At 61.0% G+C, this 115343-nt stretch carries 105 protein-coding genes and 2 pseudogenes (2 of these 107 cut by a window edge); 52 read left to right on the top strand and 55 right to left on the bottom strand.

The genetic code is table 11. From position 1 onward, the window contains the following. Positions 1-209 carry the 5' portion of a hypothetical protein gene (locus AC1DF8_RS21075; protein ID WP_112543977.1) on the bottom strand. The gene continues 184 nt to the left of window position 1, outside the view, so the window shows 209 of its 393 coding nt (coding positions 1-209); it begins with the start codon at positions 207-209; its stop codon lies off the left edge, out of view. A gap of 42 nt (positions 210-251) precedes the next feature. Here AC1DF8_RS21075 and AC1DF8_RS21070 point away from each other — a divergent pair, with 42 nt between their 5' ends. Beyond that, entirely contained in the window at positions 252-1277 is a 1026-nt protein-coding gene (locus tag AC1DF8_RS21070; protein ID WP_112971188.1) for an RluA family pseudouridine synthase, read from the top strand. 13 nt (positions 1278-1290) lie between these two features. Here the strand turns inward: AC1DF8_RS21070 and AC1DF8_RS21065 are convergent, their stop codons facing one another. Beyond that, complete coding sequence (locus tag AC1DF8_RS21065; protein WP_478154804.1) at positions 1291-1452, bottom strand: entericidin; 162 nt, start codon at positions 1450-1452, stop codon at positions 1291-1293. Positions 1453-1722: 270 nt separating this feature from the next. Between AC1DF8_RS21065 and rpoH the strand changes: the two genes are divergently transcribed. Next, positions 1723-2631: an RNA polymerase sigma factor RpoH gene (gene rpoH, locus AC1DF8_RS21060; protein ID WP_478154802.1), complete on the top strand. Its 909-nt coding sequence runs from the start codon at positions 1723-1725 to the stop codon at positions 2629-2631. Between the two features lie 86 nt (positions 2632-2717). Here rpoH and AC1DF8_RS21055 read toward each other — a convergent pair whose 3' ends face one another. Beyond that, entirely contained in the window at positions 2718-5099 is a 2382-nt protein-coding gene (locus AC1DF8_RS21055) for a ribonuclease E domain-containing protein (RefSeq protein ID WP_113209885.1), read from the bottom strand. 60 nt (positions 5100-5159) lie between these two features. Continuing rightward, the gene (locus tag AC1DF8_RS21050) at positions 5160-6458 is read right to left on the bottom strand and encodes an adenylosuccinate synthase (protein WP_112543974.1); all 1299 of its coding nucleotides are present in this window, start codon (positions 6456-6458) and stop codon (positions 5160-5162) included. 188 nt (positions 6459-6646) lie between these two features. Between AC1DF8_RS21050 and AC1DF8_RS21045 the strand changes: the two genes are divergently transcribed. Then, positions 6647-7564: a DMT family transporter gene (locus AC1DF8_RS21045; RefSeq protein ID WP_183847335.1), complete on the top strand. Its 918-nt coding sequence runs from the start codon at positions 6647-6649 to the stop codon at positions 7562-7564. Here AC1DF8_RS21045 and AC1DF8_RS21040 read toward each other — a convergent pair. Both AC1DF8_RS21040 and AC1DF8_RS21035 read right to left on the bottom strand, forming a co-directional pair. Further along, positions 7561-8409 carry a GNAT family N-acetyltransferase gene (locus AC1DF8_RS21040; RefSeq protein WP_112971191.1) on the bottom strand — a complete coding sequence of 283 codons (849 nt, stop codon included), beginning with the start codon at positions 8407-8409 and terminating at the stop codon, positions 7561-7563. The two genes, AC1DF8_RS21045 and AC1DF8_RS21040, sit on opposite strands and share 4 nt — an antisense overlap. Before the next feature lie 268 nt (positions 8410-8677). Next, entirely contained in the window at positions 8678-9016 is a 339-nt protein-coding gene (locus AC1DF8_RS21035) for a hypothetical protein (RefSeq protein WP_112543971.1), read from the bottom strand. Between the two features lie 262 nt (positions 9017-9278). On the opposite strand from AC1DF8_RS21035, the gene AC1DF8_RS21030 reads away from it, so the two are divergent. Further along, entirely contained in the window at positions 9279-9488 is a 210-nt protein-coding gene (locus AC1DF8_RS21030) for a KTSC domain-containing protein (RefSeq protein WP_007815154.1), read from the top strand. Between the two features lie 128 nt (positions 9489-9616). Beyond that, positions 9617-10456, top strand: a complete 840-nt coding sequence (locus AC1DF8_RS21025; protein WP_183847340.1) for a DUF6030 family protein — start codon at positions 9617-9619, stop codon at positions 10454-10456. Here the strand turns inward: AC1DF8_RS21025 and AC1DF8_RS21020 are convergent, their stop codons facing one another. Continuing rightward, on the bottom strand, positions 10457-10990 hold the full coding sequence (locus tag AC1DF8_RS21020; protein ID WP_478154798.1) for a hypothetical protein: 534 nt from the start codon (positions 10988-10990) through the stop codon (positions 10457-10459). Between the two features lie 268 nt (positions 10991-11258). Between AC1DF8_RS21020 and AC1DF8_RS21015 the strand changes: the two genes are divergently transcribed. Beyond that, entirely contained in the window at positions 11259-11459 is a 201-nt protein-coding gene (locus AC1DF8_RS21015; protein ID WP_051942244.1) for a KTSC domain-containing protein, read from the top strand. Positions 11460-11589: 130 nt separating this feature from the next. On the opposite strand, the pseudogene AC1DF8_RS21010 reads toward AC1DF8_RS21015, so the two are convergent. From AC1DF8_RS21010 to AC1DF8_RS20985, 6 genes and pseudogenes are all read right to left on the bottom strand, one after another. Then, positions 11590-13400, bottom strand: a pseudogene (locus AC1DF8_RS21010) (putative bifunctional diguanylate cyclase/phosphodiesterase). A gap of 132 nt (positions 13401-13532) precedes the next feature. Then, positions 13533-15317, bottom strand: a complete 1785-nt coding sequence (locus AC1DF8_RS21005; RefSeq protein ID WP_478154796.1) for an IlvD/Edd family dehydratase — start codon at positions 15315-15317, stop codon at positions 13533-13535. Continuing rightward, a pseudogene (locus tag AC1DF8_RS21000) lies at positions 15314-16237 on the bottom strand (NAD(P)-dependent oxidoreductase); the annotation flags it as partial. The gene AC1DF8_RS21005 and the pseudogene AC1DF8_RS21000, both read right to left, overlap by 4 nt. Positions 16238-16375: 138 nt before the next feature. After that, a complete protein-coding gene (locus AC1DF8_RS20995) occupies positions 16376-19573 on the bottom strand; it encodes an efflux RND transporter permease subunit (RefSeq protein ID WP_478154794.1) in 3198 nt (1065 codons plus the stop codon). A gap of 121 nt (positions 19574-19694) precedes the next feature. Next, positions 19695-20885, bottom strand: coding sequence for an efflux RND transporter periplasmic adaptor subunit (locus AC1DF8_RS20990; RefSeq protein ID WP_112543964.1), 1191 nt, complete (start codon positions 20883-20885; stop codon positions 19695-19697). A 45-nt stretch (positions 20886-20930) separates the two neighbouring features. Next, positions 20931-21743 carry an alpha/beta hydrolase gene (locus AC1DF8_RS20985; protein ID WP_478154792.1) on the bottom strand — a complete coding sequence of 271 codons (813 nt, stop codon included), beginning with the start codon at positions 21741-21743 and terminating at the stop codon, positions 20931-20933. A 166-nt stretch (positions 21744-21909) separates the two neighbouring features. On the opposite strand from AC1DF8_RS20985, the gene AC1DF8_RS20980 reads away from it, so the two are divergent. Then, positions 21910-22821 carry a LysR family transcriptional regulator gene (locus tag AC1DF8_RS20980; RefSeq protein WP_112543962.1) on the top strand — a complete coding sequence of 304 codons (912 nt, stop codon included), beginning with the start codon at positions 21910-21912 and terminating at the stop codon, positions 22819-22821. A 238-nt stretch (positions 22822-23059) separates the two neighbouring features. On the opposite strand, the gene AC1DF8_RS20975 is transcribed toward AC1DF8_RS20980, so the two are convergent. Both AC1DF8_RS20975 and AC1DF8_RS20970 read right to left on the bottom strand, forming a co-directional pair. Then, the gene (locus AC1DF8_RS20975; RefSeq protein WP_112543961.1) at positions 23060-23962 is read right to left on the bottom strand and encodes an SDR family oxidoreductase; all 903 of its coding nucleotides are present in this window, start codon (positions 23960-23962) and stop codon (positions 23060-23062) included. Positions 23963-24065: 103 nt separating this feature from the next. Continuing rightward, the gene (locus AC1DF8_RS20970; protein ID WP_478154789.1) at positions 24066-24806 is read right to left on the bottom strand and encodes an SDR family oxidoreductase; all 741 of its coding nucleotides are present in this window, start codon (positions 24804-24806) and stop codon (positions 24066-24068) included. 120 nt (positions 24807-24926) lie between these two features. Here AC1DF8_RS20970 and AC1DF8_RS20965 point away from each other — a divergent pair, with 120 nt between their 5' ends. From AC1DF8_RS20965 to AC1DF8_RS20955, 3 genes are all read left to right on the top strand, one after another. Further along, positions 24927-25841, top strand: coding sequence for a LysR family transcriptional regulator (locus AC1DF8_RS20965; protein ID WP_478154787.1), 915 nt, complete (start codon positions 24927-24929; stop codon positions 25839-25841). A gap of 19 nt (positions 25842-25860) precedes the next feature. Beyond that, positions 25861-26175 (top strand): hypothetical protein, encoded by a 315-nt coding sequence (locus tag AC1DF8_RS20960; RefSeq protein ID WP_113116728.1) that lies wholly within the window; start codon positions 25861-25863, stop codon positions 26173-26175. Between the two features lie 69 nt (positions 26176-26244). After that, a complete protein-coding gene (locus AC1DF8_RS20955; RefSeq protein ID WP_478154785.1) occupies positions 26245-26859 on the top strand; it encodes a DNA-3-methyladenine glycosylase in 615 nt (204 codons plus the stop codon). 16 nt (positions 26860-26875) lie between these two features. Here the strand turns inward: AC1DF8_RS20955 and AC1DF8_RS20950 are convergent, their stop codons facing one another. The 3 genes from AC1DF8_RS20950 to AC1DF8_RS20940 are packed head-to-tail and all read right to left on the bottom strand — an operon-like array spanning position 26876 to position 30097. Then, the gene (locus tag AC1DF8_RS20950) at positions 26876-28417 is read right to left on the bottom strand and encodes a DHA2 family efflux MFS transporter permease subunit (protein WP_478154783.1); all 1542 of its coding nucleotides are present in this window, start codon (positions 28415-28417) and stop codon (positions 26876-26878) included. Positions 28418-28422: 5 nt separating this feature from the next. Then, on the bottom strand, positions 28423-29640 hold the full coding sequence (locus AC1DF8_RS20945; RefSeq protein ID WP_478154781.1) for an HlyD family secretion protein: 1218 nt from the start codon (positions 29638-29640) through the stop codon (positions 28423-28425). Then, positions 29633-30097, bottom strand: coding sequence for a MarR family winged helix-turn-helix transcriptional regulator (locus tag AC1DF8_RS20940; protein WP_112543954.1), 465 nt, complete (start codon positions 30095-30097; stop codon positions 29633-29635). Before AC1DF8_RS20940 ends, AC1DF8_RS20945 begins: the two co-directional genes overlap by 8 nt. A 494-nt stretch (positions 30098-30591) precedes the next feature. On the opposite strand from AC1DF8_RS20940, the gene AC1DF8_RS20935 reads away from it, so the two are divergent. Together AC1DF8_RS20935 and AC1DF8_RS20930 are read left to right on the top strand one after the other, a co-directional pair. Further along, complete coding sequence (locus AC1DF8_RS20935; protein ID WP_112543953.1) at positions 30592-31767, top strand: efflux RND transporter periplasmic adaptor subunit; 1176 nt, start codon at positions 30592-30594, stop codon at positions 31765-31767. Further along, the gene (locus AC1DF8_RS20930) at positions 31764-34943 is read left to right on the top strand and encodes an efflux RND transporter permease subunit (RefSeq protein WP_478154780.1); all 3180 of its coding nucleotides are present in this window, start codon (positions 31764-31766) and stop codon (positions 34941-34943) included. Before AC1DF8_RS20935 ends, AC1DF8_RS20930 begins: the two co-directional genes overlap by 4 nt. Before the next feature lie 7 nt (positions 34944-34950). Here the strand turns inward: AC1DF8_RS20930 and AC1DF8_RS20925 are convergent, their stop codons facing one another. Then, complete coding sequence (locus AC1DF8_RS20925; protein ID WP_112544054.1) at positions 34951-35727, bottom strand: metallophosphoesterase; 777 nt, start codon at positions 35725-35727, stop codon at positions 34951-34953. A 162-nt stretch (positions 35728-35889) separates the two neighbouring features. On the opposite strand from AC1DF8_RS20925, the gene AC1DF8_RS20920 reads away from it, so the two are divergent. Beyond that, positions 35890-37014 carry an acyl-CoA dehydrogenase family protein gene (locus AC1DF8_RS20920; protein ID WP_478154779.1) on the top strand — a complete coding sequence of 375 codons (1125 nt, stop codon included), beginning with the start codon at positions 35890-35892 and terminating at the stop codon, positions 37012-37014. 66 nt (positions 37015-37080) lie between these two features. Here the strand turns inward: AC1DF8_RS20920 and AC1DF8_RS20915 are convergent, their stop codons facing one another. Both AC1DF8_RS20915 and AC1DF8_RS20910 read right to left on the bottom strand, forming a co-directional pair. Beyond that, complete coding sequence (locus AC1DF8_RS20915; protein ID WP_112543950.1) at positions 37081-37542, bottom strand: RrF2 family transcriptional regulator; 462 nt, start codon at positions 37540-37542, stop codon at positions 37081-37083. A gap of 211 nt (positions 37543-37753) precedes the next feature. After that, positions 37754-38542 carry an SDR family NAD(P)-dependent oxidoreductase gene (locus AC1DF8_RS20910; RefSeq protein WP_478154777.1) on the bottom strand — a complete coding sequence of 263 codons (789 nt, stop codon included), beginning with the start codon at positions 38540-38542 and terminating at the stop codon, positions 37754-37756. A 163-nt stretch (positions 38543-38705) separates the two neighbouring features. Between AC1DF8_RS20910 and AC1DF8_RS20905 the strand changes: the two genes are divergently transcribed. Then, a complete protein-coding gene (locus AC1DF8_RS20905) occupies positions 38706-39473 on the top strand; it encodes a TIM barrel protein (protein WP_478154775.1) in 768 nt (255 codons plus the stop codon). 34 nt (positions 39474-39507) lie between these two features. On the opposite strand, the gene AC1DF8_RS20900 is transcribed toward AC1DF8_RS20905, so the two are convergent. Continuing rightward, entirely contained in the window at positions 39508-40563 is a 1056-nt protein-coding gene (locus AC1DF8_RS20900) for a LacI family DNA-binding transcriptional regulator (RefSeq protein ID WP_478154773.1), read from the bottom strand. Between the two features lie 184 nt (positions 40564-40747). On the opposite strand from AC1DF8_RS20900, the gene AC1DF8_RS20895 reads away from it, so the two are divergent. The 8 genes from AC1DF8_RS20895 to AC1DF8_RS20860 all read left to right on the top strand — a co-directional run bounded on the left by AC1DF8_RS20895 (position 40748) and on the right by AC1DF8_RS20860 (position 52766). After that, positions 40748-42673, top strand: a complete 1926-nt coding sequence (locus AC1DF8_RS20895) for an ABC transporter substrate-binding protein (protein WP_478154771.1) — start codon at positions 40748-40750, stop codon at positions 42671-42673. A gap of 88 nt (positions 42674-42761) precedes the next feature. Beyond that, positions 42762-44870: a family 10 glycosylhydrolase gene (locus AC1DF8_RS20890; RefSeq protein ID WP_478154770.1), complete on the top strand. Its 2109-nt coding sequence runs from the start codon at positions 42762-42764 to the stop codon at positions 44868-44870. A gap of 107 nt (positions 44871-44977) precedes the next feature. Then, positions 44978-45964, top strand: coding sequence for an ABC transporter permease (locus AC1DF8_RS20885; RefSeq protein ID WP_112543945.1), 987 nt, complete (start codon positions 44978-44980; stop codon positions 45962-45964). A 10-nt stretch (positions 45965-45974) separates the two neighbouring features. Beyond that, positions 45975-47162, top strand: a complete 1188-nt coding sequence (locus AC1DF8_RS20880; RefSeq protein ID WP_478154769.1) for an ABC transporter permease — start codon at positions 45975-45977, stop codon at positions 47160-47162. Between the two features lie 10 nt (positions 47163-47172). Further along, a complete protein-coding gene (locus AC1DF8_RS20875) occupies positions 47173-48882 on the top strand; it encodes an ABC transporter ATP-binding protein (protein ID WP_478154768.1) in 1710 nt (569 codons plus the stop codon). A gap of 10 nt (positions 48883-48892) precedes the next feature. Further along, positions 48893-49672 (top strand): 2-oxo-tetronate isomerase, encoded by a 780-nt coding sequence (gene otnI / locus AC1DF8_RS20870; protein WP_478154767.1) that lies wholly within the window; start codon positions 48893-48895, stop codon positions 49670-49672. 7 nt (positions 49673-49679) lie between these two features. Then, complete coding sequence (locus tag AC1DF8_RS20865; protein WP_478154765.1) at positions 49680-50555, top strand: 2-hydroxy-3-oxopropionate reductase; 876 nt, start codon at positions 49680-49682, stop codon at positions 50553-50555. A 108-nt stretch (positions 50556-50663) separates the two neighbouring features. Next, a complete protein-coding gene (locus AC1DF8_RS20860) occupies positions 50664-52766 on the top strand; it encodes a beta-galactosidase (protein ID WP_478154763.1) in 2103 nt (700 codons plus the stop codon). Positions 52767-52863: 97 nt separating this feature from the next. On the opposite strand, the gene AC1DF8_RS20855 is transcribed toward AC1DF8_RS20860, so the two are convergent. Genes AC1DF8_RS20855 through AC1DF8_RS20830 form a run of 6 tightly spaced genes read right to left on the bottom strand, consistent with a single transcriptional unit; the run spans position 52864 to position 58488 of the window. Next, positions 52864-53592: an ABC transporter ATP-binding protein gene (locus AC1DF8_RS20855; RefSeq protein WP_478154761.1), complete on the bottom strand. Its 729-nt coding sequence runs from the start codon at positions 53590-53592 to the stop codon at positions 52864-52866. Continuing rightward, on the bottom strand, positions 53589-54413 hold the full coding sequence (locus AC1DF8_RS20850) for an ATP-binding cassette domain-containing protein (protein ID WP_478154759.1): 825 nt from the start codon (positions 54411-54413) through the stop codon (positions 53589-53591). Before AC1DF8_RS20850 ends, AC1DF8_RS20855 begins: the two co-directional genes overlap by 4 nt. Next, positions 54406-55263: an ABC transporter permease gene (locus AC1DF8_RS20845; RefSeq protein ID WP_113208969.1), complete on the bottom strand. Its 858-nt coding sequence runs from the start codon at positions 55261-55263 to the stop codon at positions 54406-54408. Before AC1DF8_RS20845 ends, AC1DF8_RS20850 begins: the two co-directional genes overlap by 8 nt. Then, a complete protein-coding gene (locus AC1DF8_RS20840) occupies positions 55260-56342 on the bottom strand; it encodes an ABC transporter permease (protein WP_478154757.1) in 1083 nt (360 codons plus the stop codon). Before AC1DF8_RS20840 ends, AC1DF8_RS20845 begins: the two co-directional genes overlap by 4 nt. Further along, a complete protein-coding gene (locus tag AC1DF8_RS20835) occupies positions 56343-57929 on the bottom strand; it encodes an ABC transporter substrate-binding protein (protein ID WP_113204112.1) in 1587 nt (528 codons plus the stop codon). A gap of 28 nt (positions 57930-57957) precedes the next feature. After that, positions 57958-58488, bottom strand: coding sequence for a carboxymuconolactone decarboxylase family protein (locus tag AC1DF8_RS20830; RefSeq protein WP_478154755.1), 531 nt, complete (start codon positions 58486-58488; stop codon positions 57958-57960). A 230-nt stretch (positions 58489-58718) separates the two neighbouring features. Here AC1DF8_RS20830 and AC1DF8_RS20825 point away from each other — a divergent pair, with 230 nt between their 5' ends. Genes AC1DF8_RS20825 through AC1DF8_RS20805 form a run of 5 tightly spaced genes read left to right on the top strand, consistent with a single transcriptional unit; the run spans position 58719 to position 62537 of the window. Beyond that, positions 58719-59390: an amino acid ABC transporter permease gene (locus AC1DF8_RS20825; protein WP_112971313.1), complete on the top strand. Its 672-nt coding sequence runs from the start codon at positions 58719-58721 to the stop codon at positions 59388-59390. Beyond that, a complete protein-coding gene (locus tag AC1DF8_RS20820; RefSeq protein ID WP_183847384.1) occupies positions 59390-60061 on the top strand; it encodes an amino acid ABC transporter permease in 672 nt (223 codons plus the stop codon). The genes AC1DF8_RS20825 and AC1DF8_RS20820 overlap by 1 nt, the downstream gene beginning before the upstream one ends. Before the next feature lies 1 nt (position 60062). Further along, a complete protein-coding gene (locus AC1DF8_RS20815) occupies positions 60063-60797 on the top strand; it encodes an amino acid ABC transporter ATP-binding protein (RefSeq protein WP_018114488.1) in 735 nt (244 codons plus the stop codon). A gap of 8 nt (positions 60798-60805) precedes the next feature. Next, positions 60806-61723, top strand: coding sequence for an isoaspartyl peptidase/L-asparaginase (locus tag AC1DF8_RS20810; RefSeq protein WP_113204116.1), 918 nt, complete (start codon positions 60806-60808; stop codon positions 61721-61723). Between the two features lie 22 nt (positions 61724-61745). Next, the gene (locus AC1DF8_RS20805) at positions 61746-62537 is read left to right on the top strand and encodes a transporter substrate-binding domain-containing protein (RefSeq protein WP_113116746.1); all 792 of its coding nucleotides are present in this window, start codon (positions 61746-61748) and stop codon (positions 62535-62537) included. A gap of 57 nt (positions 62538-62594) precedes the next feature. On the opposite strand, the gene AC1DF8_RS20800 is transcribed toward AC1DF8_RS20805, so the two are convergent. After that, on the bottom strand, positions 62595-63596 hold the full coding sequence (locus AC1DF8_RS20800) for a LacI family DNA-binding transcriptional regulator (protein ID WP_183847386.1): 1002 nt from the start codon (positions 63594-63596) through the stop codon (positions 62595-62597). A 146-nt stretch (positions 63597-63742) separates the two neighbouring features. Between AC1DF8_RS20800 and AC1DF8_RS20795 the strand changes: the two genes are divergently transcribed. Together AC1DF8_RS20795 and AC1DF8_RS20790 are read left to right on the top strand one after the other, a co-directional pair. Next, positions 63743-65101, top strand: coding sequence for a M24 family metallopeptidase (locus AC1DF8_RS20795; RefSeq protein WP_478154751.1), 1359 nt, complete (start codon positions 63743-63745; stop codon positions 65099-65101). 73 nt (positions 65102-65174) lie between these two features. Next, positions 65175-65651 (top strand): cupin domain-containing protein, encoded by a 477-nt coding sequence (locus AC1DF8_RS20790; RefSeq protein WP_112971247.1) that lies wholly within the window; start codon positions 65175-65177, stop codon positions 65649-65651. Between the two features lie 9 nt (positions 65652-65660). On the opposite strand, the gene AC1DF8_RS20785 is transcribed toward AC1DF8_RS20790, so the two are convergent. The 14 genes from AC1DF8_RS20785 to AC1DF8_RS20720 form a co-directional block, all read right to left on the bottom strand. Beyond that, positions 65661-67274 carry a GMC family oxidoreductase gene (locus tag AC1DF8_RS20785; RefSeq protein WP_478154749.1) on the bottom strand — a complete coding sequence of 538 codons (1614 nt, stop codon included), beginning with the start codon at positions 67272-67274 and terminating at the stop codon, positions 65661-65663. 8 nt (positions 67275-67282) lie between these two features. Continuing rightward, the gene (locus AC1DF8_RS20780; protein WP_478154747.1) at positions 67283-68500 is read right to left on the bottom strand and encodes a mandelate racemase/muconate lactonizing enzyme family protein; all 1218 of its coding nucleotides are present in this window, start codon (positions 68498-68500) and stop codon (positions 67283-67285) included. A gap of 11 nt (positions 68501-68511) precedes the next feature. Then, positions 68512-69930 carry an aldehyde dehydrogenase gene (gene aldA / locus AC1DF8_RS20775; RefSeq protein ID WP_478154745.1) on the bottom strand — a complete coding sequence of 473 codons (1419 nt, stop codon included), beginning with the start codon at positions 69928-69930 and terminating at the stop codon, positions 68512-68514. Between the two features lie 96 nt (positions 69931-70026). Further along, a complete protein-coding gene (locus AC1DF8_RS20770) occupies positions 70027-71616 on the bottom strand; it encodes a dipeptide ABC transporter ATP-binding protein (RefSeq protein ID WP_478154743.1) in 1590 nt (529 codons plus the stop codon). Further along, positions 71613-72458 (bottom strand): ABC transporter permease, encoded by an 846-nt coding sequence (locus AC1DF8_RS20765; protein ID WP_113014891.1) that lies wholly within the window; start codon positions 72456-72458, stop codon positions 71613-71615. Before AC1DF8_RS20765 ends, AC1DF8_RS20770 begins: the two co-directional genes overlap by 4 nt. A 7-nt stretch (positions 72459-72465) precedes the next feature. Further along, positions 72466-73425, bottom strand: a complete 960-nt coding sequence (locus tag AC1DF8_RS20760) for an ABC transporter permease (protein WP_348649764.1) — start codon at positions 73423-73425, stop codon at positions 72466-72468. A gap of 52 nt (positions 73426-73477) precedes the next feature. Beyond that, positions 73478-75103, bottom strand: a complete 1626-nt coding sequence (locus AC1DF8_RS20755; RefSeq protein WP_018114701.1) for an ABC transporter substrate-binding protein — start codon at positions 75101-75103, stop codon at positions 73478-73480. A 36-nt stretch (positions 75104-75139) separates the two neighbouring features. Further along, the gene (locus AC1DF8_RS20750; RefSeq protein ID WP_246715475.1) at positions 75140-76111 is read right to left on the bottom strand and encodes a LysR family transcriptional regulator; all 972 of its coding nucleotides are present in this window, start codon (positions 76109-76111) and stop codon (positions 75140-75142) included. Between the two features lie 23 nt (positions 76112-76134). Beyond that, positions 76135-77580: an NAD-dependent succinate-semialdehyde dehydrogenase gene (locus AC1DF8_RS20745; protein WP_478154740.1), complete on the bottom strand. Its 1446-nt coding sequence runs from the start codon at positions 77578-77580 to the stop codon at positions 76135-76137. A gap of 1 nt (position 77581) precedes the next feature. After that, positions 77582-78091 carry a formaldehyde-activating enzyme gene (gene fae, locus AC1DF8_RS20740; RefSeq protein WP_018114704.1) on the bottom strand — a complete coding sequence of 170 codons (510 nt, stop codon included), beginning with the start codon at positions 78089-78091 and terminating at the stop codon, positions 77582-77584. 48 nt (positions 78092-78139) lie between these two features. Then, entirely contained in the window at positions 78140-79135 is a 996-nt protein-coding gene (locus tag AC1DF8_RS20735) for an aldo/keto reductase (RefSeq protein ID WP_113208980.1), read from the bottom strand. Positions 79136-79242: 107 nt separating this feature from the next. After that, positions 79243-80415, bottom strand: coding sequence for an ABC transporter permease (locus AC1DF8_RS20730; protein ID WP_478154738.1), 1173 nt, complete (start codon positions 80413-80415; stop codon positions 79243-79245). Next, positions 80412-81623 carry an ABC transporter permease gene (locus AC1DF8_RS20725; RefSeq protein WP_478154736.1) on the bottom strand — a complete coding sequence of 404 codons (1212 nt, stop codon included), beginning with the start codon at positions 81621-81623 and terminating at the stop codon, positions 80412-80414. The genes AC1DF8_RS20730 and AC1DF8_RS20725 overlap by 4 nt, the downstream gene beginning before the upstream one ends. Position 81624: 1 nt before the next feature. After that, positions 81625-82611, bottom strand: a complete 987-nt coding sequence (locus AC1DF8_RS20720) for an HlyD family secretion protein (protein ID WP_113014886.1) — start codon at positions 82609-82611, stop codon at positions 81625-81627. 559 nt (positions 82612-83170) lie between these two features. Between AC1DF8_RS20720 and AC1DF8_RS20715 the strand changes: the two genes are divergently transcribed. From AC1DF8_RS20715 to AC1DF8_RS20685, 7 genes are all read left to right on the top strand, one after another. Next, complete coding sequence (locus AC1DF8_RS20715; RefSeq protein ID WP_113204125.1) at positions 83171-84760, top strand: ATP-binding protein; 1590 nt, start codon at positions 83171-83173, stop codon at positions 84758-84760. Further along, entirely contained in the window at positions 84747-85394 is a 648-nt protein-coding gene (locus tag AC1DF8_RS20710; protein ID WP_018114708.1) for a response regulator transcription factor, read from the top strand. Before AC1DF8_RS20715 ends, AC1DF8_RS20710 begins: the two co-directional genes overlap by 14 nt. A 92-nt stretch (positions 85395-85486) precedes the next feature. Next, positions 85487-85855 (top strand): response regulator transcription factor, encoded by a 369-nt coding sequence (locus AC1DF8_RS20705; RefSeq protein WP_018114709.1) that lies wholly within the window; start codon positions 85487-85489, stop codon positions 85853-85855. A gap of 140 nt (positions 85856-85995) precedes the next feature. Then, positions 85996-86202, top strand: a complete 207-nt coding sequence (locus AC1DF8_RS20700; RefSeq protein ID WP_112543918.1) for a hypothetical protein — start codon at positions 85996-85998, stop codon at positions 86200-86202. A gap of 66 nt (positions 86203-86268) precedes the next feature. Continuing rightward, on the top strand, positions 86269-87003 hold the full coding sequence (locus AC1DF8_RS20695) for a helix-turn-helix transcriptional regulator (protein ID WP_029616400.1): 735 nt from the start codon (positions 86269-86271) through the stop codon (positions 87001-87003). Positions 87004-87248: 245 nt separating this feature from the next. Then, entirely contained in the window at positions 87249-88001 is a 753-nt protein-coding gene (locus tag AC1DF8_RS20690) for a GntR family transcriptional regulator (protein ID WP_478154732.1), read from the top strand. Positions 88002-88021: 20 nt separating this feature from the next. Further along, positions 88022-88432, top strand: a complete 411-nt coding sequence (locus AC1DF8_RS20685) for an ACT domain-containing protein (RefSeq protein WP_018114713.1) — start codon at positions 88022-88024, stop codon at positions 88430-88432. Positions 88433-88480: 48 nt separating this feature from the next. Here the strand turns inward: AC1DF8_RS20685 and uxuA are convergent, their stop codons facing one another. Continuing rightward, positions 88481-89668 (bottom strand): mannonate dehydratase, encoded by a 1188-nt coding sequence (gene uxuA, locus AC1DF8_RS20680; RefSeq protein WP_018114714.1) that lies wholly within the window; start codon positions 89666-89668, stop codon positions 88481-88483. A 44-nt stretch (positions 89669-89712) separates the two neighbouring features. After that, the gene (locus AC1DF8_RS20675; RefSeq protein WP_478154729.1) at positions 89713-90435 is read right to left on the bottom strand and encodes a GntR family transcriptional regulator; all 723 of its coding nucleotides are present in this window, start codon (positions 90433-90435) and stop codon (positions 89713-89715) included. A gap of 236 nt (positions 90436-90671) precedes the next feature. On the opposite strand from AC1DF8_RS20675, the gene AC1DF8_RS20670 reads away from it, so the two are divergent. The 4 genes from AC1DF8_RS20670 to AC1DF8_RS20655 all read left to right on the top strand — a co-directional run bounded on the left by AC1DF8_RS20670 (position 90672) and on the right by AC1DF8_RS20655 (position 94756). Further along, positions 90672-91847: an extracellular solute-binding protein gene (locus AC1DF8_RS20670; RefSeq protein ID WP_029616401.1), complete on the top strand. Its 1176-nt coding sequence runs from the start codon at positions 90672-90674 to the stop codon at positions 91845-91847. Positions 91848-91919: 72 nt separating this feature from the next. Beyond that, on the top strand, positions 91920-93029 hold the full coding sequence (locus AC1DF8_RS20665) for an ABC transporter ATP-binding protein (RefSeq protein ID WP_478154727.1): 1110 nt from the start codon (positions 91920-91922) through the stop codon (positions 93027-93029). Next, positions 93026-93910: an ABC transporter permease gene (locus AC1DF8_RS20660; protein ID WP_018114718.1), complete on the top strand. Its 885-nt coding sequence runs from the start codon at positions 93026-93028 to the stop codon at positions 93908-93910. Before AC1DF8_RS20665 ends, AC1DF8_RS20660 begins: the two co-directional genes overlap by 4 nt. Before the next feature lie 3 nt (positions 93911-93913). Then, on the top strand, positions 93914-94756 hold the full coding sequence (locus AC1DF8_RS20655) for an ABC transporter permease (RefSeq protein ID WP_018114719.1): 843 nt from the start codon (positions 93914-93916) through the stop codon (positions 94754-94756). An 83-nt stretch (positions 94757-94839) separates the two neighbouring features. On the opposite strand, the gene ppk2 is transcribed toward AC1DF8_RS20655, so the two are convergent. Next, positions 94840-95748: a polyphosphate kinase 2 gene (ppk2, locus tag AC1DF8_RS20650; protein WP_478154724.1), complete on the bottom strand. Its 909-nt coding sequence runs from the start codon at positions 95746-95748 to the stop codon at positions 94840-94842. A 333-nt stretch (positions 95749-96081) separates the two neighbouring features. On the opposite strand from ppk2, the gene AC1DF8_RS20645 reads away from it, so the two are divergent. From AC1DF8_RS20645 to AC1DF8_RS20625, 5 genes are read left to right on the top strand one after another with little or no spacing between them, the layout of a single operon-like run. Beyond that, positions 96082-97257 carry an ABC transporter substrate-binding protein gene (locus tag AC1DF8_RS20645; protein ID WP_478154722.1) on the top strand — a complete coding sequence of 392 codons (1176 nt, stop codon included), beginning with the start codon at positions 96082-96084 and terminating at the stop codon, positions 97255-97257. A gap of 54 nt (positions 97258-97311) precedes the next feature. After that, positions 97312-98172: a branched-chain amino acid ABC transporter permease gene (locus AC1DF8_RS20640; RefSeq protein WP_478154720.1), complete on the top strand. Its 861-nt coding sequence runs from the start codon at positions 97312-97314 to the stop codon at positions 98170-98172. After that, positions 98169-99206, top strand: coding sequence for a branched-chain amino acid ABC transporter permease (locus AC1DF8_RS20635; RefSeq protein WP_478154718.1), 1038 nt, complete (start codon positions 98169-98171; stop codon positions 99204-99206). Before AC1DF8_RS20640 ends, AC1DF8_RS20635 begins: the two co-directional genes overlap by 4 nt. Beyond that, positions 99203-99949 (top strand): ABC transporter ATP-binding protein, encoded by a 747-nt coding sequence (locus AC1DF8_RS20630; RefSeq protein WP_478154716.1) that lies wholly within the window; start codon positions 99203-99205, stop codon positions 99947-99949. The genes AC1DF8_RS20635 and AC1DF8_RS20630 overlap by 4 nt, the downstream gene beginning before the upstream one ends. Continuing rightward, positions 99949-100647 carry an ABC transporter ATP-binding protein gene (locus tag AC1DF8_RS20625; protein WP_478154715.1) on the top strand — a complete coding sequence of 233 codons (699 nt, stop codon included), beginning with the start codon at positions 99949-99951 and terminating at the stop codon, positions 100645-100647. Before AC1DF8_RS20630 ends, AC1DF8_RS20625 begins: the two co-directional genes overlap by 1 nt. Positions 100648-100649: 2 nt before the next feature. Here the strand turns inward: AC1DF8_RS20625 and murA are convergent, their stop codons facing one another. The 3 genes from murA to AC1DF8_RS20610 form a co-directional block, all read right to left on the bottom strand. Beyond that, complete coding sequence (gene murA / locus AC1DF8_RS20620) at positions 100650-101972, bottom strand: UDP-N-acetylglucosamine 1-carboxyvinyltransferase (RefSeq protein WP_049800896.1); 1323 nt, start codon at positions 101970-101972, stop codon at positions 100650-100652. A gap of 194 nt (positions 101973-102166) precedes the next feature. Further along, positions 102167-103579: a vanillate/3-O-methylgallate O-demethylase gene (ligM, locus tag AC1DF8_RS20615; protein WP_113116768.1), complete on the bottom strand. Its 1413-nt coding sequence runs from the start codon at positions 103577-103579 to the stop codon at positions 102167-102169. 156 nt (positions 103580-103735) lie between these two features. After that, a complete protein-coding gene (locus tag AC1DF8_RS20610; protein WP_112543907.1) occupies positions 103736-104470 on the bottom strand; it encodes a GntR family transcriptional regulator in 735 nt (244 codons plus the stop codon). 199 nt (positions 104471-104669) lie between these two features. On the opposite strand from AC1DF8_RS20610, the gene AC1DF8_RS20605 reads away from it, so the two are divergent. The 4 genes from AC1DF8_RS20605 to AC1DF8_RS20590 are packed head-to-tail and all read left to right on the top strand — an operon-like array spanning position 104670 to position 106887. Beyond that, positions 104670-105380, top strand: a complete 711-nt coding sequence (locus AC1DF8_RS20605; protein ID WP_478154714.1) for an alpha/beta fold hydrolase — start codon at positions 104670-104672, stop codon at positions 105378-105380. After that, on the top strand, positions 105373-105726 hold the full coding sequence (locus AC1DF8_RS20600; protein WP_478154712.1) for an extradiol ring-cleavage dioxygenase: 354 nt from the start codon (positions 105373-105375) through the stop codon (positions 105724-105726). Before AC1DF8_RS20605 ends, AC1DF8_RS20600 begins: the two co-directional genes overlap by 8 nt. After that, positions 105719-106561, top strand: coding sequence for a class III extradiol dioxygenase family protein (locus AC1DF8_RS20595; RefSeq protein WP_112971269.1), 843 nt, complete (start codon positions 105719-105721; stop codon positions 106559-106561). Before AC1DF8_RS20600 ends, AC1DF8_RS20595 begins: the two co-directional genes overlap by 8 nt. After that, positions 106561-106887: a YciI family protein gene (locus AC1DF8_RS20590; RefSeq protein ID WP_478154710.1), complete on the top strand. Its 327-nt coding sequence runs from the start codon at positions 106561-106563 to the stop codon at positions 106885-106887. The genes AC1DF8_RS20595 and AC1DF8_RS20590 overlap by 1 nt, the downstream gene beginning before the upstream one ends. A gap of 152 nt (positions 106888-107039) precedes the next feature. On the opposite strand, the gene AC1DF8_RS20585 is transcribed toward AC1DF8_RS20590, so the two are convergent. The 5 genes from AC1DF8_RS20585 to AC1DF8_RS20565 are packed head-to-tail and all read right to left on the bottom strand — an operon-like array spanning position 107040 to position 111371. Continuing rightward, the gene (locus tag AC1DF8_RS20585; RefSeq protein WP_478154708.1) at positions 107040-107906 is read right to left on the bottom strand and encodes an NAD(P)-dependent oxidoreductase; all 867 of its coding nucleotides are present in this window, start codon (positions 107904-107906) and stop codon (positions 107040-107042) included. A 51-nt stretch (positions 107907-107957) separates the two neighbouring features. Further along, on the bottom strand, positions 107958-109016 hold the full coding sequence (locus AC1DF8_RS20580) for a 4-oxalomesaconate tautomerase (RefSeq protein ID WP_478154706.1): 1059 nt from the start codon (positions 109014-109016) through the stop codon (positions 107958-107960). Beyond that, complete coding sequence (locus AC1DF8_RS20575) at positions 109009-109680, bottom strand: 4-carboxy-4-hydroxy-2-oxoadipate aldolase/oxaloacetate decarboxylase (RefSeq protein WP_478154704.1); 672 nt, start codon at positions 109678-109680, stop codon at positions 109009-109011. Before AC1DF8_RS20575 ends, AC1DF8_RS20580 begins: the two co-directional genes overlap by 8 nt. Continuing rightward, on the bottom strand, positions 109680-110408 hold the full coding sequence (locus tag AC1DF8_RS20570; RefSeq protein WP_112543901.1) for a PIG-L deacetylase family protein: 729 nt from the start codon (positions 110406-110408) through the stop codon (positions 109680-109682). The genes AC1DF8_RS20575 and AC1DF8_RS20570 overlap by 1 nt, the downstream gene beginning before the upstream one ends. A 3-nt stretch (positions 110409-110411) precedes the next feature. Further along, positions 110412-111371 (bottom strand): VOC family protein, encoded by a 960-nt coding sequence (locus AC1DF8_RS20565; RefSeq protein ID WP_478154702.1) that lies wholly within the window; start codon positions 111369-111371, stop codon positions 110412-110414. A 338-nt stretch (positions 111372-111709) separates the two neighbouring features. On the opposite strand from AC1DF8_RS20565, the gene AC1DF8_RS20560 reads away from it, so the two are divergent. The 3 genes from AC1DF8_RS20560 (at position 111710) to AC1DF8_RS20550 (ending at position 114939) form a co-directional block, all read left to right on the top strand. Beyond that, positions 111710-112630, top strand: coding sequence for a methylenetetrahydrofolate reductase (locus AC1DF8_RS20560; RefSeq protein ID WP_478154700.1), 921 nt, complete (start codon positions 111710-111712; stop codon positions 112628-112630). Between the two features lie 33 nt (positions 112631-112663). Continuing rightward, the gene (locus AC1DF8_RS20555) at positions 112664-113860 is read left to right on the top strand and encodes a LysR family transcriptional regulator (RefSeq protein ID WP_478154698.1); all 1197 of its coding nucleotides are present in this window, start codon (positions 112664-112666) and stop codon (positions 113858-113860) included. 107 nt (positions 113861-113967) lie between these two features. Then, the gene (locus AC1DF8_RS20550; RefSeq protein WP_478154696.1) at positions 113968-114939 is read left to right on the top strand and encodes a D-2-hydroxyacid dehydrogenase family protein; all 972 of its coding nucleotides are present in this window, start codon (positions 113968-113970) and stop codon (positions 114937-114939) included. Between the two features lie 33 nt (positions 114940-114972). On the opposite strand, the gene AC1DF8_RS20545 is transcribed toward AC1DF8_RS20550, so the two are convergent. Then, positions 114973-115343, bottom strand: partial view of a dihydrodipicolinate synthase family protein gene (locus tag AC1DF8_RS20545; RefSeq protein ID WP_478154694.1) — the final stretch only. 556 nt of this gene lie beyond the right edge of the window; 371 of the gene's 927 nt are visible here — the last part of the coding sequence; the start codon falls outside the window, past its right edge; the stop codon is at positions 114973-114975.

Genomic DNA, 115343 nt, shown 5'->3' with positions numbered 1-115343 from the left:
ACGCCCGAAGAGTTGGTCGATGCTGTGGCCTGGGATGGCTCCGTGCGCGTCACCTTGTAGACAACGGCACCGAAGACCGCCATAAGGCTCACGAACATGATGGCGCCCGAGACGATCTGCAGGCGAACCATCTTGCGCCGGACATTTTCCATAGCCGGGTCAAGGGGCTTTTCTTCCTGCTCATCGTCAGCTGGCTCGAATTTCGTCATCTATGGCGTCCCGTTCTAAAAATACGTCGGAGAAGAAGCGTCTTGAGCGACCCCTTTAAACAAGCAGATGACAATAGAAAAGTCCTGACCGCTGACGAGACCGCCGAAGGCCGCCTGGACGCCTGGCTGACAGCACAGGTCGGCGAGGAGTTTTCCCGCAGCCGCATCAAGGCGCTGATCAAGGATGGCCAGGTTCTTTTGAAGGGCGCACCGGTTACCGATCCGCAACGAAAGGTGCGGGCCGGCGACAGCTACGAGATCACCTTGCCGGAGCCCGAAGATCCGGCGCCAAAGGGCGAGAATATCCCGCTCGATATCCTCTATGAGGATGAAGACGTGATCGTCATTTCCAAGCCGGCCGGCCTCGTCGTCCATCCTGGCCCCGGCAACTGGACAGGCACGCTCGTCAACGCGCTGATCCACCATTGCGGCGACACCCTCTCAGGCATCGGCGGCGTGCGGCGCCCCGGCATCGTTCACCGCCTCGACAAGGATACGACCGGCGTCATGGTCGTCGCCAAGAACGATATGGCACATCGCCATCTTTCGCTGCAGTTTGCCGATCACGGCCGCACCATGCCGCTGGAACGCGCCTATCAGGCGATCGTCTGGGGGCGTCCGCGCTCGCTCTCGGGAACGATCGACGCGCCGCTCGGCCGTGCCACCGGCGATCGCACCCGCCGCGCCGTCAAGCGCCCCGAAAACGAAAGCGCCGACGAAGCGATCACCCATTACGAAGTGCTCGAGCGCTTCCATGAAAGCCCGGATGCGAGCGCGCTTGCCTCCCTCGTCGAATGCCACCTGGAAACCGGCCGCACGCACCAGATCCGCGTCCACATGGCACACATCGGCCATCCGTTGCTGGGCGATGCCGTCTACGGCGCCGGCTTCAGGACCAAGGCCAATCTTCTGCCCGACGAGGCCCGCAAGATCGTCAAAGCGTTCGACCGCCAGGCGCTGCATGCCTACATGCTGCAATTCGAGCATCCGCGCACAGGCAAGGTGATGCATTTCGAAGTAGCGCTGCCGGATGACATGGTGGAGCTCGCTGACGCCTTGCGCGGATGAGCGATAGTCGCTGTTACTTCTTGGAGCCGGCGCCCAGAACCCGATGCGTGGCGTTATCGAGGGCGTGGCTGGTGTCGCGCCCGTCCTGTGCAAGTCCCCTTGCAGTGTTGCCGCAGGATGTAAGAGTAGTGGAAAGCGAAAGCAGCAGTATGGCGGCAAAGGCTGATCTGATCATCTGGTTCCCCTCATGAAAGCGCCTGGGGCAAGAGTGCCGACGCCACCGGAAAAATGCGGCAGCAGCCAATAAAATCAATGCCTCCGGCTCACTCTGGCCGAGCCCGGATAACGCCCTCGTGAACGCCGGGGCGACCTTGAATCCCTGTTTCGCCATACTTATCTGTACATAGACTTATTGCGGGCTTGGAGAGAGCCGCATGTCCCGGTTTGCCTTTAGCGCGAGGGCGCGTTCCATCGGGAACCGGAATCCATATAAGGAGGGTGCATCATGGCCCGAAATAACTTGCCGTCCATTACCGCCGGCGAAGCCGGTCTCAATCGTTACCTCGACGAAATCCGTAAATTTCCGATGCTGGAGCCGCAGGAAGAGTACATGCTCGCCAAGCGTTACTCAGAACACGGCGATCGCGATGCAGCACACAGGCTCGTCACCAGCCACCTTCGCCTTGTTGCGAAGATCGCCATGGGCTATCGCGGCTACGGCCTGCCGATCGGTGAAGTCGTGTCCGAAGGTAACGTCGGCCTCATGCAGGCCGTCAAGAAGTTCGATCCGGAACGTGGTTTCCGTCTTGCCACCTATGCAATGTGGTGGATCAAGGCCTCGATCCAGGAATATATCCTGCGCTCATGGTCTCTGGTGAAGATGGGTACGACTGCGAACCAGAAGCGCCTGTTCTTCAACCTGCGCCGCCTGAAGGGCCGTATCCAGGCCATCGATGACGGCGACCTGAAGCCGGAGCATGTGACCGAGATCGCGACAAAGCTGAACGTCTCCGAGGAAGAGGTCGTTTCGATGAACCGCCGCCTTTCCGGCGACGCATCGCTGAACGCTCCCATCAAGGCCTCCGAAGGTGATAGCGGCCAGTGGCAGGATTGGCTCGTGGACGACCATGACAGCCAGGAAGACGTGCTGATCGAGCAGGATGAGCTCGATACCCGTCGCCGCATGCTGTCGAAGGCCATGAGCGTGCTGAACGACCGCGAACGCCGTATCTTCGAGGCCCGCCGCCTCGCCGAAGATCCGGTGACGCTGGAAGACCTTTCGGCCGAGTTCGACATCAGCCGCGAGCGCGTCCGCCAGATCGAAGTCCGTGCCTTTGAAAAGGTGCAGGATGCGGTCCGCAAGGACGCGCTGGAGCGTGCCAAGGCAGTGCGTGTGGTCGAAGCCACCGCATAAGCTGGTTCGGCATTCGAAATCAGAAAGGCGGGTCCTTGCGGCCCGCCTTTTATTTTGCGTGATTTCCGAGGTTCGGGCGACTGGCCTTACTGGCTTGTCGAGAGGTCTCCGAGCGCCGTCCATTCCTTGATTGCCGTGTTGAAGGCATCTCCACCTGTGGCGCCCTTCTGCATGGTCAAAAGCGCACGGCGGCCGTTGCGATAGGTGATCGGAATGTCGATCCAGTCACGTGTGGCAAGCAGGTCCAGGTTGGCCTTGCGCGCATCCGGATAGTCATTCAGCGCGATCATGTGGAAATCGTCGGTGATCTTGGCCGGCACTGCGATCAACGGATCGCCGCGATCCTGCTCCGTGCGCTTCATCGAGATGCGCTGAACGCTGTCGATGCTGCCGCCTTCGAAATTCGGCGGAACGGAGAAGACGATTTCAACGAGATGGCTTGCGGGCAGCGACGGGTCAGAATTGCGCTTGAAGGTCACCAGCGCCGAAAGATTGCGCTCCGGCACGGTGACGTTGCCCTGCACGGTCGCTTCCTGGCGGCCATCCTGTCCTGCTTCATGCTGCACGGTCCAGACGACCGAACCCTGGATCGCCGTCGGCGAGCTTTCACCGATCCGCTCTTCATAGAGGAACATCTTTTCCGTAGCGCCGATCGGCGTGTTCTGCGCAGCAGGTGCGGCTGCAGGGCCATTCGGCGTCAAGTTTTCCGCAGGCGCAGCATCGGACTGGACGCTCGGCGAGCTGGTATCGGCTGCGGCGACGTTCTGCTCGGCAACCGACTTGCCTTCCGCCGTCGGCGTTCCCGGTACGGCTGCCGGACCGTTGTCGACTTCGGTACCATCGGCGAGCAGCCGCTGTGTGAACTTGCTATTGGCAGCCGAACCGTCCAGCGAGGCAACCTCCTGGTTGGGTCGCGCCGGCGGTGTTGTAGCACTGTGATCTGGCGACTGGGTCGTGGCCGGCGCGCTGTTTTGCTGCGCCGGAGGTGTCGTCGCCGGCGTTGCCGTATCATCACGCGCCGCCTGTGACGGTGCGGAGCTGACGAGACCATCGACCATTTCCATCACCGCCTGGCGGTTCATCCAGCCGGCATAGGCGCCGCCGCCAAGGATGCCCAGCGTCACAAGGACGGCCAGGATCGTGCCGATGCCGAAGCGGCGGCGCTTGGGCTCCATGCGGAAGCTCTTGCCCTGCAGCTTGGAAGCGACGATCTGGTCCAGATCCATCGGCGGATTGCTGTCATCGTCATCGGCGGCAGCATTGCGGCGGTCGTAGCCACGCAGCGCACGCGCCTCGCGCCAGTCTTCGCTCGGCGTCGCGGCCGGTGCGGGAGCTGCAGAAGCGGAACCATTGCCGGCATGCACTTCCGCAAAGATATCGACGTCGTCGAAATGCGCGGAAGCTGGTGTCTTCTTGTCCGTGCCTGCCTCGATCGGCGGCAGATCGTCGAAAGCGGCAGCTTCCCAGGAGAAGTTTTCCTTGGCTGCCGGCATGACGGCCGGCGAACCACCATTTCCGAGCGTCGAGATTTCATCGAAAGCGCGTGCCGAAGCATCGGCGGGAACGGCAGGCGCGGTCTCGGCATAGGAATGGAGCTCTTCGCGCGCCCATTCGGTCTCGGCCTCCTGCGGCAAAGGTGCGGGCGTGTCGGCAGCCGGCTCGGACCACATGCGATCGAAATGCGCTGCTGCATCCACTGCAACCGGTTCTTCGCGCGCGTGCTCGATGAAGTCGCTGGTTTGCGCCTGCGATTGCGGCTCGAAATCGGCCATCGGCTCAACGAGCCGATTGGACGCACGGTCTAGGCCACGCGAAGCCGGCTGATGATCGTCCTCGCGCTGAAGCTCCTCTTCAACCTCATGGGTGGTTTCGGCCACCGGCTCGGCAGCGACCTCTTCAGGCCGGCCTTCCGCTGGATAATATTCTTCCGCCGGCTCATGACGGCTCTCGGGCTCGGCATGAATCTCTGCCTGCTCCGGGGCACGCCATTCTTCTGCAGGCGCTTCTTCCTCATGAGGCGGATGCCATTCAGCATGCTCGGGCACCACCTCCTCGGCGGGAGCGGCCGCCTGAACGACCTCTTCCGGCTCGGCAGGCTGCTCGCTGGCGGTATCTTCTACGCCCTGCCGCTCATCGCTCTCGTAGACAGGTGCCTCGGCAACGGGAGCCGCCTCTGCGACAGGCTCATGCTCTGCCGCAGGCTCTTCGTGGATTTCGGGTTCCAGAGCGGCTGCAATCGGTTCGTCGATCGGCCCCGCTTCTGAATGTTCACCCTCGACTTCGCGGATTGCGGCCTCGAGCTTTTCAAGCTGGCGCTGCAGCATGGCTTCCGGCGGACGCGGCTTCATGTTCTCGAGCTGCCGCTGCACCGCGCCGCGCGCACGCTCGTAGACCTTCACCCGCATCTCGGGGGTATTTTCAGACAGGCCGTCGACCGCCCGCCGAATAACTGCAATAAAATCCGCCATCAGTACTTTCTCAAGAAGTCCGGCATACTCCCGAACGGTCGCCTTAAGTGACCCGCGACATTAATCCTCAAACGGATCGGTCACAAGTATCGTGTCGTCACGCTCGGGGCTGGTGGAAAGGAGTGCGACCGGCGCTCCGATCAGCTCTTCGACCTGGCGAACATACTTGATCGCCTGCGCCGGCAGATCCGCCCAGCTGCGAGCGCCGACCGTCGATTCCTTCCAGCCTTCCAGCGTGACGTAGATTGGCTCGACACGAGCCTGAGCCGCCTGGCTTGCCGGAAGATGGTCGATCTGTTCGCCGTCGAGCATGTAGCCGACGCAAATCTTCAGTTCATCAAGGCCATCGAGCACGTCGAGCTTGGTGAGTGCGATGCCGCTGATGCCGTTGGTGGCGACCGACTGGCGCACGAGTGCAGCGTCGAACCAGCCGCAACGGCGCTTGCGGCCCGTCACCGTGCCGAATTCATGGCCCTTCTCGCCGAGGAACTGACCGATCTCGTCCGTCAGTTCGGTCGGGAACGGACCTTCGCCGACGCGCGTCGTATAGGCCTTGGTGATGCCGAGGATGTAGCCGAGCGAACCCGGACCCATGCCCGAACCGGCAGCGGCCTGACCGGCCACCGTGTTGGACGATGTCACGAAGGGATAGGTGCCGTGATCGATATCGAGCAGGCTGCCCTGCGCCCCTTCGAAGAGGATACGAGCGCCCTTGCGGCGCTCTCTGTCGAGAAACAGCCAGACCGTATCCCGGAAAGGCAGCACGCGGTCGGCGATCGAGGTCAGTTCGTCCATGATCGTCTGATGGCTGACCTCGGCAACGCCGAGACCGCGGCGAAGTGCGTTGTGGTGCGTCAGGATGCGGTCGACCTTGCCAGGCAGGGCTTCGAGGTCCGCAAGATCCATGACGCGGATGGCGCGGCGCCCGACCTTGTCTTCATAGGCCGGGCCGATGCCGCGGCGGGTCGTGCCGATCTTGGTGCCGCTGTTGGAGGCGGCATCTTCGCGATAGGCATCAAGCTCGCGGTGCAGGGAAAGGATGAGGGTGGCATTGTCGGCGATGCGCAGGTTCTCGGGCGTAACCTTTACCCCCTGCGCTTCCAGCCGGCCGATCTCGGCGATCAGGGCATGCGGATCGACGACGACACCATTGCCGATGACGGCCATCTTGCCGGGGCGCACGACGCCGGAGGGCAGCAGCGAGAGCTTGTAGCTCGTGCCGTCGATCACGAGCGTATGTCCGGCATTATGTCCGCCCTGATAGCGCACAACGATGTCAGCACGTTCCGAAAGCCAATCGACAATCTTGCCCTTGCCTTCGTCACCCCACTGCGAACCGACCACGACCACGTTCGTCATCAAACTCTTCCTGTTACCGGCGGAGAACCGCACACCTGCTCAAACCCGCGCATCTATAAAGCTTTGTTTTTGGGAAAGCGACCCTGTTATCACCGCAGATTCGGCTTTTTACGTGACAAATCAGCCGCCGGCAGGCTAAGCCCGCTCACAAAGGCCCGCCAGCGACGACAAAGACGGAAAGAGCACCCTTGCAAGCAACAGCCTATATCTGCCTCGTCATTGCAACTCTCTGCTGGGGCGGCAATGCGGTCGCGGGCAAGCTGGCGCTCGGCCACGTCAGCCCGATGATGCTGACCTTCCTGCGCTGGTTCCTGGCCGTCGTGCTGATCGGCGCCATTTCGCTGCCGCAGTTGCGGAAGGACTGGCCGGTGGTGCGCAAGAACCTGCCTCTCCTCTTCTTCTACGGCGTGATCGGCTACACGACCTTCAATGCCATGCTCTATTCGGCCGTGCAGTACACGACGGCAATCAACGTTGCGATCGAGCAGGCCGGCATTCCCATGCTGATCTTCCTGTTGAATTTCGTCTTTTTCCGCACCGGCGTTTCGCTGGCCCAGGTCGTCGGCTTCGGCATGACGCTTATCGGCGTGGCGCTGACGGCAGCGCATGGCGATCTCGAAACTCTGCTGCAGCTTAGTCTGAACCGCGGCGATGGCTTGATGCTGATCGCCGTCGCCGCCTATGCCGTCTATACGATTTTCCTGAGATGGAAGCCTGTCGTTGACTGGCGCACACTGATGGCGGTCCCGGCTCTCGGCGCAGCGCTGACCGCATTGCCTCTCCTTTTGTGGGAGACTTCGCGCGGCACCGTCCAGTGGCCAGATGGTGAGGGCTGGGCGATCGCCGTCTACACCGCAATCTTCGCCTCGCTGCTCGCGCAGATACTTTATATCAGGGGTGTCGAGGAAATAGGCGCCAATCGCGCCGGCCTGTTCATCAATCTGGTCCCGGTTTTCGGCACACTGCTCTCCGTCGCCCTGCTCGGCGAAACGCTGCAGCTTTTCCACATGATTGCGCTGGTACTGACACTCGGCGGCATCGCCATCGCCGAAAAGGGCCGCCCGAAAACGGCCGCGCCCACCGTACCGGCTTCGCCGGTCGACTAACCGAGCTCCAGCGTCGTCACACCATAGACATTCTTCAGCTGGATTCCCGGCGCCGGGCCGCGATACATGCGCGCGGTTTCCATGACGGGTTCGAGCCCTACGCTTTCGGCAAGCGCAATCGCCTCGGAATTGACGGCGGGTATATCGATATAGATCGACGCACCATGTGCCTGGGGAATGAGGCCTGCCAGAAGGGCGGCGGCGCTATCCGTATCATTGGCAAAAAGCGGACCGATCTTGTAGCCCTCGTAACAGCGGCGGATCGTGCCGTAACCGCGGATCTTGCCGCTCTTGCGCACGACGACCGAGCCGCGTCCCTTTCGCGCCGTGCACCAGGCGGCAAGGAAAGCCGCACGGGGCTGCGGGAAAATGCCGCTGTCGTAGCGTAGCAGGCCTTCGAGCCGTGCATCCGGTACCGGCTGCGCGACGAGTGACGAATCCGGCACCGATGTAGGGACGCCGCCATAACGAATCGTGTTGTAGGCGACCTCGAAACCGGCCTTGCGATAGGCTGCCTGCTGGGCCGCAACGCCATCGAGGCCAATCGTACGGTCTTCGGCCGAAGCGATGCCGGCGTTCCAGATCGCCTTGCCGAAGCCCCGGCCGCGGAAATCGGGATGCACGATGTAGAGACCGAGGAAGGCGAAATTGTCGCCATATTTGACGACCGAGATGGACCCGACCGGCACCTCACCGATGGCGCCCACGAAAAATCCGGAGGGATCAGCCTCGTGGAATGCGATCGCATCGTCGAGGCCGGGATTCCAGCCCTCCTGACGTGCCCATTCCAGCGCAAGCTCCAGTTCGCCGGGCCGCATGGAACGAACGGCAAATTCCGAATTCATGCAACCTTCCCAGATTGAAACCCGCAAGTCCATTCAGTCATGCGCCAAGCAACCGTCAAGTCGATTGTCCCTGCGCTCAGACCGGTCATGATGAACTCACGTTCACGGCTTGAACGATGCGTGTCGTCGTTTTGAAATGCAATGCAAAAGAACTTCGATCTCGCCTTACCATGAAACAATGTAATTGCAATCTCAAGAAAATTACTACACCCGCAGGATCCTTCCGGCGGGTGCAGACCAAATGACGCCAGGATCCGGTTTTCAGGCCTTAGCGCAGAAACGGACCCAGCGCTTCGGCAGTGCCGATGGTCTGGGCAGCGTGGCTGAGAACGCTGTCGAAAACGAAGCCGACGACGATGGTCAGCTGCTGCGAATAGGCCTTGAGCTGATAGCCCTCGCCTTCGACCTGTGCCGGAGCGCTCAGGGCAAAAGGCATGTTCGGGCGGACGAAACCGGCGCTCGTCGTCAACGGCTCCTCCGGCAGGTGGCCGATGGCTGAAGTGTACATCAGATCACGGCCGAAACCGCCCGGGCCAAAGGCGAAAGCCGGCTGGCCCGCAGCCGATATCGTGATTGCGAGCGTTGCGGCAAGAAGAAGTCTGCTCATCTCAAGTCCCCGTTTCCAGCCGGCCGGCAATTTCTGCCTGGCCGCAGCGCCGGTCGCATCTGTCCATGCCCGGCCGCTTTCATGAGGGTCACTCTACATGCCAGTATTTGCAGGCTTTTTAAGCAGATCCGTACAATTTTATTGAAACGCGACTTTTTAGACTGTGCCTGTTCGGGCAGGAAACAATCTTTACCATACGCCTTGACGGTATCTTCGCATCCTTACTTTTAAGGTGCCTCAAAACGAAACAGGGGCAAAAACGATGCACGAAGTTCCAGTCAAATCCAGGATTATCCAGAACGTCTATTTCAGCCAGGAAGACGGGCGTCTGCGCATCTGCTTCCGCAACGGCGAAGAGCGGCTCTTCGAAGGCGTGCCGGCGGCTGACGTGAGCACCATGGTGAAGGCGCCTTCGCCGGGCCAGTATTACATTGACCGGATCAGAACGCGGTATCGCCGTATCGCGGCCTGACAGGCTTCGATCGCTTCACCGGAGCGGCCTTAAATCGATTGTGCCACGCTCCGGTCGAGATTGATTGCCACATCAACGCGAGCCTTATAAATGATGACTTCCATTGTCCGAGGTCTCGCGAACTGACGATGCCATCGTCCGATCAGAACATGAAACTGGCGCCGCAGCCGAAAAAGGGCCGCGCCGTCATGTGGCTGCTGATTGTTCTGTCCCTTTCCATTGTTGGTGCAACAGTGCTGCTGTCGAACGACATGCGGCACCTGAAATCGCTGGCCCACTATTTCGGCATAGAGCTTTTCCCGCCCGCGCCACCTCCGCCTCCCCCGCCGCCCAAGGTCTTCCGCCGCACCGAACCCGTCAGCATCAAGATCGCACCGCGCATGTTCGATCTGCCGCAGCCGGCACTTGCGAGTGTTTTCCTGCGCACCTGGCGGATTTCCGGTCCGGCCATGTGCGAAGCGCTGCGTTCGGCCGGTATAGAAACCAGCGAATGGAAGGAAACAGCCTTCAATTCTGACACGTTCGAATGCTCCCACGAACAGATTTTCAAGAAAGATAAGGATCACATCGTCAGCTCGCTTTTTCTTGTCGTTCGGGGCAACGGCAATGGCGCGATATCGAGCATGCGCGTGAAACTGGTTGGCCCGGCGACCAACAGCGACGGGCAGCTCGATGCGGGAACGATGCGCATCTTTGAGACCATGCTGACGCAGCCGGCCTGGCTCGATTTTCATGATACGCTGGCGGCAATCCGCAATCTCAAGGATGTGAAGGAGGAAGGCTTCGGCGCGCTCATCAACTTCACCCAGGAATTTTCGCGGCCGGGCGCCTTCAACTTCACGCTCCTGCTTCAAGAGACCTCCCCCCAACAGCGCCGCACGAAGGATTACTTCTCCCCGAAGACCTGGCTGCCCGCGCCCGATCCCTCATGGCAGGTGCCGGAACTCATTTTCTGGCGACGCGCGTAATTACCTTACGCTAGCAACGAGGTGCGACCGGGGCGTGCCATTGAGCAGACCGGCGAGATCCTGGCCGTCCCGTCGGCAACTCACCATGAACAGTTTCGGCGCCAGCGCCTTGCGGCTGCACTCGATGAAGCTGCGGCGCAAGGCAGTCCGCAGCAGGCCTGCCGCGTTCTGGCCGCATGCAAGGCGCCGACCCTGCAGATCTGCACATAGCGCCCGCGGAGCGATCCGCGAAACACCGGCAATGACGAAAGTATCGCCCTTCAAGGAGAAGGTTGCATTGTCGATGACCTTCAGGGACTGACCGGCAGAAAACTTGAATGGATAGCGATCGGGCTCGCGTTCATAGGGCTGATGGCTCGGGTCGATATGAACCGGCACGGAAGTCCAGATTGCTCCACTTTCCGCATCCATCCGCGGCGTCGCATCGACAGGAGAAGCAACCAGATGGGAGGAGAAAGCCATTGCGCCGACAACGGCCGCGAGCACACTGCAGACACGGCCGAAAAGAATGAGCAGCTCTGCAATCACCCGCAACGAAGTCACCATGGTTGAAGCTGGATAGAACGTTTTTGAACGCGCGTTGGCGGATGATTGTTCCGTTGTGGGGCGTGCTTCATTTTCATAGCGATCGCGCCCTAATTTGGCGCGTCAAACTTCAGACGCATTTAACTCAAAATAGGTGCGGCTCAGCTCTTTCGATCCTTGACTTGAATCGACCAGAGATTAGCTTTGACGCTGTCTTGAACCGCTCGTCGGATCCAGCAGCCACCTCTCTCGCGCGAAATACATCGGGGAGTACCGCATGGAAACTAGACTGCAGTCCAAACTCATTGAGGCAATCGATTACAAGCGCGAGACTCGACACCTCACGCTCTACCTGACCAACGGCCAACGCCGCCATTACGAAGATGTCCCCGAAGGCATCGTCGTCGGACTGACAGCAGCAGCTTCTCCTGGCGACTTCTACATGAGCCAGATCCGGGGCCGCTTCCGCACCACCTGAAAAATACGGCACGCACCCAAGGCGTGCCGTGTCGGCGCCCCCGGAAGCAAACTGAAGAGCCCGCCAACCGGACCGTTCGAACCGAAATCGGCTTATCTTGCATTCATCGACTGAGTTTCAGAGCCCGATTTCAGCGGGCCACGCTTCGCGATTTGCCGTCGTGGCCGGTTGACGCAAGAAGGCGCCCCGTATCGGCGGCGCTGGAAGGGTAGCCGAGCGCAAAACCCTGCAAGCTGTCGCAGCCGAGCCATGACAGCGTTACGGCGTGGGCCTCGGTCTCCACGCCTTCGGCAATCACTTCCACATCGAGAGCCTTGGCGATCTCGACGATCGATCCGATCACCCGCCTCTGCTCAGCCGATTCCACCACATCGGTCACGAGCTGGCGATCGATCTTCAGCCGCTTCGGCTTCAGCCGCACGAGACCGATGAGCGAGGCATGGCCGGAGCCGAAGTCATCGATCTCGATATCGATACCCATCTCCTTGATGAGGTCGATATTGGCGAGGAATTTCTCATCGCAATCGTCGAGGAAGATCGTCTCCACCAGTTCGAAGACAATGGCGCCGGGCGGAATGGCCAGCCGGCGCAGCTTCTCCAGCAGGGCAGGATCGGCAAGACGTCCGGGTGAGATGTTCACCGCGATGCGCGGCACATGGTAGCCCATGGCCTGCCAGGCGGCGCGATCTTCAAGCGCACGCTGCAGGACCGCGGCATCGATATCAGCCGAAAGCCCGTATTCATCCGCAATGCGCAGGAAGACGCCCGGCGCAAGCACCCCCTTTTCCGGATGATCCCAGCGCGCCAGCGCCTCCAGCCCGGTGATCTCGCGGGTGCGCGCATCGAGCTGAACCTGATAGTAAGGAATGACCTCTCCCTTTTCCAGGGCTTGGGCAAGCCCCTCAGCAAGGCGTCGCTTGCCGCGCAGGTCGTCCTGAAGCTGCCGGCTGAAAAATTCGATGCGATTGCGGCCCAGTTTTTTTGCCTGGTAGAGCGCCAGATCGGACTCGGCGAGCAGGTTGCGCGCCCGCCTGTCGCTGCTCCAGGACACGCCGATCGATGCACCGGACTGCAGCATTTCCTTCCCGAAGCGAATTTTCTTCCGCAACCGCCGCTGCACATCCTCGACTATCGCCGTGAGCTCCTCTAGCCCGGCGAAATTCATCAGGACAATAACGAACTCGTCTCCGCCGACGCGTGCGGCCATGCCATTGGCGGGAATGGCGGCAGCAATTCTGAGTGATGCCGATCGCAACACTGCGTCACCCGCCGTGTGGCCGTGACTGTCATTGATCTGTTTGAACTGGTCGAGATCGAGATGCAGGACGGCAAGCGTGGATATGCTCTTGTCACCGGGCAATTCGGCAAGTCGCTTGTCCAGCAGCCGTCGGTTCGGCATGCCCGTCAGGTAGTCATGATCGGCGACGTGCTCGATGCGCGCATTGCTTTCCTCGAGCGCCAGCGCTCGCGCTTCGGCCACCATCTTCTGCTTGCCGAGTTCGGCATTGAGCAGAACGTCGGCCGTTACGTCCCATTCGGCACCGATGAAGGATGGCATGCCTTCCTCATCGACGTAGAAATGTGCACGCGACCTGATGTGCCTGATCTCGCCACTCGGCAGAATGATACGAAACTGAGAATTGTAGGCACCGCGAGTAGCAATCGCTTTTTCGAAATCCCGCTCGGCCCGTTCCCTGTCGTCAGGATGTATGGCGTTCGCCCAGATAAGGGTCGGCGCTTCTCGATCTGTCTGACCGGTGCCGTAGAGACGATGCATCTGTGCATCCCAGAGAATAGCATCCTTGTTGATGCTGTGTTCCCACACACCAATTTGCGAAGCATCAAGCGCCAGCTCCAGTCGCCGAAGAAGATCCTGGAACTCTCGCTCTGATCGCGTTGGTTTATTCTCGGGCAATTGGTTTCAGCCTTCGAAGCCTGCAAAAACTTATAATATAGTCCCAAGCCCCCATTAATGAAGCCTTTTCGTAAGTACCGAACTAGTTACTAGGTGAACTGTTCGTTACGACTGCCTTCTTTTCGACCAATATTGTTTTGCCCGGAACCCCCGCTCAATCAGTGATTGTGCCGCGGTGGATTCTTGGCAATCTGCCGGAAGTCAGCCGCCCCTTCGATGACCGCACCATCAGAAAGTTGCGTCACCGTGTTGCGGTAAATGCGCTGCCATGGCGTGGCATCGGCCGGCACCGGCGGAATTCCATCGCCCTTGCGCCGCTCGATTTCAGCCTCGTCGACCAGCATATCGCAACGCCCCTGATTGAAATCGATGCGAATGATGTCGCCGGTTCTCAGCCATGCAAGCCCGCCACCCGCCGCACTCTCCGGCGAGGCATTGAGGATCGAAGGGCTGTCCGAAGTGCCGGACTGGCGCCCGTCGCCGATCGTCGGCAAGCTCTTGATGCCGCGTTTGAGGATATGATCCGGCGGCTGCATATTGACCACCTCGGCAGAACCCGGCCAGCCGAGTGGACCGGCGCCCCGGATGGCGAGGATCGTGTTCTCGTCGATGCCGAGTTCCGGATCGTTGATGCGCTTGTGGTAGTCCTCAGAACCGTCGAAGACGACCGCCTTGCCTTCGAACACGCCTTCGCGGCCGGGCTCCTGCAGGTAACGCTTGCGGAAATCCTCTGACACGACGCTCATCTTCATGATGGCGAAATCGAAGAGATTGCCCTTGAGTACGAGGAAGCCCGCACGTTCCTTCAGAGGCTCGTCGTAGGACTTGATGACGTCGCGATCGCGCGATTCACGGCCCTTCAGGTTGTCCGCCATGGTCTTGCCGGTGACCGTGCGACAGTCGCCGTCGAGCTTGCCGGCCTGTAGCAATTCCCACATGACGGCAGGCGTGCCGCCGGCACGGTGGAATTTCTCGCCGAGATAGGCGCCTGCAGGCTGCACATTCGCCAACAGCGGAATGTCAAAACCATGCACCTGCCAATCCTCGGGATACAGCTCCACACCTGCATGCTTTGCCATGGCGGCAAGATGCGGCTGGGCGTTCGTCGAGCCGCCGATCGCCGAATTGGTCTTGATGGCGTTGAGGAAGGCTTCGCGTGTCAGGATATCCGACGGCTTCAGGTCTTCGAACACGATCTCGACGGCGCGGCGGCCGGTGCGATATGCCATCTGGCCGCGCTCGCGATAGGCAGCCGGAATATTGCCGCAGCCTGTCAGCGACAGGCCAAGCGCCTCGGCCAGCGCATTCATGGTCGAGGCCGTGCCCATCGTGTTGCAATGCCCGACGGAGGGGGCCGAATCGAGCGCCGTCTGCAGGAATTCCTCTTCGTCGATCTCGCCTGCTGCGAGCTTCCGGCGCGACTGCCAGATGGCCATGCCCGAGCCTGCGAGTTTTCCTTCGTGCCAGCCGTCGAGCATCGGTCCGCCCGAGAGAACGATCGCCGGAATATCGACTGTCGAAGCCGCCATGATCGCAGACGGCGTGGTCTTGTCGCAGCCTGTCGTCAGCACGACGCCGTCGAGCGGATAGCCGTAGAGAATTTCGACAAGGCCGAGATAGGCGAGATTGCGATCAAGTGCTGCCGTCGGCCGCTTGCAGTTCTCGAAGATCGGGTGTGTCGGAAATTCGATCGGAATGCCGCCTGCATCGCGGATGCCATCGCGCACGCGCTTTGCCAGCTCGATATGGACGCGATTGCACGGTGTCAGATCGCTGCCGCTCTGGGCAATGCCGATGATCGGCTTGCCGGTCCGCAGCTCTTCCGGCGTCACCCCGTAATTCATGAAGCGCTCCAGATAGAGCGCCGTCATGTCGATATGATCGGGATTATCGAACCAGTCCTGTGAACGCAGGCGGCGCTTTTCGGTCTTTCTGTCTGTCATTTCTTTCCTCCCTGTGAGGCATTCCTGTCTTCGAGATGGAGCAGCAAGGCGCTGTGATCCATCTCGCCGTTACCTTTGGCAACAAATTCGGTGAACTCGGCGTGAACCGCTTCCGTCAACGGCAATGTCAGAGACAACGCCTTTGCCGTCGCCATGACGGCATCGAGGTCCTTCAACTGGTTGGCAGAAGAGCCTCCTGGTGCGAACTGCCGGTCAATCATGCGTTTGCCGTGGATGTCCAGAATGCGGCTGTCTGCAAAGCCTCCGCGCACGGCGTCCCGGAAGGCGGCCGGCGAACCTCCGCCCGCCTCGATCAGCATCATCGCCTCCGCAACGGCACCGATGGTCACGGCCACGATCTGCTGGTTGGCGAGCTTGGCAAGCTGCCCGGCGCCAGCTGGCCCGACATGGGTGACGCGTCCCATTGGCGCGAAGATATCGGTGAGTTCGGCGATGACGGACGCATCCCCTCCCGCCATGATGGCAAGTGTTCCGGCCGAAGCTCCGACCACGCCGCCGGAGACCGGGGCATCGATATGGCCGATTCCGCGTTCGGCCAGCTTCCCGGCATGCTCGCGTGCAAATGACGGGGCGATGGAACTCATGTCGATGATAACGGCGCCCGGTCGCATAACATCGACGACGCCCATGTCGAACAACACCTGTCCGACGGCCTGGGCGTTGGTCAGCATGCAGATGACGATGTTGGCTGTAGCAGCAGCCTGCGAGGGGGTGGACGCGATCACGGCGCCGTCGCCGGAGAGCGCCCCGGCCTTGGTACGATCACGGTTCCAGACGGTGACGGAAAAACCGGCGCCAAGCAGCCGCCGTACCATCGGCGCACCCATAAGCCCCGTACCGAGGAAAGCGATCTTCCGCTTTCCACTGTCTTCCGATGCGTGTGTCACCCAGCCTTCCCGAACTGTTGCCTGCCCTTGATACCCCCCTCACCTCAGCATGCAACCGTTTTGATGAACGTAACGCATTTTTGTCGCATCCCTCAAAACGAAACGGGCGAGGACCAAGGTCCCCGCCCGATTTACCCGACAAAGGAGAGATTATTCCGCAGCGACCCGGATGTGGTCTTCCTCATCCTGCGGATGGTTGTCGTTGTGCTGGACGAGAGGACGGTTGCCCGTCATCCGGCGCAGGAGCACGTAGAATACCGGCGTCATGAAGATGCCGAAGAAGGTCACGCCGATCATGCCCGAGAAGACCGCGACACCCATGGCCGCGCGCATCTCGGCACCGGCGCCCGTCGAGGTGACGAGCGGCACGACACCCATGATGAAGGCCATGGAGGTCATCAGGATCGGGCGTAGACGCAAGCGGCTGGCCTCGATTGCGGCTTCACGCGGCGTCCTGCCTTCAAACTCCAGTTCGCGGGCAAATTCCACGATCAGGATCGCGTTCTTGGCCGATAGTCCGACAAGGACGACGAGGCCGATCTGCGTGAAGATGTTGTTGTCTCCACCGGTGAGCCAGACGCCGGTCAAGGCGGCGAGAACACCCATCGGCACGATCATGATGATCGCAAGCGGCAGCGTCAGGCTTTCATACTGGGCAGCCAGCACAAGGAAGACGAGCAGCAACGCCAACGGGAAGACGACGACGCTGGAGTTACCGGCAAGGATTTGCTGGTAGGTCAGATCCGTCCACTCGAAGTCGATACCCGCAGGCAGGGTCTCGTGCAGGATCTTCTCGATCGCCGCCTGGGCCTGGCCGGAGGAGAAGCCCGGAGCCGGACCGCCGTTGATATCGGCAGCGAGGAAGCCGTTGTAACGGTTCGCACGCTCAGGACCGGTACTTGCATCCACCTTCAGCAGGGCTGCAAGCGGGATCATCTGGCCCGATGCCGAGCGAACCTTCAACTGGCCGATATCTTCCGGCTGGGCGCGGAACTTGGCATCGGCCTGCACACGGACGCTGTAGGTTCGGCCGAAGGCATTGAAGTCGTTCACATAGAGCGAGCCGAGATAGATCTGCAGCGTCTGGAAGACATCGGTGACGGAGACTCCGAGCTGTTCGGCCTTGGCGCGGTCGAGGTCAGCATAGAGCTGCGGCACGTTGATCTGGAAGCTGGAGAACAGGCCGGCAAGTTCAGGCGTCTGATAGGCCTTGGCAAGAACTGCCTTGGTTGCTTCGTCGAGCGCCTGGTTGCCCAGACCCGCGCGATCCTCGATCTGCAGCTTGAAACCGCCCGTCGTGCCGAGGCCGTTGACCGGCGGCGGCGGGAACATGGCGATGAAGGCATCCTGGATGGCTCCGAATTTCTGGTTCAGAGCCATGGCGATCGCCCCGCCCGAGAGGTCAGGCGTCTTGCGCTCATCGAAATCCTTCAACGTCACGAATACGATGCCGGCATTCGAAGAGTTGGTGAAACCGTTGATCGACAGTCCCGGGAAGGCGATGGCGTTGGCGACGCCCGGCTGCTTCAAGGCGATGTCCGTCATGCGCTTGATGACGTCTTCCGTACGGTCGAGACTTGCGGCATCCGGCAACTGGGCAAAGCCGATCAGATACTGCTTGTCCTGCGACGGCACGAAACCGCCGGGAACCGTATTGAAGATGCTGTAGGTCGCACCGACGAGCGCAAGATAGATCACCATAACGATGCTCTTGCGCGAGACGAGACCGCCGACACCCTTGCCGTAGGCATTCGAGCCGGCACCGAAGGCGCGGTTGAAGCCACGGAAGAACCAGCCGAAGATCGCGTCCATGAAACGCGTCAGCCAGTCCTTCGGCGCATGGTGACCCTTCAGGAGAAGAGCAGCCAGAGCCGGAGACAGCGTCAGCGAATTGAAGGCAGAAATAACGGTCGAGATTGCGATCGTCAGCGCGAACTGGCGGTAGAACTGACCCGACAGACCGGAGATGAAGGCGAGCGGCACGAAGACCGCGACAAGCACCAGCGCGATCGCGATGATCGGACCGGATACTTCCTTCATGGCCTTGTAGGTCGCCTGACGCGGACTGAGCCCGGCCTCGATGTTGCGCTCGACGTTTTCGACGACCACGATCGCGTCGTCGACGACGATACCGATCGCCAGCACCAGGCCGAAGAGGCTGAGCGCGTTGATCGAGAAGCCGAACATGTACATGACCGCGAATGTACCGATGATCGATACCGGAACGGCAATCAGCGGAATGATCGAGGCACGCCATGTCTGCAGGAAAAGGATGACGACGAGAACGACGAGCGCGATGGCTTCGAGCAGCGTGTCGATAACCTTCTCGATCGAGGCGCGCACGAACTTCGTCGTATCGTAGACGATCTCGTATTTCACGCCTGTCGGCATGGCGAGCTGCAGCTCGTCCATGGTGGCGCGAACATTGTCGGCGATCTCGATCGCATTCGAACCCGGCGCCTGGAGAACGGCAACAGCCACAGCAGGCTTGCCGTCGAGCAGCGAGCGCAGCGTATAGTCGGCAGCACCAAGTTCGATGCGGGCAACATCGCGCAGACGGGTGATCTCGCCATTGGCGCCTGTCTTGACGATGATATTGCCGAATTCCTCAGGCGTGCGCAGGCGACCCTGTGCATTCACGTTGAGCTGCAGGTCGACGCCCTTCTGGCTCGGCGAAGCGCCGATGATGCCGGCAGCGGCCTGGACGTTCTGCGAGCTGATCGCATTGCTGATGTCGCTTGCGGCAAGATTGTGCTCGGCAGCCTTCTGCGGATCGATCCACACGCGCATCGAATAGTCGCCGGCGCCGAAAACCTGCACCTGGCCGACACCGGCGATGCGGGCCAGACGGTCCTTGACGTTCAGTGTCGCGTAATTGCGCAGATAGGTGATGTCATGGCTGTCTCCATCGGAGACGAGGTTGACGACCATGATGAAGTCAGGCGAGCTCTTGACCGTGGTGATGCCGAGCGCACGAACTTCCGCAGGCAGGCGCGGTTCGGCCTGCGATACGCGGTTCTGCACGAGCTGCTGTGCCTTGTCCGCATCAGTGCCGAGCTTGAAGGTGACCGTGACGTTCAAGGCGCCGTCAGACGTTGCCTGGCTGGACATGTAGAGCATGCCCTCGACGCCATTGATCTGTTCTTCGAGCGGTGTGGCCACCGTTTCGGCAATAACGGACGGGTTTGCGCCGGGATAGGTGGCATGCACGACGACCGACGGCGGCACGACCTCGGGATATTCGGAGATCGGCAGCGCCCGAAGGCCGATAAGGCCGGCGACCACGATGAGGACCGAAAGAACACCGGCAAAGACCGGACGGTCGATAAAGAATCTGGATATGTTCATTTTAACGCCCTCTCCGGGGTGAACATGGATGCAAAGTCCCTCGCCGGTGGCTTGAAGGCACACCGGCAGGTCATGTTATCTAGGGAAACGGCCGCCTCCCCGAGGGAAGGAGGCTCAGATCTTACTGAGCGGTCGCGACCTTCTCTTCCATCTGGGGCGCTACGACTGCGCCCGGACGGATGCGCTGCAGTCCGTTGACGACAATCTTGTCGCCGACATTCAAGCCGCCTTCGATCACGCGCTGACCATCGAACAGCGAGCCAAGCTGAATCTGCCGGTAGTTGACCTTGTTCTGGTCGTCGACGACGAAGACGAACTTCTTGTCCTGGTCGGTGCCGATGGCACGATCACTGATGACGATCTTGTTTTCGGCCTTCGGCTGGCCCATGCGCACCCGCACGAACTGGCCGGGGATCAGCTTGCCGCCCGGATTGTCGAAGACAGCCCGCACTGCAATCGTGCCACTGGCCGCGTCCACCTCATTATCGACGAGTTGCAGCTTGCCCTTGATCGGCGTTCCTTCATCGGCGAGCGTGCCGATTTCGACCGGGATCTGCTCTACGGCAGGCAGCGCCGCGTCGGTTGCCGGAAGCTCCGAAAGAGCCTTGGTGACCATCTCTTCGCTTGCATTGAAGCTCGCATAGATCGGTTCGACCGAGACGAGTGTCGTCAGCTCGGGCGATGCTGAACCGGCCGCAACAATGTTGCCGACCGTCACCTCGATCTTGCCGATACGGCCGGAAACCGGCGCCTTGACCTGCGTGTAGTCGAGATCCAGCTGCGCTGACTGAAGGGCTGCCTGTGCCGAACGCAGGCTCGCCTGGGCTTCAGCCAGCGTGCTCTGGCGCTGGTCGAGATCGCTCTGCGAGATCGTCCGGTTGTCCGAAAGACGGCGGCCGCGGTCGAGTTCTGTCTGCGCCAGGCTGACCTTGGCTTCCGCCGAAGCGACCTGGCCTTGCGCCTGGGAAACGGCCGCCTGATAGGGAGCCGGGTCGATGGCAAACAGCAGATCGCCCTGTTTGACCAAGGCACCTTCACGGAAATGCACGGACTGGATGGCGCCTCCGACACGGGGGCGAATCTGCACACGGTCGATAGCCTCGAGGCGGCCGGAGAAATTCTCCCAGTTCGTCACGTCGCGGCTGGCGACGACAGCAACCGTCACCGGCACAGCGGGAGGCTGCGCAGGTTCAGAGGCGGCCGTGGCGGTTGCGCTCATCGGCAGTTCGAAAAAGATGGCAGCGGCCGAAATGGACGCAGCAACACCCAGACCGGCGCCCACCAGGGCCCAGCGTTTACTTCTGGACGTCATTGGTACTCTCCTTGCGGCCGAACGGCCGTAAAAATCAGTTCGTTTTCAATGCAATTGTGGCTGAACGCTCACGTCCTGAAGAAAATCTCCGAAGTGGCGGCTGACGTTGCCTTGCCACGTGGAAGTCCCCTCAGATTTTCCGCCGTAAATGGATGGCCAACCTGTCCCGGCGGGGAGAACATGCTGGCGCACGGCAACGCCTGCCTTCTTCAGGCGAGCGGCGTAACCGATAGTCTCGTCGTGCAGCGGATCATCCTCCGCCGTAAAAATCAGGGCCGGTGCAACACCTGCGATACGCGAGCACAGGCAGGGCGCAGCATAGGGATGGCAGCCGCCGCCGCTCAGGTAATGGCTCCAGCCTTCCGTCCAGCGCTGGCGCATACCGATCTTGTCCGCCTTGCGAATGGAGGATGTTCCCATGAAGGGATCGAGAAGAGGAGAAAGCAGGATCTGGCCGTCGAGCGCATCCGGCATCTGGTCACGCGCCTTCAGCGCGACACCGGCAGCGACGTTACCACCCGCCTCTTCGCCGGCAACGAAAAGCAGCGACTTACGGTCGCCGAGACCGGCTTTCTTGAGTGCGAGATAGGAAAAGATCGAGAAGGAAACTTCGAGCGCCTTCGGAAAAACATTGCCCGAAAGCGTGCTGTAATCGGCAGAAACGACGATTGCGCCGGCTTTTGCGAGGCTGCTTGCAATCGGGCGATCGGCATTCGGGTCCTTGTCGAGAAACGCCCCGCCGTGCAGATATAGCACGATTGGCGGCCCCTTGCCGAAGTCGGCACCCATGTAGACGCGCGCAGAAACGGGGCCAGCGGCCACCTTTTCCAACACCATGTCTTTGATCTCGGGCACCATCGTCACTATCTCTTGCTGCCTACCACACCTCGACAGACAACGCCTGTCTCTTGCATTTTGCACCAAAAAGATATTGTTATTCAAATCGGGGAATAAGAAGCGATATCGCGATAACACTATTCCGAATCCTGAACAATGTTGCAACGCAAACTGCGGAATTGAACCGATGGATCAGCTCTCGGCAATGCGCGTCTTCATCCGCGTGGTGGAGACGGGCAATTTCACCCGCGCCGCCGACATGCTCGCCATGCCCAAGGCGACGGTGACCAATCTCATTCAGGGGCTGGAGGCGCACCTGCGTACCAAGCTCCTCAACCGCACCACCCGCCGCGTCATGGTGACGACGGACGGCGCGCTTTACTACGAACGCGCTGCGCAGATCATTTCCGAGCTCGAGGAGCTGGACGGCAGTCTCTCAAACTCACAGAGCCTGCCGACGGGCAGACTGCGCGTCGAGATGGCCGGCGCCTTCGCCGATTCCATCCTGGTGCCCGCGCTCTGTGATTTCTACGAGCGTTATCCCGATATCCGCATCGACCTCGGCGTCGGCGACCGCACCGTCGACTATCTCGCCGAAAACGTTGACTGCGCGTTGCGCGCCGGCACGCCGGCCGATCAGTCGCTGATCGCCAGGCGCGTCTCGGAAATCGAAATGATCACCTGCGCCGCACCGCTCTATGTGGAGAAATTCGGCCTGCCGCAGCGGCCGGAAGAGCTTGAAACCGAACACTATTCGGTCAATTACTTCCGCGCTCAGAACAATCGCACGGTGCCTTTCGAGTTCCGCAAGGGCAATGAGACCATCGAGGTAAATCCGCGCTATATCGTCTCCGTCAACGACAGCCGCACCTACATGACCGCAGCACTCGCCGGCCTCGGTCTCGCCCAGATCCCGATCTTCATGGCCCGTGAGCCGCTGGCGAAGGGAGAACTGGTGCAGACCCTGACGGAATGGACGCGCGAGTCGCTGCCGCTCTACGTTGTCTATCCCCCGAACCGGCATCTCAGCAACAAGGTCCGTGTCTTCGTCGATTGGCTGGTGAAGCTGCTGGCGGACGCCAAGCTCAACGCTCGCTGACAAACGGCGCCACAAAAGAAACGGCCCGTGATGGGAGGGATAACCGTCACGGGCCTTAATCTGATGTCTGAAACTGAAGGCCTGTCGCACCGCAGGAAAGGCGCGGCAGGCCCTGGAGTGGAGGTCGGGAGGCCGGCGACGATTTGCCGTCTTCCTCCGTCCAATCTGATATAGGTGCGCTTAGCCGGATAGTAAGAGGCAGCACCAAAGAGGCCGTTCACAACTTTGCGACAGGCGGTTATCTGTTGACAACGGGCTTCAGCAGATCCTCGATGCCGATGCGGCGGAAGAGTTCGGCACGCACGCGGTCGGCAACGCCGTTGACAATTTCCGCACCGTCTTCCGACGGATCGATATGGGTGCGGAACGGGCGCTTGCCAAAGGGCATATTCACCACATCGACGATCGCGGTCGCAACGGAAGCAGCATCCGCGTCGGCAGGTTCAAGCGAGGCCAGGCCCTTCAGCGCCTGATCCGGCACGCCCTTATAGGGACCGTCATTATATTCTGCAGCTCGAGCCGTATCGGCGGGCGAACCGGAATGGGCGAAGTGGTTCGTGCCCTTGGTGAAGGCACCGGGAACGATGATTGCCGTTTCGATGCCCCAGCGGGTCAGTTCACTGGCATAGGAGACGGCAAGCGAGTCCATGGCGGCTTTGGCGGCGAAATAGGGAGCAAGGTATGGAGGTGTGCCGCCACGAGTGGACGAGGAGGAAACCCAGACGACGAGACCCCTGCCCCGGTTGCGCAGGTGCGGCAGCACAGCGCGGTTCACACGCTGGGTCGACAGCACGTTGATGTCAAAAAGCTCGGCATATTGCTCAGGCGTGAAGGCCTCGGCCGGACCGAAGGACATATGGCCCGCATTGTGGATGATCGTATCGATGTGCCCCTCAGCGGAAATCACCTTGGCAATGCCTGCTTCGACGGAAGCATCAGACGCGACATCCAGTTCGACAGCCTTGAGATCGACACTGTTCTCTTTCGAGAAGGCTTCGACGGCCTCGACCTGCGGCCGGTTACGGCCTTCTGTTTCGCGCATCGAGGCATAGACGGTGTGACCGGCCTTGGCGAGCGCGCGGGCGGTAAGAGCCCCGAAGCCGCTGGAAGCACCGGTGATGACGATGACTTGCTTGCTCATGATCCTGTTCCTTCTATTCGAGTGGGTTGGCTATCCGAATGGGGTTGATTGAAAGAATGCGAGGGAAGAGCGTGGCGGCGCTCTCGCCGCCACGAAATCTGCGTCAGACCATGCCGCCATTGGCACGCAGCACCTGACCGTTGATCCAGGCGCCGTCGGGGCCGGCGAGGAAGGCAACCACACCGGCGATATCCTCAGGCGTGCCGAGGCGTTCGAGCGGGTTTGCCTTTGCAAGGCGATCGATCAGCTCATCGGACTTGCCATTGAGGAAGAGATCAGTGCCCGTCGGGCCGGGAGCGACCGTGTTGACGGTGATCTGGCGGCCGCGCATCTCCTTGGAGAGGATGGCGCCCATCGTCTCGACGGCAGCCTTCGTTGCGGCATAGACGCTATAGGTTTCCGGCTTCAGGCCGACGACCGAGCTCGAGAAGTTGATGACCCGGCCACCGTCACGCAGGCGCTTGGCAGCCTCGCGCAGCGTATTGAACGTGCCCTTGAGGTTGACGCTGATCTGGCGGTCGAAGCTGGCATCATCAACATCGGCAAGGCGCGACAGAAGCATGATGCCGGCATTGTTGACGAGGACGTCGACACCGCCGAAGGCTGCCTCTGCCGCGTCGAACATGCGGCGCACAGCCTCGGCATCGGCCACATCGCCCTGTGCCGTCAGCGCCTTGCCGCCGGCCTTCTCGATCTTCTGGGCCAGTTCTTCGGCAAGGGCAGCGTTGCCGGCGTAGTTGATGACGACGGTAAAGCCGTCCTTGGCGAGACGTTCAGCAATCGAAGCACCGATGCCACGGGAAGCGCCGGTTACGAGAGCGACCTTGTTTTGATTGTCAGACATTTTCTTCTCCTTTGCTTCGGCGCCGCAGCGCCCTTTCGATGAGAAGAAGATGCCCCTTTATGTCTTGCGGATAATCAGCCATTATTCGGCATCACTATCCGGGAAATGCGAACAAATTAGATGGACAGATTTGATGCCATGCGGGTCTTTTCCCGCGTCGTGGAGCGCCGCAGCTTCACGCTTGCCGCAGAAGATACCGGCCTCCCGCGCTCGACCGTGACGGACGCGATCAAGCAACTTGAGGTGCGCCTCGGCGTGCGCCTGCTTCAGCGCACCACCCGTCATGTCAGCCCGACGCTCGATGGCGAAGCCTACTACCAGCGTTGCCTGTCGATCCTTGCCGATATCGAGGAGGCTGAAGGCGCCTTTGYCGGCGCCAAGCCGAAAGGCTTGCTGCGGGTCGACGTGCACGGCACGCTGGCCCGCCATTTCGTATTGCCGAGCCTGCCGTCGTTTCTGGAAACCTATCCCGATATCGAATTCTACATGAGCGAAGGCGACCGGCTGGTGGACCTGGTGCGCGAAGGCATCGACTGCGTGCTGCGCGTTGGCGTACCGCAGGATAGCGACATGGTCGCCCGGCGCGTCGCCATGCTGGACGAGATCACACTGGCCTCTCCCTCTTATATCGCCGCTTTCGGCAGGCCTGACCACCCGGAGAGGCTGGATACACACCGCATGGTCGGCTTCCGCGCGACGGGCAGCGCCGGCCCGCTGCCGCTGGAATTCATCGTCGATGGCAGCGTGCGCAACATCACCATTCCCGCGACCGTCACCGTCAATGCCGCCGAAAGCTATATTTCCGCTGCCCGCATGGGCCTCGGCATGATCCAGATCCCGCGCTACCACGCCGAACAGGATCTGGCCGCCGGCACGCTCGTTCAGGTGCTCGCCAATTTTCCGCTGACGCAGACGCCTGTCTCGTTGCTCTACCCGCGAAACCGCCAGCTTTCGCCGCGCGTGCGTGTTTTCATCGACTGGCTGGTGAAGGTCTTTGCTCGACAAACCACCGAAAACGCGGTTCACTCATATTAGCATCTTCGGAGAAAGAGATATGGCACTCAGCGATATCATCGTCTACCAGGCTGACGAAGGCTTCATCGTCGAATTCGGCGGCGAAGGGGAAGACAGGATTGCGGTGACACTGCGCGAAGCGCCCGATCTTACCCACGACAATGCCATCGCCAAGGCCAGGGCACTGATGACCTTGGCTTTAGAGCCCGTTCACGGAGATAGCGCCCGCAGTAAGGATCCAGCCCTGCTGGAGGAAGAGCTGAACGAAGGCCTGGAGGATTCCTTCCCGGCAAGCGACCCAGTTTCCGTCACCGTTTCCTCCATTCCCATGCGCGATCCGAATACCGGCCACTAGATCTGAATCGGCATCTATTGCCGATGCCGTGAGGGCCAGGACGTTCCGGCTGGCGGATCATCGAAGGGGATGGTATCGCCAGTCTCCATGAGCATCGAGACGATCAATGGCGCGATCGGCGCCGGCCCGCTTGCCGGGGAGAGCCTGCGCCAGTTCTTCGAACGCGATGCGATCGAGGTCGCCCGCGATCTGCTCGGCTGCCACCTCATGGTCAAAGGCGCGGGCGGACGGATCACCGAAACCGAAGCCTATTACCCGGACGACGAGGCGTCTCACAGTTTCCGGGGACCGACCAAGCGCAACGGCGCCATGTATGGCCGTCCGGGAAATGTCTATATCTACCGCATCTATGGCATGTACTGGTGCCTGAACTTCGTCTGCACGCCGGGCTCGGCAGCGCTGATCCGTGCCTTGGAGCCGGAAACCGGACTGGCGACCATGGCGGAAAGGCGCGGCACAGATGTGCTCACACAGTTCTGCAGCGGTCCGGGAAAACTCTGCCAGGCGCTCGGCATCGATATCGCCATCAACGACCGGATGCTCGACCAGCCGCCCTATGCGATCTCGCCATCCGCGCCTGTTCCGATCGTCTCGGGCAAGCGGATCGGCATTACGAAAAATGCCGAAGCACCATGGCGCTTCGGCATTCAGGGATCGCGATACCTGAGCAAACCGTTCCGCTGACGCGGAGGCTGCAACGTCATTCCATGACGGCACTATGGTCCATGGCCGGCGGCGCCTTCGGCTTCCTCAAAAGCAGCACCAGCGGCATGACGGCCAGCGACATCAGCATCAAGAGCTTGAAGTCATCAATATAGGCGATGATGGTCGACTGTAGTGTGATGAGGTCGTTGAGGGCGGCACGGCCGACTGCCGTCAGCGGACTGAGGCTCTGGGCAGCCGTCGCATTGAATGCATGATTGAACGGCGTCACGTAGGCTGCGATCGACTCGTGATTGCTCTGCGTATTCTCGACAATCAGCGCCGAGACGATCGAGATTCCGACCGAGGAGCCGATGTTACGCGACAGGTTGTAGAGGCCGGTCCCGTCGCCCCGCATCTGCGCCGGCAGCGTCGCAAAGGCGATCGTCGTCAGCGGCACGAACAGGAAGCCGAGGCCGGCACCCTGGATGAAGCCGACCGAAACGATCGTCCATTGCGAAACGTCAGGCGTCCAGCCGGTCATGTCGTACATTGCCCAGGCGGTCAGACCGAGGCCGAGCAAAAGCAGCCAGCGCGTATCCACCTTGCCGATCAGCCGGCCGACGATGAACATGCAGAGCATGGTCCCGAGCCCGCGCGGCCCCATGACGATGCCCGCCGTGATGACCGGATACCCCATCAGCGTCTGCAGATAGGGCGTCATCAGCGCCAGCGAGGCGAGATAGGTGATGCCGATCACGAAGATGAAGATCATGCTGACGGTGAAATTCTGGTCGAGGAACAGCCGCGGATTGACGAAGGATTTCTCCGCCGTCAGCGTATGCACCAGAAGCAGATAGAAGGCCGCAGCGCAGACGATCGCTTCGACGACGATTTCGCCCGAAGAGAACCAGTCAAGCTGCTCGCCGCGATCAAGGAAGAGCTGCAGCGCGGCGATGAACAGGCTCATCATCCCGAAGCCGAACCAGTCGAGCTTGGCGAACGCATCCCTCTTCGTCTCCGAAACGAAGATGACGATGCCGGCAAAGGCGAGCGCGCCGATTGGGATGTTGATGTAGAAGACCCAGCGCCAGCTGATATTGTCAGTCAGCCAGCCGCCGATGACGGGCCCCAGAACCGGCCCGACCATGACCGAGACGCCGAAAAGGGCCATGGCCGAGCCGCGCTCCTCGACGGAATAGATGTCGAGAAGGATGCCCTGGGAAAGGGGAACGAGCGAGGCGCCGAACAGGCCCTGCAGCAGGCGGAAGGCAACGATCTGCGGCAGCGACTGCGCCAGACCGCACAGGATGGAGGCGACGACGAAACCGACGATCGCCGTCAAAAGCACGCGCTTGCGGCCGAACTTGGCCGCAAGGAAGCCGGACGGCGGCGTCATGATGGCGGCCGCGACGATGTAGGAGGTCAAAACCCAGTTGATCTGGTCGGCGGAAGCTGAAACGCTGCCCTGGATATAGGGCAGCGCCACGTTGGCGATCGTCGTATCCAGCGCCTGCATGATGACGGCCAGAATGACGCAGGCCGTGATCGCGCCGCGATTGGCAACAGGGGTTGCCAGTGATTCAGGAGCATTGCTCATGGCCGTTACTCGTGGCTCTTAGCCTGGCCCAGAAGGTTGCTGATGAAATCGGGAAGGCCGCGTGCATGGCCGGTATCGACATCGACGACCGTGCTCATGCCGACGCGAAGCGGCGGCTTGCCTTCGGTCTCATCGATGCTGACGCGCATCGGAATGCGCTGCACGACCTTCACCCAGTTGCCGGTGGTGTTCTGTGCCGGCAGCAGCGAGAAGGATGAGCCGGAAGCCGGGCTGATGCTCTCGACCTTGCCCTTCCAAACGACGCCCGGATAGGTATCGACATAGATGTCGGCCGTCTGGCCCGGCTTGACATAGGTGAGTTCGGTTTCCTTCGGGCTGGCGGAGATCCACAGATGGGTGGTCGAAACCAGTGAGAAGGCCTGCTGCGAAGCCTGCAGGTAGGAACCGACCTGCAATGCGTTCACATTGGTCACGATACCGTCGAACGGTGCCTTGACGATGCTGTGGTCGAGTTCGCGCTGGTCGTTGTCGACCTGCGATTTGGCCTGCAGGTAAAGCGGGTTCTCCTCGACCGGTTGATCGGCATTGCCGCCGAGCTGGGCCAGTGTCGTTGCGGCTTCCGCCTTGGCGACGGAAACCTTCTGCTGCGCGACCTCAAGATTGTGCTTGGCTTCGTCATAGGCCGACTGCGTGGCGCTGCCGTTGTTGACGAGGTTCTGCTGCCGGTCGAACTGGTCCTGATAATAGGGCAGATCGGCTTCGGCCTGGGTGATTTCGGTCAGCGACTGCCGGTAGCTGGCCTGCATATTCATGATCTGGTTGCGCTGTGCGCCGAGCTGCGCCTTGGCGCCATCGAGAGCGATCTTGAAGGAATCCGACTGCAGACTGAAGAGCACCTGCCCTGCCTTGACCTGCTCGTTCTCATGCACGTTGATCTTGTCGACGATGCCCGAAACGTCGGTGGTAATGCCCACCATGTCCGCCTGGATATAGGCATTGTCGGTCGACATGATCTGACCGCCATTGACGTAATAGTAGCCGCCGACGGCGAGCGCCACGGGCAGCAGTGCAAAGAGAACGGGACGGGTGAAGCTGCGCCGGCGGCGGACCTTATTGCCGCCAGGCGCAGCCACCGCGACAGCCGCAGGCGCTGAATTGGATGAAGGCGCCTCAGCTACCGTTTCCGGTTGTTGGGTAGTTTCTTCGACAGGTTTTTTGGCATTGGCGTCGGACACGACGCGCAAGGAGGATTGATCAGCCATGATTCGTCTCATTCTCGGCGACCGGAGACCGGCACGCCTGCACCAGGTTCGTCTTCATTACGGATAGGATATGGAAAAGCTGCTCGCGCTGTTCGGGCGCGATGCTTTCCAGTGCTTCGCCGCGGGTCACGTCGCCGATCTCACGCATTTCGGCGAGAATCGGATGGGCTGCCTCGCGCATGTAAAGCAGCCAGATGCGTCGGTCGGTCGGGTGCTGGCGGCGCTCGATCAGGCCGCGCTCGGCGAGCTTGTCCAGGATGCGGACCAGGGTGATCGGCTCGATTTCGAGGATTTCGGCAAGCCCGCTCTGATGGATGCCCTCATTGTTGGCGAGATAGGCCAGCGTCTGCCACTGAGACCGCGTCAGCCCAAGGTCCTTTGCGCGCTGCTCGAACCGCTTGCGCAGCAGGCGGGCGACGTCGTGCAGAAGAAAACCGAGTGTTGGATTGTTGGTCATTTACCTTCGCCGGCTAGTAATAAGCATCCTTATGATAATGGTAGATATATTGAGCATGTGTAATGCACAAGCATGCAACCTCAAGATTCCGCAGCTGCGGCCAAAATGCCGCAGCCCACCGTTCGGCGAGCCTTCCGATCTGGTTTTGAGAGACGCAAGCTGGCGTCGAAACGCCTCGCGCAAATGTGATAACGCGACACATCCGCAGAAATGCAGGGGTTTGCGGAACGCCAAATCAATGCGAACAATTGGCGTTTGCAATTTTTGGATTCTCCCGTTTATAGTCTGTCTTCATAGGGTTACGGAGATCAGGATTTTCTCCTTCCGGTTGATTTCGAGGTGCTGGCTTGCACCCGTCATCTTCCCGGCAGCCACGCATGAGTAGAATTCGGACTTAGGACGAAGGCTCATGCTTTCGTCCCGGCAGACATGAACAGCAATTTTCAGGCATAGGTTCAGGCGGCTGCATTCGGCCGCCCGCAAGGGGGACCGGAATGGCTTATTCGTTTCGACAGACACTGGCGCTCGGCTGCTTTGCGGCCCTCCTGCCGCTTATCGCTGAAGCGCAGCAAGCGGCTGCTCCCCCGCCCGTCACCGTTGCCAAGCCCGTGGTGCGCGATGTGGTCGACAATGACGAGTTCATCGGCCGTTTTGAACCGGTCGACGAGGTCTCGGTCCGCTCGCGCGTCGGCGGCTACCTGCAGGAAGTCGACTTCACCGACGGCGCTCTGGTGAAAAAGGGCGACCGGCTCTTCGTCATCGATCAGAGGCCGTTCGTCACCGCACTCAATCAGGCCAATGCCGCACTTGAAGCGTCGAAATCGGCTCTGGTCTTTGCCGACGCACAATATAAGCGCGCCCAGTCGCTGGCTTCGAGCGGCAGCCAATCGGCCCAGACACTGGACGATCGCCGCCGCGAATTCGATTCGGCGCAGGCCAATGTCCGCGGCGCGCAGGCTGCAGCCGATCGTGCTGCTCTCGACATGGAATATACCGAGATCGCCGCCCCCCTCAGCGGCCGCATCGACCGACGCCTGATCTCTGCCGGCAATCTCGTGCAGACCGACCAGACAGTGCTCACGACGATTGTTTCTCTCGACCCGATCGATTTCTATTTCGATGTCGATGAGCGCCGCCTGCTCAACTTCGCAGATACGGCACGCAAGCTCGGCAAGGATCTCCAGCAGGGCGGCGGCGGACTGGATGTCACCGTGACGATCTCGGATCCCAATGCAAAACCGTTCCAGGGAAAACTCGATTTCGCCGAGAACCGGATCGACAACGAGAGCGGCACCATTCGTCTGCGTGCCCGCTTCCCCAATCCCGATCTCGTTCTTCAGCCCGGCCTCTTCGGCCGCATTCAGGTTGAAGCCTCCAACACCTACCAGGCCATTCTCGTCCCTGACGAGGCAATTGGCTCTGACCAGAACGAGCGCGTCGTCTACGTCGTCGGCGCCGATGGCACGGTTTCGACCAAGTCCGTGAGGCCCGGTCCGCGGCTCTACGGTTACCGTGTCATTCGTGAAGGCCTCGACGGCACCGAGACGATCATCGTCAACGGCCTGATACGCGCCCGACCGGGTGCGAAGGTAACACCTCAGATGACCGAATTGCCCAAGCAGCGGACGGATGCTCCGCCGGAAACAGCCGGCGCGGAGAGCGGCCAATGAGATTTGCCCATTTCTTCGTAGACCGGCCGATCTTTGCGGCCGTCATCTCCATTGTTCTGCTTGTTGTCGGCAGCATTGCCTACACGCAATTGCCGGTCTCCCAATATCCGGAGATTGCACCGCCGACCATCGTCGTGCGCACCTCCTATCCGGGCGCCGACCCGCAGACGATTGCCGATACGGTTTCGACCCCGCTTGAACAGCAGATCAACGGCGTCGAAGACATGCTCTACATGTCTTCCTATTCCAGTGCCGATGGCGCCATGTCGCTGACGATCACCTTCAAGCTCGGCACCGATCTCGACAAGGTCCAGGTTCTTGTGCAGAACCGCGTTTCCATCGCCCTGCCCCGACTTCCCGAGGAAGTTCAGCGTCTTGGCGTGACCACCGACAAGAGCTCGCCTGACCTGATGATGGTCGTGCACCTCCTGTCGCCGTCGCATCGCTATGACCAGCTCTACGTTTCGAACTATGCCCGCAACCGCATACGCGACGTCCTTGTCCGCCTTGATGGCGTCGGTGACGTGCAGCTCTTCGGTGAGCGCCAATATTCGATGCGAATCTGGCTGGACCCGGAAAAGCTCTCCGCCTACGGGATGACATCCGATGATGTCGTCGCCGCATTGAGAGACCAGAACGTCCAGGTATCGGGCGGCAAGATCGGCGCCCCACCGGTGACCGGCAAGAATGCGTTCGAATATACGGTGCGAACGGACGGACGTTTCTCGGATGTACGTCAGTTCCGGTACGTCATCGTGAAATCGACGGCCAGCGGCCGGCTCGTGTCGCTGCAGGATGTCGCCCGCATTGAACTCGGCGCACAGGATTACGTCACCAACAGTTATCTCAACAATGACCCGGCCGTCGCCCTCGGCATCTTCGCCCGGCCGGGAACCAATGCGCTGGATACGGCCCATCAGATCCAGGGCATCATGAAGGATCTGTCGCAGAACTTCCCGCAGGGCCTGGAATATCGGATCGTCTACGATACGACCGAATTCATCTCGGATTCGATCAATGAAGTCTACAGGACCATCGCCGAGGCTGCGATCCTCGTGGCGATCGTCGTTCTCGTCTTCCTGCAATCCTGGCGAACCGCCCTCATTCCGATCATCGCCATTCCCGTGTCGCTGATCGGCACCTTCGCCGTCCTGCTCGCCTTCGGCTTCTCTCTCAATATGCTGACGCTGTTCGGCCTCGTCCTGGCAATCGGTATCGTCGTCGACGACGCGATCGTGGTAGTGGAAAATGTCGAGCGAAACCTGGCGCGCGGCATGACCCCGAAACAGGCGGCGCACGTCACGATGGACGAAGTCGGGACCGCCGTGGTCGCCATCTCGCTGGTGCTGATCGCCGTGTTCGTGCCAACGGCCTTCATTCCGGGTATTTCCGGACAGTTCTACAAACAGTTCGCGGTGACGATTTCAGTCACGACGGCGATTTCCGCATTGAATTCGCTGACGCTTTCTCCCGCACTGGCAGGCATATTGCTGAAAACCCACGATCACGAGACCAGGCGCAAGAACATCTTCTCCCAATTGGGAAGCGGGCTTGCGAATGGATTCAATCGCGGATTCGATCGAATGAGCTCTGGCTATTCCTGGATCGTCCGGCACCTCGTCAGCAGTTGGGTAGGATTGACAGCTTCGCTTGTTGTCTTCGCCGGCCTGCTCGGGGCGACATGGTATATGGGACAGAAGGTTCCCTCRGGCTTCATCCCGACAATGGACCAGGGTTACGCAATTGTCGTCATCCAGCTTCCGGACGGCGCCTCGCTTGCGCGTACCGACGCCGTCGTCAAGCAGGTGGGCGATATCGCCCGTACGGTGCCCGGCGTCGGCAACGCCGTGCAATTTGCCGGTTTCAGCGGGGCGACCTTCACGAACGCTTCGAATTCCGGCGTCGTCTTCGTCCCCTTCAAATCCTTTGCTGAACGTGAAGAGGGCGGCGAAACCGCCAACAAAATCATCGGCGAACTGTACGGCAAGCTGCAGAGCATCCAGGAAGCCTTCATCATTGCCATCCCGCCGCCATCCGTGCGCGGCGTCGGCAATTCCGGCGGCTTCAAGATGCAGATCTCGGATCTTGAAAACGCGGACATGACGCGCGTCCTTGGTCTGGCCCGCCAGATGATGGGTGCGGCTGCAACCACACCCGGCCTGACCGGCGTCTTCACGACATTCTCGGATGCAAGTCCGCAATATTTCCTGGCGATCGACCGCGACAAGGCACGGTTCCTGAATGTACCGATCCCCAATATCTTCAACGCGCTCTCCATCAACCTCGGCACTGCCTATGTGAACGATTTCAACGCGTTCGGACGCGTCTACCAGGTTCGCGCCCAGGCCGACCGGCAATACCGCATGGACAGGGACGATATTCTCGCCCTGAAGGTTCGTTCGGCAACCGGCGCGCTGGTTCCGCTTGGTACCCTGATGGATATCCAGGATTCCAGCGGTCCGGCACTCGTCCAGCGCTACAACATGTATGTCTCGGTGCCGCTGCAGGGCAATCCGACACCCGGTACATCGACGGGCGACGCCATCAAGAAGATGGAGGGTCTGGCTGCGCAGATCCTGCCGCCGGGGACGACCTTCGAATGGACCGAACTTGCCTATCAGGAAACCCACACCGGCAATACCGCCATCTACATCTTCGCCCTGTCTGTCATTTTCGTCTTCCTTGCGCTTGCTGCGCAATATGAAAGCTGGGTCCTGCCTCTGGCGATCATCCTCATTGTTCCGCTGGCAGTGCTCGCCGCGTTGATCGGCGTCTGGCTGAGGGGAATGGACAACAACGTCCTCACCCAGATCGGTCTGATCGTCCTGATCGGCCTTGCGGCCAAGAACGCCATTCTGATCGTCGAATTTGCAAGACAGGCAGAAGAAGAGGGGAAAAGCGTCGTCGATGCCGCAATCGAGGCAAGCCATCTTCGCCTGCGCCCGATCCTGATGACGGCCTTCGCCTTCATCTTCGGCGTCCTGCCGCTTGCCATCGCCACCGGTCCCGGTGCTGAAATGCGCCAGTCGCTCGGCACGGCCGTGTTCTCGGGCATGTTGGGTGTGACGATCTTCGGCCTGTTCCTGACGCCGGTCTTCTACGTCGTGCTGCGCCGCTGGCGCAAAAAGCCGGCAGAAGCGCCGGCTCACATCGATGCTGAGGAGAATGCTGCCTGAGCTAGTTTCAGGTGGAAAACAGGTAAACCTGTCCCTGCCAGAAACGGGCGACGGAGAGCCTGCCGCTCCGGAAGGCACGGGTATCGAGATTGAGCCGCATCGGCTGCACGTCCGGCTGGTCGCTAGGCGTGTGACCATGCACGATGAGTTTCGGCAATGGCAGCGAGCTTTCCAGGAAACGCTGGCGGATGAAGGCCATGTCGTCATCGGCCTGTTCTTCGAGCGATACCCGCGGGTCGATGCCCGCATGTACGAAGGCGACATTGGGCGTATCGAGCATGATCGGCAGGGTGCGGATGAAATCGATATGCGTATGCGGCAGCGACTGGCGAATGAAGGCGTCAAGTTGCGCGCCGGAGCGGAAGACGAGCGGCAGGTGATCGGGATCGAGACCGTAGGAGCGCAGAAGCTCAGCCGCACCCATGGTCATCCAGTCGTCGTAGGACGCCCAGCCGTCAATATAGTCGAGCATGACGATCTCGTGGTTGCCGGCAAGGCAAATGCGCTCGAATCCTTCCGGCGCCGGGTCCATGAGATGGCTGATGACATGTGCCGATTGCGGACCGCGATCAATATAATCACCGAGCATGACGATGAGCTTCTTGCCCGGCAGATGTTCTGCATCACGTACGATCGCCTCTTCCGCTTTCTGCAGCAGGTCGAGACGACCATGCACGTCGCCGATGGCATAGGTCGGGATCTCTGCTATATCCATGCTCACGCGCGGGCGCGGCTGACGACCAGCCTTCGAACCCTCGCGGCTTCGTGCAAGAGAATCACTCATCATCATTCCTGATCAGTTCGCCGTCCCTTAACCATAACTAGAGCATACGGCAAGGCGATCAAGCTGGTAAGAAAATTCAACCAGCAGCGCTTTTGTGAAAAAACCGGCCTTACGCAAGCCGATGCAATCACGCACTTTTTTAGCTTTGGGAAAGAGTGGCAAATGGGCACCGTATCGCAACTGCATGACAATGTGCGCCCTCCCGCGCACCGTATCGAGACCGAGGAAGAAGCTGTTTCCGCGGCACGCCAGCTTGCGGTCGTCTTCCGCCAGCGGGCCAACGAGCGCGATATCAACCGCCTCATGCCGAACGCCGAACTCGACGCGCTCTCGCAATCCGGCCTCACTGCAATCACCGTTCCGCCCGAATATACAGGGCTCGATATTTCCAACGCTTTGCTCGCCGAGATCGTCGCCATCATCGCCGAGAGCGATGCCTCGATCGGTAGTGTGCTGGCATCTCACTTCCGCGTGCTGGAAGGGCTGCGCAACCAGCCCTCCGAAGAACTGAAGACCGCCCTCTTCTACCGCGCGCTCGACGGCGACCGTTTTGCCGCAACCCGTTTTGCCGATCAGGCAGGCCTCGTTGCCGAGGGCTCCGGCTTTCGCCTGACAGGCAGATCGGAGCAGGCAGCCGCCATCCTTTTCTCCGACTGGATCGCCGCAGCAGCGATCGATCCCGCAGGCCGCCGGGTGACGCTGCATCTGCAGCGCGACAGCGATGAGTTGCAAACCGTGGACGACTGGGATGCGTTCGGACTGCGCACCAACGGCACAGCAACGATGATTGCCGGCAAGCTGCATGTGAATGCCGATACCGTCAGCCTGGCCCCATCCGGCAGTCACACGACGGAAAGTTCCTTGGGCCTTCTCCTGCAAGCAGCCGTCAGCCTCGGCATCGCCCGTGCGGCTTTTGCCGACCTGCTCGTCATGGCGAAGGACCCCTCTGCCCTCTTCGGCAAAATCGGAAAGCGCGCTGTTCGTATCGAAACCGCGACCGGCGCGTTGGAACGGGCCGGCCGCAAACTGGATATGGCCCAGGTAAGTCCCGCCGAGCCCGCCATGGCGGACGCCTATTTCTCTGCCTCCTCCGCCTGCCTGGGCGCGACCGAGGCGGCGTTGGACACCGCGAATGCCCTTTTCGAACTGGCCCGTGGTGCGACCGGCAGTATAGCGCTCAACCTCGACTGCCACTGGCGTAACGCTCGCATCCACGACATGACGATTCAGCGCGAGCCGCTGCTCAACACGGCAGGCGCATATGTTCTGAAAATGAGAGAGAGCTGACGCAATTCCGGCAAACCGTGCCGCGCTTTTGCATCCGGAATTGCGTGAAGATGAGAGGAGTGCGGATCAGCTTGCGGCGGAAACCGGAAGCTTTTCCTCGACCGTTTCGACACCACCGCCAAGGACGAACTGTTCGAGCGTCATATTGTCGAGAATGGCAGCGATCGCGTCCCGCACTTCGGTCATCGAACGCCGCACCTGACAGGTCTCGGGATCAGAACAGTCGTCGCAGGCCTCATAAGCTGTTCGGCTTGCGCAGCGGATCGGCGCAAGCGGCCCGTCCAGCGTGCGGATGACATGACCGATGCGGATCTCAGAGGCTGGCCGCGAAAGCGAATAACCACCACCCGGTCCCTTCTTCGATCGAAGGATACCGACATTGCGCAATTCCAGGAGGATCGTATCGAGGAATTTCTTCGGGATGTTGTTGCGCGAAGCGATATCATTGATGAAGGCGGTCTCGCCCGGCGCCAGCCGCGCCAGATCAACCAGCGCCTTCAATCCGTATTTTCCCTTTTTCGTCAACATCTCGATCGCCCTGCACTTTGCGGCATTATGCTTGCGTAATAACAGGGAAATAGAGTCAAAACCATGAAGAGACAACAAAATAACCCGTTTTTATAGGTTATTTCGACTATCTATGTTGCCGTAAAACCGCGCCTTCAAGTCTCTTGGCACCTGCCAAGATTGATGAGCCGGCCCCGCCCTGGACACGTCTAAGCGGGACCGGAAACACGAACTATACCGTCTTCAGCATACCGCCATCGACGAAATAGGTAGAGCCGATGCTGTAGCTCGACCGGTCGGAGCAGAGGAAGACGAAGAAATTTGYAAGCTCCTCCGGCGTGCCGAACCGCTTGGACGAGGCATGTTCATCCGCCACGCTCTGCAGATATCCCTCCCAGTCGCCGCCCGTATCAGCCGTCAGCTGCTTGGCTGTCTTGATCCAGTCGGGCGTCAGAATAAGGCCGGCATTGACGCAGTTGACGCGAATCTTATCCTTCACGAGTTCCGTCGAGAGCGTCTTGGAAAACATCATCAACGCCGCCTTGGTGACGTTGTAGATCGGCTCGTACCAGAGCGGCTGCACGGCGCAGATGGAGGCGTTGTGAAGGATTACGCCGCCGCCGCGCCTCTTCATCTGTGGGGCGATCCCACGGGCGAGACGCACGGCTGCCATCACATGCAGATCAAAATAGGCCTGCCATTTTTCATCGGGCGCTTCCATAACCGTCTCGTTGGAGCCGGTGCCGGCATTGTTGATCAGAATGTCCGCGCCGCCGCGCTCGGCAGCTGCAGCAATGATTGCCTCCGTACCTTCGACGGTCGCAACATCGCTTTCGACCGCAATGGCGCTGACGCCGTATTTTTCGGCGATGCGCACCGCCTCTGTATCCAGTCGCTCGCGTCCACGCGCAGACAAGATGAGGTTGGCGCCTTCTGCTGCCAGCCCTTCGGCGATCGCAAGCCCGATGCCGACCGAGCCGCCGGTGATGACAGCGGTCTTACCCTTCAATCCGAGATCCATGAAATCCTCCCAATCCGGCCGGCGGTCCGGCCAATTCGCCAACTCTTCCGGCATTGGCTTTGCCCGTCAAGCCGTGGCGAAGAATCATCTGCACCGGGAGCCGATCCCTCTTGTCGCAGGCCGGGATCTGTCGCATGCCTGCGGTGATAGTGGAGGAGTTTTCATGCGACTTTATTCAGCTTGCATCGAATGGCTGTTTGCCGAGGAAGGCGACGTTTTCGCGGACCGGATCCGTCGTGCCCATGCCGCGGGCCTAGAGGCCATCGAGTTCTGGCGGTGGACCGATAAGGACCTCGGCACGATCGAAGCCGCGGTAAAGGAAACCGGTCTCAAGGTAACGAGCCTCGTGGCCGAGCCGATGATCGCTCTGACCAATGCCTCAAATCGCGAGATTTGGCTGAAGGGTCTTGCCGATTCTGTCGCCGTTGCAAAGCGCCTCGGCGCGCCGGTGCTGATCGCACAGGCGGGCGACGACCTCGCGGGTTTCACGCGGGACGAACAACGCAAGGCGCTGACGGAAACACTGCGGGCCGGTGCCGATATTCTTGACGGCAGCGGCGTGCGCCTCGGAGTCGAGCCGCTCAACATCCGCATCGACCATATCGGTTATTTCCTCGATTCCACCCGCGAGGGCCTGGACATCGTCGATGATGTCGCCCGACCGGAAATCGGCATCATCTATGATATCTATCATTCCGCCGTCATGGACGAACGCACGGAAGATGTTCTCGCTGGCCGCATGGACCGCGTGTTTCACGTCCATGTGGCCGATCACCCCGGCCGCAACGAACCTGGTAGCGGCACGATCGATCTCGCTCACCGCCTCAACTGGATCTTCGCCAATGGCTACACCGGCGCTGTCGGCCTGGAATACAAGCCGATAGCACCGGGTGCCGATGCGGTGAAGGCGGCTATTGCGACGTTGGAGTGACACTCATTCTGCCGCCACCCGGCAGCACGGCCCCTCATTTAACGAGCGCGTTGTTCCGAGCGAGTTCCGATTGCGGCTTTGCTGGATCGGTCGCTGCCGCGACCTTGCACGGACCGGCTGAACGGCGCTCGACGATCCGCGAAGCGATCATGACCCGGCGGGCTGGCATGCCGGGCAGGCGCGGATTTTCGATCCGCTCGAGAAGCAGCCGGAGACCGACAGCTCCACCCTCCTGTCCTTCCATTTTCACCGTCGTCAATGGCGGTGAAATCTGCGTGGCCGGCGAGAAATCGCCAAAGCCGATGACCGAGACGTCATCGGGAATACGGTAGCCCTGGCCCAGCAGCTCGGAAACCACCGTCAGCGCCAGTCCGTCATGGGCACAGAAGAAGGCCGTCGGGTGAATGCCCTTTGCCTTGAGGTCGCGGAAGGCTTCACCGAAGCCGACCTGCTCGTCGAACCGCAAGACATGCAGCGAAACATCCTCGCAGCGTTCGGCAATCTCTCGCGCCCCATAGAAGCGCTCGCGCCGACCCCGGAAACCCGGCGTGCCGTTGACATAACAGATCGACCGGTGGCCAAGCCCGATCAGATATTGAAGCACCGCTTGGCCCGCCTCATGATCCGTACCGGTGATCTGGTCAGCCTGCTCCAACGGATCAACCCAACCGAAACGCACGATCGGCACCCCGATTGCGGTTGCTGCGGCGATTGCCTCCCGGTCATGCGGGCCGACAAGCAGCAGCCCGGCGCAGGAACGCGCCAATTCCTCAAGCTGATCGGGGCTATGTGTCCAACGGACGCGGAGCGCCATGCCCAGCCTGTGTGCCTCACGCTGCACGCCATTCTGGATCTGCATGTAGAGTTCGCTGTTGACGGCATCGAGGTCGTGGAAAACAACAGCGATATCGTTCGTCTGGGATTGGCCCGCAGGACGCGTGTAACCCAGCCGCTCTGCCGTCGCGCGGATCAGCGTGCGGGTTTCCTCACTGACGCCGCTCTTGCCGGCAAGCGAACGCGAAACCGCATATTTCGAGAGACCGACCTCCCGCGCGATCGTCTGTAAGGTAACCCGCCCCCTGCTTCCCACTCTCCACCTCGATAGTCACCTGGCGCTCGGAGCGCTTCGCTACACGTTCTTTGCCAAAATTGCAAATTCTTGCACTAACAAAACATAACGCTTTACCTAACAATATCCAAATGTATTCTTTCCGTTATCCAAGCCCGAGAGCAAAAATAACGATAAGGGCTGAGGATTTTTGGAGGAGAACCCTATGATCAAGCTGAAACGTCGTGCGTTTCTGGCCGGAACTTCGGCCGTTCTGATCCTGCCGGCCCTGCCGGTTTTCGCCGCCGACTTCAGGGAAGCGGATATTCTGAAGGAGAAAGTTTCAAGCGGCGCGCTGCCGGCCCTGAAGGACCGGCTGCCGGAAAATCCGCTCGTTATCAAGCCGGTCGAAAGCGTCGGCAAATACGGCGGCGACTGGAATATGGCGCTCGTCGGCGGCGGTTCGCTGTCTATGCTGTTCCGCTATCAGGCCTATGAGCCGCTGCTGCGCTATACCCCTGACTGGTCCGGCGTGACGCTGAACGTCGCTGAAGCCTTCGATGGCAATGCGGATTCCACCGAATACACCATCCGCCTGCGCAAGGGTATGAAGTGGTCGGACGGCCAGCCCTATACCACCGCCGACGTGAAGTTCTGGTACGATACGATCCTGACCGACAAACGCGTCGCCGTGAACGGCCAGGGCCATTGGAAAACGGCAGGCAAGCCGGCGAAGCTCGAAATCGTTGACGAACAGACGTTTAAAGTTATCTTCGCAAAACCTAACGGTATGTTCCCGTTGCAGGTTGCCTGGGCGAACAGCGACCATACGACCCGTTGCCCCAAACATTACCTCGAGCAGTTCCATATCGATTATAATCCAAAGGCCGATGAGTTTGCCAAGGAACGCGGTTTCGAAAGCTGGATCGCCGCCTTCCAGTCCGCCTCCGGCTTCCAGGACGACAACGCCTTCTTCCTGAACTCCTCGAAGAAGCCCTGCCTGCACGCCTGGATGTTCACAACCGCGCCCGGCGAAAATACCGAACGCGCTGTTGCCGAACGCAACCCCTTCTATTGGAAGGTGGATACGGAGGGTAACCAACTCCCCTATATGGATCGCATCGTCTACCAGATGGTCGCCGATCCGCAGGTGCTGCTGCTGAAGGCCATGCAGGGTGAAGTCGACCTGATGGACCAGTATATCGCGACACCGAACAACAAGTCGGTGCTCTACGATGCGCGCGAGCAGGGCAAGTATGATTTCTACACGCTGACTTCGACCGAAGCCAACGTGATGAACTTCATATTCAACCTGAACCACAATGACGAGACCAAACGCAAGCTCTTCCGCAACAGGGATTTCCGCGCAGCTCTGTCCATGGCGCTCGATCGCCAATCGCTGATCGATGCCGTGCTCGTCGGCCAGGGCGCTCCTGCCCAGCCGTCCATCAAGCAGGGCGATCCGCTCTACAACGAGCAGCTTGCCACGCAGTTCACGAGCTACGATGTCGACAAGGCGAATGCCATGCTCGACACGTTGATCCCGAAGCGCGACGACCAGAACTTCCGTCTCGATGAAAAGGGCCGCCGCCTGACGGTGATCTTCGAGATCGACCAGGCGCGCGCCGTCTTCCTCGATCTCTTCCAGCTGGTCATTCCGATGTTCCAGGCCGTCGGCATCGATGCGCAGATGCGCACCATGGACCGCTCGCTCTGGGAAACCCGCGTCCGTCAGGGCCGCGATTTCGATGCCACGGCTCACCAGTTCGGCGCCAATGGCGGCGTCGCCGCCATGCTCGACCCGCGTTACTACGTGCCGACGGATTCGAACGCCATGTATGCTCCAGCCTGGCAGCTCTGGTATCTCGACCGCAACAACGCCAATGCTGAAGAGCCCCCGGAGGAAACGAAGAAGCAGCTTGAGCTCTACGACAAGCTGAAGGCAACCTCCGATCCTGCCGGCCAGCAGGAGATCATGAAACAGATCCTGCAGGGTGCTGCCGAGAACTTCTATGTCTTCGGCATTTCCCAGCCACCGGATGGCTACGGCGTCGTCAAGAACAACATGAAGAACATCACGAAGACCATGCCGAACTCCTTCGGCTGGCCGACCCCTGCTCCCACCATGCCAGAGCAGTTCTACAAGGTCTGATGGCCTGCGACAGCAATGATGTTTTCCAGGCGCCGGCCTCACCGGCTGGCGCCTTGGTCCCTCTTTTGCCAATGATTGGATGAAGACGATGCTCGACGCCAGAAGACAGAATACAGACACGCTGCGCACACCAGACTGGTTCAAGACCGCAACGCGCTGGACCCAGCTCACTTTCGTCGAAGACGATCCAGAGAAATACGATCCGGCCTTCTGGGTCGATGTCTTCAAGCGCACGAAATCCAACGCGGTCTGCCTCAGCGCCGGCGGCTACATCGCCTATTATCCGAGCGAAGTGCCCTATCACTACGTGAGCAAATATCTGGGTGATAAGGACATCTTCGGCGCGCTCGTCGATGCCGCCCGCAAGCTCGACATGCATGTCATGGCCCGCGTCGATCCGCACGCCATTCACGACGATGCCGCCAAGGCGCATCCCGAATGGGTGATGATCAATGCCGACGGCACACCGCGACGCCACTGGGCCTATCCGGATGTCTGGGTCACGAACGCCTATGGCGATTACAACACCGTCTTCATGCCTGAAGTGGTCAAGGAGATCGTCCGCAAATACGATATCGACGCCGTCTTCGCCAATCGCTGGCAGGGCCATGGCGTCGATTACAGCGAAGACAGTGCCCGCCGCTTCAAGGATATGTTCGGCCACGCCCTGCCGACGAAACCCGATGCCGACGACCCGGCCTGGCAGGCCTGGGTGCAGTGGCGCCGCCGGGTTCTGACCGACATGATCGCCCAGTGGGACGATGCGGTCAAAGCGATCCGCCCGCATGCGAGCTTCATCCCGAACATGGGCGGCGCTTCGCTGATGGAATTCGATCTCTCTGTCATCGCCAAACACTGCCCCTTCCTCGTCGTCGACCATCAGGGCCGCAAGGGCCTCGAACTCGGCTGGTCGGCCGGCCGCAACGGCAAGCGCATCCGTGCCACCTTCCCCGATCGGCCTGTCGTGCTCATCACCTCGATCGGCCCGGAAGAGGAATATCGCTGGAAGGATGCAGTCACCTCGGGCGAGGAAATGCAGCTCTGGATCAATGACGGCACGGCCCACGGCCTTTATGCCTGGTTCACCAAGTTCAACGGCGTCGTACCCGACAAGCGCTGGGTCGAACCTGTCGCCGATGCTTTCGCCCTGCAGGCGGCCGTCGAGCCTGTCCTAGAAAGCATGCGTCCGACGGCAGAAATCGCCGTCATCGACCCCTCGACGACGCTCCGCCACTGGGCGCCGGAAGAGCGCCACAACGCTGAGAAGCATGATCTTGGCTTCTATCATGCGCTCGTCGAAGCCCGCCTGCCCTTCGAGCTTCTCTCGGATCAGGTTCTGACCAAGGAAAACCTCGACCGCTTCAAGCTGATCATCCTCGCCAACGCCTCCTGCCTTTCAGATGCGCAGAACGCGGCGATCCGCGCCTATGTCGAGCGCGGCGGTAGCGTCATCGCGTCCTACGAAACCTCGCTGCGCGACGAATTCGGCAAGAAACGCAGCGAATTCGGCCTCTCAGACGTGCTCGGCGCCAAGTTCGTCTCCGGCCCACGCGGCATCGTCAAGAACACCTACGTGGCGCTCTCGGGCGATCATCCGGTCAATCAAGGCTATGACGGTGCCGAGCGCATCATGGGTGGCACGCGCCTGATCCATGCCGATCCCATCGGCAACGCGACGACACCCTTCCTCTATGTGCCCGACTTCCCGGATCTGCCGATGGAGGAAGTCTATCCGCGCAAGGCCCCCGAAGGTGCTGGCGTTATCGCCCGTGAAACCGGCAAGGGTGGCCGCACCGTCTATATGCCCTGGAATATCGGCGAGATCTTCTGGGAAGTCTTTGCTGTCGACCACGGAAAGCTGATTACTAATGCAGTCCACTGGGCACTTGGCAAGACGCCGCGCGTCACCGTCGAAGGCCCCGGCGTCCTCGACATGGCGTTGCGCGAAAATGCTGAAGGCGTCGCGCTCAGCCTCTTCAACCTCACAAACCCGATGATGATGAAGGGGCCGATACGCGAAAATTACCCTCTGGCGGCGCAGACGGTTTCGGTGGAAATTCCTCCGGGCAAATCGGTAGCCAAAGCATGGCTTGTTGTTACCGACCGCGCCGCAAACTTCAGCGTCAAGGACGGCCGTGCACAGGTGGAGGTGCCCGGCATCGAACGGCTGGAGGTGCTGCACCTCACCTGGAAATGAGGTGCTGAAGCAAGGAGGAGCGCTTTCGGCCTGAAGGGGCCGAAAGCGGATGGAGATCCGAAGGAAGCGCCTGACCGGGCGCTCTCAACGGGAGGAGAAACTTTCCGATGCTTGGCTATATTTTCAAGCGCGTGCTCTACATGATCCCGACGCTGATCGGCATGTCGCTGATCTCGTTCCTGATCATCCAGCTGCCGCCGGGTGACTACCTGACCTCGATGATCGCGACGATGAGCGACAGCGGCCAGGCTGTCGATCCTGCGCAGATCGAGCGGCTGAAAGAAATCTACGGCTTCGACGACCCCTTCTATATCCAGTATCTCAAATGGATTTGGGGCATCATCAGTCGCGGCGATTTCGGCTGGTCCTTCGAATGGAACCAGCCCGTCTCCGGCCTCATCTGGGCGCGCATGGGCTCGACGTTGGTCATCTCACTGCTGAGCCTCCTCTTCGTCTGGATCGTCGCCCTGCCAATCGGCATCTACTCGGCTGTGCGCCGCCATTCGATCAGCGACCACGTCTTCACCTTCTTCGGCTTCATCGGTCTCGCAGTACCAAACTTCATCCTGGCGCTGACACTGATGTATGTCGCCTACCGCTATCTCGGGCAGAGCGTCGGCGGTCTCAATTCACCCGAATATGCCGAGGCGCCGTGGAGCCTCGCCAAGATCGGCGACTTCCTCGCCCATCTCTGGATTCCGATCATCATCATCGGCGCCTCGGGCACGGCCGCCCTCATTCGCATCCTGCGCGCCAATCTGACGGACGAGCTGCACAAGCCCTATGTCATCACCGCCCGCGCCAAGGGCCTGCCGGAATACAAGGTGATCATGAAATATCCGGTGCGCATTGCGCTGAACCCCTTCGTCTCGGCGATCGGCTGGGTGCTGCCGCATCTCGTCTCCGGCGTCACCATCACCGCCATCGTCCTGAACCTGCCGACCGCAGGTCCCCTGCTCTTCCGCGCGCTGGTCTCGCAGGACATGTATCTTGCCGGCAGCTTCATCCTGCTGCTCTCGGCGCTCACCCTCGTCGGCATGCTCCTGTCGGACCTGCTGCTTGCGCTGCTCGATCCGCGCATCCGGTTCAATTGAGGACGCGCCGATGACGCACGAAACATTCGGAACCCAAACCGGCCCCCTGCATGTCGTCGCCGACGGCCCCTCGATCAGCCCGCTGAAACAGGGCAAGACCGTCTCGACTGCCGCTGTCGGTCCCTGGCAACTGATTGCCGGTAAACTGATCCGCCAGAAAGTGGCGATGGTCGCCGGCGTAATCATCCTGCTGCTTTATCTGATCGGCCTGTTTGCCGAATTCCTGGCGCCCTCTTTGCCCGCGACCTCGAAGCCGCAATATACCTACGCACCGCCACAGAGCCTGAGCTTCTTCGTGACCAAGCAGGATGGCAGCTCGGAATTCAATTTCCATGTGAAGGGCTACAAGGTGGAGATCGACAAGGTGGCCTTGAGGCGCACCTTTGTCGTTGACGATACCAAGGTCGTGCCGGTCGGCTTCTTCGTCAAAGGCCCGGCCTATCAGCTCTGGGGCTTGATCCCGATGACCACGCATTTCTTCGGCCCGATCAACCCCAATGACCCGATGTACCTGCTCGGTGCCGATCGCCTCGGTCGAGACGTTCTGACCCGGCTGATCTACGGCACCCGCATTTCCATGTCGATTGGCCTCGTCGGCGTCGCCATGTCACTGGTGCTCGGCGTGGTACTCGGCTCGATCTCCGGCTTCTATGGCGGCTGGGTGGATACACTGATCCAGCGCGTCATCGAAGTTGTCAGTGCCATGCCAACCATCCCGCTCTGGCTCGGGCTTGCAGCAGCAATTCCGCTCACGTGGTCGCCGGTCAACGTCTATTTCGTCATCACCATCATCGTCTCGCTGCTTGGCTGGACCAGTCTTGCCCGCGAGGTGCGCGGCCGTTTCCTGGCGCTGCGCAGCGAAGATTTCGTCACCGCCGCAAAGCTCGACGGCTCGAGCGAGGCACGGCTGATCTTCCGCCATATCCTGCCCTCGCTGACGAGCCACATCCTCGCCGTCGTCACACTCGCGGTTCCGACGATGATCGTTGCCGAAACCTCGCTCTCCTTCCTCGGCATCGGCCTCAAGCCGCCTGTCGTCAGCTGGGGCGTGCTGCTTCAGGACGCCCAGAACATCCGCACGGTCGCGACCGCGCCCTGGCTGCTGATCTGGCCGTCCCTGGCGGTCGTCATTGCCGTCCTGTCCTTCAACTTCTTCGGCGACGGCCTGCGCGATGCAGCCGATCCCTATGACAATTGAGGAGGAAGCCATGACCGATCTTCCCGATGACGTCGTTCTCTCGGTTGAAAACCTCTCGATCGATTTCCGGCTCCGCACGCATATCCTGCATGCCGTCGAAGATGTCAGCTTCCAGCTCAAGCGCGGGCAGACGCTCTGCCTCGTCGGCGAAAGCGGTTCGGGCAAGAGTGTAACTGCTCGCTCGCTGCTGCAGATTGTCGATAAGCCCGGTACGATCGTCGGCGGTCGCATCCTGTTGCGCAACGGCAGCGAGATCACTGATATCGCCACGCTTCAGCCCGGCAGCCGCGCCATGCGCGAGATCCGCGGCCGGCGCATCGGCCTCATCTTCCAGGAGCCGATGAGCTCGCTCTCGCCGGTTCACACGATCGGCTCGCAGATCGTCGAGGCGATCCGTCTGCACAGCAATCTCGACAAGAAGGCGGCGCGCGCCCGCATGGTCGAGCTGCTGCGACAGGTGGAAATCCCCAATCCCGACAAGATGGCCGACCGCTACACGTTCGAATTCTCCGGCGGCATGCGCCAGCGCGCCATGATAGCCATGGCGCTCGCCGGCAATCCCGATATCCTGATCGCCGACGAGCCGACCACCGCTCTCGACGTAACGACGCAGGCGGAAATCCTCGACCTCATCAAACGCCTGCAGGTCGATCGCGGCATGGCGATGCTGCTTATCACCCACGACATGGGCGTGGTGGCTGAGGTGGCGGATGATGTCGCCGTCATGCGCTTCGGCCATATCGTCGAGCGTGGCCCGGTCGATGCGATCTATCATGCAGCCACCCATCCCTATACACGCCAGCTGCTGGCCTCGACGGTGAAGCTGACACATCATGTCGAAGGCAGACTGCCGGCCATCGCCATCTCTTCACAAGCACCGCAGCCGATCCTCTCGGTGCGCAATCTCAGCAAGACCTTCGGCTGGCATGGGAACGCCAACACGCTGCGTGCCGTCGACGACGCCAATTTCGACCTCTACCCCGGTGAAAATCTCGGCATCGTCGGCGAAAGCGGTTCCGGCAAGACGACGCTCGGCCGCCTAATCCTGCGCACCGTCGAGCCGACGACCGGTACCGTCCTCTATCGCGACAAGGATGGCGGTGAGACCGACGTCACCGAGCTCGGCAAGAAGGAGCTGCGCAACTTCCATCGCGAAGTCCGTCTCGTTTTCCAGGATCCCTTCGCCTCACTGAATCCGCGCATGACCGTCAAGGAGGTGATCGCCGATCCCTTGATCGTCAACGGCCTAGCCAAGGGCAAGGCGCTGGAAGATCGCGTCGCCGAACTGATGCGCCTCGTCGGCCTCGATCCGATGGGCATGGAGCGCTATCCGCACGCCTTCTCGGGCGGCCAGCGCCAGCGCATCGGCATTGCCCGCGCCCTTGCGCTCGATCCCCGCATCATCATCGCCGATGAAGCGACCTCGGCGCTCGACGTCTCGATCCGCAGCCAGATCCTCGATCTGCTGCTCGATATCCGCCAGCGGCTGAACCTGAGCTTCATCTTCATCTCCCACGATATTTCCGTGGTACGCTATTTCTGCGACCGTGTAGCCGTCATGCACCGCGGCAAGATCGTCGAACTTGGCGAGGCCGAGCAGATCTGCACCGCGCCGCAGGAAGCCTATACGAAGAGCCTCATTTCAGCCGTTCCCAATCCCGACCCACGCGACAAGCGCATGCTGCACCGGCATCGGTTTGTCGCTCCCGCCAATGCCTGAGGATGTTCCAGTGCCGAGATTTTCCGCCAATCTTTCCTTCCTCTATCAGGATCTTGCCTTCCTCGATCGTTTCGCTGCTGCCGCGAAGGACGGCTTCGGCGCGCTCGAATATCTCGGCCCCTATGCCGAACCGAAGGAAAAGGTCGCCGATGCGCTCAAGGCAAACGGCCTGAAGCAGGCACTCTTCAACGTTCCCTCGGGTGACTGGGCCGGCGGCGAGCGCGGTATCGCCTGCCTGCCGGATCGTATCGAGGAATTCCGGAGCGGCATATCGCTGGCGCTCGATTACGCCAAGGCGCTCGCCTGCCCTCAAGTCAACGTCATCTCCGGACTCGTGCCAAAGGGCGCCGATCTTGAAACGCTGGAAAAAGTGCTGGTCGAGAACCTGAAATATGCCGCCGAGCGCGCGGCCGACGCCGGCGTGAAGCTGCTGATCGAGCCGATCAATCTGCGCGATATTCCCGGCTTCTTCCTGTCGAACACAGATCATGCCGAGCGTATCCTCGAAAAGGTCGGCTCCGACAATCTCTACATCCAGTATGATTTCTACCACATGCAGATCATGCAGGGCGACCTGATCCCGACCTTCACAAGGCTGAAGGACAGGATCGCCCATGTGCAGATCGCCGACAATCCCGGCCGCAACGAGCCCGGCACGGGCGAGATCAACTATGGCTTCATCCTCTCCGAACTCGACCGCCTCGGCTACGACGGCTGGGTCGGCTGCGAATACAAGCCGAAGGCCGGCACCAGCGAAGGCCTTGGCTGGATGAAACCCTATCGGAAGTGAGCGTGACATGAATATTGGTTTTATCGGACTGGGCGTCATGGGTCGCCCGATGGCGGAACACCTGATAGATGCCGGCCACACGCTGCATCTGAGCCGCGTCAAGGAAGCCTCGCAGCACCTCGTCACCAAGGGCGGCAAAGCCGTCCATGGCGCCAAGGCTGTCGCTGAGGCCTCCGACATCATCATCCTGATGCTGCCGGATACGCCTGACGTCGAAGCCGTGCTCTTCGGCGAAGGCGGCGTCGCCTCCGGCCTTTCCTCTGGCAAGCTCGTCATCGACATGAGCTCAATCTCACCTGTCGCCACCAAGGATTTTGCCCGGCGCATCGAAGCGCTCGGCTGCGATTATGTCGATGCGCCCGTCTCCGGCGGCGAAGTCGGCGCCAAGGCTGCCTCACTGACGATCATGGTCGGCGGCAAGGAAGAAGCCTTCGAGCGCGCCCGTCCCCTCTTCGAGAGGATGGGTAAGAACATCACGCTGGTCGGCAGCGTCGGCGACGGCCAGACGGCCAAGGTCGCCAACCAGATCATCGTCGGCCTGACTATCRAAGCCGTCTCCGAAGCACTGCTCTTTGCCAAACACGCCGGCGCCGATCCGGCCAAGGTGCGCGCAGCCCTGATGGGTGGCTTCGCCGCCTCGCGCATCCTCGAAGTGCATGGTGAGCGCATGGTCAAGGAAACCTTCGACCCTGGTTTCCGCATCCGCTTGCACCGCAAGGACATGACGCTYGCGGTTGACGCTGCCCGCGCGCTCGATCTGTCGCTGCCGAACACGGCGGCCACCCAGCAGCTCATGAATGCCGCCGTTGCCAATGGCGACGGTGAACGCGACCATTCCGCCCTCATCCGCACGCTCGAGCTCCTCGCCGGAGGGCCGCGCTAGATCAGGACCACCTAGAACACCCGGACGACATCTTCGATTGCTTCCTGCCGGAGCCTTTTCTCCGGACGGCGAAGCCATGTCCGGACATCGATAGAGAAGGACAGGACAATGCTTAGAAACGATATCCAATTCCCTTTCGGCGCCGTCTATTTTCGCAAGTCCAATCCGCCCCGCGACGATTGGGAACGCGACTACACGACGGCAGGCGAAGATGGCCTGAACATCTTCCGCCACTGGTTCATGTGGAGTGCGATCGAAGTCGCTCCCGGTGTCTACGACTGGGAGGAGTATGACCGCCAGCTCGATCTCGCCGCCAAGAACGGGATCAAGACGGTCATTGCCGAACTCATTCATGCCGTACCGGACTGGGCGGTGCGCAAATATGCCGATGCCCTGCAGGTCAATGCCGACGGCACCAAGCTCGGCTCCTATATGGGCGTTTCGGCAGCGACCGGCGGCTTTTCCAACAATGGCGGGGGCGCCGGCGCACTGACGCTCAACTGCCCTGAGGTGAAGGAAGCCGCCGGCAAGTTCCTGACGGCACTTGCCACGCGTTACAAGGACCATCCGGCGATCTATGGCTATGACGTCTGGAACGAGGTCAACTATTCCGCCGATGTCGATTACAGTAGCTATGCCAAGGCCGCCTTCCGCAAATGGCTGGAGAAGAAATATGGCAGCCTGAAAGTGCTGGCCAAGGCATGGCATCGCTACAGCTATGCAGAATGGGACGATGTCGAGCCACCGGTTCACATGGCTCCCTACCCGGAATGTATCGACTGGCTGCAGTTCAAGCGCGACAATTTCTATGGCCAGATGCAGTGGCGCATCGACACGATCCGCGCCGTCGATCAGAAGAATGTCATTGCCGCGCACGGCATATCAGGCGCGATCCCGAACATGGCCGCCAATGGCTGCGACGACTGGCTCGCCGCCTCCAAGGTGGAAATCTACGGCTTCACCTGGATTCAGGCGCGTAAGGGCACAGAACCGTGGAAGACCTGGTACGGCGTCGATATCAATCGTGCCGCCGCCCGCGGCAAACCCTTCTGGCACGCAGAGCGCCAGGGCGGTCCGCTCTGGCTGCAGCCGCAGGTGATCGGCCGCGACAAGGAAGACGGCCGTGTCGCCGAGCCCGAGGACATCAGAATCTGGAGCATGACCTCCTTTGCCGGCGGCGCTCGCGGCGTCTTGAACCTGCGCTGGCGCCCGCTGCTCGACGGCCCGCTCTTCGGTGCCTTCGGTGCCTATGGCATGGACGGCAGCCGCACGCCGCGCTCCGACATGCAGAGCGCCATAGCGAAATGGGCGAATGACCCGGCTCAGAAGACGCTCTGGGACGCAAAGCCCGTTCGTGGCGAGGTCGGTATCCTCGTCGTCCCGGAAACGCAGGAATGGGATTACCTTCTGAACTACGACCGCAAGGAAAAGCCCTATCCCGAAGCCATGTGGGGCGCCTATCGCGCCTTCCTCGGACAGGGCCTGCAGCCGGATTGGGTCCATATCGACGATATCGACGCCTACGATTTCCTCTACTTCCCCTACCCGATCATGTTCACCGCCGAGCAGGCAGCCCGCCTGAAAGCCTGGGTGGAAAAGGGCGGCACGCTGATATCAGAAGCCTGCCCCGGCTATTTCGGTGACCGCGGCCATGTCGGCCAGGTGCAGCCGAATATGGGGCTCGACGAAGTCTTCGGCGCTCGTGAGGAAGAAGTGGAATTCATGCCCGATATAGGGGATCGCATCCATTTCAAGTTCGATGATATGGCCGTCGATGGCGGCGGTCTCCTACAGTCCTACCGCCTGACCGACGGCACCGGGCGCGGCGCTTTCGATGGCGGCCGTCTTGCCGTCGTCGAAAACCGCTTCGGCAAGGGTCGCACCCTGCTGATCGGCACCAATCCCTCCGTCGCCTTCTACCGCACCAACGGCAAGGCCAATGCCGCGTTCTTCGCCGAACTGGTGAAATGGAGCGGCCGGACGCGTCATGCGAGCTTGTCCAACGACGCGCTCTTCGCCCGCATCCACAAGGGCGAAAATGGAAGCTTCCTCTGGCTGGTCAACCCGACACGCAAAGTCCAGACGACGACGGTCACGCTCGCAGCCGGAAAATTGTCGGGCGGCAAGCCGGCTTGGCCTGTCAACCATGCCTATGATGCCGAGCGTATCGAAGTGCCGGCCTGTGATGTCCTGATCCTGCCGATCAGCTAAGCAATTCCAGCAAAACTGTGCTGCGGTTTTGCGCCTGGAATTGCGCCAAAACAAAGAGATAGAGCATCTGGTATTTCGAAGAAAACCGGATGCTCTACTAGCGGACGGCAAGCTGCTCGACCCAGCCGCCTTGCGAAAGCGCGGCTCGGTCGAGTTCGCTTTCGATGCGACCGGCCTGCATCAGCACGGCCCGGTCGCACATATGCGCGACGACGCCGGGATCGTGGCTGACCAGCACGAATGTCATGCCATGCGAGGCCTTCAGGTCGTTCAGCAGGTTCAGGATCTCGGCCTGCACCGAGACATCGAGCGCCGAGGTCGGCTCATCGAGCAGCAGCAGCTTCGGCTTCAGGAGCAGCACACGGGCGATTGCTACACGCTGCCGCTGCCCGCCGGAAAGCTGGTGCGGATAACGTCCGGCAGCAGCAGCCGGCAGACCGACCTGATCGAGCGCGATACGCACCTCATCCTCGACATTGCGCGCACCCCGCAACGCTAGCGGCTCCCCGAGAATGCGTGAGATGCGATGGCGCGGATGCAGCGAGGAATAGGGATCCTGAAACACCATCTGGATGTTGGATCGCAACGCCCCGGTAATCTTCTGACCCGGCTGCAGCGCCTCGTCGGAAACCCTAATGGAGCCCTGCCAATGGGTGTTCAGCCCGGCAACGGCACGGAGCGCCGTCGTCTTGCCGCACCCGGAGGGACCAATCAGCCCAAACGTTTCGCCCGACGCAACCTCGAAGCTGACACCACGCACGGCGGTAAAACCCTTGCCGTCAGCCTGAAAGGTAACGGAAAGATCGGAAACGGAAAGCGCACTCATGCCTCGCCTCCGTAGACCGGCAGTCGTGTCCCGTAGGTCGCAGCCGAAGGCCGCGCCGCCCAGAGCGCCCGCGTATAATCCGATCTGGCATTGGCAAGATCCGCAGACGCCATCTGCTCCTCAATCTTCCCGTGCCGCATGACCATGACCCGATCGGCATAACGCGATACCTGCTGCAGGTCGTGGCTGATCAGCAGCAGCCCCATGCCGAGCTCTTCCGTCAACGACCGCAGCAAGGTCAGGATCTGGTCCTGCAGACCGCGATCGAGTGCCGAAGTCGGCTCGTCGGCGATCAAGAGTTTCGGCCGGTTGATCAGCATGGCGGCGATCATCACACGCTGCCCCATGCCGCCCGAGAGGGCAGCAGGATAGCTCGAATAGACACGCTGCGGATCGGGCAGACCGACTTTATCAAGCATATCGAGCGCCCGTTCGCGCCGTTCGACAGCAGAAAGCTTCGTGTGCAGAAGCAACGCTTCTTCCACCTGTCGGCCAACCTTATGGGCCGGATTCAACGAATATTTCGGATCCTGCAGGATGAGCCCAAGACTGCCGCCGCGCAGCCTGTTCCAGCTGGATGGGGCCAATGTCGTCAGCTCGTGCCCATCGAAGGCGAGACGCTTTGCCCTGACCTCCGCCCGGCGCGGCAATAACCCCATGATCGCCCTGCCCGTCATCGATTTGCCGGAGCCGGACTCACCGACCAGTGCCACGACCTCGCGACCCACCGAGAACGAAATGCCATCGACGACGCGCACCTGCCCCTCCTCCGATGGAAAGGCGATCGACAGATCCTCGACGGAAAGCAGCTGCTCAGTCATGGCGCGGATCCAGAATATCGCGCAGACCATCGGCCAGCAGGTTGAACGCGAAGGAGGTGATCAGGATGGCAAAGCCAGGCACGGCCGCCACCCACCATTGATCGAAGATCACCTGCGTGCCCTCCGAGACCATCGAGCCCCATTCCGCTGTTGGCGGACGCACACCTAGACCGAGGAAACCAAGGCCGGCGGCAGCAAGAATGATACCCGAGAGATCGAGTGCCAGACGAATGATCGCCGAAGGCAGCACCAGCGGCAGGATATGCCCCCAGAGCAGCCGCACGCCGCGGATACCAACCATTTCGGCCGCCGCCAGATAATCGCTGCGTCTGAGCGCCGCCGTTTCGACGCGGGCCTGGCGCGCATAGGCGGGCCAGCTCGTCAGCGCCAGCGCCAGCGCACCATTGATCAGCCCCGGCCCCATGATGGCAACGAAGGCGAAGGCGAGCAGCAGTCGTGGAAAGGACATGACGATATCGGTGATCCGCATCAGCACGCGCTCGGTGATGCCACCGAAGAAACCGGAGAGGATACCAACGAGAATGCCGAGTGGCGCCATCAGCAGCACCACGACCAGCACCAGCAGCAATGTCGGCCGCGCACCGTAAATGATGCGTGACAGAATATCCCGACCGAAACCGTCTGTACCGAGCCAGTGCGCGGCATCAGGCGGCATCAGGCGATTGGCTGTCTCCTGCAGGTTCGGATCGTAGGGCGCAATCAGCGGCGCCAGCAACGCTAGCGCCAGAATGAAGAGCACCACCGCGCCGCCAGTCGCTGCGGAAGGCGAACGCAGCACGCGCCGCAGGAAAGATGGACCGCCTGATGGCGCCTGGACGATCGCGCTCATCGCTTCTTCCCTGATTCCAGCCGCGCTACGCCGAGATCGGTCAGCGCGTTGAGAAGCACGAAGGAGGCGCCGACCACAAGCGTCGCCCCGAGGATCGCCGGCATGTCGCCGGCAAACATCGCCGTCGTCAGGTAACGGCCGATGCCTGGCCAGGCAAAGACGGTCTCTGTCAGCACCGCACCCTCCAGCAGGCTGGCGTAGGAAAGGGCGATGACGGTCAACAACGTGCCGGAGACATTCGGCAGGATATGGACGAAGACAATGCGGCGGAGACTTGCGCCCTTGGCCCGCGCGGTCGTCACATATTCCTGGCCAAGCTCGGTGAGAATCGCAGCGCGCGTCAGCCGCGAAATTGCAGCAAGCGCGTGGAAGGCAAGCACGATCGCCGGCAGCGCCAAATGCGCCAGCGCATCGCGAAAGGCGCCCGCCTTGCCCGATATCCACGTATCAACAAGGGCAAAGCCGGTGACCGATTTGACCGTATATTGGAAGACGACATCGGCCCTGCCCGGCCCCGGCGCCCAGTGCAGCCGTGCGTAAAACAGGAGCAGCATCAGCAGGCCGAGCCAGAAGATCGGCACGGAGTATCCGAAAAGCGAGACGAAACGAGCAAGCCCGTCCACCCACGTCCCCTGTCGCATGGCGGCGGTTATGCCGAGCGCCAGTCCTACGCCGGCACCAAGGATGATCGCAGCCGTAGCAAGCTCTATCGTCGCCGGAAAAGTCCGGGCAATGTCCTTCGCCACCGGCTGGCCGGTCGAGATCGACTGCCCGAAATTGCCGGATAGTGCCGTCTCGACATAGCGGAAAAATTGCACCGGCAGCGGCTGATCCAGCCCAAGCTCCAGCCGCGCCTGCTCATAGGTGGACTGGCTGGCATGATCGCCGACAAGCTGCAGCGCCGGATCGATCGGCGACAACCGCGTCATCGCAAAGGTCACCAGCGCCAGCCCGAAAAGCGTCAGCGCAAAGGACCACAGCCACTTCGAAAGCGGCCAGACGAACGACAACTCCCGCCAGCTGTTGCGCTGACGGGAGTTGGTCATGTCGGCATTATCAGTCGTTGCCGTTTGCGGCACTTATTTCGCTACCTTGTCGTAATAGACCTGGTCTGCGTTGAGACCTTGGGCATAGTTCTTCACCTTGTCGCTTAGCACGACCTGGTCATTGCCTTGAAGCATGAAAACGAAGGGCGAGCTTGCCTGGATCTTCTTCTGCAGATCCTGATAGAGCGCGGCGCGCTTGGCGGCATCCTGCTCCTTGACGGCTGCAAGCGTCTCGTCGGTCAGTTCCGGGATCACCCAGCCGGCCTGCTTGGCAACGGTATTGGCCGAGTTGTCCTTGTTGATTGCAAAGGCGCTGGCGTTGGAGTGGGCGTCGAAATAATCCGGGATCCAGTAGCGCAGCGTCATCTCGAACTTGCCGGCGCGGCCGCGGGCATAGATGTCGCTCGCAACACCCGGCTGGATATCGAGCGTGATGCCGGCCTGGGCGAAGGTGGACTGCAGCGACTGGGCGATCGACAGGAACGGCTGGTCGTTGAAGACGATGAATTCGATCTTGAATGGCGTCTTGATGCCACCATCGGCAAGGATCTTCTTAGCCTTCTCGACATCGAGCTTGAAGGGCGTGTCGCTGAGTGCGCCGGGGAAGCCGTTCGGCAGGAAGGCCTGGTGAACGCTGCTCTGGCCGCGCAGCAGGTTCTTGGTAATGCCGTCATAATCGACGAGATAACGCGCCGCTTCCCAGAAAGCCGGGTTGCCGAGCGTCGGATTCGCCTTGCTGTTCAGCAGGATATAGTCCTGGCGGGCCGAGGGGACGGAGAGCACCTTGATGCCGCTCTTGTCCTTCAGCGCCTCGATCTGGTCGGCAGACAGGCCGCGGGCAATATCGGCATCGCCCTGCTCGACGAGCAGGCGGCGGGCGCCAACATCAGGCACGTTGCGGATAATGACGCTTTCGAGCGTCGGCTTGTCGGAGGAATTGGCATTGGCCTGCAGCACCAGCGCCTCATGCGGCGTGTAGGTTGCGATCGTATAAGCGCCGCTGCCGGCCGAATTGGTCTTCAGCCAGCCATTGCCGAAATCATTGTCCTTGGCCTGCGGCGAAACTGTCTGCTCGTCGACGATAGAGGCGATCGGCGCCGTCAGGATCGAGAGCGCGAAGCCGGAGCCGACATCCGCCGTCCAGGTGAGCTTGACATGCTTGTCGTCAACCTTGGTGATCGCGGCATCGACATTGTCGGCCTTCCAGCCGAGTTCGTTGAGGATGAAGGCCGGCGACTTGTTGAGCTTCACGGCGCGCGTCAGCGAGAAGATCACGTCTTCGGGGCGAACCGGATTGCCGGAGGCGAACTTGGCGTCGGCGAGCGCAAAGGTCAGGCTCTTGCCATCGCTACCTGCTTCCCAGGAAGCGGCAAGTCCTGCCTCGATCTTGGTGCCGTCATCGCGGTTGGACTGCACGAGACGCTGATAGATGTTGTTGAAGGACTGGACGGTCGTGAGCTCGAAACCTTCAGCCGGGTCGAAACTGACAGCATCGTCGATCGACTGGGCGACGACGAGCACATCAGGCGGCGTCTCGGCGTGAACAACCGGCGCGCTGAAAGCGAGCGCCAGGCTGAAGACGGTGCCGAGCAGCTTGGCGCGGCTGGAAATGATGGACATGGAAAACTCCCCTTGGGTGATGAAAAAATCAGTTAGCGCCTTCGGCAAAGGCCTCAAGCTCGGGATCGAAATCGACCTCGACAACGTTGATGTAGACGGCAGTGGCGATCATAATGCCGGCAAAGGCGACGAGATCGACGAGAATCTTGGTGTCGTAGCGTACCTTCAGTTCGGCCCAGATATCGGCGGGAACGGCCTTGGAATCGGCAACAATCGCCTTGCCAAAACGTTTAAGCAGCAATTCGCTTTCGCTGAGTTCCAGAGCATCCGGGTTGAATCCGTTCTTGATCAGCGCACGACGAAAGAAGGTGACGGCGATATCCGACTTCAGCGCCTTGGAAATCGAATGCGAGAAGATCCAGATCTCGCGATCGCTGACGGCGGGGTCGAGCTCAGCCCGAAGCGTGAACCATTCGGCATAGATGCGGTGCGCTTCCGGCGAATGCAGCAGTGTCCGCTTCATATTGGTCATGTTGCCGCGAACCCGCACCTCCTCGTCATGCGCTGCGCGAATCTCTTCGGAAGCGGTGTCGTAATCGATGTGAGGAAGCTGGCTCATGCGGATTGCTCTTTCTTTGTGCGATTAAGGCTAACGAGGTGGCGAGATATTGTGCAGTCCATATTCATCCAGCTTTTTCGCCTTTTGACGAAAATTATTCCGCGGAACGTTGCCGGCAAAAACGAACTTTTCGCCACAGATATATCAGCATTTCCGTATCGGGCGTTCTTGACATCAGCGCGCACAAACGACACGATGAAACCGGTTTCAATCGTACATAGGGARTGATCGTGCGGTTCGACCTTTCGATCCTCTTGCCCCATCTGGGCTTTCTCGCGCAAGGCGCGCTACTGACGGCCGAAGCCTGTGCTCTGGCGCTGATCGGCAGCGTCATCATGGGCGCTTTCGTCGCCATTGCGCGCACGTCTTCCTCCGCTCTTCTGCGCAGGATCTCCTTCGTCTACGTCGATATCTTCCGCAACGTGCCCTTCATCGTGCAGCTGTTCTTCTTCTATTACGGCCTGCCCGAGATCGGCATCTATATCGATGCCTTCACCACGGGTGTCGTGGCACTGTCGATTGCCGGCGGCGCCTATGCGTCCGACGTGATCCGCGCCGGCATCCTGGCAATCGATCCCGGCATTATCGAAGCCGCTGAAGTCAGCGGCCTTTCGCGCCGGGTAACCTTCACCAAGATCGTGCTGCCGATCGCGCTCAGAACCTCCGTTCGCCCGCTCGGCTCCGTGCTGATCAACATGATCCTGACATCGTCGATCCTCTCGACGATCACGCTGAACGAGCTGACCGGCTCGGCTCAGATCGTCGTCTCGCAGACTTACAGGCCCTTCGAGGTGTATGTCGTGCTGCTCGTCGTCTATGCCGTGCTGACCTATCTCGTCTCGCTCGGAATCGCCCTCCTCCACCGCCGCCTGAACCGCGACATGATGGAGGCTGTAGCCTGATGCGTTTTTCCGATTTCACCCCCTTCGATATCTGGCTGCTCCTGCAGGGCCTCGGCGTCAGCCTCGGTCTGTTTCTCTCGACGTCCCTCATCGGTCTCCTGATCGGCACATCATGGGCGATCTGCCGCTTCTACCGCGCGCCGGTGCTGACCCCGGTCATCACTTTCATTGCAGAACTCCTGAAGAACTCGCCCGTTCTGGTGCAACTCTTCCTCGTCTTCTTCGGCCTGCCTGGTCTCCTGCATATCCGCATCACGCCGACGACGGCAGCGATGATCACGCTGTCTGCGAATTCGGCCGCCTTCGTCTACGTCATCGCGGTCTCGGCCATCGAATCCATCGGCCGCGACCAGATCGAGGCCGCCCGCGTCTTCGGCCTTACCCGCTGGCAGGTTCTGCGCCATGTCGTGGCACCGCAGGCCATGGCCTTCGCCATCGGCCCGCTGACCGCCCTTCTCGTCAACCAGCTGCAGGTCACCTCGCTGATCTCGGTCATCGGCGTCGTCGATCTCACCAAGATCGGCAACATCCTGAACCTGCGCACGCTGAAACCCTTCATCGTCTGGACGGTGGTCGGCCTGCTCTATTACCTCTGCGCCAAGCTGCTCGCATGGCTCGGCGCCCGCTTCGAAAACCGCCTCAGGGCGCATGCCGCCTGGAGAGGGCTTTAATATGCTCAAAGTAGAAAACGTCAAAAAGGCCTTTGGTCCTACGACCGTTCTCGATGGCGTCAACCTTACCATCAATCCCGGCGAGGTCGTGTCCATCCTCGGCTCCTCCGGCTCCGGCAAATCGACGCTGATCCGTTGCATCAACGGCCTGGAAAAGTTGAACGGCGGCAGTATCACCGTCGATGATTTCGACGTCGGCAAGCCGAAGGAATTGGCCGAAGCCCGCAAGCGCTCGGCTACCGTTTTCCAGCTCTTCAATCTCTATCCGCACATGACCGTGCTCGGAAACGTGACGCTGGCTCCAGTCGAAGTGCTGAAAAAGCCGCGTGCCGAAGCCGAAGCCACCGCCCGTGCGCTGCTGCAATCCGTCGGCCTCGGAGACCGCGCCGATGCCTATCCGGCCCAGCTTTCCGGCGGCCAGCGTCAGCGCGTCGGCATTTGCCGGGCGCTTGCCATGCAGCCGCGTTACCTGCTGCTTGATGAAGTCACCAGCGCGCTCGACCCGGAAATGACGGCCGAAGTGCTGGCTATCCTCGCCAAGCTAGCAGCCGAAGGCACAACCATGCTCTTCGTCACCCACGAGATCGAATTCGCGCGACAGATTTCCAACCGCATCGTCTTCCTCGACAAGGGCAAGCTGCTCGTCGATCTGCCGACTGCGGATTTTTTCGCCGCCGAGGGCGGCATGACCAACCCGCGTATCGCCCAGTTCCTGTCCAAAATGCGTAAAGATTAGAGGTATTCATGCTGCTCTTGGCCAATAAAGAAGCCTGGCCCGGTTTCCCGACGACGGTGCAGATGCTGCGCGAAGGCGCTATCAGCCTCGACGCCATGGTCGCCGGCATCAGCAAGGTGGAAAGCGAAGTCCGGGTTCGCAGCGTCGGTTACGGCGGCTGGCCGAACATGCTCGGCAATATGGAACTCGACGGCGCCGTCATGGATGGCAACACCCGTGATGTCGGCACTGTCGGCGCCGTGCCGAATACGCTGCCGGTCGCCCGCCTCGCCCACGAAGTCATGAAGCGCCTGCCGCACGTGATGTTGACCGGCGATGGCGCTCGCCGCTTTGCCAGTGAAATCGGTTTCTCCGAAGATGACGTGCTCTTCGAAGACAGCAAGCGCGTCTGGTGGGAGCGCCTGGAAAAGGAACTGTCACCGGAGGAATTGGCGAAATTTCCCGATATCCCGTTGGCGCCGCTCAGCCGCACCATCACCGACCCGGAGCGTGTACGCGACACGACCGTCTTCCTGTCCGCGGACCCCACACGCGGCATCCACGCCGCGACCTCCACGTCCGGCTGGGCCTGGAAATATCCCGGCCGCCTTGGCGACAGTCCGATCCCCGGCGCCGGCTTCTATGCCGACAGCCGTTATGGCGCGGCTGCCTGCACCCATACCGGTGAGATGACCATGCGCTGCTCGACTGCGCGCACCGTCGTGCTGGCGCTCAAATTCGGCTATTCGCTTTCCGACGCCGTCAAGCTGGCGGTCGAGGAGCTCAATGAACTGTCCTCCGGTTTCCTGGCCGGCGTGGTCATCCATGCTGTCGATGCCAAGGGCAACCATGAGGTCGTGAATTTCAGATGCGAGGGCGAAATCCGCTACTGGCTCTGGGAGGACTCGATGCCCGAACCGGAACTTCGGGCCGCGAAACAGGCATAATCAAGAAGAGGGAAATGGAACCATGAAACGCATTCTCACAGCCATTGCCGCGCTGGCCGTCGTTGCCGGCTCTGCGCTTCCGTCCTTTGCCGGCATGCTCGACGACATCCGCTCACGCGGCGTCGTGCGCATCGGCGTATCGCTTGGCGGCGAGCCGATCGGTTTCCGCGACGCGCAGAACAACCCCGTCGGTTACGACGTCGATGTCGCCAACCGTCTGGCCGAAAAGCTCGGCGTACCGGTCGAATTCACCGACGTCTCGGGCGATGCGCGCATCTCCATGCTGGTTTCCGGCCAGATCGACGTGGCGATCGCCAATACCTCTGCCACGCTCGAGCGCGCCAAGGTCGTCGACTTCTCGATCCCCTATAACCGCGCCGGCCTGCGCGTTATCGTCCAGAAGGACGCCGGCATCAAGGAACTGAAGGATCTCTCGGGCAAGAAGGTTGTCGTCGGCCGTGGTACGACGGGCGAGACATTCCTCAAGTCCGCCGTTCCGGATGCGCAGCTCGTCTATGTCGACCAGTTCGCTCCCGATGGCGTACTGCAGCTCCAGCAGAAGCGCGTCGATGCTGCGATCGAAGATTCCTCGCTGCTGGACTATCTCGCCACCAAGAACCCGACGCTGGTTACGCTCGCCGGCCTCTATTCCAACGACCCGATCGGCATGGCTGTCGCCAAGGGCGATCCGGAATTCGTCCGCTGGCTCGACATGTTCGTTTCCGACTACATCCAGTCGGGCGCTTATGAAGCCAATTACAAGAAGTGGTGGGGCGCAGAAGCCAACCCGCCGGCTCTGAACCCGCAGTGGTAGGATGATCCTCACAGGCCGCCTTCGGGCGGCCTGTTTGCTGTCAGGAGGTCATTTCTATCAGGCGGTCAGGCGCGGAAAATAGGTCGTCGGCACGATGACCGGTGGCTGGCCGGGGTGAAAATCGCCAGGATTTGCGATGAAATCCACGATGTGCTCGACATAGACACTCTTGTCGTAACCGATCGAGGAAATCGGATAGGCGTCGAAATCGGTGAGCGAGAGATTGTCGAAACCATAGAGCCGGAAACGTGTCGGCCGGTTGCGGGGAAAATCGGCGCGGCAGACATCGAGAATGCCCATGGCCATCGCATCTGACGTGCAGAAGATCGCATCCGGACAATCAGCGCCAGCCAGTTCCTCTGCCGCCGCATGCCCGCTCTCATAGGAATAGTCGCCTTGCACCGTGCGCACCAGTTCTATGCCGCTCTCCGCGAAGGCCCGCTTGTAGAAGCCTATGCGCGCCTGTTCCATCGGCGAGGACGAACGGCCGGTGACGAGACCCGCCCGCTTCACGCCCTTCTTCGCCGCATCGGCGACGGCTTCGGCAATGCCGCTGCCCTCGTCGGGCATGACGACGGGCGAGAGATCGTCATGCAGACCGTTCAGCATGACAACGAGATCGGAGCGGAACATGCGCCTGACAGTCGGAGCGTCTGCAAAATCCGAAAAGACCAGTGCCGCATCGACATGATAGGCAACGCCGTTGCGCAGGAACTCCTCGACGCGGGCGACCGAGCCGATGCGGATCATGATGACCTGCTTGCCGATCGACTGGATCTGGTCGAGCAGCCGGTCGAAGAGATCGAGGTCCGAAAGATCATGGATGTGGTTGACGACGACCGCGATGAGGTTGACCGTCTTGGTCGTCAGGCTCTGCGCCAGGAGGTTCGGTTTGTAACCGAGCCGGGCGGCCGCCTCGACCACTCTCTCACGCTTGTCCGCCGAAACCGGTCGCGGCTCGTTGGAGAGCGCCCGGCTGGCAACCGCTCGCGACACCCCGGCCAGCTTTGCAACATCGGCAATCGTCGGAGCGGCATCGCGGCCATTGTTCTGTGTCATATTCGAGCACTTTCCAACCTGTCATGGCGTGATAGCGCACAGTCGTGCATCTTCGCTATCGGAAACTTGCAATCATCCACTTTCATGGCACTGAAACCGGTGCCACAGCCCTTTTTCGTCGATGCCAGCCTGAATGGAGGAACCGCATGGCAATCAACCTCGCACCCGTCACCCTGCCAGATTTCGGACCTGTAACCGCCGATCAGCCACGGATCCCGGCCGAGACCTATGCCGCCCGTGCCGATGCCGCGCTGAAAGCCGCCGGCACCGACTGGCTCGTCGTCTACGCAGACCGCGAGCACTTCGGCAACATCATGTTCCTCTCCGGTTTCGAACCACGCTTCGAGGAAGCGCTTCTGCTGCTCGGCCCCAAGGGCAAGCGTGTCGTCATCACCGGCAATGAATCCGAAAGCTATACGGTTCTCGCCGGGCTGCCCGGCGTCGAAGTACTGCGGGCGCAAAGCTTCAGTCTGATGGGCCAGGACCGCAGCCGGAACCCGCGCCTTGTCGATCGCCTGAAAGACGCCGGTATTGGCAAGGGCCAGAGCATCGGGCTCGTCGGCTGGAAATACCTTTCGGTGGAAGAGGACGAAGACCACGCAAACTGCTTTTTCGTTCCCGACTTCATCGTCTCAGTGCTGCGCCGTCTCGCCGGCAGCGTCACCGACGCGACCACCGTCCTGATGCATCCGGAAAACGGCCTGCGCTCTGTCGTCGATGTCGATCAGCTCGCCGCTTTTGAATGGGCCTCGGCTCGCTGCTCGCGCGCGCTCTGGCGCGTCGTCTCGGGCGTTCGTGAAGGCGACAGCGAGTTCGAAGCGCTCGGACGGCTTGGTTATGAAGGCGATCCACTCAACGTCCACACCATGTTCGCCTCCGTCAGCAAGGGCGAAAACATCGTCGGCCTGCGCAGCCCGACGGCGCGGCGCATGAAGAAGGGCGATGGCGTCACAACTGCGCTCGGCTACTGGGGCGCCCTCTCCTCGCGCGCCGGCTTGCTGACCGATCATGATGAGGCCTTCCTCAAGCCCGCCAAGGCCTATTTCGAGGCGCTGATCACCTGGTACGAAACCGCCGATATCGGCACGACCGGCGGCGAACTCTTCACTGCCGTCACCGAAAAGCTGAAATCCGCCGGCCTGAACTCCGCTCTCAATCCTGGCCACCTCGGCAGCCACGAGGAGTGGCTGCATTCGCCGGTTCGCCCCGGCTCCACCGAGCGCCTGCGCTCCGGCATGCCCTTCCAGGTCGATGTCATCCCCGTGCCCATGCCGGCCGGCTGGGCGCTGAACTCGGAAGATGCGATTGCCTTTGCCAATGCGGATCTGCGTGACGCCATCCGCAGCCGCTATCCGGAAATGCATGCCCGCATCGCCGCGCGCCGCGCCTTCATGGCCGACAAGCTGGGCGTTGCCCTTAAAGAAACCATCCTGCCGCTTTCGGATACGCCGCTTTATCTGCCGCCCTTCTGGTTGAAAGCCGATCACGTGCTGATCCGCGAATGATGGATAAAGGACCGGCAGCCCTTGGCCGCCGGTCCTGCCTTGCCTAGATTGATCTGAAAGCAGGAGGAGCGGCATGAGCGACGATCACGACCACAAGCATATCGACTGGCGCGAACATGGCGTGAAGGTCATTCCCGGCAATGCGCTCGATCCGAACACCGCCCAGACGCCCGGCATGAACCGCGCAACCGCCATCAACAATGCACGCGCCGGCGCCGAGAAGATCTGGGCCGGCACGGTGACGATCCATGCCAATGCCAAGACCGGCGCCCATCATCACGGCGATCTCGAAAGCATCATCTATGTGGTGAAGGGCAAGGCCCGCATGCGCTGGGGCGAGAACCTCGAATTTACCGCCGAAGCTGGCCCTGGCGATTTCATCTATGTGCCGCCCTTCGTGCCGCATCAGGAAATCAATGCCAGCCGCGACGAGACGCTGGAATGCGTGCTCGTGCGCTCAGGCCAGGAACCCGTCGTGGTCAATCTCGATATCGAGCCGGTCGAAAAGCCGGAAAACGTGCCGTGGATCGATCCGATCCACAGACACTGAGACCAGTTTTCAGGCAGCGGCGAGGATCATCGCCGCGCCCCTCTCCGCCACCATCATCGTAGGCGCGTTGATATTGCCAGCCGTGATATTCGGGAAGACCGAAGCATCGACGATCCTGAGCCCATTGATGCCGTGTACCTTGAGCGATGCATCGACCACGGACGACGAGGCGTCCGGCCCCATCGCTGCCGATCCGCAGAGATGGTAGATCGAGCCGGAATTGCCGCGGAAATAGGTGAGCAATTCCTCGTCCGTGCGCGCCTCTACCGAAGGCGGCATCTCCATTTCGGTAATCGCCCGCAGCGCCGGCGCCTCCATGATACGCCGCACCAGCCGGCTGCCCTGGATCACCTCTTCCTCGTCATGGACGGTTCCGAGATAATTCGGCCGGATCTGCGGCGCGTCCGTCAGCTCTGGGGAGACGATGTTGATCGAACCGCGGCTCGTCGGCCGGCACGAGTTGAAGGCCAGCAGAAAGCCCGAATAGGGCTCAGGCTTCAATCCCGCCTTCGGATCGGTCGGAATGCGATAGGAGAGCGGATTGAAATAGAGCTGGATATTCGGCCGCTCTTCCTCAGGGCTGCCGCGCAGGAAGGCGCCAGCCTGATTGACGCTGAGCGCCAGCGGTCCCCGTCGCGTCAGAATGTAACGCAAGGCCTGCCGCGCCTGTCCGAAGATCGTGCCGAGTTCGTCATTCAGCGTCGGCACGGTGGAACGATAGTAGAAGCTGGCGCAGAGATGATCCTGCAGGTTCTTGCCGACCGCCGGCAGATGCCGGACGAACGGAATACCAAGGGATTGCAGATGCGCGCCGTCACCGATGCCGGAAAGCTGCAGCAGCTTCGGCGTATCGACGGCACCGGCCGAGAGGATGACCTCCTGCCGCGCCGAATAGCTGGTAATGCCACCCGGCCCGATCACCTCGACGCCGGTGGCACGCGCCTCCGCATCGACGATCACCCGGCGCACCCGGCTGTTGCGCAGGATCGCGAGATTGGGCCGCCCGAGCGCCGGCCGCAGATAGGCGAGCGACGAGGAAGAGCGCATGCCGTTGCGTGTATTGATGTCGTAGATGCCTGCGCCCTCGATGCTCTCGCCGTTGAAATCCGCATTCAGCGGCATTTGCAATTCGGAGCACGCCTCCAGGAAACGGTCTGTGATCGCATGCGACTGGCCGCGCATCGGCGTCACATGGATCGGCCCGCCGCCGCCATGATATTTGCTCTCGCCGCCCGCATGGGTCTCCAGCTTGCGGAAGAAAGGCAGCACGTCCTCATAGCCCCAGCCGAGATTGCCCGCGGCCTTCCAATCGTCGAAATCATCCGCGGCACCGCGCACGAAGATCATCGCATTGATCGAGCCCGAACCGCCCTGCACCTTGCCGCGCGGCGCATAAATGCGCCGGCCGTTCAGCGCCGCTTCCGGTTCGCTCCAGTACATCCAGTTGACCTTCGGATCGTAATAGGAGCGCGCATAGCCGACGGGAATGCGAAACCACGGCGAACTATCGTTGCCGCCGGCTTCGATCAGCAGCACATTGTGCCTGCCGCTCTCGCTGAGGCGCGCGGCCAGAATGCAGCCGGCCGAGCCGGCGCCGACGATGATGTAATCGTATGTCGTCATCTTCGTTCTCAGCCGCGGGCCGGGGCAAAAGCCTTCACGTCGGCGGGCTTGTCATCCATTTGCAGATGCAGTCGCTGCCCTTCGTAAGGCGAGTGTTTGGCGACGACATCGAGATTGAGTTCCACGCCCAGCCCCGGTTCGTCTGACGGGATCAGGTAGCCATCCTCGAAGTGCAGCGGCGTCTTCAGGATCTCCGCGTAGAAGCCCGAGAAATTGACGATCGCCTCATGGATCAGGAAATTCGGCGAGGACGCGGCAAGCTGGATGCTCGCCGCAGCACCAACAGGGCCGTTGTAGAGATGCGGCGCGATCTGCGCGTAATGCGCCTCCGCCATGCTCGCGATCTTCTTGGATTCCAGAATGCCGCCGGCACGCGCCACGTTCATCTGCAGGATCGAGGCAGCACCGGTTTCCAGCACCCGCTGGAACTCGTATTTGGTCGTCAGCCGCTCGCCGGTCGAAATCGGGATCGAGGTCTTGCGGGCAACTTCCGCCATCGCCTCTTCCTGCCCCGGAGGTACCGGCTCCTCGAACCAGAGCGGGTCATATTTCTCCAGCCGCTGCGCCAGCCGGATCGCCGAAGACGACACCATCTGACCATGCGTGCCGAAGAGCAGATCAGCACTGCTGCCGACAGCCTCGCGAATTCTGGCGCAGAATTCCTCGCAACGGTCCATGACGCCGAGCGAGACCTGATGGCCGGAATAGGCTGTATAGGGGCCGGCCGGGTCGAACTTTACGGCGGTAAAGCCCATCTCGACCATCTTCACCGCGCATTCGGCGGCAAGGTCCGGATCGTTATAGTCGTATTCGCCGGCCGCGTTCTTCGGGTAGAGATAGGTATAGGCGCGCAGCTTCTCATGCACGCGCCCGCCGATCAGCTTGTGCACCGGCTTGCCGGCCGCCTTGCCGATAATGTCCCAGCAGGCGATCTCCAGGCCAGAGACGATACCCATCATCGTCGGATCAGGCCGCTGCGTGAAGCCGCTCGAATAGGCAAGCCGCCAGAAGCGCTCGACATCATGCGGATCATGGCCGAGCAGGTAGCGCTGGAAGACATCCTCGATCAGCGGCACGAGCGCCTGCGGATGGAAGGCGGTCGAATAGATCTCCCCGACACCCTCAATACCGTCTGCCGTCGTCAGCCGCACGAAAATCCAGTACATGCCGCCGATATGCGGCGGCGGGACGGCGACGACATGGGTGGAAAGCGATGCGATCTGCATGGCCGTGATCCTCAATGCTTGAGTATGACGAGGCGCGTCTGGGTGAATTCGAGCATGCCGTGTTTGCCGTCGTCACCGCCGAGGCCGGAGCGTTTCCAGCCGGCGTGGTAACCCTGATAGGGATCGGCCGGGAAGCGATTGACGTAGAATTCGCCGGCCTCGATTGCGTCGGAAAAGCGCATGATCGTGCGGTGATTGTTGGTGAAGAGCACCGAGCTCAGACCGAACTGGTGGTCATTGGCAAGCGCCAGCGCCTCCTCGGTCGTATCGTAGGCAACGACGGGCAGAACAGGCCCGAAGATTTCCTCGGCGATGATCTCCATGTCCTGGCGGCAATTGGAGAGCAGCGTCGGTGGATAGAAGAAGCCCGCACCTTCCGGCAGGAGACCACCGGCCTCGATATGCGCGCCCTGCTCGACCGCCTTCAGGACAGCCTTGTGCACATTCGTCTGCGCTGATTTCGTCGCAAGCGGCCCGACGCGCGACGCATCAACCGAGCGGTCGCCGAAGGAGCGTGCGGCAAAGCCGGCCTTCAGCTTGGCAAGCAGCGCATCATGAATGGAGCGATGCACATAGACGCGCTCCGGCGCGGTGCAGAGCTGGCCGCAATGATTGGTCTTGGCGGCAACGAGCTGTGCGGCCACCGCATCGAGATCGGCATCCGGCTCGATGATGACAGGCGTCTTGCCACCCAGTTCCAGCGACGGCTTGGCGATATTCGCCTTGCAATAATCGAGCACGACACGGCCCGCCTGCAGGCTGCCGGTCAGCGTGATCATGCCGACCTTGGGATGGGTGCAGAGCGTCGCCGCAACCTCGTGCGACATGGTGAGAATGTTGACGAGCCCAGCCGGCAAACCTGCTTCGGCCACCGCTTCGGCAATCTCGAAAGCTGATGTCGGCGTCGAATTGCTCGGGCGCACGACGACGGCATTTCCGGCGATCAGCGCCGGGGCGATCTTGCGCACTAGTGTATAGATCGGGAAATTGAAGGGGATCAGGCAGGCGACGACGCCGATCGCCTCGCGCTTCAGAAGCAGCGTCTCATTGGCATTGTCGCTCGGAATGATTTCGCCTTCGATGCGGCGGGCCCATTCGGCGTGGTATCGCATCAGCTCGGCGCCATAGATCGCCTCGCCCGTCGCATCGGCAAGGCTCTTACCGGACTCCAGTGCCAGGGCGGCACCGATCTTTTCAGCTCGCTGCTCGATGACGGCGGCGAGCTTGCGCAACGCGTCGCCACGTGCAATCGCCGGCAGCGCACGCCATTCCTTCTGCGCCTTTGCCGCGGCTTCCACAGCCTCGATGGCCTCGGCAGCAGTCGCCGACGGCACCTTGGCGAACTGGGCTTCAGTTGCCGGATTGAGCACCGGCACTAGCGTGCCAGAAGACCGGAACTCTCCGGCGATGAAATTGCGATATTCCGTCATGACGGCATCCTCAGGACAATAGCTGACCACGCGCATGCCGGTCTCTGCCGGCCATGCGTTGAAACGAAACAGGGTGCCGACGCCCGGAAGCGGCGGCTAGAACGTGCTGCGGCCCGGCGCCGCGTCGAGAAGCGTTCTCGTATAGGGGTGCGTCGGCGCCTGCAGCACTTGGGCCGCACTGCCGCGCTCGACGATTTCACCCTTCTGCATCACCACGATCTCATCGCTGATCTGGGCAGCGACGCGCAGGTCGTGGGTGATGAAGACGATTGCGAGCTGCAGCTTCTCCTGCAGTTCGCGAAGCAATTTCAGAACCTGCGCCTGTACCGACACGTCGAGCGCCGAAACGCTCTCGTCGGCGATCAACACATCCGGCCGCATGGCAAGCGCCCGGGCAATGCCGATACGTTGCCGCTGACCGCCGGAAAATGCAGATGGCTTGCGCCAATAGGCGCTCTTCTGCAGGCCAACGAGATCGAGCAACTCCTCCGCGCGCCGTCGTGCCTCGCCCGCCTCGACACCGGCAAGCATGGCCGAACGGGCGATCATCGGCCCGACGCGCCGGCGCGGATTGAGCGAGCCGAACGGATCCTGGAAAATCATCTGGATCGACCGGCGGCGAGCCCGCAGCGGCGCCGGCGAAAGACCGAGAAGATCGGCACCCGCCACTTCTACCCGGCCGCTTTTCGGTTCGATCAGACGGATCATGGCCTTGGCAAGCGTGGACTTGCCGCAACCGGATTCACCGACGATGGAGAGAACCCGGCCCGGCGGCAATGTCAGCTCCACGTGCTTCAGAACCTGAACGCTGCCGTAGGAATGCTGCAGATCACGAACTGCAAGCACCGGCTCCGGGGTTGTCGGCGCGGCGGGACGATCATGTGGCGTCAGGCTCGGAACCGCTGCGATAAGCTCCTTGGTGTAGGGATGGTTCGGGGCCGTCAGCACTTGCTTCGCCTCACCGATCTCGACGATCTCGCCATGGCGCATCACCGCCACGCGATCGGCAATATCGGCCACCACACCGAAATCATGGGTGATGAAGACGATGCCGTGGTCATGCAGGTCGCGCAGTTCGCGCACCAGCTTCAGCACCTGCGCCTGCGTCGTCACGTCGAGCGCCGTCGTCGGCTCGTCCGCGATCAGCACGCGGGGGTTCATGGCAAGCGCCATGGCGATGACGACACGCTGGCACTGGCCGCCGGAAAGTTCGTGCGGATAGGCCTGCAGGATACGGTCAGGGTTCGGCAGATGCATGGATTCGACCAGCGCCCGGGCACGTCTCCTGCGCTCGGCGGCATCGAAATCCGAATGCAGTTCGAAGACCTCTTCGATCTGCGCCGAGACCGTCATCGCCGGATTGAGCGAAGCAATCGGCTCCTGGAAGATCATGGCGATATCGCTGCCTCGGATAGCGCGGAAGGCCCTTTCGGAGAGACCGACGAGATCGGTATCCCCAAGCATGACCTTACCGCCGGCAACCTTCAGCCCTTCCGCGACTGCGCCCATCAGAGCGCTCGACAGGACCGACTTGCCCGAACCGGACTCGCCGACGATACAGAGGATTTCCCGCGGCTTCAGATCGAAGCTCGCAGCTTTCACGGCGTAGGGCCGGTCGGCGCCCTTCGGCAGGGCCACGCTCAGATTTTCGACCCGAAGGATCTGCTGGTTTTCGTTGCTGCTCATGCGCGCCTCCCCTGCGCTTCCGAGACTTCCCGCAATCCGTCCGCCAGCAGGCTCAAGCCCAGCATCAGCGACGAAATCGCAAGGCATGGAAAAATCACGAGATGCGGGAAAGCGATCGCCATGGCGCGGCCTTCATTCACCATCGTGCCCCAATCCGGTGTCGGTGGCGGCAGGCCGAGGCCGAGGAAGCCGAGCGTGCCGATGGTGATCGCCGTGTAGCCAAGGCGCAGGCAGAAATCGACTGCGAGCGGCCCGCTGGCATTGGGCAGAATATCGAAGACCATGATGCGCCAGGTGCTTTCGCCCTGCGTCACCGCCGCAGCCACGTAATCGCGGCTTGCGACATCGATGGTGATGCCACGCACGATGCGGAAGATCGCCGGTGCACTGCCGAAGGTAACGGCGAGCACGATGTTGAAGGGCGAAGAACCGACCACGACGATGATGACGATATAGAGAACCAGCACCGGGAAAGAGAGCACCACATTGGCGATGTAGGACAAAACCGCATCGCCCCAGCCGCGCCAGTACCCGGCGACAAGCCCGAGTGCTACACCGACCACGTAGGCCGTCAGCGTCGCAAGTGTCGAGAAGATCACCACCGTGCGCGCGCCATAGATCAGACGTGAGAGAATATCGCGGCCGAGCTTGTCTGTACCGAGCCAGAAGATGTTACCGGATTTATCGGCCATACCAGGCTTTGCGAGTGGCAGCAGCGTGCGGATCGGATCGTAGGGCGCAAGCAACGGCGCGAAGATCGCCACCAGCAGCCAGCCGATCGTCAGGAAACCGCCGATCACGACGACCGGGTTGGAAAGATAGGGTTTTACAGCTTTCCGCATGGCGCCCTCACTTCCGTCCCTTGGCCGCATCAAGCAGCGAGACCCGTGGATTGAGCCAGCCATAAGCGAGGTCCGAGAGGATCTGTGTGGCAACGACGACCACGACGCTCACCATCGCGCAGGCCTCGACGAGGCGGATGTCGCTGTTGAGCGCGGCGTCATAGAGCAGCGTGCCAAAGCCCTTGTAGGCATAGAAGACCTCCACAACGATGACGCCGGACAAGAGCCAGGGAAACTGCAGCATGATCACTGTAACAGGCGTGATCAGCGCATTGCGCAGTGCATGACGCCAGACAATGCGCGCGGTGCTCGCACCCTTCAGCCGCGCCGTACGAACATAATGCGTGCCCATGACTTCGATCATCGAGGCGCGAGTGACACGCGCCAGATAGCCGGTGGAATAGAAGCCGAGCACCAGAACCGGCAGGATGATCTGCTGTAGCGAAAAACCGGTCAGCATGGTGCTGGCGCCGGGCAGCCAGTGCAGCCAGAACACGAAGACGGCCGAGAAGAAGACGGCGGATGCGAAATCCGGGATCGAGGTCGTGGCGATCGAGATAAACGAAATGACGCGGTCGAGAACCGAACCCGGACGCATGCCGGCGATGATGCCCGCGAACAGGCCGACCGGAACGATGATGAGCAGCGCTCCGCCCGCAAGGATGCCCGAAGCTGCAAGGCGGTCGGGGATCAGTTGGGAAACCGGCGCACGATAATAGGTGGACATGCCCCAGTCGCCGGTCACGAAGGACCAGAGCCAGCGGCCGTAACGGATGATGAAGGGATCGTCGTAACCATTGGCCGTCAGCCACTGCGCGCGCTGGGCCGGTGTCGAGAACTGGCCGAGGACCTTGACGGCGACGTCGCCGACATTGACCTCCAGCGCCAGGTAAACGAGCAGCGATACGGTGAACATCACCGCGAGAGCGCTTGCCAGTTTACGGAGAATGAAAAGTAAAACGGACACGAACCACCTCTTTGCCGGTTCGGGGCCGCCCTGATGGCGGCCCCGCCGAAGATCAAGCCTTGGCGAGCCAGACGCCATCCATGCGGAAGTAATCCGCCGGATGGAGCACGTAGCCGCGGACGGTGGTGGCTGCGGCGCTGAAGCGGTTCGGCCAGTAGGGCTGAACGATGACGCCGGAATCCTGCAGGATCTGCTGGACATCCTTCATGGCTTCGGGGCGCTTGGCCGGATCAACGACGGCAAGAGCCTTGTCGAGCGCAGCGTCGAATTCCTTGCTGGCGAAATGGCTCTCGTTCCAGGCGCCGCCCGAGCGGTAGGCCAGATCGAGCGTCATCGCGCCAAGCGGACGGTGCGCCCAGTAGGTGAGACCGAAGGGAACCTTGTCCCAGATCGGCCAGTATTGCGAGGCCGGCAGGACGTTGAGCTTCAGCCGGATGCCGGCCTCTGCCAGGTTCTGCTGCAGCACCTGCGCGGTATCCTGTTCCCAGGTACCCTGCGTGTTACCAAGCGTCAGCTCGATATCCAGGCCATCCTTGTGGCCGGCTTCTGCAAGCAGGGCCTTGGCCTTCTCGACATCGCGGGCGACCGCCGGCAGCGCGAAGTAATCAGGCTGAACCGGCGAGACGTGGAAATTGGCGCCGACTTCGCCTTCGCCGCGATAGGCGACGTCGAGCATCTGCTTGTTGTCGGCGGCAAGCTGCACGGCCTTGCGGACGCGAACATCGTCGAACGGCTTCTGGTCGGACTGCATACGCATGACGAGCGTATGCGCTGCCTTGCCCGTCAGGATCTGGATGTTCGGCAGCGACTTCATGAGATCGTATTCGGCGATCGTCGCGCGGTAGATGATATCGATCTGGCCGCTCGAAAGGGCTGCGAGATGCGTGGTGATATCGGTGCCGAGGTCGATGTACTGGATGCCGTCAAGATGAGCCGGCGTGCCCCAGTAATCGGCACGCTTGGAAAAGACAGCCTGACGGCCGACTTCGTAAGCGTCCAGCTTGAAGGGGCCGGTACCAATTGGATTGGCCGGCCAGTTGGCGCCGCCCTTGACGAAGTCGCGATGCAGCATCGGGCAGGTGTAGGAATAGAGCTGTTCGGGCAGCGAGGAGACCGCGCGCGACAGTGTGATGCGGACCGCATGATCGCCGGTCTTTTCGACCTTCTCGACGGCCGAGAAGGCGGTCTTGTTGGAAGACTGCGAATCAGGCGCGATCCAGCGCTGAATGTTGAAGATTACGTCCTCAGGCGTGAAGGCATCGCCGTTCGACCATTTGGCGCGCTCGTCGAGCTCGAAATCCCAGGTCTTGAGATCGGCAGACGGCGTCCAGCTCTTGGCCAGATAGGGATGCGTGACATTATCGGCATCGACGAAAGTGAGGAATTCCAGGCTGTTGCGATAGAGGTTCGAGGCCTCGATCCAGCTCGTCATCATCGGATCGGTCAGCTCCTGGATCTGGCAGCCGAAACGCAGCGTGCCGCCATCCGTCGGCGTTTCCTCGGCGAGTGCCGGCTTGCTGTCACCAAGGAAGGCGCTGGCGGAGGCCGCCGTCACACCGAGCCAGGCGACGGCACGCAGGAAGCCGCGGCGGTCGATCTTGCCGGCGCGAACCTGTTCACACAGTTCCGGCACCGAGGGATGCAGCGGCTTGCCGCTGTTGGTTTTCAATTCAGTCATGATCTGCCTCCTCCTTGATTGGCAGTATGGTCGCTATCAGACACCCTCTGTGCCAGACACGATGCGCAGGGCGGGCTTTTCACCGTCGTTCACCATACGATTGCTGAAGCGGCTGATGATCCAGGATCGAAATCCTGCAATCAGAGGATCCACCAGCCCTTCCGCATCGGTCTTCAGGTAATAGCCGAAGCCTTCGTAATAGTGTGCGGTAACCGGCGCAACCAAGCGGCCGCTTTCTATTTCCTCCCGAAACAGCGCCGGATCAGCGAGCACCAGTCCCTGCCCCGACAATGCGTACTGGACCCCGAGACTGGCGCTGTCGAATGTCACGCCCCGCGCCACGGCAACCCCGGCAAGACCGTTCTGCACGAGGAAGCGCTGCCAGGTAAGGTAGGGCTCCATGTCGACGATCTTGACATGGATGATCTCGTTTGCGGCGATGAAACTTGCCAGATCCGAAATCCCTCCCCGCACCAGATCGGGATGGCACAGGATCGTCGGCCGCTCCTCCCAGAGCAGGTCGGTGATCCATTCATCGACGGCCGGACGTGCATAGACGACCGCCACATCGAATTCGCTGTCCGGCACCCCGTAAGGTGTTGAAACCTCCAGAAGCACCTCAGGAAAGCTGCGTCGGAAATCCGTCAGCAGCGGCACGGTGAGCTTCATCGCAAAGCTCGGCGGCAGGTTGATGCGCAGCTTGCGCTGGCGCTGCTCATCCGGCGCACAGACCTCCTTCAGTGCCTGTTCGATACGGTCGAAGCCCTTGCCGATGCCGGCGGCAAGCGAGCGCCCGGCATCCGTCAGCGTCGTCGCCTTGTGCCCTCGTTCGAAAAGCTTGCGCCCGATGCTCTCTTCCAGACCGATGACATGCCGCGAAAGCGCGCTTTGCGAAATGTTGAGCGCAGCGGCTGCCGCCGTGAAGCTGCCATGATGCGCCACAGCCTCGAAGGCCCTGAGCGCATTCAACGGCAACCGGCGGCGATCGACCGCCGGATCCTTCTTCATCTGTGGAGAGCGATCCTCCGTCATTATCCCGCAAGCCCGCCGAACAAGACGTATTTGCTTTCCAGATATTCATCGAGCCCTTCGGCAGCACCTTCGCGACCGAGGCCGGATTGTTTGACGCCACCGAATGGCGCGACTTCCGTCGAGATCACGCCTTCGTTGATGCCAACCATGCCCGCTTCCAGCGCTTCAGCAACACGCCAGGCGCGGCCGAGATTCTGCGTGAAGAAATAGGCCGAAAGGCCGGTCTCGGTATCGTTGGCAAGCGCGATCGCCTCTTCTTCGCCCTTGAAGCGGAAGAGGCCGGCGACGGGACCGAAGGTCTCTTCGGTCGCAAGCGCCATCTCGGTCGTCATGCCGGTCAACACCGTCGGTGCATAGAACAGGCCGCCGCGCTCGTGCCGCTTGCCGCCGGTCAGCACCTTGGCGCCCTTTTCGACGGCATCACTGACATGCCGCTCGACCTTTGTCAGCGCCGGCGCATTGATGAGCGGCCCCTGCAAAGCGCCATCCTCGACGCCGGGCGCTACCTTCATCGCCGCAACCGCCTTGGCAAGCGCCTCGGCATAGCGGTCATAGATACCGTCCTCGACGAGGATGCGGTTGGCGCAGACGCAGGTCTGTCCGGTATTGCGGAATTTCGAGGCGATCGTGCCGCGCAYGGCCTGATCGATATCGGCATCGTCGAACACGATCAGCGGCGCGTTGCCACCAAGTTCGAGGCTGATGCGCTTCACCGTATCGGCACTCTGTCTCATGAGCAGCTTGCCGGTTGCAGTCGATCCCGTGAACGAGAACTTGCGCACGACCGGGCTCTTCATCCAGACGCCGACGACATCGACCGGCGACTTCGTCGTTACCACGCTGACGACGCCGGCGGGAACGCCGGCCTTTTCGCCGAGACGTGCAAGCGCCAGCGCCGAAAGCGGCGTATCCTCGGCCGGCTTGATGATGATGGTGCAGCCGGCAGCGAGCGCCGGACCGACCTTGCGGGTGATCATCGCCAACGGGAAATTCCACGGCGTGACCGCAGCCACGACGCCAACCGGCTCCTTCATCACGACAATGCGCGCATCGGCCTTGTGCGAGGGCACGACGCCGCCATGCGAGCGGCGGCCTTCCTCGGCAAACCAGGTGAGGAACCCGGCAGCATAGGCGACTTCGCCGCGCGCTTCAGCCAGCGGCTTGCCCTGCTCGGCCGTCAGGAGCCGCGCGAGGTCTTCCTGATTGGCCAGCATCAGCTCTGCCCAGCGGCGCAGCACGGCGGAGCGCTCCGAGGCTAGCGTCTTGCGCCAGGTCTTGAAAGCCCTGGCGGCAGCATCGACCGCCTGCTGGGCTTCCGCAGCGCCGCAATCCGGCACCGTCGCAAGCTCGCTGCCGTCGGCAGGATTGAGCACGACGAAGCGCTTGCTATCAACAGCACCTCCCCAGCCTCCGCCGATCAGCGCATTGTCTTCGATGAGTTTCATGTCAGGCGACCTTAGGCGTAAAGAACGGATTGCCGACCGTTGCTACGCCTTCGGCAAGCTCGGCACGCGACGGCCAACCTTTCATCAGTGCGCGCTTGGCGGCAAGATGTGTCGCAGCCTTGTTGTTATGATATACCTCTTCTGCGTCGTTTGCCGACGGATTGACCCATACGGCTGCAATCGCGACCCAGTCGTCCTCGGCTTCTGCCGGCAGCGAGCCGTCCAGCAGCGCTGCAGTAATACCGGCGGCGACACCGGCCTGGGCCGGCCCCCACGTCATCAATTCATGCGAAGAGCCTGACTCCATCACTGCCTTGGCGATGAAAAGCGTCACTGGCTTTGCCGGCAGGTTTGGTTTCAAGACCGCCTGGAACGGCAGATGGCCGGGACCGGGGCTTGCTGCCGCACCAGCGAGCGCGCCGGAAATCGGACCGTTCTTCGGGCCGAGATAGAGATTGATATGAGCAGCATTCGGGCCTGAACCCTCGAAGCCTTCACCGATGTAAAGCATTGAAATCTCCAATAGCGATGCGAGTCGAACCCATTATGCCTACGCCCATCACACCTTTGAAAGCGCGCGGGGACGACGGACCGGGTTATAGTCGTTGATCATGTCGCGCGGGCGGTAGGGCTCTTCCAGGAAGGCGCGTTCTTCGGCCGTCAGCTCGATCGCCGCAGCCTCGATGGCGGCAGTGACGTGCTCCGGGCTTTCCGTGCCGACGATCGGAACCGTGCTGTTGCCGGAGCCAATGACCCAGGCCTGGGCGATCTGGCTCGCCGTCTTGCCGCGCTTGGCGGCAATCTCGTTGACGCGCTTGGCAATCTCCTGGTCGATCTCGTCGCCGAACCAGTCGAGATAGAGGTCATGGGCGATGCGCGGGGCCGAACCGCCGCCGGCGAGATAACCGCGGGCGAGCGGCGAGAAGGTCGTGACCGCAATGCCCTCGTCCTGGCAGTAAGGCATCATTTCACGCTCTTCTTCGCGATAGAGCAGCGAATATTGGCACTGCATGTTGACGAACCGTGTCCAGCCGTTCTTGTCGGCCACATGGTTCATCTTGGCGAACTGCCAGGAATACATGGTGGAAGCGCCGATATAGCGTGCCTTGCCCGACTTCACGATGTCATGAAGCGCACACATCGTCTCTTCGATCGGCGTTTCCGGATCGAAGGCGTGGATGACATAGAGGTCGACATAGTCGGTACCCATCTGCTTCAGCGACTTGTCGATCGACGCCATCAGATGCTTGCGCGACAGGCCCTTGTCGTTCGGATCGTCGCTCATCGGGTAGAAGGCCTTGGTGGCGAGCACCAGCTTTTCGCGATCCGTCAGCGACAGCAGCGTGCGGGCAACGACCTGTTCGTTGACACCGATCGAATACCAGTCCGCCATGTCGAAGAAATTGATGCCGACATCGAGCGCCTTCTTCAGGATCGGTACGGACTTCTCCTCGTCGAGCACCCAACCCTTCCACTTGGATGTCCCGATACCCATGGTACCAAGGCAAAGCGACGAAACCTTCAGGCCGGTCTGGCCAAAGCGCACATATTCCACAGCAATGTCCTAAAAGTGTTTCTCCCTTCTAAGACTATGCAGTGGCGACACTATTGTGACAAATAGGTTTATTCGATGCGGCTATCTCAAAATGAGATACGGTGCCATCAACCGGCCGCAGGAGCTTGTGCCGCAGGCTTTCCCCTGGCGGATCTGATGTCCAGCAGCACCGCAAGAAGCCCGTAAACTGCAGCAAGTATCCACAGCGTAAGGAAAGGCCCCCGGACTGCCTGAAGCGGAGCGCCAAGCTGCGACACCTCGACGATGCCATTGATAGCGCTGGTGCTCGGCAGAAGAACGGTCAGCGTTCGCAGCGGCTCGGGTATGGCTTCGCTCGGCCATGAAAAACCGGCAAGGAACATGAAAGGCAGCCCTAGCGTGGCACATACGAGCTGAACCGCGAGCGGCCTGCGGAACAAGGTCGCAATCACCATGCCGAGCGCGGCGACTGCCAGGACGAAGGGCAGGCAGAAAGCAAAGATCGTCAGCAACCCGCCCAGGCGGGGAATGCCGTATAGGTAAGGCAGCACGATCAGATAGAAGGGCAGCACGATCGCCTCGATGACGAGATAGGCAAGCAACCTGCCGCCGACACGGGCAAGCGGGCCAGCCGCCGAAGCAGCCGGGTTGCGCACCGCGGCATCATTGCCGATCGTCCCAAGTAGGCCAACGCCGATCAGCAGTGTCTGCTGCAGGATCAGAACAAAGGCCGCGGGCAGGATATAGGTGGCATAGCCGCCCTGCGGATTGAAGAGCGCGACCGCCGTCAACGGCATGGGATCGGGGGCAGCTGCCGCCAGCACCGGGTCGATATTGGCCGCAATCAGCCGCGCCGTCTCGATTTCGGCACCCATGGTCCTCGCAACGGCAACGACCGCGCCGGCAATGCGCTGATAGATCAGGAAATAGCTGGCATCGCCATAAAGTGCCACTGGCGACTGTCGTCCATGCAAGAGATCACGTTCGAAATATTGAGGGATGACCAGAATGCCGTAGAGCTGGCGTCCTTGCACCGCCCGCTCCGCACTGACCTGATCCGGCAGCGTTGCAGCCACCGCGACATCGCTCGACGCATCGATACGGCGCACCAGTTCACGGCTGCTCGTCGTATCGTCGAGATCGACGACGGCGATCGGCACGTCGCGTAGCGCCTCATTGGCATAGGGCTGCGGATAGTAGAGGGCATAGATCAGCGGCCCAAAGACCAGTACCGCGAGCGCCGGGCGCAGGGTCAGGATGCGGATCAGCTCGATACGGAAGATCGCCAGCAAGGCCCTCATGGCGTGACCTCCCTCAATCTCCGCGCCGCCCGTCGCTGCCGGCGGATGCGGAACACTTCAAGCCGCAGCGCCGTCACGATTGCCAGCGTCAGGACGAATATGCCGAGCACCATCAGCGGCCTCAGCGACAAGTCGACGGGCGTGCCACGGATCGTCTGATCGATCCTCGCCATCAGATACCAGGTGCCGGGAATGAGTTCGCCCCACCAGTAGGAAAAGCCGTTCATTGCCAGACGTGGAAAGCCGATGCCCATATAGCCGAAGGACGGTGCGAAGATCAGCGTGCCGACGCTGATGGCGCTTGCGACCGGCCGCAGGAAAAGCGCGAGCAGCACGCCGATGAACTGGTTTGCGAGGATGAAGAGCAGCCCGGCAACGACGAGGATCCAGCGCTCGCCCCGGAGCGGCATGTCGAGCAGGCCGAAGAGAATGGCGTCGGACAGGCCGAGAACCACGAGGAAGATCAGCGTGTAGGGCAGTATCTTGCCGGCCATCGCCGGCCAGAGACCGCCGCCGAGCCGCCGCAGGATGACAAGGCGGTGCATTGTTTCCGCATCCATGCCGACCGTGTAGGCCATGGTGGTAACGATCACCACCTGCAGCAAGGCGGGCATCAACGCTGCCAGCAGAAAATGCGCGTAGTTGAGCGTCGGATTGAAGAGCGGATTGACCTGCACGGGGATCGGAGAAAGATCGGCTTGCGCAATCTCGACCGGCTGGCCCTGTGCCGTGCGCAGCGCCAGGCGGATGCCCGCGGCCACGGTCGGCACGGCGGCACTGACGCCCCTGAGCGTAAGATTACCGGTTGTCAGCGTCTGCGTATTGTAAAAGAACACCACCTCTGGACGCCGACCGGCAAAAACATCGCGCTCCAGATTGAGTGGCAGCATCAGCAGTCCGTGAACCCTGCCGGACAGGATGAGCGCACGGCCTTCCGTGAGATCGCTGACATTGACGGCGACAGCGGTATCAGGCGTCGCGTCGACAGCCCGGATGATCGTTCTCGAAAGATCGCTGCCGTCGAGGTCGAGCACGGCGATCGGCAGCCGTGTCGCCAGCCCCGCGCTGAAAACGATGGCAAGCACGCCCATCAGCAGCAACGGGAGCAGCGTCGTCAGGAAAAGCAGAAACGGCCGGCGATAGAACCAGTAGAACTCCCGCCGGAACACCAGGAGGAAGCCGGGGCGAAGCCCGCCGGGCGGCTTCATCTCAACGCCCCGCCGGCGGCCAGGAAGCGATGACGCTCATGCCCGGCCGCAGCCCTTCGAGGGGATTGGCCGGAACGGCGCGCACCTCGAAGGTGCGCAGGTCGAAATCCCCGGTCGCGCGTGTCGCACGCCACGTCGCATATTGCCCCTGCGCGTTGATCATCGTTACCTTGACCGGAATCGAGCCACCGCCGAGCGCCGGAACGGTGACATCGAAGCCATCCCCCACCTTGAGGCCCTTCAGCAGGTCCTCGCGAAGATTGAATGTGAACCAGGGGTTCTGCAGGTCGATGATCGAAAACAGGGGCGAACCGGCACTGAAATTTTCGCCAAGCTCGGCGACGCGCGTCGTCACCTGGCCTGATATCGGCGCATGGATGACCAGTTCCGAAACATCGACCTGCCGCTGATTGAGGGACGCGCGCGCTTGCTCCACCTGAGCGGCGGCAAGCGCTTTCTCTTCCTTGCTGGAACCGGCTATCGCAAGCCGTGCATTGGCGGCTGCAGATTCCTGCTTGCGGATCGCGGCTTCCAGATTGCGGGCAGTCTGCTCAACCTGCGCCTGTGAGGAGGCGCCCGTCGTGATCAACCGGGCCTGACGAGCAGACTCTTCCTGATAAAGCGTGACATCGGCACTTGCCGCTGCAAGCTCGGCATTGGCCGCATCGATCGTTTCGGGGCGCGTGCTGTTGACGCGGGTGAGATCAGCCTCTGAAACGCCGACTGCCGCTTCGGCCAAATGCAGCGTCGCCGTTAATTGCGGGCTTTCCAGCTCGGCGATAACGGTGCCCTTTTCGACATTGTCGCCGACATCGGCATTGAGCTTGAGAATGCGGCCGGCAACCCGTGGGCTGATATCGACGCGGTTGGCGGATACCTCGCCCTGTACCACCAGCGGCGGCGGTCGCGTCGCAAACCACAAGAGAACACCAAGAACGACAAGGGCTATAATCCCCACGACTGCCCGAACCATTCCTGCTGCCTTCATCGGTACCCTCGTTCAGATGGAGTGTTCCGGCTGACTGTGTCTCAGGATTATTCCGCTGGCAATATGACAAGCACGCAGCGGCGCCTCCGCATGCCATGAAGTCTTGATCGCGTCCGGGGAACTTCATCGGCTCCACTTGCCACCTATTGCGATTGCGGAAGTCGTCCGGAAAGGTTTCAAAACCGTTCGCCCGAGCAAACCGACCTGCCGCTTTGTATGGCCGGACCAAAACCTAAGTATAGTTATGTCTCAGGGCTCTTGGATCTACCTTCTACTCGTAGCTCGGAACCGACCTGACCATTCACGGTTTCAAGCTAACCCGGTGGCACCGCCCCTTGCCACCTCCAGGGCAGGCGTCCCCCTCCGCCGAAGCCCCGCGGATACTCCCATCCGCCATAGACCGTCCCGCCGCCCGGGACGGTCTTTCTTTTTGACACGCGCAGACAATTTGGCCCATGCTTCCAACACTTTGGTATAGTTTTGCGCCGATAAACACGTCATTAAGGTAACCGCGCACTAGACTGTATGGATAGTAGACCGAAACCAACGGCGAGCGGGTATGGTATCATCAATTACATTGAAACTGATCAACCGGCGGGGAACAGTCTCGCATGAGATCGCGCTCGGCCTGATCGCACTGGCGCTGGCTGTCGCCGTGTTCTATGTCGATGCCTTCACCGAGATCGAAAGCGCCATCGCCGTTCTCTATGTTATCGTGCTGCTGCTAGCAGCCGAAATTCTGACGAGGATCGGCACCACCCTCCTTGCAATTGTCTCCATCATCCTTACGCTTTTCGCCTATTTCTATTCGCATGGCTTTGAGGAGAATGTCCCCGCCCAACTACGGTTGGCTGTTTCCCTCGCCGCCATTACAATCACCTGTGCCCTAATCCTCAGAAACGAAACCGCGCGCGTCGGCCTCATCGAAGCCAACTTGCATCTTCGTGACAGCGAAACCCGCTATCGCTACATCTTCGAGCACAGCCGTATTGCACTCTGGGAGCGCGATTATTCTGCAGTGCGATCCTTCTTGATGTCTTTGAAGGCGGAAGGTGTGAGCGATCTCAAAGACTATTATCGAACAAATCCAGGCGTCATCGTTGCCTGCACAGGCCTTATTCGCACCATCGCCGCAAACGACGCTGCAATGGAGCTGCTGGGCCATATGACCGACGGCCTGCACTCGCGCACGATGCGCCGCTACATCGCGCCCGATGACGACACCTTTTTGGACCTGATGGATGCGATCTTCTGTGGCGAACGTCATTTCGAGGGCAAGGGCAATCTGATCACGGAGAATGGCGAAAGCAGGCTTGTCATCATGAGCATGAGTTTTCCGGAAGATCCCTCCGCCTTCAATCGCGTGGTGGTGGGCATGGTGGATATCACCCAGCGGGAAATGATGCAGAAGGCCCTTCGCGAGGCTCAGGATGAGCTTGCCCGAGCTTCACGCGCCGCGACCGTCGGCACACTGTCCGCCTCGCTCGCTCACGAACTCAATCAGCCGCTTGGCGCCATCGTCGTCAACGCCCAGACGCTGCTCAGATGGCTGAACCGCGAGCCGCCGGATCTCGCCGCCGTGCGCCGTTCGGCCGAGCGCATCATTCGCGACAGTCAGCGCGCGAGCGAAATCATCCACAATACCCGCTCCATGCTGACGCAGGGCGATCGCACACCCGAACAGGTCGATCTCGAGACGCTGATCGAGGAAACACGCGCCCTGATGGAGCACGACTTCCAGCGCGACATGGTCGAGTTCGATGTCAGCCCAGCCGAAGCGCCGCTCACGGTGAAGGCGATCCGCATCGAACTGCAACAGGTCCTCATCAACCTCGTCACCAATGCAGTCCAGGCCATGCGAGAAACGGCAATCGACCGGCGCAAGATTCTGGTCTCGCTCGGCAGGAAGGATGATATATTCGTCAGCCTCTCCGTCAGGGATTTCGGCCCCGGCATCAGCGAGGAGGCCATGGCGAAGCTCTTCACACCCTTCTTCACGACCAAGCCCTCTGGAATGGGCATGGGGCTCTCCATCTGCCGCAGTACGCTGGAAGCAAGAGGCGGCCAGTTGATTGCCGGCAATCATCCTGAGGGGGGCGCCATCTTCGAAATGATCATACCGATTGAGGACGACCATGACCAACACTAGCGCCGCATCGAAGGCAACCTCTCAATCGGCATCGCCGATTGTCTATGTCGTCGATGATGACGAATCCATTCGCGAGTCGCTTGTCGACCTCTTCCGGTCGATCCAGATGGACGCCGTCTCCTTCGCGACAACGACCGCCTTCCTCGATACCGCCGACCTGCGCCGGCCGGGCTGCATTCTCCTCGACATACGCCTGCCAGGTCTCAGCGGACTGGATTTCCAGCTTCATCTGGAGCGGATCGGCAGCAGGATGCCGATCGTCTTCATGACCGGCTTCGGCGATATTCCGATGAGTGTGCGCGCCATGAAGGCCGGTGCTGTCGACTTCCTCACCAAGCCCTTCCGAGACCAGGATATTCTCGATGCGGTCGGCATCGCGATCGAGAAGGATATGGGCCGCCGGCGGGAAATGGCGGCAAGCGATGCGGTCGCCTCACTTGTCGATACGCTGACACCCCGCGAGCGGGAAGTCATGGCCGCCGTCGTCAAGGGTCTGATGAACAAGCAGATCGCCTACGATCTCGGCATCAGCGAGATTACAGTGAAGCTCCATCGCGGCAACGTCATGCGCAAGATGCAGGTTCGATCGGTGGCCGATCTGGTGCGCAAGGCCGAAATGCTGGAAGGCAGATAGCGGAACCTAGACCCTTGTATGGTACCGCGACATGGCCTCGATCTCTTAATATAGCCTAACGTAATGTAAGAATAAGCAAGGCTAGCAATCTCGTGTCACATACATCCACAATCGCTGTCGTCGATGACGACCAGGCTATCCGGGAGGCGCTTGACGATCTGATCCAGTCTTGCGGCTACCAGAGCAAGCTTTTCTGCTCGGCGGAAGAGTTTCTGGCCTTTAATGACAGGGCGGCCATCGACTGCATGCTGGTCGACGTCAAGATGCCCGGACTGAGCGGGATCGAACTGCAGGCAATCCTCAACGGCGAACCTGAAAAACCGCCGATGATCTTCATGACATCCTATCGCGACGAAAGAACCCGCACAGCCGCCATGGAAGGCGGTGCGCTGGCCTTTCTGGGCAAGCCGGTCGAATTCGATTCTCTCATCAACTATCTTGAAATGGCTTTGAAGCCGTAAGGCTCAGCAGGGGAGTATTGTTTCCGCCAAAAGATCAAATCAAATTATACACCTATGTATAATTCAGGATGGAAGCAATAAAGACTATAGTTAACCTCGTTGGATCCGGTAAGGCGGACAGAAGAAACGAGGTGAACGCCATGATAAAGCTCAAGCGCCCAATATTTATCAGCGTCGGAAAGAATATCCTCATGGATGTGATCTTTTCGAACATCGTGACCGGTGTGAATTACAAGTTCCACTGTGCGCTTCTGCGTCTGGAACCGGAAAACCCGATCTACGAATACCAGCCAGTCCGCATTGCCGCGTACCGTCGCCCGGAAGAAATCAACCGGACGCCTTTCTGATCCCCCTCCTCCTGGCGCTGACCGGCTCCCTCCCGGCCGGTCAGTGCATTTGCCGGCAGACGATCCATGATCCTCAAGAATAGGGCAAAGTTCTCCTTACCAGGGGACGCAGCCAGCGCCACAGTCCATGCCGATCCCACGAGAAGTTTCTCCGCTGCCCTCCAACATGTCATGCAGGCACATGGCTTCCGCTTCTTTCTGGCTGCCAGCTTTCCGCAGGCTGACAAGCTCGGCTTTCGTACCAATATCATTGCCGGCAACTGGCCACAGGAGCTGATCGACCGCTACGACGCTTCCGATCTCTTTTGGCGCAGCCAGCTGATCGAGGACCTGAAGAAGACCATCATGCCGATCTATTCCGGCACGGGCATGTTCGCCCAGCCCGGCAACGCAAGCAACTCGGAAAAACTCGCCCGCAATTTCGAGGATCTCGGCCTTCACAACACCATCAGCTTTACACTGCATGACGCCATTCTCAGGCACTACGTCATCATGTTCTCTGGCCTGCGCAGCCCGCCCGACGAGCAGGAATGCGCGCGCATGGTCTTTGCCGTATTGAAGTCGCTGGACAGCTTCAGCCTGGCGACCGAGCCGCCGCTCGCCGATTACGAGCGCCTGACCGTTCGCGAGATCGAATGCCTGCGCTGGTCAGCCTCCGGCAAGAGCAGCGAGGAGATCGCCATCATCCTGCATATTTCCGCCCATACGGTGAACGGTTACCTGAAAACGGCGATGCGCAAGCTCGATGCCGTCAACCGCATGCAGGCCGTCGTGAGAGCCTATCGTTTCCGTCTCATCTGAAGGCCTCCGGGCTCTAAGACGCTCCCCGGATTGAGGCCGCCTCAAGCAACACTGCGCGACCGCCGACGAGATATCTGCCGCCACATATCAGCGGAGATCGGCATCAAGGAAAGGGGCCAGATTCCGCCAAACCGGGCGTGAACCGCCTCAACCTGCGCATGCAAGGCAAATACTTGCCTTATAGTTTTCGTTGTCGACAGAGCATGCTAAGCTCCTGGTGGGAGGGACATTTCCTGGGAGTTCTCTTGTCCGCCGAACACACGTCAACCGATATAGTCCACGCCGCGGGCGATCCGCGGTATACAGACTCGCGTCAACGCGCCGAAGCGGTTGCCGCGCGTCTTGTCACTGAACAGCATGACAGGCCATCACTCGTTTCCACTATCGCCCGCGAAGTAGCAGCCGAAATCATCGAGGACATTCGCAAGCCGGGCGATGACCTGAACTCCGTCGAGCTTGCACGGCGCTACAAGACGAGCCGGACGCCGATCCGCGAAGCACTGATGCTTCTGGAAAAGGAAGGGCTCGTCGAAATCCCGCCGCGCCGTCGCCCGCGCGTTGCCAGTCTTTCGATCAAGGAAATTCGCGATATCTACCGCGTCCGTGCCAATCTCCTGGAACTGATCGCCGGCGATATTGCGCGTGATGTGTCGCTGGACGATATCCGCACCCTGCAGCCGATCATGCAACTCATGGAAACCGCGAGCAAGGCCGGCGACGTGAACGCCTATTTCTGGGCAAATATCGACTTTCACGAACGCAATACCGAACTCGCAGGTAATCGCACGGTCAAGAAGATCGTCGATTCCCTGCTTTTGAGAACACTTCGCTTGCGCCGTATCAGTCTATCCCAGCCCGGCCGCCTGCAGAAATCCTACGAGGACCACGAACGCCTGTGCCGTGCCTATGAGGATCGCGATCCGATACTCGCAGCTGCGCTCATCCGATCCAACCATGTGACCGGTCTTTCGGTGCTTGAGAACATCTTTTCACAGTAAGGGATATCAGGGAAAACGGCATGACAGGCATTACCGACCTCTCAGTCCTTCTCGCGACGATGGAGCCGGAATTGGTGGCAGGCGAATTCGTCTATTGTGCCGTGCCGGCCTCGCGGCTGGAAGACTATCTCCATCTTCGCCCGCTTGCCCTGTTTCATGAAAAGGAAGGCCTGACACTCATCCTGCCGCAGGATAGGGCGACCGAGGCCGGCCTGCAGGCAAGCGCGCCGCTGCGGCAGATCACGCTGAAAGTGCATTCCTCACTTGAAGCCGTAGGCCTGACAGCCGCCTTCTCCCAGGCCTTGAAGGAGGTCGGCATCAGCGCCAACGTGGTCGCGGGCTATTACCACGACCACATTTTCGTGCCGGCCGGCGACGCCGATCGGGCCGTCGAAGCGCTGAGGCGGCTTTCGGCGGCGAGCCGGAGCTAAGCAATTCCAGCAAAATCGGTTTAGCTGGAACTGCTTGCAAACAGAAAATCAGGTCGGCGGTGCGTCGAGTGCGTGCAGAATGCCGCGCAACTCTGCAAGGCCGCGAAGACGGCCGATTGCCGGGTAGCCGGGTGTGACATTCTTCTGCAAGTCGTCAAGCATGCGGTGGCCGTGATCCGAACGGAAGACGATCGACTGGTCGGCGCTGCGGCGGCGGTCCTCAGCCACCAGTTCCTTCAGCACGGAAACCATGTTCACGTCGCCTTCAAGATGCGCGCTTTCATGGAAGGTGCGACCATCGCCCTCGCGGGTCGTGGCCCGAAGATGCGCGAAATAGATACGCGAGGCGAAACGGCGAGCAATCGCCGGCAGGTCGTTGCCGGCACGCACGCCGAGGCTGCCGGTGCAATAGCACATGCCGTTGGCGGCCGCCGGGACGGCATCGAAAAGCGCCGCATAGTCCTCTGCCGTCGAAGCAATGCGCGGCAGACCAAAGAGCGAGCGCGGCGGGTCGTCGGGATGCAGCGTCAGCTTGACGCCGCGCGCTTCCGCAACCGGCACCACGGCCTCGAGGAATTCGATGAGATGCTGGCGAAGCTTCTTCGCGTCGATGCCCTGATAGGCAACAAGCTTCTCGCGGAAGGCCGGAATGGTCAGCGGTTCGGTTGTCGAACCGGGCAGAGCCGAGGTGATGATGCGGGTGACTTCGGCAATCTCCGCTTCCGTCATGCTTTCATAGACAGCCTTGGCTCGTGTCTTGTCTTCTTCAGAATATTCTTCGGCAGCACCGGGACGCTCCAGCACGAAAAGCTCGAAGGCGGCAAAACGCTCATGATCGAAGCGCATGGCGGTGGCGCCGGTCGGCGTCACGTAATCGAGGTCGGTGCGCGTCCAGTCAACGACAGGCATGAAATTGTAGCAGACGATCGGGATGCCGCAGGCGGCCACCGCCTCGAGGCTGGCGATCCAGGCCTCGATTTCCGCCTTTGCCTGACCACCCTTGCGCTTGACCGCATCGGGGATCGGAATGCTTTCGACGACGCTCCAGGTCAGCTGCGAACGTCCGGCCGGCGTGGTTTCGATTAGCGCCTGGCGCTCGCGTACTTCCGCCTCTGTCCAGGCACGGCCGATCGGCACCTGATGCAGCGACGAAACGATGTTCGTCGCACCCGTCTGGCGCACCTCGTCCAGCGTGACCGGCGCCTCCGGCCCGAACCATCTCCAACCTTGCCGCATCTCGTCTTTCTCTCCTTTTGTATCTGCGTTTTGTCGTTCCGCCGTCAGCAGAAATAGTCGGGGAACTGCGAGCRCAGCTCCGCGACGTCAGGTATAACGGCGCTTAGGTGATGAATCATGGCTTCTCGCGCCGCCCCGATATCATGGGCAGCAATGGCGTCGCGGATCACCATATGCTCGCGCACGACATTGTCCATGCGCCCGAGCACCGGCAGCGTCAGCCGTCGTGCCCGGTCGATCTGCACCTTCACCGTCTTCAGAATGGTCCAGATGCCGGGATAGCCGGCAATCTGTGCGATCGCCTCGTGGAAGGCCTCGTCTTCTTCGTGAAAGCTCGAAGCGTTGCCGAGTGCGGCATGCGTCTTCTGGCGGGCGATGATCGCATCCAGCCGCGCAATATCGGCCCCCGTCGCAATGCCAGCGGCTATCTCGACCGTCGTCCCCTCAAGCGCCTTGCGCACGACGACCGCTTCCGGAATGGCCGAGACCGGCACTCGCGAAACCACCGTGCCCGATTGCGGATAGATATCGACGAGTCCACCCTCGGACAGTCTCAGCAGCGCCTCGCGCACCGGCGTTCGGCTCACACCGAAATCCTCTGCGATCCGCTTTTCCTGCAGCACGGTACCGGGCGGGATCCTCAGAGAGACGATATCGGCATGCAACCGCTCGTGGATTGCGACGGCCGTCGTCACGCGGCGGATCTTTCCGCCCGCGTCGTGGGGCGCCGGGAAGGCAAGGATTTCAGGGTCGGAAGCTTGCCGCATGCATGGTCTCGGGACGTTGACACTTTCGTGCATACTAGTATATCAATTGAACCCTGTTGCCAAGATATGCCGCGGAGGAGAACGGCGACATGGCATTGCACCCGGAGGAAAAGCTTCGAGCTGCGAGCATTTGATGCTGCCGGAAAGCCGGCGCATCGAAGCATTGGACGTGCATTGCGATGCAAACGGGCGGGCTCGGGGCAAAGGCCGGCACCGCCGCAAAGGAGGAGGATAGAATGAAGATTACACGCAGAACCTTCGTCGGCGGAGCTGCCGGCGTCGCCGCGGCCGGAATGTTGCCGCTTCGCGCCTTCGCACAGGCCAAGGCGCCGGCAAAGCCGGTCACCATCACCATCGTCGACGTCGCGGGCAACCTGGCGCTGACGCAGGGCATGTTCGAGAACTACGCCAAGGCCAAGCCTGAATTCGTCGCCAGCTTTTCCTTCACCAAGGCCCCCGCTCCGGAACTGCCGGCTAAAATCCAGGCCCAGCAGGCTGCCGGCAAGGTCGATATCGACCTCGTGCTGACGGGCACGGACGCGCTTTCGGCCGGTGTCGACCAGGGTCTCTGGGTCGACCTCTCCGCCAAGAAATCCGCCCTTCCCAATCTTGAAAGCATCCTGCTGCCGCAGGCTTTCAAGATGCAGGCACTCGCCAAGGACCAGGGCGTCGTCATCACCTACTACCCGTCCGGCCCGCTGATCGAATATATGCCGGACAAGGTGGCGACCCCGCCGAAGACGGCGCAGGAGCTGCTCGACTGGACAAAGCAGAACAAGAACAAGTTCCTCTATGCGCGCCCCGCCAATTCCGGCCCAGGCCGCACGCTGCTGATGGGCCTGCCCTATCTTCTCGGCGACAGCAATCCGCGCGATCCGGTCAACGGCTGGGCCAAGACCTGGGAATATCTCGCCGCTCTCGGCGAAAACATCGAATATTACCCGACCGGCACCGCAGTGGTCTTCAAGGAACTCGGCGAAGGCACGCGTGACATCGTCGCAACCACCACCGGCTGGGACATCAACCCACGCGCGCTCGGCATCGTTCCCGAGGAAGCCAAGGTCGGCAAGCTCGAAGGCTTCCATTGGGTCACCGACGCTCACTATGCGGCGATCCCGAAAGGCGTTTCCGACGAGAAGGTTGGCGTTCTGCTCGACGTCCTGAACTTCATCTATCAGCCGCAACAGCAAGCAATCGCCTATGATGCCGGCTACTTCTATCCAGGCCCGGCGGTAAAGGATGTCACGCTCGAGATGGCGCCTGCAGAAAGCCAGGAAACCATCAAGGAATTCGGCCGGCCGGAATATGCCGACTGGATCGCCGGCAGCCCGCTGGAAGTGCCGCTCGAGCCCAAGCAGCTCGTCCAGGCTTTCCGCATCTGGGACGAGAAGATCGGCGCCAAGAAGGGCTGATTATCGGTGATTGAAATGAGCCGGCGCCGGGTATCTCGGCGCCGGATTTCTAACGGCCATGGTTGCCGATAAATGGAGATTGCATTGACTTTGCCGGTTCAGAACGCAGCAACAGCGTCATCGCGGAAGAATGCGCGCCTTGAGCTCGATGGCATCAGGCGATCTTTCGGCGCTTATAACGCCCTTGATGGCATCGACCTCACGATCGAACCCGGCGAATTCATCGCACTTCTCGGCCCCTCCGGCTGCGGAAAATCCACCGCGCTGAACTGCATTGCCGGCCTGCTTGGCCTGTCCGGCGGCGAAATCCGCCTCGGCGGCAATCGCATCGACCAGCTGGAGCCGGAAAAGCGCGGCTTCGGCATGGTCTTTCAAAGTTACGCCCTCTTCCCGCACATGAGCGTTCGCAAGAATGTCGGTTTCGGCCTTGCCATGCAGGGCATCAGCGGCACGGAAGCCGACAAGCGCATCATCGATGCGCTGGCGCTCGTGCGTCTTGAAAGTCAGGCGGACAAGCTGCCCGGCCAGCTCTCCGGCGGCCAGCAGCAGCGTGTCGCCATTGCCCGCGCAATCGTCATCCGCCCGCCGATCGTGTTGATGGACGAGCCGCTCTCCAACCTCGACGCCAAGCTGCGCCTGGAAATGCGCGCCGAAATCCGCGGTATCCACGACCAGATCGGCTCGACGACCATCTATGTCACGCATGACCAGGACGAAGCCCTGTCGCTTGCCGACCGCATCGTTGTCATGAGCCAGGGTCATATCCAGCAGATCGGCACGCCTCAGGATCTCTACCAGCGCCCGGTCAATCTCAACGTCGCCGATTTCATGGGCTTCCGCACCCGCATTCCCGGGCGCGTCGTCTCCATCTCCGGCACCGAGGCCGAAATCGAGGCCGCGGGTGCGCGACTGACCGGCACGATGCGCGACACATTGAAGGTCGGCGATGCCGCAGTGCTCTCCGTGCGTCCCGAAGATCTCGTTGCGACCACCGACGACAGCGGCATTCCCGTCATTGTCGCGAACACCGAATATCGCGGGCGTGCCTTCTTCGGTATGGCCCGTTCGGCGGACGGATCGGAGCTGTATTTCCGCTCCGATGATGCGTTGCCGCGCGGCTCTGCCACCACTCTGCAGCCCGTCGCGGGGCGCTCGCTGGTCTTCAAAGGGGCGCCAGCATGAATGGCGGTCCCTCACTGAAAACCCGGCTTGCCGCTCAGGGCCTTGACGGCACGACATTGCTGGTGCTGCCAGGCCTGATCTTCATGATCGCCCTCTTCATCTACCCCTTCGTCTACGGCGTTGCGGATTCACTGATGCCGAAGGATGGCGGCGTTTGGTACGAAAATTACGCGAAATTCTTCTCGGACCAGTTCCAGTACGGCACGATCGCCAATACGATGTGGCTTGCCTTGCCGGTCACGATCGTCAACCTGGCCTTCGCAGTCCCGGTTGCGTTTCGCGTCCGACTGATGCGGCGACAGCGGCTACTGACGACGATCCTCGTACTGCCGATTACGCTCGGTACTGTCTTCGTCGCCGATGGTCTGCTGACTTTTCTCGGCCCGCGCGGCTGGTTCAACGAGACGCTCATCCTGTTCGGCATCCTGGATTCACCGGTCAAGCTCACCAACAATTACTGGGGTGTTTTCGCCTCGCTGCTGATTACCGGCTTCCCCTTCGCCTTCCTGCTGACGTTGTCCTATATCACCGGCATCGACCCGGCGATCGAGCAGGCTGCCGCCACGCTCGGCGCCAATGCACGGCAGCGCTTTACGCGCGTGTTCCTGCCGCTCCTGGTGCCCGGTCTCGCCGTGACTTTCTGCCTTTCCTTCGTGCAGGCTTTTGCCGTCTTCCCGTCCGCCGTCCTGCTCGGCGCGCCGGCTGGTCCGACGCGCGTCATCTCGATTGCAGCCTATCAAGCCGCCTTCGAGCAATATGATCATTCCTACGGCACGGCGATCGCCATTATCATGGGTGGCGTCGAGCTCATTGTTGTCGTCGCCGTCCTCGGTGCGCGTTCCTTCTTCTACCGCGGCCCGGCCGGCGGCACGAAAGGCTAAGCCATGATCCGTGACCAGGGCCTTACCTCGAAGATCTGGCGCATCGCCGTCTGGGCGCTCGCGACCCTCTTTGTCCTCAACCTGCTTGCGGTCATCGCGGCCGTGATCGTCAACTCTTTCGCCACACGCTGGCTCGGCACATGGCTGCCGCGCGGCTGGACGGATCGTTGGTATTTCAGCGCCTGGAGCGAATTCCAGCTATCCAGCGTCGTCATCGTTACCTTCGAGATGGCCTTTGTCGTCGTCATCATCTCGGGCATTCTGGGCGTATTGACAGCCTATGCTCTGGCGCGGCGCGATTTCCCGGGCAAGCGCGCCATCATTCTGCTCTTCCTGCTGCCGCTGCTGATCCCACCGCTGACCTACGGCATTCCGCTGGCAACAGTGCTCTACCAGCTCGGGCTCGGCGGCACCTTCTGGGGCGTCGTGCTGATCAACCTCGTGCCGTCTTTCCCCTTCGTCGTGCTCGTCATGATCCCGTTCATCGAGCAGATCGATCCACGCATTGAGGCCGCCGCCCGTGTCTTCGGTGCCGGCACCACCAGCCTCTTTATCCGCATTCTGCTGCCGCTCCTGCTGCCCGGCATGCTGGCAGCACTTCTGCTCGTGCTGGTGCGCACGCTCGCGATGTTCGAGCTGACCTTCCTCATCGCCGGACCGCAGACCCAGACGCTTGTCGTCTCTCTCTATTATGCGGTCTTCGCATCCGGCGTACGAGCCAGCCAATCAATCGATGCGATGGCGGTGATCTATATGGTGACGACGCTCTTCTGGCTCATCATCGCGCTGCAATTCGTCAATCCGACCCAGATCGTCGCCCGCGCCAAGCAGCAATCGGCGCATTGAGGCATGTCGCGCAACGCGTGAATCAGTTTTGCGCGACATGCTGAAAAGGCGCTGCTGCCGGAAACCGGCCGCAGCCACTTCAATCAGTAGACTTCGGGAACATACATTTCCGGCGGAACCGGGGTGCGGTGGTAGTCATCGTGACGCACGCGATCCGGCAGCACGATCCCTTCCTTCGGAACGTCCTCATACGGGATCTGGCCGAGCAGATGGGCAATGCAATTGAGGCGCGCGCGTTTCTTGTCGACGGCCTGAACAACCCACCACGGCGCTTCCTCAATATGGGTGCGGGCGAGCATTTCTTCCTTGGCCTTGGTATATTCCTCCCAATGGACGCGGCTCTGCAGGTCCATCGGCGAGAGCTTCCACTGCTTCAGCGGATCGTGGATGCGCATATTGAAGCGGAACTCCTGCTCCTCATCGGTGATCGAGAACCAGTACTTGATGAGGATGATGCCGGAGCGGACCAGCATGCGCTCGAATTCCGGCACGGAGCGGAAGAACTCTTCCAGCTCGTCCTTCGTGCAGAAGCCCATGACCCGCTCGACGCCGGCACGGTTGTACCAACTGCGGTCGAAGAGCACCATCTCGCCCGCCGACGGCAGATGCGGCGTGTAGCGCTGAAAATACCACTGGTTCCGCTCGCGTTCGGTCGGCGCCGGCAGCGCCACGACGCGGCAGACGCGCGGATTGAGGCGTTGGGTCACGCGCTTGATTGCACCACCCTTGCCGGCGGAATCGCGGCCCTCGAAAAGCACGACCACCTTCAACTTCTTGTAGTGGACCCAGTCCTGAAGGCGAACCAGCTCATGCTGCAGACGGAAGAGCTCGCGGAAATAGAGTTTGCGCTCGAGCGTCTGTTCCGCCTCGCCGGACATGCCCTCGGCGACCAGCTCGTCGAGCCGGTCCTCCTCCATCTGCATTTCCAGCTCCTCGTCGAAGCTGTCGGCGATTTCGTTCTTGATACGGTCGAGCTGAGTGTTTTCGATCATGGCACGCTCCCTGTTCAATTCGCTCGATAAAGCACGTTCTCGCCATAGCTATATGACAGAGTTGCGACGATCGAAAATTTGCTTTGACAAAACGCAAAACTGGCAAGCGCAAGAGACCGTCCGCCGAGCCTTTCGTGATCAGTCTGCCAGGCATGGTTTGCAGGTCTGACAGGTAGCGGCAGCTTGTACCATGTCAAGTTTTATGTATACATTGACGTCGCTGAGCAATTTTCGCGACAATGGCGTTTTCCTCTGGAGGAGAGAAGAAAAACGTTCAGGTCGCGGCATATCTCCGGGAGAGAGATATGATGCGCAACAATGGGAGGAGTATACATGATTTCGTTTTCAAGAAGACTATTGATAGCAGGCGCGGCGCTCGCCACGCTTGCTGGGGTGCCTGCATTTGCGCAGGAAACGGTGAAGATCGGCGTGATCCTGCCGATGACAGGTCCTTTTGCCTCAACCGGCCGTCAGGTCGAGGCCGGCGCGCGCGCATACATGGCAATCAATGGCGACACGGTTGCAGGCAAGAAGATCGAGCTCGTGCTGCGTGACGACGCGGGCACGGCCGACCAGACCCGCCGCATCGCCCAGGAACTCGTCGTCAATGATGGCGTCAAGATGCTCGTCGGCTTCGGCCTGACGCCGCTTGCCATGGGTGTCGCCCCGGTTCTCAACCAGGCAAAGGTTCCGGCGATCATCACCTCGGCCACGACCTCGGCCATCATGAAACAGTCGCCCTATTTCGTGCGCACCTCGATGGGCGGTCCGCAATCCGTCGTTCCGGTCGCCACCTGGGCAGTCCAGAACAACCTCAAGCGGGTCGTCACCCTGGTGACAGACTATGGGCCGGGCATCGACATCGAGAAGGGCTTTACCGACCAGTTCAAGAAAGAAGGCGGCACGGTTGTCGAAGCACTCCGCGTTCCCCTGCAGAACCCCGATTTTGCACCCTTCCTTCAGCGTGTACGCGACGCTAAGCCCGATGCCCTCTTCGTCTTCGTGCCATCAGGTGTCGGCGCAATCTTCATGAAGCAGTTCGTCGATCGCGGTCTTGCCGATGCCGGCATCAAGCTGATCGCCACCGGCGACGTCACCGACGAYGATCTCCTGAATGGCATGGGACCGGCCGCCAAGGGCGTCATCACCGGTCATTTCTATTCGACCGATCACGACAGCCCGGAAAACAAGGCTTTCGTCGCCGAAGTACGCAAGGCCAACAAGAACATGCGCCCGAACTTCATGTCGGTCGGCGGCTATGATGCCATGCATGTCGCTTATGCCGCACTCGAAAAGACCGGCGGCGACACGGATGGCACCAAACTCGTCGACGCCATGAAGGGCATGGAATTCGTCAGCCCGCGCGGGCCCATCACCATCGATCCTGATACACGCGACATCGTGCAGGATATCTACATGCGCGAGGTCAAGGAGAAGAACGGCGAACTCTACAATGTCGAGTTCGCGACCTATCCGAAGATCCACGATCCGAACGCGGCTGCCAAGTAAGCCCAGGGAACGGGCGGCGGAAGCAATTCCGCCGCCTGCATGCAGTGAGGTCTCATGCTGACAATCCTGTTCGACGGCATCGCCTATGGCATGCTTCTCTTTGTTCTCGCCTGCGGATTGTCGGTCACGCTAGGCCTGATGAATTTCGTCAATCTGGCGCACGGCGCCTTTGCCATGGCTGGTGGTTACGTCACCGTCATCATGATGAACCGCTATGGCATTTCCTTCTATTGGTGCCTGCCTGCCGCCTTCATCGTCACCGCACTCGTTGGCGTCGTGCTGGAACGGTTGCTGTACCGGCGCCTCTATTCGGCTTCCCATCTTGATCAGGTGCTGTTTTCGATCGGCCTCGTCTTCATGGCGATATCGGCCATCGATTATTTTATGGGCGGCCAGCAGCAACTGATCAACCTGCCACCCGAACTCAGCGGCCGCTTCGGCTTTCTGGGCATCGATATCGGCCGTTACCGGCTCTTCATCATCATCATCTGCGCGGTTCTCACCGTCGCACTGCAATTGGCGCTCACCCGCACCCGCTTCGGCAGCCAGCTTCGCGCCGCTGTCGATGACGGACGTGTCGCACGCGGCATGGGCATCAATGTCTCCGTCATCTTCGCGCTGACCTTCGCACTCGGCTCCGGCCTTGCCGGCCTCGGCGGCGCGCTCGGCACCGAACTGCTTGGTCTCGACCCGAACTTTCCGCTGAAGTACCTGATCTATTTCATGATCGTTGTCACTGTCGGCGGCACCTCGTCGATAACGGGCCCCTTCATTGCCGCGTTGCTGCTCGGCATTGCCGATGTCGCCGGTAAATATTACGTGCCGCAGCTCGGCGCCTTCATCATCTACGCCGTGATGATCCTCGTGCTGATCGTCAGGCCCCATGGCCTCTTCTCCCGGGAGGGCGGCCGATGAGCGGCGAACACAGCAACGCCTCCAGCAAGGCCATGGAACTCCTGAAGCGCGCCGGCCGCTGGCAGATCTGGGAATTCGCTCTCTGGCTGGTCGCCATCGCCGCGATCTTCACACTGCCGTCGCAGATGCTGATCCTGACGGAGATCGCTATTCTTGCGCTCTTCGCCGTCTCTCTGGATCTCATCCTCGGTTATGCCGGCATCGTCTCGCTCGGCCATACCGCCTTCTTCGGCCTCGGCGCTTATGCCGCCGGTCTGTTTGCAATTTATGTCTCAGGCGAGCCCCTCATCGGCCTGGTGGCCGCCGCCCTCGTCAGCGGCCTCTTCGGCTTGCTGACGAGCTTCCTCGTGCTGCGCGGCTCCGACCTTACCCGCCTCATGACAACTTTCGGCGTTGCCATGCTACTCGCCGAACTCGTCAACCAGGCCGCCTGGCTCACCGGCGGCGCCGACGGCCTGAGCGGCGTGATGCTGAACCCGATCCTGGGCTATTTCGAATTCGATCTCTGGGGCCGCACCGGATATATCTACTGCCTGATTGTGCTTGTCGTTCTGACCTACATTGCGCGGCGTATCGTCAACTCGCCCTTCGGCCTGTCTCTCAAAGCGATCAAGCGCAACCAGCGCCGAGCCTCCATGCTCGGCATCTCGCCCACCCGCCGCATCGTCGCGGTCTATACGATCTCGGCTGCCTATGCCGGCATCGCGGGCGCGCTGCTGACGCAGACGACCAGCTTCGTCTCGCCCGACGTGCTCGCTTTCCACCGTTCTGCAGAGGTGTTGCTGGTGCTTGTCATCGGCGGCGTCGGATATCTCTATGGCGGCGTCTTCGGAGCCGTCAGCTTCTCCATCCTGCGCAACTGGCTGTCGGTCATCACGCCGCAATATTGGATGTTCTGGATCGGTCTCGTCCTGATCATCATCGTTCTGGTTGGCCGCGAGCGTCTGACCCGCTGGCAGACCTTGTTGCCCGGTGCTGCGCGCCACCGACAACAGGCAAACATGCAGCATACCATTGCGGAGGAGAGCAAATGACCATTGCCCTCGAAACACGCCATCTCGTCAAACGCTTCGGCGGCTTCGTCGCCACCAATGATGTCTCGCTGCAAATCCGCCATGGCGCACGCCACGCCCTGATAGGCCCGAACGGCGCTGGCAAGACCACGATCATCAACCTACTGACTGGCGTTCTGACGCCGAACACCGGCGAGATCCTGCTTGCCGGCGAGGATATCACCGGCGTTTCCTCCTATCGCCGCGTCGGCAAGGGCCTGTCCCGCACCTTCCAGATCAACCAGCTCTTCGGTGATTTCACGCCGCTCGATTCCGTCATGCTGGCGATCAGCGAGCGCAAGGGCCATGGTCGCTTCGCCTGGCGGCCGCTTTCGGCAGACCGCGAAGTTGCCGATGAAGCAGCCGCCTTGCTTGAGCGCTTCCGCCTTGTCGATGTCATGGGCATGCCGACGACGCTGCTGCCCTACGGCAAGCAGCGCCTCCTGGAGATCGCCCTTGCGATTGCGATGCAGCCGAAAGTGCTGCTGCTCGACGAGCCGGCCGCCGGTGTTCCCGAAGAAGAGCGCCATGAGGTTCTCGGCATCGTCCGCGAACTGCCCGCCAATGTTACGGTCGTGCTAATCGAACACGACATGGATCTCGTCTTTTCTTTCGCGGACCGTATTTCGGTGCTCGCTGCCGGTGCTCTCTTTGCCGAAGGCACCGTCGCCGAAATCTCCAAAGACCCGCAGGTCAAAGCCATCTATCTCGGGGAGGATGCCTGATGGCCGAATTGCTTCGGGTCGAACGCCTCATCGCCGGTTATGGTGAAGCCCATGTGCTTGCCAAGGTCGATTTTACGCTGGAGGAAGGCCGCTCTCTGGCCTTGCTCGGCCGCAACGGCGCGGGCAAGACGACCCTGCTCAACACCATTATCGGCGTCACCACCCACCACGCCGGTTTCATCCACCTGCAGCAGCGCGACATCACCCGGCTGCGCGCGGAAAAGCGTGCTCCCCTCGGCATCGGCTGGGTGCCGCAGGAGCGCAATATCTTCCGTTCGCTGACGGTAGAGGAAAACCTGACGGCGAGCGCGCGGCCCGGCGCCTGGAATGTCGCCCGCATCTACCAGATGTTCCCGCGGCTGCAGGAACGTCGCCGCAACCTCGGCAACCAATTGTCAGGCGGCGAGCAGCAAATGCTCGCCATCGCCCGCGCCCTGATGCTCAATCCGAAGGTGCTGCTACTCGATGAGCCGCTGGAGGGCCTCGCGCCGATCATCGTCGATGAACTGCTGGCAGCGCTGCGCCGCATCGTCACCGGCGAAGGCATGTCGGCAATCATCGTCGAGCAGAAGGCCCGTAAAGTATTGCCGCTGACGGACGAGGTCATCGTGCTCGAACGTGGCGCGGTGACTTACCGCGACACATCCGAAGCACTTCTCGCCTCACCGGAAATCCTCGAAGCACATCTCAGCGTCTAGATTTATGCCTCGCGCGGCGGCACGCGGGTAATGCGCGCGCCGAGCGCGTTGAGCCGCTCCTCGATCCGCTCATATCCCCGCTCGATCTGCTGGGCATTGTTGATGACGCTCGTTCCTTCGGCGCACATGGCAGCAATCAGCATCGCCATGCCGGCGCGAATGTCGGGGCTCTCCACCTGCGCAGCACGCAGCTTGGACGGGCCGGCGACGATCGCGCGGTGCGGATCGCAAAGCACGATGCGCGCACCCATGGTAATCAGCTTGTCGACGAAGAACATCCGGCTTTCGAACATCTTCTCGAACATCAGCACCACGCCATCGCACTGCGAGGCGGTGACGATGGCAATCGACATCGTATCGGCCGGGAAAGCCGGCCAGGGCTGATCCTCGATCTTCGGAATATGCCCGCCGAAATCCGGCTGGATCTTCATCTCCTGACCCGCTGGCACGACAAGATCGTCGCCCTCGATGCGGCAGCGGATGCCAAGCCTCTCGAAGGTCATCAGCGTCGAGCGCAGATGCTCAACACCCGCGCGTCGGATGACGATCTCGGAACCGGTGACGGCAGCAAGGCCGATGAGCGAGCCAATCTCGTTATGGTCAGGGCCGATGCGGTGTGAGGCGCCGCCGAGAGGCTGGCCGCCATGAATGATCATCGTATTGGTGCCGATACCTTCGATCTTGGCACCCATGGCAATGAGGAAATGGGCGAGATCCTGGACATGCGGCTCGGAGGCGCAATTGCGCAGGATCGTCTTGCCTTCAGCCGCCACAGCCGCACAGAGCGCATTTTCCGTGGCAGTGACTGACGGTTCGTCAAGGAAGACGTCCGCACCGCGCAGGTGCCTGGCACGAAAACTATAGGAACCGTTGACGCTGATCTCGGCGCCTAGCTGTTCAAGTGCCAGGAAATGTGTGTCGACGCGGCGGCGGCCGATGACATCGCCACCCGGCGGCGGCAACGTGATCTCGCCGCAACGAGCCAGCATCGGGCCGGCAAGCAGGATGGACGCGCGAATACGGGCGCACAACGCCGGATCGAGATCGGCCGGCTTGAGATCGCTCGCCTCGATCTCAAGTTCGTTGCGGCCGAGCCAGCGCGCCTTGGCGCCGACGGACTGGATCAGCTCGACCAGCGCTTCGACGTCGCGGATACGCGGCACGTTGGTCAGATACACGAGCTTGTCGGTCAGCAGCGAAGCGGCAATGATCGGCAAGGCGGCATTCTTGTTGCCGCTCGGCTGGATCTCGCCGGCAAGGCGATGGCCGCCCTCGACGATGTACTGAATTCGCTCATGCGGCTGGGCCTGTGCCACTGCTGTCATCCTTGTTCGATTCGATTTTCAGGAGGCATATCTGCGTTGTCTTTGTGACATCGGAGTGATCGCCGATCGGGAAGAGTGGCTGTTCTAACAGCTGCCATGCGTGGTCGGCTAGAGGCAATGCGCGAGGACGAATCCATGAAAAACGGCGCCCTCCCGAGCGCCGTCGCTAACACCGTGGATGGTGGTGTCGGAGTTCAGCTCTTCTTGCTACGCCAGCTGTCGGCGTAATTCTCGCGAGCTTCACGGGAATAGGGCGTGGGCGAAACACGCACGCGGATTTCCGCCTGCTTGTGCGGTTCGACCGAGGTCTTGCCTGATCCACCGTCGGGTTCGCCCCACACGAGGGTCAGCACATCGCCAACCTCAACATCGGCATCGACAATGCCGAGCGAGAGCATGCAGCGCTCATTGTAGCTATAGCCATTGAACATCGACATGCCGACCATCTTGCCGTCGCGCATGATCTTGTCGGCGCTGGTCGAGGCATAATTCGGCTGCGGGAAATCGATCCACTTGAAATGATCCTCACCCGGACGGAAGGCCGAGGCGATGACGTTGACGACATCTTCGGCATTCCACTCGAAGGTCACCTTCTTGCGGCTCGTCTGGCCCTTCATTTTCTCCAGTGCCGACTTGCCGATGAAATCGTCCTTCTTCCAGCCGATGTAGAAGTCGTAGCCGAGTTCGAACGGATTGACGTAATAGTCCTCGATATTGCTGGTAACGAAGCTTCCGCCGATGGCGCCAGTTGCCTCGTAGCTGTCGGCGCCGAGCCAGTCGCGATAGGCAGCCAGCATGCCGTCACCCGTATAGATGCCGGGCAGTGGCGACGGGATCCAGCCGGATTCCAGCGTATTGGTGGAATAGGCGCGGCTGCCGCAGCGTACGAGATCAACACCCGCCGCCTTTGCCGATTCCAGGATGACCGAGTGGATATAGGCCTTGTCCTCGTAGGGACCCCAGATTTCCAGGCCCGGCGCGCCGGACATGCCGTGACGCAGCGCATTCACGGTCTTCGAGCCGACCTTGATCTTGTCGACATGGAAGAACTTGATGTCGGGGATCGGTCCGCCATTCATCTTCTCGAAGATCTTTGGGGCATCCGGTCCCTGGATCTGGTAGCGATAATGCGTGCGCAACACCCGTTCGCCTTCCGGGCGCGAGGGCGAGCGCGGATCGTATTTGAGCCGCACGTTCCACTTGCCGTAAGCAGCGCAGAACATCAGCCAGTTGGAGGTCGGCGAGCGGCCGACGAGGATGAACTTATCATCGCGTTCGCGGAAGATGATCTGGTCGCCGATCACATGACCGGCCGGCGTGACCGGTACGAAATGCTTGGCGCGGTTCGTATCGAAATTCGAGAAGGAGTTGACGCCGTGATAGGCGAGGAACTTCTCCGCGTCAGGGCCTTCGACGGTCAATTCGTCCATATGGTGCGACTGATCGAAGAGGACGGCGGAGTTGCGCCATGCGGCCTGCTCCGAACGCCAGTTGGAGAACTCGGCCGCAACGACCGGGTATACATACATGCCGACCTTGGAATTGCGCAGCAACTCCACCGTATTGCCAGCCGACTTCAAAACTTCGGATAGGTTCGATCTCGCCACCTGATGTCCTCCCATTGGCATGCGATAATGTATACATGAAATGCCCAATGCGATCAGATTGCAAGCCTATTTTGTCCCGACAACGCCCAGGCCAATGCTCCGAAAATGAAAAAAGGCGGCCACAGGCCGCCCTTCAGAACCGGGAATTATCTGAAATTACCGATGAATCAGCGCGAGTCCCCTGATCTGTTCGATCAGTGTTGGGTCTTCCGCCAGAATGTATTCAAGATTGCGCCGCGCCGTGCGGGCATGCTCCCTGGCGATCGCTTCCGCGCGGCTGCCTTCGCGCGCTTCGATCGCGCTGACGAGCGCCCTGTGCTGGTCCTGCGCGGAGCGCAGCGAACGACGGAAGGCGGTGATATCAGCCTTGTCCGGCAGGAACGCCGAGGGCGAGGCAAAGGGCAGCGAACTTGCCCGCTCCACCTCACGCCTGATGATCTCGCTGCCGGCAAGCGCTGCAAGCTGATGGTGGAATTTTTCGTTCAGGTCGGAATAGGCATCGAAATCGACATCGTCGAGCTGCTCGCCGAAACAGGCGTCGAGCTTCAGCACCGTCTGCCTGATATCTTCGAGCGCATCGGGTGCGGCGCCGCGTTCCGCAGCGAGCCTTGCCGCCATGCCTTCCATGACACCGCGCACTTCTATCGAATCGACCACATCGGCAAAACCGAAACGGCGGACGACAAAGCCACCATTTGGCAGGCGATCGAGCAGCCCCTCCTCCGTCAGCCGGGACATGGCCTCCCGCACGGGAGTGCGTGAAATATCGAGCGCCTCCGCCAGCGGCACTTCGAAGAGGCGCGTGCCGCCCTGCAACTCGCCGCTCAAAATCTTTTCCCGCAACTCGATAACGGCGCGACGGCCATGTGTTGCGGCTTCACTCTGCTTCATCGGCGCCTCCAATCCCGGTTAAATGTATATAGCAGCCGGAACGCATACAAAACCCCACCCTGAGCCGGCATCCTAACACATAATTGTATGCATCATGCCAAAGTCCCTTCGCCAAATTGGCGTTTATGAAAGTCGATCCACTCCCATCCCTTGACACAATGTATACATTTATGATGTCTGATTTGCGGGAGGAAAATCGATGGCAACGCTCGCGCTCATTCCGGGGCTCGTGTCCGACAGCATTGTCTGGGCGCCGCTTGCCGATGCCGTCGGGCACCGCATGCCCGTGCACGCGGCTGATGTTTCGCGTGCTTCCTCGATATCGGGCATGGCAGAAAACGTTCTGGCCGCCACTGAAGGCGATTTGATTGCGGTCGGCCATTCCATGGGCGGACGCGTCGCCATGGAAATGGCTCGTATCGCACCGGATCGCATTCGCGGACTGGTCCTTGCCAATACCGGCCACCATCCGAAACGCGATGGCGAGGAAGCCAAACGCCAACAAATGATCGATCTTGGCCATCGCAGCATGGATCAACTGGCGGATCAATGGCTGCCGCCCATGCTCCACCCTGGCCGAGTGTCAGATGCCGGCTTGATCGGCCATCTACGCACCATGGTGCTACGGGCCGGCGCTGATGTCCATGAGCGACAGATTCGAGCACTTATCAATCGGCCGAACGCCAGCACCTATATGGCCGAACTCGGCTGTCCCATCCTGCTCATTGCTGCGCGTCAGGATGGCTGGAGTCCGATTACCCAGCATCAGGAAATCGCCGAAGCAGCACCCGATGCAGAACTCGTCATCATCGAAGATGCTGGCCATTTCGGCCCCGTGGAGCGCCCGGTCGAGGTGACGTCCGCGATCATCGATTGGCTGACGCGCAGATTTGGAGGAATTCATGCCTGAGAATAGCGGGACCATTCCCGATACGCCGCTTTTCGACCGCGCCAGCTCGATCCGCGGCTACCGGCTCAACAAGATGGCGATGGCGCTCGGCCAGGCGGAAAACCGCGACGCGTTCAAGGCGGATGAGGATGCCTATCTCACCCGCTTCGGCCTGAACAACGAGGAAAAGGCCGCCGTCAAAAGCCGAGACTGGCACGAGATGGTCCGCCTTGGCGGTAACCTGTTCTTCATCCTGAAGATCGCCGCTGTCGACCCGACGCCGATCACTCAGATCGGCGCCGCCCAGGCCGGCATGTCGCATGAGGATTTTCTCTACGAAAGGCTGGGAAAGAAAAGACATGGCTAGGATCATCGGTGGCCTTGGGACGAGCCACGTCCCATCGATCGGCGCCGCGCTGGACAAGGGTCTGCGCGACACGCCGGACTGGAAGCCCTTCTTCGATGGCTACGAAGCCGGCAAGCAATGGATGCGTGAGGCAAAGCCTGATATCGCCGTCGTGATCTTCAACGACCACGGCAACAGCTTCTTCCTCGACCGCGTGCCGACTTTCGCAGTGGGCGTAGCGGAAACCTATCAGCCGGTCGACGAAGGCTGGGGGCCACGCCCCATTCCCGCCTTCGACGGTGCTGCCGATTTCTCCTGGCATTTTGTCGACAGGCTGGTCGAGCGCCATTTCGATCCGCTGGTCTGCCGCGAGATCGAGGTCGATCACGGCCTGCAGGTGCCCATGGAACTGTTCTTCGGCCGGCCGGAGCGCTGGCCGGTCAAGGTTCTGCCGATCTGGGTGAACACCATCCAGTATCCGATCCCCACACCGCAGCGCTGCTGGGAGATGGGCAAGGTGCTGCGCGAGGCAATCGAAAGCTGGCCCGGCGATGAGCGTGTTGTCATCCTCGGCACCGGCGGCCTGTCGCATCAGCTGCAGGGCGCGCGTGCCGGCTTCATAAACCAGGCGGCCGACCGCGCCTGGCTTGACGGTATCGCCGCCAACCCGGAACCTTACCGCGCCATGAGCCGCGAGGATTACGTCGAGCAATTCGGTTCCGAAGGCGCCGAACTCATCATGTGGCTGGTCATGCGCGCCGCCATGAACGAGCAGGTCAATCTCATCCACAAGCACTATCACGCGCCGGCCTCCATGACCGGCGCCGGCATGGTCGTGCTGGAAAACGCCGCCTGATGCCGGTCTTTTTCCTCATGCGCTGCCTGCATCATCAAGCGCAGGATACCGCCCGCGACCTGCAGCGCGCGGCCCATCGCGCCTGGGTCCAATCGGGTGGCGAAGGCCTCGCGGTGGTGCTGATCGGCTCTGCCTTGCACGATGACAATGGAGCTTCTATCGGCAATTTCGGCATACTGGAGACGGCAGGCCTTGCCGAAGCAAAAGCCTTTGCTGAAGGCGACCCTTTCAACAAGGCAGGCATTGTGGCAAAGATCGAACTTACGCCATTGCCGGCGACATTCCAGGCCGGGCGCATCAGCGATCCGATGACACCAAGGACATAGAATTCGAGTTCCGCACCAGCGGGAGGGGGTGCCCCGGAGAGGGGCAGATGAGGGGGCTGGCAAAGCAAGGTAGGGAACGATCGAAACGAGAGTGACGGTCGCTTGTGCGCTAAGGCCCCCTCATCCGCGCTATGCGGTCCCGAACCGATTGCTCACCCCTTCTGGGGCTTCCGCCGCAATTCCAGCACACGTCCGACAGTTTCTTCCAGCCCGCCAGTCTGCCCGAGACCGCACGCTCCCATGCGTTCCTGCACCTCGGCAATCTCCATCGCCAACTCGCCACGAAGCCCAAGCGCATCGAGCGTCGCGGCGCTTTCGCGCATCTCCGCCGCCCGCCGCCGCCCATGTCGCGTCGTGCGCTCCATCTGATATTCGGCAAATTGCGGCCAGTTGAGGCCAGGGAACGAACCGGAAAGGGATGAAAGGATTTCTTCGTAGCAACCGGACGCTTTCGCCGCGAGCAAGGCCTCGACTGTGATCGCCTCCAATCCCTTGACGAATAGCGAGCGCACCATCTTGATTGCTGTCGCAGCACCAGCTGTCGGGCCAGCAATCTCGGCAGAAAACCCAAGGGCCAAAAGCTCCGGCAGCAACCTCTCAGCAGGAGCACCGGCAAGCAAAACGGGCGTCTGGTGTTTGCGCGGATGGACCGGCGCCATGACAGCCATGTCGAGATAATCGCCGCCTGCGGCTTCCACGGCGGCTGCCGTCTCCCGCTTTCGGCCCGGCGAAACGGAATTGATGTCGATCATCACCTGCCCCTGCCGCAGATGTGGCAGGAGCGGTTCGACGGCAAGCAGGCTCTGGTCGGCGGTCACAGCGCTGAACACCCAATCCGCTTCCGAAAGTCCCGCGATGCCCTCGGAAATCTCGGCGCCACGAGCGCGCATCGCCTCGCGTATAGCTTCGCCCCCTGACGCGAGCAGGATATCATAAGCGATGAAACTCAGACCCGGCCGGCTCAACCCCTCATGAAGCGCTCTTGCCGCTTCGCCATAGCCCAGAAACCCGATCCTCATCTCAGTCTCCTATATTGCGAAGGACGACGCCGCGACGAGACGCTGCCGCAATCACGCAAAGACAAATCCGTCGAAGAGCTTGCGGGCGGTGCGCAACACCGCGGCATTGCTCACGGCGCCGCTCCTGACCGTCGCGATCACGCTCATTTCTCCGGTCGGATGCTCGACCGAGATCAGTTTTTCGTCGCCGTCAGGCACGACAGCCAGTTGCGCCGCCGGCCCTTCCGGAAGAAGGCAGGCTGTCGCAACGCTGACGGCACCGAGCACGCCGATCGCATCATGGCAGCGATGCGGAATGAAGGTGCGCGTCGAGATCGCGCCCCCGGCCCTTGCGGGTGAAACCATCGTCATCTTCGGCACCGATTTCTTCGCGACATCACCGAGGTTCATCATCGGCCCCGCCCGTAGCCGGATCGCCTCCAGCTTCGATTTGAGGTCTCCATTGGCTTCGAGCACGCCAGGCGTTTCTGTCCCGTCGATACCGAGATCACTGGCCAGCATGACGACACAGGGCATGCCGTTGTCGATCAACGTGCATTCGATGCCCTCGATAACGTCAACGACACGGCCGGTGGGCAACAGGGCTCCGCAGCTCGAACCCGCCGTATCCGCAAAGGTGATCGGCACCGCCACGGCCGTGCCTGGCACGCCATCGATGCGCGCATCCCCCGCATAGGTCACCCGCCGATCCGGCGTGACAATCTTCGCGGTGGCGATCTGTCCGGTGTTTTCCATGAAGATACGCACTTCGGTCTGCCCGTCTTCGGCCTCGATCAGACCGCGCTCGATGGCAAAGGGGCCGACACCGGCAAGGATGTTGCCGCAGTTCTGCGCATCGGTGACGATAGGCTCATCAACAAAGACCTGCAGGAAGAGATAGTCGATATCGACGCCGGGCCGCTCGGATCGCTTGACGACCGCGATCTTTGAGGTCAGCGGATCCGCTCCGCCCATGCCGTCGATCTGCCGCGGATCGGGCGAGCCCATGACCCGCAGCAGAAATCCGTCACGATCCTCAGGCAGATCTTCCGCCAGGAAATAGCCGCCCTTGGAGGTTCCGCCGCGCATCCACATGCAGCGCACGCCTTCCCCAGCGCTGGGCCTAGACATATTTCAGCCCCTTCTCCGCCAGCCGTTCGCGCATCCTGTAGATATCGAGCCCGAGTTCGCCTGCGGCCAGCCGCCGGCGCTTCCCCTCTTCCGCCGCGAGCCGCTGTTCCGCCTTGTCGGCAATGTCGGCCGCCTCCTCCCGCCGCACCACGCAGACGCCGTCATCGTCGGCGACGATCACATCGCCCGGATTGACGAGCGCTCCGGCACAGACGACGGGCACATTGACGGAGCCCAGCGTCTCCTTGACGGTGCCCTGCGCAAAGATCGCCTTCGACCAGACCGGAAAATTCATTGCCTTGAGATCCGCGACGTCACGCACCCCGGCGTCGATGATGAGCCCGCGGCAGCCTCGCGCCATGGCCGAGGTCGCCAGGAGATCGCCGAAATAGCCGTCCTCGCAGGGGCTGGTCGGCGCAAGTAGCAGGAGATCGCCCGCTCTGATCTGCTCGATCGCAACATGCAGCATCCAGTTGTCGCCCGGTGGAGCGGAAATGGTCACCGCGCTCGCGGCAATCCTCGCGCCCGGATAGATCGGTCGCATGTAGCTTGCGAGCAGGCCCCTGCGGCCCTGCACCTCGTGAACCGTCGCCACGCCGCAGGCAGCGAGGCGATCGATGACGGATTGTTCCGCCCGCTGAATGTTCTGAACGACGACACCCATCAGAGCTCGTCCACCGTTCGCGGAAAGACAGACTGGAAGCCTTCCGCGTGCGTCGCCTTGCGACCGCCCGACTGGCCGCCGGAATTGCGCATGAAATGGTTGCCGCGGTTTTCGGCGACATTCTTGTAATAGTGCCAGAGGTGCTCCTGCCCCTCCATGCACTGGATCGCCGCCCATTTCTTCTCCCAGACCGGCGAAATATCGAGGAAGACGTCGGGTTTCCATTCCATCTGCTCGGTCTGATGTGGCTCGAAGAGATAGAGCTGCGGGGCGCCGAGGACCTTCTCGCCGGGATTATGGCCCCAGGCCTGCGCGATCATGCGCGCCTCGAGCGCCACCTGCGTCGCGTACATATGGTCGGTATTGTAGGGATCCCACTTGGAATGGCTGAGCATGAATTCCGGCTGCACGGCACGGATAACATCGACCAGCCGGAACTTTGCCTCCTGATCGACGACCAGCGGATAGTCGCCGAGATCGAAGAACTGGATGTCGTGCACGCCGAGCGCCTTGGCGGCATTCTCGGCCTCGACACGCCGAGCCGCCTTCACCTTCTCCAGCGTCATCCCGGCATGCTTCCAGAGCTTGGCGCTCTCGCCGCGTTCGCCATAGGACAGGCAGAGAACGGTGACCTCGTAGCCCTTTTCCTGATGCAGCGCGATAGCACCGCCGCATCGCCAGACGAAATCCGCCGAATGCGCGCTGATGACCAAGGCCGTCTTCGCCATGAACTAGTCCTTCCTCGCCACGGGGGGCGTGCCATGCGTGTGAAATGTCTCGATCGTCTTCAGGCCCCAGGCCTGGCCCTTCTTGCGCTCGGTCTCCGTCCAGGTGACGGTCGGCCAGTCGGGCCTCAGGATCAGTCGCGCCCCGGCATTGGCGAGCTCGACGCGATTGCCCGCCGGCTCCCAGACATAGAGGAAGAAGGTGCCCTGGATTGCATGCTTGTGCGGGCCGGTTTCAATGTGGACGCCGTTTTCGAGGAAGATATCTGCCGCGCGCAGAATGTCCTCGCGCTGATCGACGGCGTAGGTAACGTGGTGAAACCGCCCCCTCGCCCCGGTATGGTCCTCGGAATAGGCGATATCATAGGTCTTGTTGTTGACAGTGAACCAGCAGCCGCCAAGCCGTCCATTGTCGAGCTGGATCTGCTCCGTCACACGGCTGCCGAGCGCCCTGGTCATGAAATCACGGATCGCCCTGACATCGCTTGCAAGCAGGTTCAGATGGTCCAGTCGGCGTGGGCTGGCGCCACGCCCATGATAGCGCTGGGCAATATTCTTCAGCGCCGGACGCTCCCCTTCAGGGGCCTCGTAGACATGCGTGTCGTAGTAGAGCTCGAAAACATGACCGTCCGGATCGGTGAAGCGATAGGCGCGGCCATGTCCGGCATCGCCCTCCACCCAGCCGATGCCGCAGCCCATCTCCTCGATCACTTTCACTCGCCGCTCCAGGGCTTCCGGAGACGAGGCGCGATAGCCGACATGACCGACACCCGTTGTGTGATGGCGCACGAGCTTCAGCGTATGGAATTCGTAATCGTCGAAAGCGCGCAGATAGGCGACGCCGTCTTCGATCAGGCTCGGCGTCAACCCGTAGACCCGCGTGAAGAAATCGAAGCTTTCGTCGAAGCGGTCGCTGTAGAGCTCAACATGCCCGAGATGAGCGACATCGAAGCAAGGCTCGGTCATGGGCCAAAACCCCAAGCGACGGCTTCGTCGGCTTTCAAAAATCTCATGACAATCCTCCTCGCAGGCGGATGCCTCCACGCTCACCTGTCGTTGAAGACACTAGGAAGCTTGGCAGCGGCGGGCAATTTCGTTCTGCTGACGGGTCATAAGCTGAGGTTACAGATCGATACGGAGCTAATCTGACAGGAGCGATTCCATTCCAGAGAATGCATACTTTCTGACTGAGGTCGTGACGAATTTATCGTGTTTTCATATCAAATCGACTCACAGTGATTGAAATAGAATTCATTATGTATACATTTTGAAAGGCGTGGAGGACGCCGAAAGGGAGCGATGGAATGGCTTTGTTGAATTTTACCGGCAAATCCAGGGAGCTTACTCCGGAGCCGGAATTCGCAGACATGATCGCGGGTTGGTCGATCGAGGTCATGCCACGCACGGCCGCCAAGGTTGACGATTTTCGCGAACTCCTGCCGGCCGGGACTCGCGTCTATATCGCTCACCTCGACGGCACCCCGATCGAGGATATGGTGGCCACAGCAAGACGGCTGAACCGACAGGGCTTTCCGGTCATGCCGCATCTGCCGGCGCGCAGCATTCGTGATGTCAGCACATTGGCGGACTGGCTGGAACGATATCGCAGCGAAGCCGATGTTCGCCAGGCTCTCCTGCTCGGTGGCGGCAGGGCCACGCCTGTCGGCGATTTTCACAGTTCCATGCAATTGGTCGAGACCGGGCTTTTCGACCATCACGGCTTCACCCATCTGCATTTTGCCGGTCATCCGGAAGGCAGCCGCGATGTCGATCCGAACGGATCAACTGCCATGGCCGATCGGGCACTGCGCTGGAAGCAGGATCTCGCTTCCCGAACCGACGCCAGGCTTGCTATCACCACTCAATTCACCTTCGATCCTCAGCCTGTCATCGACTGGGCCGAACGCATCCAGGCAGCCGGCGTCACCATGCCCATCCATGTCGGCATTGCCGGTCCTGCCAGGCTGCAGACGCTGATCAAATACGCCATCTCCTGCGGCATCGGCCCCTCCATGAAGGTGCTGCAGAAGCGCGCCATGGACATGAGCAAGTTGCTGCTCCCCTATGAACCGACCGATCTTGTCGCCGCCTTTGCCGATTACAAGGCAAGAAGGCCTGAAAGCCTTATCAGTCAACTGCACATCTTCCCACTCGGCGGCATCCAGGTGGCGGCTGACTGGATGAACAAACACCGTTCCGCCGAAACTCCTATCGCGCTACCCTGACGCGGCCCGGGCTGCGGGCTTTCAGGAAGAGCCATGTCGAAGCCGATCCATCCGAACCTCCGCCACATCAGGCTCTTCACTGCTTGCGCAGAGACCAGCTCGCTGACATCGGCCGCGAGCGCCCTTGGCATCACCCAGCCGGCGGCGTCTCAGGCCCTGCGGCGGTTGGAAGAGCTTCTGGACGCGACCCTGATCGAACGCGATACCATGGCACTGACGGCGGAAGGAAAGATCGTCCTGCCGCGGTTCCGCCGCCTCTGCGACCTTATCCGCCAGGCATGCATATCGACCGCGAAAGCGGCAATCGACATCACCGAGGCGCGTCTGACATGGCCGCACCTGCACGCCATCACTTCCTTTGCCGAGCACGGCAGCTTCAGCGCCGCAGCGCGCATGCTGGAACAATCGGAGCCGGCCGTGCAGCGCGCGGCGCGCGAGGCCGAAGCCGTTATCGGCATTGCCCTCTTCGAAAATTTCGGTCGCAACGTCCGCTTGACGGTTGCAGGACTTTCCGCCGCTCGCTGGTTCAGCCTGGCGCTTGCCGAATTCGAAAGCCTGCGCGACGAACTCCAGGAGGCCCGCAATCGCTATGCTGGCCGTATTTCGATCGGTACCCTGCCGCTGACCCGAACCTTCCTGGTGCCTGACGTAATCGCGTATCTTGCCAACCGCCATCCGCTCGCACGCTTCGAAATCGTGGAGGGCAGCTACGCGGTGCTGATAGACGATCTCGAGCGAGGTCGCGTCGATATCCTTGTCGGTGCGCTGCGCAAAAACCTCGTCTCGAAAACCCTGCATCAGGAACCGCTCTTCGATTTCGAACTCAGCATCGTCGGGCGCGCCGACCATCCGCTGACGCGGCATCGCGGGATCACCCCTGACGATCTCGCTGACTACCCCTGGGTCGTCGCCCGCCGCGATACGCCTTCGCGCGAAACATTCAACGCAATGGCAGCAACCTTCCCGAAGGACAAACCCGCCCGCCAGAGCGTCGAGACCGGCTCGCTCAATGCCATCAGGGGCGTGCTCCTGAAATCCGATCACCTCGCCCTGCTCTCACGCCACCAGATCCGTTATGAGTTGGAGGCAGGCTTCCTCGCGACGGTGGACCATCCGCTGTCCGGTTCCCGCCGTCCCGTCGGCGTCACGTTACGCCGCCATTGGCTGCCGACCGCTCTCCAGGCGGAATTTCTTTCTCTGCTCAGAAAACATTCGGCAGAACTCATCTAGCCCAAACGTCTTTCACGATTGCGCGAGCGGCCCCCATGTTCTCGGAATATGCGGTAATGGTTCTCTGGCCGGGACAGCCAGTAACGATGTTTCATGGAGTTCTTCGAATGCTTTTACGCTGCGCCATTCTCGATGATTATCAGCGCGTCGCCCTGTCCATGGCCAACTGGAGCAGCATCGAGGCGAAGGTCGAGATCGACTGTTTCAACGACGGTGTCGCAGACACAGACGCCCTCATTGCCCGGCTCGCGGACTACGAGATCATCGTCGCCATGCGGGAGCGCACCGTCTTCGATGCCGAACGCCTTGGCCGCCTGCCGAAGCTCAAACTGCTGATCACGACCGGGATGGCAAATGCCTCGATCGACATGGCCGCTGCCGCCCGTCTCGGCATTACCGTTGCTGGCACAGGCGGCTTTGTCGGTTCGGCCGCCGAACTCACTTGGGCGCTGCTGATGGCGATGGTTCGCCATATCCCCTCGGAAGTCGCCAATTTCCGCGCAGCAAAGGACCCATGGCAACTGTCGGTCGGGCGCGACCTCAGGGGCCTGACGCTCGGCGTCGCCGGTCTTGGCAAGCTCGGCCGGCAGGTTGCTGCTTACGGCCGCGCTTTCGGCATGAACGTTATCGGCTGGTCGCGCTCCAACACGCCGGAGAACAGTGCCGAACTGGGCATCGGCTATGCCGCTACCCTCGACGAATTGCTGCGCGCCGCCGATATCGCCTCGTTGCATCTGACCCTGAATGCGGAAACGACAGGCATCATCGGCAAGCGCGAGCTCAGCCTGATGAAGCCGGGCGCCATCCTCCTCAACACATCCCGAGGGCCGCTTGTCGACGAGCAATCACTGATAGCAGCACTGGAAAGCGGCCATCTCGGCGGCGCCGGCCTCGATGTTTTCGACGCGGAGCCGCTGCCCGCAAATCACGCCTTTCGGCGGCTCGCCAATGTCGTGGCAACCCCGCATCTCGGCTATGTGACGGAAGAAACCTATCGCATTTTCTACGGGGACGCGGTGGAGGATATCGCAGGCTGGATCGACGGAAAGCCATCGCGTGTCCTCAATGCACAACATTGAGGGGGCTCCCCGCTTTGCAGCGGGGAGTTTTCGTCAAACGGGCGCGCGGGGATCATGCCGCGCAAGTCGGCGCAGCAGATAGTCGACCTCGGCCCGCGCGGTGGTGCTGAGCGCACTCCCGGGCTTGCGCTGCGCATCGGAGGTGATGACACCTCGACGCATCAGGACATGCTTGCGAACGGCAAGGCCGACGCCGAGCTGCTGCTCGTAGCGGATCAGCGGCAAGTGAGCGTCGAATAGATCATGCGCCTCATCACGTTTGCCGGCGGCAAACAGATTGACGAGTTCCACCAGCATGTCGGGGAAGCCATAGCCGGTCATGGCACCATCCGCACCGCGTTCCGGTTCGAAATCGAGGAACATGCCGCCATTGCCGCAGAGGATCGAGAAGGGACGGAGATCGC

It is taken from the genome of Rhizobium sp. 05N49, from assembly GCF_056396805.1.
This window is presented reverse-complemented; position numbering and strand designations above follow the sequence as displayed.

Excerpts from the sequence above, each read along its gene's own strand:
- AC1DF8_RS21065 (WP_478154804.1), bottom strand. The coding sequence starts at position 1,452 with ATGATCAGATCAGCCTTTGCCGCCATACTGCTGCTTTCGCTTTCCACT.
- rpoH (WP_478154802.1), top strand. The coding sequence starts at position 1,723 with ATGGCCCGAAATAACTTGCCGTCCATTACCGCCGGCGAAGCCGGTCTC.
- AC1DF8_RS21055 (WP_113209885.1), bottom strand. The coding sequence starts at position 5,099 with ATGGCGGATTTTATTGCAGTTATTCGGCGGGCGGTCGACGGCCTGTCT.
- AC1DF8_RS21050 (WP_112543974.1), bottom strand. The coding sequence starts at position 6,458 with ATGACGAACGTGGTCGTGGTCGGTTCGCAGTGGGGTGACGAAGGCAAG.
- AC1DF8_RS21040 (WP_112971191.1), bottom strand. The coding sequence starts at position 8,409 with ATGAATTCGGAATTTGCCGTTCGTTCCATGCGGCCCGGCGAACTGGAG.
- AC1DF8_RS21035 (WP_112543971.1), bottom strand. The coding sequence starts at position 9,016 with ATGAGCAGACTTCTTCTTGCCGCAACGCTCGCAATCACGATATCGGCT.
- AC1DF8_RS21030 (WP_007815154.1), top strand. The coding sequence starts at position 9,279 with ATGCACGAAGTTCCAGTCAAATCCAGGATTATCCAGAACGTCTATTTC.
- AC1DF8_RS21025 (WP_183847340.1), top strand. The coding sequence starts at position 9,617 with ATGCCATCGTCCGATCAGAACATGAAACTGGCGCCGCAGCCGAAAAAG.
- AC1DF8_RS21015 (WP_051942244.1), top strand. The coding sequence starts at position 11,259 with ATGGAAACTAGACTGCAGTCCAAACTCATTGAGGCAATCGATTACAAG.
- AC1DF8_RS21005 (WP_478154796.1), bottom strand. The coding sequence starts at position 15,317 with ATGACAGACAGAAAGACCGAAAAGCGCCGCCTGCGTTCACAGGACTGG.
- AC1DF8_RS20995 (WP_478154794.1), bottom strand. The coding sequence starts at position 19,573 with ATGAACATATCCAGATTCTTTATCGACCGTCCGGTCTTTGCCGGTGTT.
- AC1DF8_RS20990 (WP_112543964.1), bottom strand. The coding sequence starts at position 20,885 with ATGACGTCCAGAAGTAAACGCTGGGCCCTGGTGGGCGCCGGTCTGGGT.
- AC1DF8_RS20985 (WP_478154792.1), bottom strand. The coding sequence starts at position 21,743 with ATGGTGCCCGAGATCAAAGACATGGTGTTGGAAAAGGTGGCCGCTGGC.
- AC1DF8_RS20980 (WP_112543962.1), top strand. The coding sequence starts at position 21,910 with ATGGATCAGCTCTCGGCAATGCGCGTCTTCATCCGCGTGGTGGAGACG.
- AC1DF8_RS20975 (WP_112543961.1), bottom strand. The coding sequence starts at position 23,962 with ATGAGCAAGCAAGTCATCGTCATCACCGGTGCTTCCAGCGGCTTCGGG.
- AC1DF8_RS20970 (WP_478154789.1), bottom strand. The coding sequence starts at position 24,806 with ATGTCTGACAATCAAAACAAGGTCGCTCTCGTAACCGGCGCTTCCCGT.
- AC1DF8_RS20960 (WP_113116728.1), top strand. The coding sequence starts at position 25,861 with ATGGCACTCAGCGATATCATCGTCTACCAGGCTGACGAAGGCTTCATC.
- AC1DF8_RS20955 (WP_478154785.1), top strand. The coding sequence starts at position 26,245 with ATGGTATCGCCAGTCTCCATGAGCATCGAGACGATCAATGGCGCGATC.
- AC1DF8_RS20950 (WP_478154783.1), bottom strand. The coding sequence starts at position 28,417 with ATGAGCAATGCTCCTGAATCACTGGCAACCCCTGTTGCCAATCGCGGC.
- AC1DF8_RS20945 (WP_478154781.1), bottom strand. The coding sequence starts at position 29,640 with ATGGCTGATCAATCCTCCTTGCGCGTCGTGTCCGACGCCAATGCCAAA.
- AC1DF8_RS20940 (WP_112543954.1), bottom strand. The coding sequence starts at position 30,097 with ATGACCAACAATCCAACACTCGGTTTTCTTCTGCACGACGTCGCCCGC.
- AC1DF8_RS20935 (WP_112543953.1), top strand. The coding sequence starts at position 30,592 with ATGGCTTATTCGTTTCGACAGACACTGGCGCTCGGCTGCTTTGCGGCC.
- AC1DF8_RS20925 (WP_112544054.1), bottom strand. The coding sequence starts at position 35,727 with ATGAGTGATTCTCTTGCACGAAGCCGCGAGGGTTCGAAGGCTGGTCGT.
- AC1DF8_RS20920 (WP_478154779.1), top strand. The coding sequence starts at position 35,890 with ATGGGCACCGTATCGCAACTGCATGACAATGTGCGCCCTCCCGCGCAC.
- AC1DF8_RS20915 (WP_112543950.1), bottom strand. The coding sequence starts at position 37,542 with ATGTTGACGAAAAAGGGAAAATACGGATTGAAGGCGCTGGTTGATCTG.
- AC1DF8_RS20905 (WP_478154775.1), top strand. The coding sequence starts at position 38,706 with ATGCGACTTTATTCAGCTTGCATCGAATGGCTGTTTGCCGAGGAAGGC.
- AC1DF8_RS20895 (WP_478154771.1), top strand. The coding sequence starts at position 40,748 with ATGATCAAGCTGAAACGTCGTGCGTTTCTGGCCGGAACTTCGGCCGTT.
- AC1DF8_RS20890 (WP_478154770.1), top strand. The coding sequence starts at position 42,762 with ATGCTCGACGCCAGAAGACAGAATACAGACACGCTGCGCACACCAGAC.
- AC1DF8_RS20885 (WP_112543945.1), top strand. The coding sequence starts at position 44,978 with ATGCTTGGCTATATTTTCAAGCGCGTGCTCTACATGATCCCGACGCTG.
- AC1DF8_RS20880 (WP_478154769.1), top strand. The coding sequence starts at position 45,975 with ATGACGCACGAAACATTCGGAACCCAAACCGGCCCCCTGCATGTCGTC.
- AC1DF8_RS20875 (WP_478154768.1), top strand. The coding sequence starts at position 47,173 with ATGACCGATCTTCCCGATGACGTCGTTCTCTCGGTTGAAAACCTCTCG.
- AC1DF8_RS20860 (WP_478154763.1), top strand. The coding sequence starts at position 50,664 with ATGCTTAGAAACGATATCCAATTCCCTTTCGGCGCCGTCTATTTTCGC.
- AC1DF8_RS20855 (WP_478154761.1), bottom strand. The coding sequence starts at position 53,592 with ATGAGTGCGCTTTCCGTTTCCGATCTTTCCGTTACCTTTCAGGCTGAC.
- AC1DF8_RS20850 (WP_478154759.1), bottom strand. The coding sequence starts at position 54,413 with ATGACTGAGCAGCTGCTTTCCGTCGAGGATCTGTCGATCGCCTTTCCA.
- AC1DF8_RS20845 (WP_113208969.1), bottom strand. The coding sequence starts at position 55,263 with ATGAGCGCGATCGTCCAGGCGCCATCAGGCGGTCCATCTTTCCTGCGG.
- AC1DF8_RS20835 (WP_113204112.1), bottom strand. The coding sequence starts at position 57,929 with ATGTCCATCATTTCCAGCCGCGCCAAGCTGCTCGGCACCGTCTTCAGC.
- AC1DF8_RS20830 (WP_478154755.1), bottom strand. The coding sequence starts at position 58,488 with ATGAGCCAGCTTCCTCACATCGATTACGACACCGCTTCCGAAGAGATT.
- AC1DF8_RS20820 (WP_183847384.1), top strand. The coding sequence starts at position 59,390 with ATGCGTTTTTCCGATTTCACCCCCTTCGATATCTGGCTGCTCCTGCAG.
- AC1DF8_RS20815 (WP_018114488.1), top strand. The coding sequence starts at position 60,063 with ATGCTCAAAGTAGAAAACGTCAAAAAGGCCTTTGGTCCTACGACCGTT.
- AC1DF8_RS20810 (WP_113204116.1), top strand. The coding sequence starts at position 60,806 with ATGCTGCTCTTGGCCAATAAAGAAGCCTGGCCCGGTTTCCCGACGACG.
- AC1DF8_RS20805 (WP_113116746.1), top strand. The coding sequence starts at position 61,746 with ATGAAACGCATTCTCACAGCCATTGCCGCGCTGGCCGTCGTTGCCGGC.
- AC1DF8_RS20800 (WP_183847386.1), bottom strand. The coding sequence starts at position 63,596 with ATGACACAGAACAATGGCCGCGATGCCGCTCCGACGATTGCCGATGTT.
- AC1DF8_RS20795 (WP_478154751.1), top strand. The coding sequence starts at position 63,743 with ATGGCAATCAACCTCGCACCCGTCACCCTGCCAGATTTCGGACCTGTA.
- AC1DF8_RS20790 (WP_112971247.1), top strand. The coding sequence starts at position 65,175 with ATGAGCGACGATCACGACCACAAGCATATCGACTGGCGCGAACATGGC.
- AC1DF8_RS20785 (WP_478154749.1), bottom strand. The coding sequence starts at position 67,274 with ATGACGACATACGATTACATCATCGTCGGCGCCGGCTCGGCCGGCTGC.
- AC1DF8_RS20780 (WP_478154747.1), bottom strand. The coding sequence starts at position 68,500 with ATGCAGATCGCATCGCTTTCCACCCATGTCGTCGCCGTCCCGCCGCCG.
- aldA (WP_478154745.1), bottom strand. The coding sequence starts at position 69,930 with ATGACGGAATATCGCAATTTCATCGCCGGAGAGTTCCGGTCTTCTGGC.
- AC1DF8_RS20770 (WP_478154743.1), bottom strand. The coding sequence starts at position 71,616 with ATGAGCAGCAACGAAAACCAGCAGATCCTTCGGGTCGAAAATCTGAGC.
- AC1DF8_RS20765 (WP_113014891.1), bottom strand. The coding sequence starts at position 72,458 with ATGCGGAAAGCTGTAAAACCCTATCTTTCCAACCCGGTCGTCGTGATC.
- AC1DF8_RS20755 (WP_018114701.1), bottom strand. The coding sequence starts at position 75,103 with ATGACTGAATTGAAAACCAACAGCGGCAAGCCGCTGCATCCCTCGGTG.
- AC1DF8_RS20750 (WP_246715475.1), bottom strand. The coding sequence starts at position 76,111 with ATGAAGAAGGATCCGGCGGTCGATCGCCGCCGGTTGCCGTTGAATGCG.
- fae (WP_018114704.1), bottom strand. The coding sequence starts at position 78,091 with ATGCTTTACATCGGTGAAGGCTTCGAGGGTTCAGGCCCGAATGCTGCT.
- AC1DF8_RS20730 (WP_478154738.1), bottom strand. The coding sequence starts at position 80,415 with ATGAGGGCCTTGCTGGCGATCTTCCGTATCGAGCTGATCCGCATCCTG.
- AC1DF8_RS20725 (WP_478154736.1), bottom strand. The coding sequence starts at position 81,623 with ATGAAGCCGCCCGGCGGGCTTCGCCCCGGCTTCCTCCTGGTGTTCCGG.
- AC1DF8_RS20720 (WP_113014886.1), bottom strand. The coding sequence starts at position 82,611 with ATGAAGGCAGCAGGAATGGTTCGGGCAGTCGTGGGGATTATAGCCCTT.
- AC1DF8_RS20715 (WP_113204125.1), top strand. The coding sequence starts at position 83,171 with ATGGTATCATCAATTACATTGAAACTGATCAACCGGCGGGGAACAGTC.
- AC1DF8_RS20710 (WP_018114708.1), top strand. The coding sequence starts at position 84,747 with ATGACCAACACTAGCGCCGCATCGAAGGCAACCTCTCAATCGGCATCG.
- AC1DF8_RS20700 (WP_112543918.1), top strand. The coding sequence starts at position 85,996 with ATGATAAAGCTCAAGCGCCCAATATTTATCAGCGTCGGAAAGAATATC.
- AC1DF8_RS20695 (WP_029616400.1), top strand. The coding sequence starts at position 86,269 with ATGATCCTCAAGAATAGGGCAAAGTTCTCCTTACCAGGGGACGCAGCC.
- AC1DF8_RS20685 (WP_018114713.1), top strand. The coding sequence starts at position 88,022 with ATGACAGGCATTACCGACCTCTCAGTCCTTCTCGCGACGATGGAGCCG.
- uxuA (WP_018114714.1), bottom strand. The coding sequence starts at position 89,668 with ATGCGGCAAGGTTGGAGATGGTTCGGGCCGGAGGCGCCGGTCACGCTG.
- AC1DF8_RS20670 (WP_029616401.1), top strand. The coding sequence starts at position 90,672 with ATGAAGATTACACGCAGAACCTTCGTCGGCGGAGCTGCCGGCGTCGCC.
- AC1DF8_RS20665 (WP_478154727.1), top strand. The coding sequence starts at position 91,920 with ATGGAGATTGCATTGACTTTGCCGGTTCAGAACGCAGCAACAGCGTCA.
- AC1DF8_RS20660 (WP_018114718.1), top strand. The coding sequence starts at position 93,026 with ATGAATGGCGGTCCCTCACTGAAAACCCGGCTTGCCGCTCAGGGCCTT.
- AC1DF8_RS20655 (WP_018114719.1), top strand. The coding sequence starts at position 93,914 with ATGATCCGTGACCAGGGCCTTACCTCGAAGATCTGGCGCATCGCCGTC.
- ppk2 (WP_478154724.1), bottom strand. The coding sequence starts at position 95,748 with ATGATCGAAAACACTCAGCTCGACCGTATCAAGAACGAAATCGCCGAC.
- AC1DF8_RS20640 (WP_478154720.1), top strand. The coding sequence starts at position 97,312 with ATGCTGACAATCCTGTTCGACGGCATCGCCTATGGCATGCTTCTCTTT.
- AC1DF8_RS20635 (WP_478154718.1), top strand. The coding sequence starts at position 98,169 with ATGAGCGGCGAACACAGCAACGCCTCCAGCAAGGCCATGGAACTCCTG.
- AC1DF8_RS20630 (WP_478154716.1), top strand. The coding sequence starts at position 99,203 with ATGACCATTGCCCTCGAAACACGCCATCTCGTCAAACGCTTCGGCGGC.
- AC1DF8_RS20625 (WP_478154715.1), top strand. The coding sequence starts at position 99,949 with ATGGCCGAATTGCTTCGGGTCGAACGCCTCATCGCCGGTTATGGTGAA.
- murA (WP_049800896.1), bottom strand. The coding sequence starts at position 101,972 with ATGACAGCAGTGGCACAGGCCCAGCCGCATGAGCGAATTCAGTACATC.
- AC1DF8_RS20610 (WP_112543907.1), bottom strand. The coding sequence starts at position 104,470 with ATGAAGCAGAGTGAAGCCGCAACACATGGCCGTCGCGCCGTTATCGAG.
- AC1DF8_RS20605 (WP_478154714.1), top strand. The coding sequence starts at position 104,670 with ATGGCAACGCTCGCGCTCATTCCGGGGCTCGTGTCCGACAGCATTGTC.
- AC1DF8_RS20600 (WP_478154712.1), top strand. The coding sequence starts at position 105,373 with ATGCCTGAGAATAGCGGGACCATTCCCGATACGCCGCTTTTCGACCGC.
- AC1DF8_RS20595 (WP_112971269.1), top strand. The coding sequence starts at position 105,719 with ATGGCTAGGATCATCGGTGGCCTTGGGACGAGCCACGTCCCATCGATC.
- AC1DF8_RS20590 (WP_478154710.1), top strand. The coding sequence starts at position 106,561 with ATGCCGGTCTTTTTCCTCATGCGCTGCCTGCATCATCAAGCGCAGGAT.
- AC1DF8_RS20585 (WP_478154708.1), bottom strand. The coding sequence starts at position 107,906 with ATGAGGATCGGGTTTCTGGGCTATGGCGAAGCGGCAAGAGCGCTTCAT.
- AC1DF8_RS20580 (WP_478154706.1), bottom strand. The coding sequence starts at position 109,016 with ATGTCTAGGCCCAGCGCTGGGGAAGGCGTGCGCTGCATGTGGATGCGC.
- AC1DF8_RS20575 (WP_478154704.1), bottom strand. The coding sequence starts at position 109,680 with ATGGGTGTCGTCGTTCAGAACATTCAGCGGGCGGAACAATCCGTCATC.
- AC1DF8_RS20570 (WP_112543901.1), bottom strand. The coding sequence starts at position 110,408 with ATGGCGAAGACGGCCTTGGTCATCAGCGCGCATTCGGCGGATTTCGTC.
- AC1DF8_RS20565 (WP_478154702.1), bottom strand. The coding sequence starts at position 111,371 with ATGACCGAGCCTTGCTTCGATGTCGCTCATCTCGGGCATGTTGAGCTC.
- AC1DF8_RS20560 (WP_478154700.1), top strand. The coding sequence starts at position 111,710 with ATGGCTTTGTTGAATTTTACCGGCAAATCCAGGGAGCTTACTCCGGAG.
- AC1DF8_RS20555 (WP_478154698.1), top strand. The coding sequence starts at position 112,664 with ATGTCGAAGCCGATCCATCCGAACCTCCGCCACATCAGGCTCTTCACT.
- AC1DF8_RS20550 (WP_478154696.1), top strand. The coding sequence starts at position 113,968 with ATGCTTTTACGCTGCGCCATTCTCGATGATTATCAGCGCGTCGCCCTG.